92 protein-coding genes and 2 pseudogenes (2 of these 94 only partly in view) are annotated in these 115,343 nt (G+C 62.2%); 41 read left to right on the top strand and 53 right to left on the bottom strand.

Annotated elements, in window-relative coordinates; all coding sequences use genetic code 11:
* The 3 genes from ACFSOZ_RS01265 to ACFSOZ_RS01255 all read right to left on the bottom strand — a co-directional run.
* Nucleotides 1-387 carry the 5' portion of an ABC transporter permease gene (locus ACFSOZ_RS01265; protein ID WP_379092575.1) on the bottom strand. It extends 639 nt beyond the left edge of the window, so the window shows 387 of its 1,026 coding nt (coding positions 1-387); it begins with the start codon at nucleotides 385-387; its stop codon lies beyond the left edge, outside the window.
* Nucleotides 384-2,867 (bottom strand): ATP-binding cassette domain-containing protein, encoded by a 2,484-nt coding sequence (locus ACFSOZ_RS01260; RefSeq protein WP_379092572.1) that lies wholly within the window; start codon nucleotides 2,865-2,867, stop codon nucleotides 384-386. The genes ACFSOZ_RS01265 and ACFSOZ_RS01260 overlap by 4 nt, the downstream gene beginning before the upstream one ends.
* 68 nt (nucleotides 2,868-2,935) lie before the next feature.
* A complete protein-coding gene (locus ACFSOZ_RS01255; protein ID WP_379092569.1) occupies nucleotides 2,936-3,958 on the bottom strand; it encodes an ABC transporter substrate-binding protein in 1,023 nt (340 codons plus the stop codon).
* A 242-nt stretch (nucleotides 3,959-4,200) separates the two neighbouring features.
* On the opposite strand from ACFSOZ_RS01255, the gene ACFSOZ_RS01250 reads away from it, so the two are divergent.
* On the top strand, nucleotides 4,201-5,034 hold the full coding sequence (locus ACFSOZ_RS01250) for a PA3715 family protein (RefSeq protein ID WP_379092566.1): 834 nt from the start codon (nucleotides 4,201-4,203) through the stop codon (nucleotides 5,032-5,034).
* A 129-nt stretch (nucleotides 5,035-5,163) separates the two neighbouring features.
* Here the strand turns inward: ACFSOZ_RS01250 and ACFSOZ_RS01245 are convergent, their stop codons facing one another.
* Nucleotides 5,164-7,602, bottom strand: a complete 2,439-nt coding sequence (locus tag ACFSOZ_RS01245) for a GcvT family protein (protein ID WP_379092563.1) — start codon at nucleotides 7,600-7,602, stop codon at nucleotides 5,164-5,166.
* Nucleotides 7,603-7,888: 286 nt separating this feature from the next.
* Between ACFSOZ_RS01245 and ACFSOZ_RS01240 the strand changes: the two genes are divergently transcribed.
* A complete protein-coding gene (locus ACFSOZ_RS01240) occupies nucleotides 7,889-8,398 on the top strand; it encodes a hypothetical protein (RefSeq protein ID WP_379092561.1) in 510 nt (169 codons plus the stop codon).
* Nucleotides 8,399-8,493: 95 nt separating this feature from the next.
* Here ACFSOZ_RS01240 and ACFSOZ_RS01235 read toward each other — a convergent pair whose 3' ends face one another.
* Nucleotides 8,494-9,954 (bottom strand): caspase family protein, encoded by a 1,461-nt coding sequence (locus tag ACFSOZ_RS01235; protein WP_379092558.1) that lies wholly within the window; start codon nucleotides 9,952-9,954, stop codon nucleotides 8,494-8,496.
* Nucleotides 9,955-10,146: 192 nt separating this feature from the next.
* Here ACFSOZ_RS01235 and ACFSOZ_RS01230 point away from each other — a divergent pair, with 192 nt between their 5' ends.
* Together ACFSOZ_RS01230 and ACFSOZ_RS01225 are read left to right on the top strand one after the other, a co-directional pair.
* Nucleotides 10,147-10,872, top strand: coding sequence for a hypothetical protein (locus tag ACFSOZ_RS01230; protein WP_379092555.1), 726 nt, complete (start codon nucleotides 10,147-10,149; stop codon nucleotides 10,870-10,872).
* A gap of 241 nt (nucleotides 10,873-11,113) precedes the next feature.
* A complete protein-coding gene (locus ACFSOZ_RS01225) occupies nucleotides 11,114-14,611 on the top strand; it encodes an autotransporter (protein ID WP_379092552.1) in 3,498 nt (1,165 codons plus the stop codon).
* A gap of 127 nt (nucleotides 14,612-14,738) precedes the next feature.
* Here ACFSOZ_RS01225 and ACFSOZ_RS01220 read toward each other — a convergent pair whose 3' ends face one another.
* On the bottom strand, nucleotides 14,739-17,315 hold the full coding sequence (locus ACFSOZ_RS01220; RefSeq protein ID WP_379092549.1) for a glycosyltransferase: 2,577 nt from the start codon (nucleotides 17,313-17,315) through the stop codon (nucleotides 14,739-14,741).
* 95 nt (nucleotides 17,316-17,410) lie between these two features.
* Here ACFSOZ_RS01220 and gmd point away from each other — a divergent pair, with 95 nt between their 5' ends.
* A complete protein-coding gene (gmd, locus tag ACFSOZ_RS01215; protein ID WP_379092546.1) occupies nucleotides 17,411-18,451 on the top strand; it encodes a GDP-mannose 4,6-dehydratase in 1,041 nt (346 codons plus the stop codon).
* 105 nt (nucleotides 18,452-18,556) lie between these two features.
* Here gmd and ACFSOZ_RS01210 read toward each other — a convergent pair whose 3' ends face one another.
* A complete protein-coding gene (locus ACFSOZ_RS01210; RefSeq protein WP_379092544.1) occupies nucleotides 18,557-19,348 on the bottom strand; it encodes a sulfotransferase family protein in 792 nt (263 codons plus the stop codon).
* 218 nt (nucleotides 19,349-19,566) lie between these two features.
* Between ACFSOZ_RS01210 and ACFSOZ_RS01205 the strand changes: the two genes are divergently transcribed.
* The 3 genes from ACFSOZ_RS01205 to ACFSOZ_RS01195 are packed head-to-tail and all read left to right on the top strand — an operon-like array spanning nucleotide 19,567 to nucleotide 23,969.
* The gene (locus tag ACFSOZ_RS01205; protein ID WP_379092541.1) at nucleotides 19,567-22,236 is read left to right on the top strand and encodes a hypothetical protein; all 2,670 of its coding nucleotides are present in this window, start codon (nucleotides 19,567-19,569) and stop codon (nucleotides 22,234-22,236) included.
* Nucleotides 22,233-23,147, top strand: coding sequence for a UbiA family prenyltransferase (locus tag ACFSOZ_RS01200; protein WP_379092538.1), 915 nt, complete (start codon nucleotides 22,233-22,235; stop codon nucleotides 23,145-23,147). The genes ACFSOZ_RS01205 and ACFSOZ_RS01200 overlap by 4 nt, the downstream gene beginning before the upstream one ends.
* A 51-nt stretch (nucleotides 23,148-23,198) precedes the next feature.
* Nucleotides 23,199-23,969 carry a glycosyltransferase family 2 protein gene (locus tag ACFSOZ_RS01195; RefSeq protein WP_379092536.1) on the top strand — a complete coding sequence of 257 codons (771 nt, stop codon included), beginning with the start codon at nucleotides 23,199-23,201 and terminating at the stop codon, nucleotides 23,967-23,969.
* Between the two features lie 82 nt (nucleotides 23,970-24,051).
* Here ACFSOZ_RS01195 and ACFSOZ_RS01190 read toward each other — a convergent pair whose 3' ends face one another.
* The gene (locus tag ACFSOZ_RS01190) at nucleotides 24,052-25,941 is read right to left on the bottom strand and encodes a sulfotransferase family protein (RefSeq protein ID WP_379092533.1); all 1,890 of its coding nucleotides are present in this window, start codon (nucleotides 25,939-25,941) and stop codon (nucleotides 24,052-24,054) included.
* A gap of 220 nt (nucleotides 25,942-26,161) precedes the next feature.
* On the opposite strand from ACFSOZ_RS01190, the gene ACFSOZ_RS01185 reads away from it, so the two are divergent.
* The 3 genes from ACFSOZ_RS01185 (at nucleotide 26,162) to ACFSOZ_RS01175 (ending at nucleotide 29,414) form a co-directional block, all read left to right on the top strand.
* On the top strand, nucleotides 26,162-26,875 hold the full coding sequence (locus ACFSOZ_RS01185) for a class I SAM-dependent methyltransferase (protein WP_379092531.1): 714 nt from the start codon (nucleotides 26,162-26,164) through the stop codon (nucleotides 26,873-26,875).
* A gap of 165 nt (nucleotides 26,876-27,040) precedes the next feature.
* On the top strand, nucleotides 27,041-28,150 hold the full coding sequence (locus ACFSOZ_RS01180; RefSeq protein ID WP_379092528.1) for an OmpA family protein: 1,110 nt from the start codon (nucleotides 27,041-27,043) through the stop codon (nucleotides 28,148-28,150).
* A 19-nt stretch (nucleotides 28,151-28,169) separates the two neighbouring features.
* A complete protein-coding gene (locus ACFSOZ_RS01175; protein WP_379092525.1) occupies nucleotides 28,170-29,414 on the top strand; it encodes a caspase family protein in 1,245 nt (414 codons plus the stop codon).
* A gap of 68 nt (nucleotides 29,415-29,482) precedes the next feature.
* On the opposite strand, the gene ACFSOZ_RS01170 is transcribed toward ACFSOZ_RS01175, so the two are convergent.
* Nucleotides 29,483-30,058, bottom strand: a complete 576-nt coding sequence (locus ACFSOZ_RS01170) for a DUF6931 family protein (protein WP_379093802.1) — start codon at nucleotides 30,056-30,058, stop codon at nucleotides 29,483-29,485.
* A 193-nt stretch (nucleotides 30,059-30,251) separates the two neighbouring features.
* On the opposite strand from ACFSOZ_RS01170, the gene ACFSOZ_RS01165 reads away from it, so the two are divergent.
* On the top strand, nucleotides 30,252-30,788 hold the full coding sequence (locus tag ACFSOZ_RS01165; protein WP_379093799.1) for an OmpA family protein: 537 nt from the start codon (nucleotides 30,252-30,254) through the stop codon (nucleotides 30,786-30,788).
* Nucleotides 30,789-30,827: 39 nt separating this feature from the next.
* Here ACFSOZ_RS01165 and ACFSOZ_RS01160 read toward each other — a convergent pair whose 3' ends face one another.
* The 8 genes from ACFSOZ_RS01160 to tagH (ACFSOZ_RS01125) all read right to left on the bottom strand — a co-directional run bounded on the left by ACFSOZ_RS01160 (nucleotide 30,828) and on the right by tagH (ACFSOZ_RS01125) (nucleotide 45,357).
* On the bottom strand, nucleotides 30,828-32,474 hold the full coding sequence (locus tag ACFSOZ_RS01160; protein WP_379092522.1) for a caspase family protein: 1,647 nt from the start codon (nucleotides 32,472-32,474) through the stop codon (nucleotides 30,828-30,830).
* Nucleotides 32,475-32,687: 213 nt separating this feature from the next.
* Nucleotides 32,688-35,018 (bottom strand): M23 family metallopeptidase, encoded by a 2,331-nt coding sequence (locus tag ACFSOZ_RS01155; protein WP_379092519.1) that lies wholly within the window; start codon nucleotides 35,016-35,018, stop codon nucleotides 32,688-32,690.
* Entirely contained in the window at nucleotides 35,015-35,425 is a 411-nt protein-coding gene (locus ACFSOZ_RS01150; RefSeq protein ID WP_379093796.1) for a DUF1036 domain-containing protein, read from the bottom strand. Before ACFSOZ_RS01150 ends, ACFSOZ_RS01155 begins: the two co-directional genes overlap by 4 nt.
* Nucleotides 35,426-35,533: 108 nt before the next feature.
* Entirely contained in the window at nucleotides 35,534-37,957 is a 2,424-nt protein-coding gene (locus ACFSOZ_RS01145) for a serine/threonine-protein kinase (RefSeq protein WP_379092516.1), read from the bottom strand.
* Nucleotides 37,958-37,962: 5 nt separating this feature from the next.
* Entirely contained in the window at nucleotides 37,963-38,736 is a 774-nt protein-coding gene (locus tag ACFSOZ_RS01140; protein WP_379092513.1) for a PP2C family protein-serine/threonine phosphatase, read from the bottom strand.
* Nucleotides 38,737-38,892: 156 nt separating this feature from the next.
* On the bottom strand, nucleotides 38,893-42,456 hold the full coding sequence (gene tssM / locus ACFSOZ_RS01135; RefSeq protein WP_379092510.1) for a type VI secretion system membrane subunit TssM: 3,564 nt from the start codon (nucleotides 42,454-42,456) through the stop codon (nucleotides 38,893-38,895).
* 22 nt (nucleotides 42,457-42,478) lie between these two features.
* Nucleotides 42,479-43,990 (bottom strand): type VI secretion system protein TssL, long form, encoded by a 1,512-nt coding sequence (gene tssL / locus ACFSOZ_RS01130; RefSeq protein ID WP_379092507.1) that lies wholly within the window; start codon nucleotides 43,988-43,990, stop codon nucleotides 42,479-42,481.
* Nucleotides 43,991-44,295: 305 nt separating this feature from the next.
* The gene (gene tagH, locus ACFSOZ_RS01125) at nucleotides 44,296-45,357 is read right to left on the bottom strand and encodes a type VI secretion system-associated FHA domain protein TagH (RefSeq protein ID WP_379092503.1); all 1,062 of its coding nucleotides are present in this window, start codon (nucleotides 45,355-45,357) and stop codon (nucleotides 44,296-44,298) included.
* Nucleotides 45,358-45,594: 237 nt separating this feature from the next.
* Between tagH (ACFSOZ_RS01125) and ACFSOZ_RS01120 the strand changes: the two genes are divergently transcribed.
* Genes ACFSOZ_RS01120 through ACFSOZ_RS01110 form a run of 3 tightly spaced genes read left to right on the top strand, consistent with a single transcriptional unit; the run spans nucleotide 45,595 to nucleotide 48,723 of the window.
* Nucleotides 45,595-47,922 (top strand): type VI secretion system Vgr family protein, encoded by a 2,328-nt coding sequence (locus ACFSOZ_RS01120; protein WP_379092500.1) that lies wholly within the window; start codon nucleotides 45,595-45,597, stop codon nucleotides 47,920-47,922.
* A 10-nt stretch (nucleotides 47,923-47,932) separates the two neighbouring features.
* Nucleotides 47,933-48,373 carry a DUF6484 domain-containing protein gene (locus ACFSOZ_RS01115; protein WP_379092497.1) on the top strand — a complete coding sequence of 147 codons (441 nt, stop codon included), beginning with the start codon at nucleotides 47,933-47,935 and terminating at the stop codon, nucleotides 48,371-48,373.
* A complete protein-coding gene (locus tag ACFSOZ_RS01110; protein ID WP_379092494.1) occupies nucleotides 48,373-48,723 on the top strand; it encodes a hypothetical protein in 351 nt (116 codons plus the stop codon). The genes ACFSOZ_RS01115 and ACFSOZ_RS01110 overlap by 1 nt, the downstream gene beginning before the upstream one ends.
* Before the next feature lie 31 nt (nucleotides 48,724-48,754).
* Here the strand turns inward: ACFSOZ_RS01110 and ACFSOZ_RS01105 are convergent, their stop codons facing one another.
* From ACFSOZ_RS01105 to tssA, 17 genes are all read right to left on the bottom strand, one after another.
* On the bottom strand, nucleotides 48,755-49,735 hold the full coding sequence (locus ACFSOZ_RS01105) for a hypothetical protein (RefSeq protein ID WP_379092491.1): 981 nt from the start codon (nucleotides 49,733-49,735) through the stop codon (nucleotides 48,755-48,757).
* Nucleotides 49,736-49,798: 63 nt separating this feature from the next.
* Nucleotides 49,799-50,800, bottom strand: coding sequence for a DUF4150 domain-containing protein (locus tag ACFSOZ_RS01100; RefSeq protein ID WP_379092488.1), 1,002 nt, complete (start codon nucleotides 50,798-50,800; stop codon nucleotides 49,799-49,801).
* Nucleotides 50,797-51,810, bottom strand: a complete 1,014-nt coding sequence (locus ACFSOZ_RS01095; protein WP_379092485.1) for a beta-ketoacyl synthase N-terminal-like domain-containing protein — start codon at nucleotides 51,808-51,810, stop codon at nucleotides 50,797-50,799. The genes ACFSOZ_RS01100 and ACFSOZ_RS01095 overlap by 4 nt, the downstream gene beginning before the upstream one ends.
* The gene (locus tag ACFSOZ_RS01090) at nucleotides 51,807-52,913 is read right to left on the bottom strand and encodes a DUF2169 family type VI secretion system accessory protein (protein WP_379092483.1); all 1,107 of its coding nucleotides are present in this window, start codon (nucleotides 52,911-52,913) and stop codon (nucleotides 51,807-51,809) included. Before ACFSOZ_RS01090 ends, ACFSOZ_RS01095 begins: the two co-directional genes overlap by 4 nt.
* Nucleotides 52,913-53,455 (bottom strand): type VI secretion system-associated protein TagF, encoded by a 543-nt coding sequence (tagF, locus tag ACFSOZ_RS01085; RefSeq protein ID WP_379092480.1) that lies wholly within the window; start codon nucleotides 53,453-53,455, stop codon nucleotides 52,913-52,915. Before tagF ends, ACFSOZ_RS01090 begins: the two co-directional genes overlap by 1 nt.
* Nucleotides 53,437-56,973 carry a type VI secretion system membrane subunit TssM gene (tssM, locus tag ACFSOZ_RS01080; protein WP_379092477.1) on the bottom strand — a complete coding sequence of 1,179 codons (3,537 nt, stop codon included), beginning with the start codon at nucleotides 56,971-56,973 and terminating at the stop codon, nucleotides 53,437-53,439. The genes tagF and tssM (ACFSOZ_RS01080) overlap by 19 nt, the downstream gene beginning before the upstream one ends.
* A 1-nt stretch (nucleotide 56,974) precedes the next feature.
* Nucleotides 56,975-58,297, bottom strand: a complete 1,323-nt coding sequence (icmH, locus tag ACFSOZ_RS01075) for a type IVB secretion system protein IcmH/DotU (protein ID WP_379092475.1) — start codon at nucleotides 58,295-58,297, stop codon at nucleotides 56,975-56,977.
* A gap of 4 nt (nucleotides 58,298-58,301) precedes the next feature.
* Nucleotides 58,302-59,636, bottom strand: coding sequence for a type VI secretion system baseplate subunit TssK (tssK, locus tag ACFSOZ_RS01070; RefSeq protein ID WP_379092472.1), 1,335 nt, complete (start codon nucleotides 59,634-59,636; stop codon nucleotides 58,302-58,304).
* A gap of 39 nt (nucleotides 59,637-59,675) precedes the next feature.
* Nucleotides 59,676-60,128, bottom strand: a complete 453-nt coding sequence (gene tssJ / locus ACFSOZ_RS01065) for a type VI secretion system lipoprotein TssJ (RefSeq protein ID WP_379092469.1) — start codon at nucleotides 60,126-60,128, stop codon at nucleotides 59,676-59,678.
* A 3-nt stretch (nucleotides 60,129-60,131) separates the two neighbouring features.
* Entirely contained in the window at nucleotides 60,132-61,604 is a 1,473-nt protein-coding gene (tagH, locus tag ACFSOZ_RS01060) for a type VI secretion system-associated FHA domain protein TagH (protein ID WP_379092467.1), read from the bottom strand.
* Nucleotides 61,601-62,668 carry a type VI secretion system baseplate subunit TssG gene (gene tssG / locus ACFSOZ_RS01055; protein WP_379092464.1) on the bottom strand — a complete coding sequence of 356 codons (1,068 nt, stop codon included), beginning with the start codon at nucleotides 62,666-62,668 and terminating at the stop codon, nucleotides 61,601-61,603. The genes tagH (ACFSOZ_RS01060) and tssG overlap by 4 nt, the downstream gene beginning before the upstream one ends.
* A complete protein-coding gene (tssF, locus tag ACFSOZ_RS01050) occupies nucleotides 62,632-64,506 on the bottom strand; it encodes a type VI secretion system baseplate subunit TssF (RefSeq protein WP_379092461.1) in 1,875 nt (624 codons plus the stop codon). Before tssF ends, tssG begins: the two co-directional genes overlap by 37 nt.
* Before the next feature lies 1 nt (nucleotide 64,507).
* A complete protein-coding gene (gene tssE, locus ACFSOZ_RS01045; protein ID WP_379093793.1) occupies nucleotides 64,508-65,263 on the bottom strand; it encodes a type VI secretion system baseplate subunit TssE in 756 nt (251 codons plus the stop codon).
* Nucleotides 65,250-65,705, bottom strand: coding sequence for an Hcp family type VI secretion system effector (locus ACFSOZ_RS01040; RefSeq protein WP_379092458.1), 456 nt, complete (start codon nucleotides 65,703-65,705; stop codon nucleotides 65,250-65,252). Before ACFSOZ_RS01040 ends, tssE begins: the two co-directional genes overlap by 14 nt.
* Nucleotides 65,706-65,752: 47 nt before the next feature.
* On the bottom strand, nucleotides 65,753-67,258 hold the full coding sequence (gene tssC / locus ACFSOZ_RS01035) for a type VI secretion system contractile sheath large subunit (protein ID WP_379092455.1): 1,506 nt from the start codon (nucleotides 67,256-67,258) through the stop codon (nucleotides 65,753-65,755).
* 3 nt (nucleotides 67,259-67,261) lie between these two features.
* On the bottom strand, nucleotides 67,262-67,801 hold the full coding sequence (gene tssB / locus ACFSOZ_RS01030; RefSeq protein ID WP_379092452.1) for a type VI secretion system contractile sheath small subunit: 540 nt from the start codon (nucleotides 67,799-67,801) through the stop codon (nucleotides 67,262-67,264).
* Nucleotides 67,802-67,807: 6 nt separating this feature from the next.
* Nucleotides 67,808-68,977 (bottom strand): type VI secretion system protein TssA, encoded by a 1,170-nt coding sequence (tssA, locus tag ACFSOZ_RS01025; protein WP_379092449.1) that lies wholly within the window; start codon nucleotides 68,975-68,977, stop codon nucleotides 67,808-67,810.
* Nucleotides 68,978-69,310: 333 nt separating this feature from the next.
* Between tssA and tssH the strand changes: the two genes are divergently transcribed.
* Nucleotides 69,311-72,121, top strand: a complete 2,811-nt coding sequence (tssH, locus tag ACFSOZ_RS01020) for a type VI secretion system ATPase TssH (protein ID WP_379092446.1) — start codon at nucleotides 69,311-69,313, stop codon at nucleotides 72,119-72,121.
* Between the two features lie 42 nt (nucleotides 72,122-72,163).
* On the opposite strand, the gene ACFSOZ_RS01015 is transcribed toward tssH, so the two are convergent.
* Genes ACFSOZ_RS01015 through ACFSOZ_RS01000 form a run of 4 tightly spaced genes read right to left on the bottom strand, consistent with a single transcriptional unit; the run spans nucleotide 72,164 to nucleotide 74,304 of the window.
* Entirely contained in the window at nucleotides 72,164-72,337 is a 174-nt protein-coding gene (locus ACFSOZ_RS01015; RefSeq protein WP_379092443.1) for a hypothetical protein, read from the bottom strand.
* Between the two features lie 29 nt (nucleotides 72,338-72,366).
* Entirely contained in the window at nucleotides 72,367-73,494 is a 1,128-nt protein-coding gene (locus ACFSOZ_RS01010; protein ID WP_379092440.1) for a WD40 repeat domain-containing protein, read from the bottom strand.
* A gap of 13 nt (nucleotides 73,495-73,507) precedes the next feature.
* Entirely contained in the window at nucleotides 73,508-73,831 is a 324-nt protein-coding gene (locus ACFSOZ_RS01005; protein ID WP_379092438.1) for a hypothetical protein, read from the bottom strand.
* Nucleotides 73,828-74,304 (bottom strand): hypothetical protein, encoded by a 477-nt coding sequence (locus ACFSOZ_RS01000; RefSeq protein WP_379092435.1) that lies wholly within the window; start codon nucleotides 74,302-74,304, stop codon nucleotides 73,828-73,830. Before ACFSOZ_RS01000 ends, ACFSOZ_RS01005 begins: the two co-directional genes overlap by 4 nt.
* 555 nt (nucleotides 74,305-74,859) lie before the next feature.
* Here ACFSOZ_RS01000 and ACFSOZ_RS00995 point away from each other — a divergent pair.
* The 11 genes from ACFSOZ_RS00995 (at nucleotide 74,860) to ACFSOZ_RS00945 (ending at nucleotide 86,175) form a co-directional block, all read left to right on the top strand.
* Nucleotides 74,860-76,533: an aromatic/alkene/methane monooxygenase hydroxylase/oxygenase subunit alpha gene (locus ACFSOZ_RS00995; protein ID WP_379092432.1), complete on the top strand. Its 1,674-nt coding sequence runs from the start codon at nucleotides 74,860-74,862 to the stop codon at nucleotides 76,531-76,533.
* 53 nt (nucleotides 76,534-76,586) lie between these two features.
* On the top strand, nucleotides 76,587-77,648 hold the full coding sequence (locus ACFSOZ_RS00990) for an NADH:ubiquinone reductase (Na(+)-transporting) subunit F (protein ID WP_379092430.1): 1,062 nt from the start codon (nucleotides 76,587-76,589) through the stop codon (nucleotides 77,646-77,648).
* A 50-nt stretch (nucleotides 77,649-77,698) separates the two neighbouring features.
* The gene (locus ACFSOZ_RS00985; RefSeq protein ID WP_379092427.1) at nucleotides 77,699-78,757 is read left to right on the top strand and encodes an aromatic/alkene monooxygenase hydroxylase subunit beta; all 1,059 of its coding nucleotides are present in this window, start codon (nucleotides 77,699-77,701) and stop codon (nucleotides 78,755-78,757) included.
* 18 nt (nucleotides 78,758-78,775) lie between these two features.
* Nucleotides 78,776-79,147: an MmoB/DmpM family protein gene (locus ACFSOZ_RS00980; RefSeq protein WP_379092424.1), complete on the top strand. Its 372-nt coding sequence runs from the start codon at nucleotides 78,776-78,778 to the stop codon at nucleotides 79,145-79,147.
* A 72-nt stretch (nucleotides 79,148-79,219) separates the two neighbouring features.
* Nucleotides 79,220-80,242 (top strand): amidohydrolase family protein, encoded by a 1,023-nt coding sequence (locus ACFSOZ_RS00975; RefSeq protein ID WP_379092422.1) that lies wholly within the window; start codon nucleotides 79,220-79,222, stop codon nucleotides 80,240-80,242.
* A gap of 5 nt (nucleotides 80,243-80,247) precedes the next feature.
* Nucleotides 80,248-81,045, top strand: a complete 798-nt coding sequence (locus tag ACFSOZ_RS00970) for an iron-sulfur cluster assembly protein (protein WP_379092418.1) — start codon at nucleotides 80,248-80,250, stop codon at nucleotides 81,043-81,045.
* 77 nt (nucleotides 81,046-81,122) lie between these two features.
* Entirely contained in the window at nucleotides 81,123-82,754 is a 1,632-nt protein-coding gene (gene groEL, locus ACFSOZ_RS00965; protein ID WP_379092415.1) for a molecular chaperone GroEL, read from the top strand.
* A gap of 37 nt (nucleotides 82,755-82,791) precedes the next feature.
* Complete coding sequence (locus tag ACFSOZ_RS00960) at nucleotides 82,792-83,835, top strand: NAD(P)-dependent alcohol dehydrogenase (protein WP_379092412.1); 1,044 nt, start codon at nucleotides 82,792-82,794, stop codon at nucleotides 83,833-83,835.
* 182 nt (nucleotides 83,836-84,017) lie between these two features.
* Nucleotides 84,018-84,515 carry a DUF1097 domain-containing protein gene (locus ACFSOZ_RS00955; protein ID WP_379092409.1) on the top strand — a complete coding sequence of 166 codons (498 nt, stop codon included), beginning with the start codon at nucleotides 84,018-84,020 and terminating at the stop codon, nucleotides 84,513-84,515.
* A 354-nt stretch (nucleotides 84,516-84,869) separates the two neighbouring features.
* A complete protein-coding gene (locus ACFSOZ_RS00950) occupies nucleotides 84,870-85,349 on the top strand; it encodes a GlcG/HbpS family heme-binding protein (protein WP_379092406.1) in 480 nt (159 codons plus the stop codon).
* Between the two features lie 58 nt (nucleotides 85,350-85,407).
* Nucleotides 85,408-86,175: a hypothetical protein gene (locus ACFSOZ_RS00945; RefSeq protein ID WP_379092403.1), complete on the top strand. Its 768-nt coding sequence runs from the start codon at nucleotides 85,408-85,410 to the stop codon at nucleotides 86,173-86,175.
* An 84-nt stretch (nucleotides 86,176-86,259) separates the two neighbouring features.
* On the opposite strand, the gene ACFSOZ_RS00940 is transcribed toward ACFSOZ_RS00945, so the two are convergent.
* Nucleotides 86,260-87,171, bottom strand: coding sequence for a LysR substrate-binding domain-containing protein (locus ACFSOZ_RS00940; RefSeq protein ID WP_379092400.1), 912 nt, complete (start codon nucleotides 87,169-87,171; stop codon nucleotides 86,260-86,262).
* 225 nt (nucleotides 87,172-87,396) lie between these two features.
* Here ACFSOZ_RS00940 and ACFSOZ_RS00935 point away from each other — a divergent pair, with 225 nt between their 5' ends.
* Entirely contained in the window at nucleotides 87,397-88,443 is a 1,047-nt protein-coding gene (locus ACFSOZ_RS00935; protein ID WP_379092397.1) for a Kelch repeat-containing protein, read from the top strand.
* Between the two features lie 110 nt (nucleotides 88,444-88,553).
* On the opposite strand, the gene ACFSOZ_RS00930 is transcribed toward ACFSOZ_RS00935, so the two are convergent.
* From ACFSOZ_RS00930 to ACFSOZ_RS00920, 3 genes are all read right to left on the bottom strand, one after another.
* On the bottom strand, nucleotides 88,554-90,566 hold the full coding sequence (locus ACFSOZ_RS00930) for a sigma-54-dependent Fis family transcriptional regulator (protein WP_379092394.1): 2,013 nt from the start codon (nucleotides 90,564-90,566) through the stop codon (nucleotides 88,554-88,556).
* A 140-nt stretch (nucleotides 90,567-90,706) separates the two neighbouring features.
* Nucleotides 90,707-91,180 (bottom strand): hypothetical protein, encoded by a 474-nt coding sequence (locus ACFSOZ_RS00925; RefSeq protein ID WP_379092391.1) that lies wholly within the window; start codon nucleotides 91,178-91,180, stop codon nucleotides 90,707-90,709.
* A gap of 192 nt (nucleotides 91,181-91,372) precedes the next feature.
* The gene (locus tag ACFSOZ_RS00920) at nucleotides 91,373-92,359 is read right to left on the bottom strand and encodes an aldo/keto reductase (RefSeq protein WP_379092388.1); all 987 of its coding nucleotides are present in this window, start codon (nucleotides 92,357-92,359) and stop codon (nucleotides 91,373-91,375) included.
* Between the two features lie 162 nt (nucleotides 92,360-92,521).
* On the opposite strand from ACFSOZ_RS00920, the gene ACFSOZ_RS00915 reads away from it, so the two are divergent.
* The 6 genes and pseudogenes from ACFSOZ_RS00915 (at nucleotide 92,522) to ACFSOZ_RS00890 (ending at nucleotide 97,223) form a co-directional block, all read left to right on the top strand.
* A complete protein-coding gene (locus ACFSOZ_RS00915) occupies nucleotides 92,522-93,736 on the top strand; it encodes an ABC transporter substrate-binding protein (RefSeq protein ID WP_379092385.1) in 1,215 nt (404 codons plus the stop codon).
* A gap of 129 nt (nucleotides 93,737-93,865) precedes the next feature.
* Complete coding sequence (locus ACFSOZ_RS00910; RefSeq protein WP_379092382.1) at nucleotides 93,866-94,747, top strand: branched-chain amino acid ABC transporter permease; 882 nt, start codon at nucleotides 93,866-93,868, stop codon at nucleotides 94,745-94,747.
* Nucleotides 94,744-95,781 carry a branched-chain amino acid ABC transporter permease gene (locus ACFSOZ_RS00905; RefSeq protein WP_379092379.1) on the top strand — a complete coding sequence of 346 codons (1,038 nt, stop codon included), beginning with the start codon at nucleotides 94,744-94,746 and terminating at the stop codon, nucleotides 95,779-95,781. Before ACFSOZ_RS00910 ends, ACFSOZ_RS00905 begins: the two co-directional genes overlap by 4 nt.
* On the top strand, nucleotides 95,778-96,506 hold the full coding sequence (locus tag ACFSOZ_RS00900; RefSeq protein WP_379092376.1) for an ABC transporter ATP-binding protein: 729 nt from the start codon (nucleotides 95,778-95,780) through the stop codon (nucleotides 96,504-96,506). The genes ACFSOZ_RS00905 and ACFSOZ_RS00900 overlap by 4 nt, the downstream gene beginning before the upstream one ends.
* Nucleotides 96,395-96,910, top strand: a pseudogene (locus ACFSOZ_RS00895) (ABC transporter ATP-binding protein); the annotation flags it as partial. The gene ACFSOZ_RS00900 and the pseudogene ACFSOZ_RS00895, both read left to right, overlap by 112 nt.
* Before the next feature lie 58 nt (nucleotides 96,911-96,968).
* Nucleotides 96,969-97,223, top strand: coding sequence for an ATP-binding cassette domain-containing protein (locus ACFSOZ_RS00890; RefSeq protein WP_379092373.1), 255 nt, complete (start codon nucleotides 96,969-96,971; stop codon nucleotides 97,221-97,223).
* 17 nt (nucleotides 97,224-97,240) lie between these two features.
* On the opposite strand, the gene ACFSOZ_RS00885 is transcribed toward ACFSOZ_RS00890, so the two are convergent.
* Nucleotides 97,241-97,981 (bottom strand): FadR/GntR family transcriptional regulator, encoded by a 741-nt coding sequence (locus tag ACFSOZ_RS00885; RefSeq protein WP_378923495.1) that lies wholly within the window; start codon nucleotides 97,979-97,981, stop codon nucleotides 97,241-97,243.
* Between the two features lie 164 nt (nucleotides 97,982-98,145).
* Here ACFSOZ_RS00885 and ACFSOZ_RS00880 point away from each other — a divergent pair, with 164 nt between their 5' ends.
* Both ACFSOZ_RS00880 and ACFSOZ_RS00875 read left to right on the top strand, forming a co-directional pair.
* Entirely contained in the window at nucleotides 98,146-99,069 is a 924-nt protein-coding gene (locus tag ACFSOZ_RS00880) for an NAD(P)-dependent oxidoreductase (RefSeq protein WP_379092370.1), read from the top strand.
* Between the two features lie 290 nt (nucleotides 99,070-99,359).
* Nucleotides 99,360-99,920 (top strand): hypothetical protein, encoded by a 561-nt coding sequence (locus ACFSOZ_RS00875; RefSeq protein WP_379092367.1) that lies wholly within the window; start codon nucleotides 99,360-99,362, stop codon nucleotides 99,918-99,920.
* A 146-nt stretch (nucleotides 99,921-100,066) separates the two neighbouring features.
* On the opposite strand, the gene ACFSOZ_RS00870 is transcribed toward ACFSOZ_RS00875, so the two are convergent.
* Nucleotides 100,067-100,948, bottom strand: a complete 882-nt coding sequence (locus ACFSOZ_RS00870; protein ID WP_379093790.1) for an AraC family transcriptional regulator — start codon at nucleotides 100,946-100,948, stop codon at nucleotides 100,067-100,069.
* An 85-nt stretch (nucleotides 100,949-101,033) separates the two neighbouring features.
* Here ACFSOZ_RS00870 and ACFSOZ_RS00865 point away from each other — a divergent pair, with 85 nt between their 5' ends.
* Nucleotides 101,034-101,654: a GNAT family N-acetyltransferase gene (locus ACFSOZ_RS00865; RefSeq protein WP_379092364.1), complete on the top strand. Its 621-nt coding sequence runs from the start codon at nucleotides 101,034-101,036 to the stop codon at nucleotides 101,652-101,654.
* A gap of 27 nt (nucleotides 101,655-101,681) precedes the next feature.
* Here the strand turns inward: ACFSOZ_RS00865 and ACFSOZ_RS00860 are convergent, their stop codons facing one another.
* Nucleotides 101,682-101,984: a hypothetical protein gene (locus ACFSOZ_RS00860; protein WP_379092361.1), complete on the bottom strand. Its 303-nt coding sequence runs from the start codon at nucleotides 101,982-101,984 to the stop codon at nucleotides 101,682-101,684.
* Between the two features lie 34 nt (nucleotides 101,985-102,018).
* On the opposite strand from ACFSOZ_RS00860, the gene ACFSOZ_RS00855 reads away from it, so the two are divergent.
* Nucleotides 102,019-103,782 carry a tetratricopeptide repeat protein gene (locus ACFSOZ_RS00855; RefSeq protein WP_379092358.1) on the top strand — a complete coding sequence of 588 codons (1,764 nt, stop codon included), beginning with the start codon at nucleotides 102,019-102,021 and terminating at the stop codon, nucleotides 103,780-103,782.
* Between the two features lie 126 nt (nucleotides 103,783-103,908).
* Here ACFSOZ_RS00855 and ACFSOZ_RS00850 read toward each other — a convergent pair whose 3' ends face one another.
* Complete coding sequence (locus ACFSOZ_RS00850; protein WP_379092355.1) at nucleotides 103,909-104,697, bottom strand: FadR/GntR family transcriptional regulator; 789 nt, start codon at nucleotides 104,695-104,697, stop codon at nucleotides 103,909-103,911.
* A 7-nt stretch (nucleotides 104,698-104,704) separates the two neighbouring features.
* Entirely contained in the window at nucleotides 104,705-106,144 is a 1,440-nt protein-coding gene (locus tag ACFSOZ_RS00845) for an FAD-binding oxidoreductase (protein ID WP_379092352.1), read from the bottom strand.
* Between the two features lie 161 nt (nucleotides 106,145-106,305).
* Here ACFSOZ_RS00845 and gloA point away from each other — a divergent pair, with 161 nt between their 5' ends.
* On the top strand, nucleotides 106,306-106,716 hold the full coding sequence (gloA, locus tag ACFSOZ_RS00840; RefSeq protein WP_379093787.1) for a lactoylglutathione lyase: 411 nt from the start codon (nucleotides 106,306-106,308) through the stop codon (nucleotides 106,714-106,716).
* Between the two features lie 240 nt (nucleotides 106,717-106,956).
* On the opposite strand, the pseudogene ACFSOZ_RS00835 reads toward gloA, so the two are convergent.
* The 4 genes and pseudogenes from ACFSOZ_RS00835 to ACFSOZ_RS00820 form a co-directional block, all read right to left on the bottom strand.
* Nucleotides 106,957-107,772: pseudogene (locus ACFSOZ_RS00835) on the bottom strand (ABC transporter permease); the annotation flags it as partial.
* Nucleotides 107,773-107,776: 4 nt separating this feature from the next.
* On the bottom strand, nucleotides 107,777-109,279 hold the full coding sequence (locus ACFSOZ_RS00830) for a sugar ABC transporter ATP-binding protein (protein WP_379093784.1): 1,503 nt from the start codon (nucleotides 109,277-109,279) through the stop codon (nucleotides 107,777-107,779).
* A 5-nt stretch (nucleotides 109,280-109,284) separates the two neighbouring features.
* Nucleotides 109,285-110,325 carry an ABC transporter permease gene (locus ACFSOZ_RS00825; RefSeq protein ID WP_379092349.1) on the bottom strand — a complete coding sequence of 347 codons (1,041 nt, stop codon included), beginning with the start codon at nucleotides 110,323-110,325 and terminating at the stop codon, nucleotides 109,285-109,287.
* Between the two features lie 97 nt (nucleotides 110,326-110,422).
* A complete protein-coding gene (locus ACFSOZ_RS00820) occupies nucleotides 110,423-111,505 on the bottom strand; it encodes a sugar ABC transporter substrate-binding protein (protein ID WP_379092346.1) in 1,083 nt (360 codons plus the stop codon).
* A 215-nt stretch (nucleotides 111,506-111,720) separates the two neighbouring features.
* Between ACFSOZ_RS00820 and ACFSOZ_RS00815 the strand changes: the two genes are divergently transcribed.
* Complete coding sequence (locus ACFSOZ_RS00815; RefSeq protein ID WP_379092343.1) at nucleotides 111,721-113,316, top strand: GMC family oxidoreductase; 1,596 nt, start codon at nucleotides 111,721-111,723, stop codon at nucleotides 113,314-113,316.
* Nucleotides 113,317-113,321: 5 nt separating this feature from the next.
* Here the strand turns inward: ACFSOZ_RS00815 and ACFSOZ_RS00810 are convergent, their stop codons facing one another.
* Nucleotides 113,322-114,152: an NAD-dependent epimerase/dehydratase family protein gene (locus ACFSOZ_RS00810; RefSeq protein ID WP_379092340.1), complete on the bottom strand. Its 831-nt coding sequence runs from the start codon at nucleotides 114,150-114,152 to the stop codon at nucleotides 113,322-113,324.
* Nucleotides 114,153-114,310: 158 nt separating this feature from the next.
* Between ACFSOZ_RS00810 and ACFSOZ_RS00805 the strand changes: the two genes are divergently transcribed.
* A complete protein-coding gene (locus ACFSOZ_RS00805) occupies nucleotides 114,311-115,042 on the top strand; it encodes a FadR/GntR family transcriptional regulator (RefSeq protein ID WP_379092337.1) in 732 nt (243 codons plus the stop codon).
* Nucleotides 115,043-115,192: 150 nt separating this feature from the next.
* Here the strand turns inward: ACFSOZ_RS00805 and kdgD are convergent, their stop codons facing one another.
* On the bottom strand, nucleotides 115,193-115,343 hold the final stretch of the coding sequence (gene kdgD / locus ACFSOZ_RS00800; protein WP_379092335.1) for a 5-dehydro-4-deoxyglucarate dehydratase. 782 nt of this gene lie beyond the right edge of the window; 151 of the gene's 933 nt are visible here — the last part of the coding sequence; its start codon lies beyond the right edge, outside the window — the gene reads right to left on this strand; its stop codon occupies nucleotides 115,193-115,195.

The raw sequence follows: 115,343 nt of genomic DNA, 5'->3' as shown, positions 1-115,343 counted from the left end.
CGTCGCGATGATGGCCGGTATGCCCAGCCCGACGACCAGCAACGAATTCAGGACGCCAATGGCAAGGCCGAGCAGGATCGCGGCGGCGACGCCGATGGCGAGATTGGCATCCTGGCCCTTGATGGTGAGCAGCGCGACGAAGGCGCTGAGCGTGATCACCGAGGCAACCGAGAGGTCGATGTTGCCGCGCCCGGTCGTCACCACGAACATCTGGCCGATGCCGACCACCGTCAGGAAGGACGCCGACAGTATGATCCCCGAGAGGCTGGACAGGCTGAAGCGGTTGGTGACGACCGACAGCACCAGCCACAACAGCAGCACGCCGATCGCCGCCCAGATCCAGCGGTTCCTTTGCGCCCAGAGGCTGAAGGCGATCAGAGCGTTCATTGTTCGCTCCTGCGGTCGGCGGTCAGGCTGCGCAGTGTCAGCAGTGCGATCAGGATCAGGCCTTGTGTCGCGGCGTTGAAATCGCTGCTGACATTCAGCGTGCCGAGAAGGGCGCCGATCAGCGACAGCGTTACCGCGCCGGCGACGGCGCCGACCGGCGAGATGATGCCGCCGAGAAGCGAGCAGCCGCCCATCACCACGGCGGCGACGCTGAGCAGGGTGAACGAGTTACCCGAATTGATGTCGCTCGCCGTGTTGATCGCCGTCAGCGACAGGCCGGCGGCGGCCGCAAACAGCCCGGCGATGAGATAGCGCACCAGCGCATAGCGCGTCGGCGACCAGCCGGAGCGCATCATCGCGGTTGGATTGTTGCCAAAGCCGCGCAGCACCACGCCGAGCGGCAGCCGGTCGATGACGAAGACGATCAGCGCGACGGCGGCGATGAGGATGATGGAGGTCGGCACCATGCCGAGCGACCAGTTGAAGAGCGCCGACAGCCATTCGGGGCTGGCGCCGCCTGGCGTCGGCTGCAGCGCATAGCCCAGCCCGACCCAGATGAAGGAGGCACCGAGGGTGACGACGATGGCCGGGATCTTGCGTGCCTGGATCAGCCCGCCAAGCCCGGCATAGGCAGCGAGCGCCCCCGCCAGCGCCAGCGCGCCGAGCCATGGCTGGTCATAGAGCAGCGTGGCGCTGAGCACGCTGACCAGGCCGGCGAAGGCGCCGACGCCGAGGTCGATCTCGCTGCCGCCGACGATGAACATCTGCGCCGCCGTCACCAGCACCAGCGACAGCGCCGGCATCAGCAGCAGGTCGATACCAAAGATCGAGGCGACGGCGGGATTGGCCGAGATCATCACGGCCAGAACTGCTGCAAGGCCGATGAACGGCGCCGCATTGACCAGCCTGCGGCCAAGCCCGGCCGTGGCGGCATCCTTGTGCCCGGCGCCGGCAAGCTTGTCCGCCGGCTGCGCGAAAGAGGCGCCGACAACGGCCGATTCGGTGATTGCGTCGCCCGAGAGTTCCCGGACGATACGCCCGCCGGCAAAGACCAGCACGCGGTCGCAGGCCAGCAGTTCGGCGTCCTCGGTCGTATGCCAGACCAGTGCGCGTCCGCTGCGCGCAATCTCGTTGCACAGCCGGTAGAAATCCTGCTTGGTGGCGATATCCACGCCTCGCGTCGGGTCGTCGAGCAGGATGATCGGGGTGTCGGCAACCAGCGCCCGGGCGACCAGTGCCTTTTGCTGGTTGCCGCCGCTGAGCTCGGTGATGTTGGACTGGAAGCGCCCGTCGTCCAGCCGCAGCCGGCCGGCGGCATCGGCGGCCGTGTCGCGGTTGGCGCGGTCGGAAACCAGGCTGAGCGCCGGCCGGCGGGCCAGCGCACCGATGCTGATGTTTCCCAGCACGCTCCACAGCGGGAACACGCCTTCCTTTTGCCGGTCGCCGGCGATGAAACCGGCCTGCGCATGTCTCGCGACCGCCGCGTTTTGCCTGCGGTCAGGGCTGAAGATCGCATGCAGCAGCTCCTTCTGGCCGCTGCCTTCGAGGCCGGCCAGACCGACGATTTCGCCGCGTACGATGTCGATGTCGCGGCCGAGGCCGGCCGTCAGCGGCCCGGAGAGCCGCACCAGCACGTCCTGGGCGGAAGTTGCGGTGACGGCGTGCTGATGCACCGGATTGGCATCGCCGCCCATCAGCTGCACCAACTTGCCGATCGATGCGTCCGCGACCTGGCCCTGCCATGCCGTGCGTCCGTTGCGCAGCACCACGATCTCGGTGGCGATGTCGATGATCTCCTGCAGCTTGTGGCTGATGAAGATGAAGGCTAGCCCGGCCTTCGCCCGCTCGCGGATGAAGGCTCTGAGCTGTTTGGAGCGGTCGAGATCGAGCGACGAGGTCGGCTCGTCGAGCACGATCAGCCTGACGCCGGGCGTCGCGGCGGCGCGGGCGATCTCGACCATCTGCCGTTCGGCGATGGAGAGATGGCCGACCTCGGCGTCGGCGTCGATGCCGTTGCCGGGAAAGACGGCGTCGAGCGCGTCGCGAGCCCGGGCCCGGTAGAGCGCCCGCCAGCCGGGCCGGCTTGACGCGTCGCCTGGGATTTCCAGAAAGAAGTTCTCGGCGACCGAGAGGTTGCCGCAGAGCGACAGCTCCTGATGAACCATGCGGATGCCGCGTCGCTGCGCTTCGCCGGTGCCGTAGTCGGCGAACCCGATCTCTTCGCCGGCGAAGGAGATCGAGCCGAGCGTCGGCCACATCGCGCCGCACAGGATGCGCATCAGCGTCGATTTTCCGGCGCCATTGCCGCCGACCAGCCCGATCACGTCGCCGGCAGCGACGGAGAGGTCGATCCCGGCATTGGCGAGCGTCGGTCCAAAGCTCTTGGTTATCCCGGTGAGCGAGACGACGCTTTGCCGGAGAGGGGCGGGGTACGCCGTGGAGACGGCGCTGTCCTGTTCGGCAACGGCAAGCTGGGACATTCGTCCTCCGTTTCTTCGAGATCGGGCGCGGCTGTCCGCCGCGCCCGATCGAGGGGGGAGCCGTCCTGTTACTTGCTCAGCAGGTTCTGCTTCACCCAGTCCAGCGAGTAGCTCGGGCTGATGATCTGGCCGCCCGGCAGCTTGGCGTACTCCTTAAGGTTGCCGGCATCGACCGTCGCCACCGGCATGATCATCAGCTTGGGCGCCTTGGCGCCCTTCAGCAGCGACAGGCCAAGCCAGAAGGCGGCGCCGCCGATGCCCGGCGTGGTGTTCATCGACACGGTTTGGTAGCCGTTTTTGGCGTTCTCGTCGGCCCACCATTTGACGAAGTCGGTGCCGCCGCCGCCCTCGATGACAGGCATCTTGCCCTGGTAATCGCCGCCATACTGGACGAAAGCCTGCGCGATGCCGACATCGTCGCTGCCGCCCTGGCCGAGCACTGCGTCGACATGCGGCAGCGAGGGCAGCACATTGGCGATCGCCGCCTGCGCTACCGAAGCGGTCGCCTGGCCATAGACGGTCGCAACCACCTTGATGTCAGGGTACTTCGCCAGTACCGTCTGCTGCGCATTGAACATGTCGTTGTCTGGCGCCGAGCCCTTCACGCCGCGCACCTGGATGACGTTGCCCTTGCCGCCGAGCATCTTGAAGACCGCCTCGGCCTGGGTCGCCTTGTAGCCCTTGAAGTCAAAGTTGAGCTGGTAGTTGCAGGGCGCCGAGGCCACGGAATCGAAAGAGATGACGATGATGCCGGCTTTGCAGGCTTTTTCGATGATGCCATTGACCGCGGTTTCCGAGGCGGCGTCGACGGCGAGCACATCGACCTTCTTGAGGATCAGCTCGGCGATCTGGCTGTTTTGCTGCGCGACCGAACCATCGCCGTTCATGACGATGTAGTCGGCGATCTGTCCGGCGGCCTTGGCTTCCTTGGCCGAGGCTTCGAATGCTTCCACCATCTGGTGGCGCCAGGTGTTGCCGTAATAGGCGTTGGCGAGCGCGATGACCGGCGCGTCCGAGGACGCCATTGCCGGCATCACCGTAGCGCCCACCATTACGGCGCCGGCGAGCGCCGCCACAGTTGCAAATCTCATGGTATTTCCTCCCAAAAACACGATCGGCTTGGCTGCCACACGAGCACAGCGTAACCTTTGGGGCACGCTATGTCAGGTACATATTATACCAGCATACCAAATAGGCAAGATATCACCATACCAAACAGGCAAACGCTCGCGATGGCATTTGATGGGCCTGGGTGAGCCTGCACACCTGTGCGCCGCCAGCGATCTCGCGTAGACAGTCCTGGTAGAACCCGGCCCTGCGACGCGAGAACTCGATGCGAATACTGCTGCATACCGTCTTCCTCGGCCTCGCTACCGCCGGTCTGTCACCCACCTGGGCCGCGGCCGGCGATTGCGGCGATGTTGTCGCCCTCGTGCAGCAGGCCTATCCCAAGGCCCGGAAGAGCAGCGACGGCGCCGCGTTGACGCTCGAACCCCATATCAGTATCCCGCTGACGCTCCCGGACGGCGAAATGCCATTTGGCCTGGTCTGCAAGATCTGGCCCGCCCATGACGGCCTGCTGCTGGTCGCAGTGCCGCTGATCGACAGCGCCAAATCCAGCGACGGCGGGCATGTCGGCGATATCGAGCTTCTGGTTGTCGACAGGAAGAGCCTGCAGGTGCGCCAACGCCTGCTCCAGGCCGGGCTAGCGAACGATGACGCCATCGCCATCCGCAAGGTCGAATTCGATACCGGCCGCTACACGCTGTCGCCAGCTGTCACCGCCTTCGGCCTGCGCATCGAATTGGCAACCCATTCGCAGGCCACTCCCTTTGCCGAAACCGGCCTGCGGCTCTATGCCCTCGCCGGCGATGCCCTGCGGTTGGTGCTCGGCGACCTTGCCGTGACCGGCAATGGCGGCGAGGGCGACGCGAGTTGCGCCGGGTCCTTTCATTCGAGCCAAGTCAGCCTGGCGATGAGCCCGGCGAAACATCATGGCTACCACGACATCACCGTGGTCCAGCGGGCGGACACCGACGAACCGTTGCCCGACAAGAATGGCGAGTGCCAGTCCCATCCCGGCAAGTCCGTGAAGCGGACTTACCGGCTGCGCTATGACGGCAGCCGCTATCCGGTTCCGGCGGCGCTCAAGGCAATGGAGCCGTGAGAAAGCCGCTCGCGTCCCTGCCGCAGGGGTTCTTCGGGAGATCGTCTCCACTCGGACGTCTTGTGCGTGACGACGTCACCGCTTTTTTTGAGACGGGCCGGCGACCTGATTGATCTCCCCCTCGGTCTCTCACATGCGCCCGCGCGCGCCTTCCGGGTCATAGGGAGAGTCGGCGATCACCCTTGCCGGGCGGCGCTCGCCGAGAATTGAAACCTCCAGCGCGGTGCCGGGTGCTCCGAGTTCCGGCGGCAACAGCGCGAGTGCTATGTCGTGGCCAAAAGTATAGGAGTAGCCCGCCGAGGTGACGTGGCCGGCAAGCTTGCCGTCGCGGTAGACGCCCTCATAGGCAAAGGCGCTCGCACCATCCGTATCGATGGACAGCGTGACGATCCGGCGCGCTGTGCCCTGCTTTTGCTTCGCGGCCAGCGCCGCGCGGCCGATGAAGTCGCCCTTGTCGAGCCTTATGAAGCGGTCGAGACCGCTTTCCCAGGCTGACAGTTCGAGATTCATATCGCGGTACATGGCGCGGTAGGACTTGTCTAGACGCAGTGATTCCAGCGCCTGCAGCCCGACCAGCCTCAGCCCGTGCGACTGTCCCGATGCCAGAAGCGCGTCCAGCAAGTGCCGCTGATAGCAAAGCGGATGGTAAAGCTCCCAGCCGAGTTCACCCGAATAGTTGACGCGCATCAGACGCACGTCGCTGGCCAGGCCGACGGTGGCCGACTGCACGCTGAACCAGGGGAAAGCCTCGTTGGACAGATCGATCTCGGTCAGCGGCTGCAGCACCTCGCGCGCCTTTGGCCCGACCACGGTGAAGCTGCCGCGATCGTTGGTGACGTTGCGCAGGTGCACACTGCCGTCCTTCGGCAGCAGTCGATTGAGGTCGTCGTAGTTCCAGCGCTCGGCGCGCGGCGTCGAGACAAGGTAGAACAGGTCGCTCCGTAGCCGTGCCACCACATATTCGGCCTGCACGCCGCCGGCCGGCGTGAGATGATGGGCGAGAGCGACGCGACCGGGGCGAGGCAACCGGTTGGCGAGGATCCCGTCGAGCCAGTCCTCGGCGCCCGCGCCGCTGACCTCGAACTTGGTCATTGGCGTCATTTCGACCAGGCCGACGGTGTTGCGGACGGCTTGAACCTCCTCGCCGACATAGTTGCCCTTGGCGGTCCAGCGCCAGCTGTAAACGTTGCGCGCTTCGACACCCGAGGGTGCGAACCAGCTCGGCATCTCCCAGCCGTTCAGAACGTCCCATACCGCGCCGAGCTGGCTGAGACGATCGTAGGACGGAGCCGTTTTCTGCGGCCGTGCCGCCGGCATGTCCTGGCCGGGATAGTGCTGTGCCGCGTGGGTGCCCCACGCTTCCCTTACCTTCTCCCGGGTCCAGCTCTTGTTGGCATATTCGCCGAAGCGCCGCGGATCCAGTTCCGCCGTGTCGAGGCTGTTGCCGCCCTCGACAATCCGCTCGGAAAGATAGTGGCCGATCGCTCCGCCCCAAAGGATGCCACCCGGTACGCCTTCGGCGAGCCAGACATTCTCGAGCCCCCAGGCTGGGCCCATCAGCGGCAGCTCATCGGCCGTCATCTGGAAAGGTCCGCGCACATTCCTCTTAATGCCGGCGCGCCCGAGCGCGGGCACCAGTTCGCTCGCCCGCTCCCAGTTCCAGGAAACGGCGTCGAAATCCTCATCGAGCAGGTCGGCACCGAACCATTCCGGCACGCCGTTCTCGGCGAACAGCTTGAGCTGTTCGGTGCGCTCGTAGGGGCCGAACATCAGCCCGTCTCCCTCTTCGCGCAGGTAGCCCTCGTAACCCTCGTCCCTGAGGATCGGCATTTCCGGAAGGCCCAGCCGCTTGCGTTCCACGATTTCGGGCACCGCGTCGGTGACCCAGTACTGATGGACGATCGGGATTGCGGGAATGTCGAGGCCCAGCATGGCGCCGGTCTGGCGTGCATAATTGCCCGTGGCGAGGATGACATGCTCGCAGACGATGTCGCCGCGGGAGGTTCTGACCTTCCAGTCGCCGTCCGGCATCCGCTCGAAACCCGTCACTTCGGTGCCGAGGTGGATCTTGGCACCGAGGTCGCGCGCGCCCTTGGCCATGGCCTGGGTCACGTCCGCAGGCGCGATGTGGCCGTCATCGGGATGATAGAGGGCGCCCAGCATGCCGCTGTTGTTGAGGAGCGGCCAGATCTCGCGCGCCTCGGCCGGCGATACGATCCGCGCCCGCACGCCCTGGACCTGCGCGACGTCCATGTAGCTGCGATATTCGTCGAGCCGGTCGCGCGTGTTGGCGATGCGCAGCTGGCCGCATTTGTGCCAACCAACCTTCTGGCCGGTCTCGGCCTCAAGGCCTTCATAGATCTCGATGGATTTGGCGATCATGCGGCCGACGTTGAGACTGCGCGCATAGGAGGGTATGAGCCCGGCCGCATGCCATGTCGAACCGGCGGTAAGCTGCGTTCGCTCCAGCAACGCGACATCGCTCCAGCCGCGCTTCGCCAAGCCGTAAAGAATGCCGGCACCGACACAGCCGCCACCAACGACCACGGCACGAACGTGAGTCAACATATGCGATGCCCCCGGATGGAATTATCATGAGCTATATAGAGGGTGATCGCTCGGAGGAAAACCAACGAGATCGCGATGCTGTCGCAGTGCCTGTCGCGCTTGACCTTGGGCATGCCACGCCACCTAAAGCCTGGCCGCGCAATGTAGCCACACGGTCAATACGCGGCTATTCATTAGGCCACTGTTCGGCCTATCAGGGGCCATCCGGCCCTGGGGAGGGGATGGAACTTTCTGCCGGTCGGCGGGCTTTCGGATATGTCAGTCGGAGGACGATGTGGAGAATTCGATGCGGAACACGATGCTGGCCCTCGCGGCAGTTACGCTCGCCGCATGCCAATCGGCTCCTGAAGCGCCGCAATCCGCCGCTCCCGAACCTGCGTTGGGTCCTGCCACCATTCCTTCCCAACCTGGCTTGGATCCTGCCGTTGTTTCCCCTGGCTCGGCAGTCATGGATCAGTCCGTGACGATCACTCCCCCTGCCAAGGGCATTCCAACAAAGTACGCTGCTTTTTCGGGCATGTGGGCTGGACGATTGGAGGGAATGTATGAAGGCAAACTCGCTGTGCAGACGATTTCTTCGAAGGGAGGGGTGACGGTCACCTATGCGTGGGGAATTCTGGGCGACAACAATCCGGGAGAGGCCGCCGGCGAAGGAAGAATTGTAGGGACTACGTTGAAGCTCGGGCGTCTCCCGAATGGCGCGGACGTCAGTTTTATGATGCTGCCCGACGCGACCCTGGCCGCAACCTATACGCTTGCCGGCCAGACCTACACGGGCGTGTTCATCAGGCAATGATCAAGAAAAATTCTGTCGCGATCCGCGGTCTTGATCCGCATGATCGCGCCAATGGACAATCTGCCCACAATGAAGCTTGCCTGATCGCCAATATCCTAAAACACACCACCAATGCCGATGCCCGCACCAATGTCTGGTGGCGGGGCTGCTGGGCGTTGCGGGGCGGCTTGTGAGCGTTTCGCGGCCTTGCGGCTGGAACTGGTTCGCGAGGGGTCGGCATCCGACGCAACTTTGGCCGGCTTGGCCTTGACGATGACCGGCTGCTTGCAGATTCTGCCGGAGCGCAAAAAGAGATCGCCGAGCAGTCCGACGGTCGGCTCGGTCGTCGATGCGACCTGCTTGGTGTTTTTGTAATAGTCGGTGAGGGCGCGGATGGAGCCCGTGCCCCAATCGCCATCAACCTGCATCCGGTAGCAACCCAGGCGACGAAGTTCAGTCTGGATGCTGCGCGCAAGATCACCCGCCTTGTCCTTGTCCGCTTCGCCCGCCGATGCGCCGACAATGAGGGTTTCGAGGCCGGAGACGACGCTTTGGCGAGCATCTTCAACACTTTCAGTTGCAGACAGATTGGCGACCTGGGTGCCAACCGGCGCCGGTAAATCGGCTGGCGGTGCCGGAATTTCGACCGACCGCAAAGTCTGCCCGACAACAAGCACGGCAGTTTGCAGGTCGTTGGAGGCGAGCTCGACCTGCAATCTCTTCTTTGCGATTGGGTCCGCCAGAATTCGCGAAAGGCTTGCGCTCAACTGTGCTGGATCGAGTGCCTGCTGCTCCGTGAAATAGAACTGCTCGCGCAGGTTCGATTGATCCCACGGCACTTGACGGCCAACCGTCAACGCTTCGGTTTCGTTGCGGACGCGGATCATCATGTCCGAGACGCTGAGCCCGGGAATCTCGAGATTCTTCAGCAACGCAATGGTAAACGGGCTGTTTTCGCCGCCGCCGTCGGCTGTGACATTGCCGGGCTGAGTGGCAAAGGCAATGAACGTGTTTTCACCGACGTCAACTTGCGCCAGACCATCGCCCGCGCCGGCGCCGGGACCGAGCGGATTGTTGCGGCAGGCGTCCAGGAATATGAATGTCTGGCGGTCCCGGCGCGCGAACCTGGCGATCACATCATTCAGCTTGATGGCGCTGGCCGTCAGTTTTTCCAGGCTTTCGGGATCGGGCGTGTCGACCGGGAGCAGGTAGTTTTCGCCATGCAACTGCACGCCATGGCCGGCATAGAAAATCAAGACGGCACTGGTGGTCGGCAATTTTGCATCAGCGTCTCGAAGCAGTTTGGCGAAACCCTCTGTCGAAAGATCGGTTGCCATCAGCACTTCGAAATTTAGCCGCTTCAGGCTCTCTGAAAGCCTTGTGGCATCGTTTGCCGCATTGGGGAGATGCTCAAGCCGGGAGCTTTGATAGTTCGAATTGCCAATGACGATCGCCAGCCGGTTGCGTGGCTGCGGCGACGGGTTCTGCTCGACCGCGGCGCGCGCGCCAGCCGAGCCAAGAAACACGAGAAGCAGAAGCAGCGGAATGCGAAACAGGAGTCTATGGCAATGGGTCATATCAACATGCCCGTTCCGGTCTGCGTCGATCCTGGTCTTGCAACCTTCGAAGCGCACCACGACGCAACACAATCATGCCTAACCGTATGGACCTCGTGCCGCCGAAGGCCAGCAAAAAATTTATACCAAGAATCATGTCAAAGATAGGGGAAAGGGATTTGTATGGACTGACACTGGACTGTGGAGGACACGATGCCGATCAAGATCAATCTTGCGCTGCCGGTTTATGGAGCAGCCTACAAAAGCGTCTTCGTTCGAAGCCTCTTCGCGGCCCTGACCCACAAGAGCCTGTCCGGCTACGCCTTCACGCTGTCGGAAATCGAATACACGGATATCCCGTTTTCCCGGAACTATCTGCTGACGAATTTCTACTACAAGAAGCCGGATTGCAGTCACATCCTGATGATCGACAGCGACATGGGCTTTTCCCCCGATCTCATCGCGGCGATGCTGGCGCTGGACAAGCCGGTGGTCGGCACCTTGTATCCCCGGCGCATGGTCGATCTCCGAAAACTCCACTCGCTGTCGGCGCTGCCCTTCGACAAGGCCTTCGCACGGAGTCTGGAGTTCCTCGGAACCATCATCGAACCCCGGCAGGAGATGGGCGGCTTTGTCCGGGTATCGTTGTGCGGCACGGGTATCTTTTTGGTTTCCCGCGACTGCGTGACGACGATAATCGAAAAACTGCCCGAAACGGTGAACCGGTCCCGCTACAGAAACAACAAATACACCGCACAGTTCGAGAGCTTTCTGACCCCGTTTTCAAAGATTGTGACACCGGACGTGGATTTGCCTACCGATTTTTCTTTCTGTCACCGCTGGGCGCAGCAATGTGGTGGTGAAATATGGGCAAGCTACGACCGCAAGGTTGCTCATGCGGGAGACCTGACCGTTTCCGCAGCCTATTCTGATCTCTAAAATGTGCCCTTTGAACTGTAACCCAGGGTGTAAACAGCTCGCTTCGAGCTTTTCTATAGTGACCTTCTCGCCACAGATGGCCTTATAGTGGCCCGAGGGCGAACGCCCAACCATTGCCGTAGAGCAGTCCGCCGCGTACACTGATGCTTAAGCAAGTCAACGACCCCATCAGATGGGTCGGGGGACCTATCGAAATTGCCTTAATTTGTGACGGTATCGATTTCTCGTAAGGTGGAGTCGAATGAAAGTGCCGCGCGAGGCCTATCAGTTGGCGGGTGTTTCGTTGCTTGCGTTGGCGGCAGCATCCACTTTCCAAATATCTGGCGCGGCAGCCTGCTCCGCTACCGCCAGCGGCACCGCGACAACGGTCGGCTCAGGCATCTCGGCCGTAACGACGTTCGAAACGACGTCGGTCACGGTCAAGTGCACAACAACCGGAACTGTCCAGGACATCAACGGCGCATTCACGACAGGGTTCGAGGGTTACGAAGGGCAAGACATCAGCTCGTCGACTGTCGTCGTCAACGACTATGACGGCAATGGCAACGACATTGTAAACATCGTTGGCGGCATTCTGGACAACATTACGCCTACGCCCAACGTAACTGGCTTGCCGCCGATAACGTCGGAGGTAACGATTTCCTTGGATCCGGGAGCGGGCACCGTCCAACTCCTTGGCGGCAACGACCAGTTTGAGATGTCCTATGGGGATTTCGACGGCGAGCCATTCGCCCCCAACGTCATGGCCAATCTCAATACCGGGGCGGGCGATGACAAGGTCGTCATCCAGGTCGGCAGCATTCAGGACATCGACCTTGGCGAAGGCAATAATTCGCTGGAGATGACCGGCGGTGAAATCGACGGTTCAGTCATCGGCGGAGATGGCATCGACACCATCACCATAGGCAACGATACAAGCGTCACCGATGGCAACAGCGGCGTTGTCACCGGATCTGTTTTCACCAATGGCGGCGCCGATATCGTCACCATCAAGAACGGCGCCATAGTTTACGGCGATTCGGAAGGAGGAGATGCCATCGGGCTTGGCAACGGCGACGACCAGTTCACCATGACCGGTGGCATCCTCGACGGTAGTCTGAGCGGTGACGGTGGCAACGACACGCTGGAGATAAGCGGTGGCACGATCCACAGCTACGTGACTGGAAACGCAGGCGACGACCATATCACGATCAACGGCAATGCCGTGGTCGATCTCTATGTCGATGGAGATATCGGAAACGACACGATAACGGTCGGCGGCAAGGCCATCATCGGCGGCAGCATATTCGGCAACGAAGGCAACGACACTGTCAACATCAACGGCGGCACCATCGGGACGACCGCGGCTCCGAGGATCGTCGACCTCGGCGACGGCGCCGATATTTTCAACATGACGGCGGGCCGTGTGACCGGTTCGGTTTTCGGGGATGGCGGCGGCAACACCTATGACGTGAGCGGCGGCAGGATTGACGGTTCGATTTTCGCCGGCAGCCAGAACGACAAGGTCACGATCTCAGGCAACGCCAGTATCGGCATCGATCTTGGTGAGGGTGGGGACGGCATCGATTCTGTCGGCCTGGAAGATGGCGACGACAGCTTCCTGATGACCGGCGGCACGCTCGGCGGCGCCGTGAGCGGTGGCGCGGGCAATGATACGATCGATTTCCGCGGCGGTTCGATCACCGGTTTCATCGAAGGCAATGACGGCAACGACCGGATTTTCATCGCTGGTGGCAACCTGACCGGCGAGGTCATCGGCGATCTCGGCGACGATCTGATCGTGATCAGCGGCGGTACGGTCAGCGGACCGGTTTCGGCGAACGACGGCAACGATACGTTCAACATGACCGGCGGCACCGTCGGCGGCTCGGTCAGCGGTGGCGACGGCAATGACACGCTGAATATCGGCGGCGGCACGATCGGCGGCAGTCTCACCGGCGACAACGGCGATGACGTGATCACGGTTTCCGGCGGCGCTGTCGCCGGCAACATCACCGGCGGCGCCGGCTTCGACAATGTCTCGGTCGTTGGCGGCACCATCACTGGCGGCATCAACGCCGAGCACGTTCATCTGTCGGGCGGCACGATCGGCGGCGACGTCACCGGAATCGGTCCCAACACCCTGATCATCGACAATGTGGGCGCGGTCGATCCGCTCAATCTGCGCGATGGCGTGCTGTTCAGTGGCACGGGAGCCAACGGCACCGTCACCGCCACCGATCTCGCTGCCGGCGGCAAGAGCCAGAACTTTACCGGCTTCGACAATTTTTCGGCCAACGCTTCCACGCTCCGCTTCAGCGGTGGCACGCAAGGCATCAACCAGCTCAATCTCGGCAACGGGTCGACGCTGTTCATCAACGGCAACGTCGCCATGCCGGGTTCGATCATCGCGACGAATTCGCTGATCAACATGACGGACGGTGCAGCCAACGACGTGTTGACGCTCGGCGGCCTCACCCTCAACGGCGGCAGCATCAGCCTCGACATCAACCAACAGACGTTGCAGTCGGATCAACTCGTTGCCAACGCGTTTTCGGCCACCGGAGCCAACACAATCATCGTCAATCTGCTGGGCACGCCGCAATTCGCCCAGGCAACCGACATCCCGCTCATCGTCTCGGCCAGCGGGCCGATTGCCGGGACCTTTAATGTCCAGGGCATTCCCGGCACGCCGGGCTCGCTTTTCACCTATGAAGTGGTCGTGGGCCCGAATGGCGGCTTGTTCCTGCGTGCCACGCCTGCCAATTTCGGCATTGCGGCAGCGCCCACCAGCGCCACCAACGCCGGCGCGGTCGCGGTGGCAATCGACGCTCTCTACGGCATAAACCGTGATGCGCTCGAGTCTGACCTCAACCTGTCGCCCGCAACCGGGGGGGCAATGGTGCCGGTTTCGTCCAGCTTCGGCGTGTTCGCCTCCGGCCAGTTCGCTCATACCGAGCATGACGGCTACGACATCAGTGGCGGTGGTTTGAATGGCCCCGGCCCGAGCTTCGATGCCAATGATTTTTCGGCCGCCATCAGCGTGGATTTCAATGCCGCCAAACACTTCCAGTTCGACAATGAGTATGGCCTGAACATCGGCGTTTTCGCCGGCTACGCCTCGACCGATGTCAGCCTCGGCGCGTTCCGGGGATTTGACACCATCGGCGAAGGCACCAACAAGGCCGGCATGTTCGGCAGCTATGCGCTGTTCCGCAAGAGCTACGACTACGTGCTGGTTTCCGCTTCCGGTTTCATCGGCGGAAGCGACGTGACCAACGGCGTGCTCGGCACTACCGGCAGCTACGACACCAAGGGCTATGCCGTCACCGGGACGGTCGGCCATATCTTCAAGCTGGGCGACCGCGCCCGCTTCGACCTGCGCGGCGGCTTGCTCGGCGTTTCCTTCCGCGGCGATTCCTATACGGACAGCGGCGGCAACGAGTTCGGCAAGAGCCGGTTGTCCTTCGGTGCGGTCAAGTTCGAACCGGGCATCTATGCGGACTATCCGCTCGAAAACAGCATGGTGTTCAGCCCCTACGCACGGACGGAGTTTCAACAGCGCTTCAACTACAAGAACACGACAGATATCGACACCAGGGAGATCGACTTCGATGATGCTGATTTCTCGGTTGCGCTGTCGACCGGTTTCAATCTGAAAGTGTCGCAAACAAAGACAGTGAGCGGCGAGGTCCGCGGCAAGTGGTCAGCAGACAGTTCGAACGTCGGCGGCAAGCTGGGGCTGAAGATTTCCTTCTAGCTGGAGGCAGGGAGCGGGTGCGCCGTTGTAGTGGATCGCTGAGGGAGCGATCGGCGAGGGAGGGGGATTGGCAGCTGTTCCCGCATAGCCGCGAATAGCTGCTGCGCCTGGCCATCGCTACGGCTGTTCAGTATTTCGATATGGAATTCCTGTATCCTTGGATGTCTTGAAGGCGATTGGCGATCACCTTGCCGACCACCTCGGGGCTGTGCACCGCGGCCATGTACGTCCGGGCGCGCTCGCCGACCGCAGTGACGGCCTCGATATTGTCCGCAAGTTGCGCCATGACCCGGGCAGCTTCATCTATGTCGGGATCGGCCCATTTCTGTCCTTCGATGAAATAGGGGTATTGATCGGGCTCCACGCTGATCAATCGGTATGGAATCGGAAAACCGGTTTGCGTGCTGACAAAGTCTTTGCTTCCCGAAAAGTCCGTTGAAATAACTGCCTTGCCCATGGCCATGGCTTCGGCAATTCCCAATCCAAAGCCTTCCGAGCGATGCAACGAGACGAAGACATCGCAGGATTTTGTCAGGCAATATGTTTCGGTTCGAGTCAGAACCTCGTCAATCAGGACAACCCGCTTGTCGGTCTGCGCCAGACCACGAATTGAATTTAGAATTGCGCGTTTGTGCGGGCTGTTGCCCATTGTCTTGATCACCAAGGAAATTCGTCGATTGCGGTCCTGTCCGAACGCGCGAAGATAGGCCTGCAACACGGCATCCGGGTTCTTGCGGTCCGGGTAGGACGAGAAGTCGAATGCAAACAAAAATGCAGTGGAATCTTTTGGAATCTGAAAACGCTCCCGGTTAGCCTCAATGTCGGGCGGGACGGATATAGCAACCGGGATGTGCGTAACCGGATGGTTCGTACCGGCTATGAAGGCGTCGCGGACGAAGGCCGTCGGCGCCCAAATTTCGTCTACACCTTGCAAGCTATCCAACCATTGCGGATAGATCAGAGGCAGTTCCCAGAAAGGCCTGACGATATTGTATCTGTTCTTCAGAATGCCGACGCCTACTCCATGAATGGTCGACCCCAGCATGTCGGCGTTGACGCAGAAAACGTTCACCGTTTTGGAAGGTCGCGCGGCGATGCGGTGCGTCAGGGCTCTGTCCCTGTGCGACGAAAGAACCTGTTCGTCAAAATTCGTGACATCGTAATTGATGCCCGCACTCTCAATCGATCGGGCCAGCGAGCGCATTGCTTCACCGACGCCCGTTTCTGAAAAAGGGTAACCGATGAGGGATAGCCCGGGCGCAAGCGTAGTCTGGGTTGTTGTATCGACACTTGCGGGCCATGCACGCCTGAACACCGCATCGAGAAATTGCTTTCGCCTGGCCGGCGGCACCATTCTATAGAGCCAGCGAATGTGAGGTTGAGCTCTTAGGAGAGTTCGATAAGCTCGGCGCGCGACACGAGTTGCAATCACCGAGGCTTCTTTGGCGGAAACGTCTGTTGTCCCATTCGGGCCGGTTCGCGAAGCGTCAAGTTGCCTAATTCTTTTGGTGACTGTTTTCGTGAACCTGGAAGGAATCCCGGCCGACTTTGCGCCACCGGACATATACCAGTCGGCGTAGTTTATCTGGGATCGCCCCTCTTGGAGCGGGAAGTAGGATTGCAGATCGCGCCTCGTCGTCCAGAGCGCGTGCGCAAGCTGCGTGACCACACCACCGGGATTTGGATTGATGTCGGCTGGACGGTCGAGAATATCGGGCATCAGGGCGAAGGGATCGCCCTCGAAAGGCTCGAGCTTCTCACGATAGACAATTCGCGCCAGGTTCGGAATATCGATGCCGTCAGAAAACGTCCCGAAGCCATAGGGCACTGTGGAAAACCTGCTTGCGCCGAAGTCTTCCAATCGGTCATGATAGTCGACTAACAGGCCTCCCAACGCCTCGTTAGACGTTGGCTTCCACCGCTGCTGGTGCTTTGACAGGACGCTCCGGTCGCCGGGAGTGATCCCGCTGAAGTGAAAGAAAGCGAGTGGAAAGCCGTTGATCTCGTATCTCTCACTCGTCTTTTTGATCGTGCGGGTGTCCAGGTTCCAGTACGCCACGTTGTAAGCCGGATCGCGCAGGATGTGCGTGCCGGAGCAATAGGCGGGCCACAGGTCCATGAACTTCTGGTCAACGAAAATCCCGTCGCTCAGGCGATTTGAGACGCACTCGTTTCGCAGGCGCGTCTCCCACCATTCCAGCAGAGCCGACGTCTCGTCGGTCTTGGCCAGGGCCAGAAATCCCAGATTGTATATTCCCGATCGCATGAAGGTCAGGTCGTTTGGACTTTCGGAATGGAGGTTTGGCGCGAGTGCGTGCGGAGTCAGGACGGACGTCGCCCCCTCATCCAACGCCTGCAAGATCTCGTCGAAACGGCGATAGGCAAGGATGTCCGGATCGAGGTAAATGACGCGATCAAAACCTTCGGCGAAAAGTTGCCGAAATACCGTCGGCTTGATCGCAGTATTCAGCTCCATGACATCGTAGCGAAAACTGAAGGCGCGATGATCTGGCAGATCGAGATCGTCGAAGAAAATATGAGCGTCGAACTCGGGAAAGACGTCGCTTCCCAAATCCTCCCGACGTGTGTCGGCGATGGCGAGTATGCATGAAAAGTCTGGATGGTGACGAGCAAACGAAGACGCAAGCGCCCGGGAATAGTGGAGATAATTCCAGGATGAAATCGTAAAAAACGCATTCCTCATGCTTTGCCCGAATCCCTTTGCCTTCACCCCAAAACATTGCCATAGCGCACGACAAGGGGAATCCACAATTCGCAAGCGCGAAGGGGCAACAGGCTGTGGCAAACAAGACCGCATTCATAACGGGCATCACCGGTCAGGATGGAGCCTATCTATCGAAGCTGCTGCTCGACAAGGGATACCGTGTGGTCGGCTCCATGCGCCGTACGTCGGGCATTGGCACATGGCGCCTGCAAAGTCTGCAGGTTCTGGACGATATCGAATTCGCGTCGATGGAACTGACCGAAGACTCAAACGTGCGTGCAGTGCTGGAGAAAATCAAACCCGACGAAATATACAACCTCGCGGCTCAGAGCTTTGTCGGCGATTCTTTTACGCAGCCCATCTACACAACTCAGGTGACCGGGGTCGGCGCCTTGAGATTGCTTGAAGGCGCCAGAACCGTCGTCCCGACGGCAAAATTCTATCAGGCTTCAACGTCCGAAATGTTCGGCAAAGTGCAACAGGTTCCGCAGACTGAAACGACCCCCTTTTACCCGCGCAGTCCCTATGGCATCGCCAAATTGTTCGCGCATTGGACCGTTGTAAACTACAGGGAAGCATACGGGTTGCATTGCTGCAGCGGCATCCTCTTCAATCACGAGTCACCTTTGAGGGGCGTGGAGTTTCTCCCTCGAAAAGTGACGCTTGGGATGGCCAAATACGCGGTGAGGGGCGAGGGACCACTGCGGGTCGGAAATCTGGAGGCGAAAAGAGATTGGGGCCACGCCAGGGACTACGTCGACGCCATGTGGAGGATGCTGCAAACGGCGCCTGTGATGGATTTCGTCGTGGCGACCGGCAGAACGCATACTGTTCGTGATTTCGTCGAAATGGCCGCGAGCGCATGCGGCATCTCCCTGGATTGGCAAGGAACGGGGCACAACGAGCTTGGCATCGACCGAGCTACCGGGAACATCGTTGTATCTGTTGACCCGGCTTTCTACAGACCGTCGGAGGTTGACCTTCTTGTCGGCGACCCTTCTCTTGCGAAAGAGGTACTAGACTGGAGTCCCACGGTTCAACTGGAGGATCTGGTCGCCGAGATGGTTGAGGCCGATATGCAGCGGATCTCCTCAAACCATGTCTCTGGGTTTTAGCAGACTGGCAGACTAGAGCCTGTTTCATCCCGATGGAATCGCTCTATCTCAGTGTTTGAGCATGATCTCCAGCGAAAACCGGATTCCACTTTTCGGGATCATGCTCTAGTACCCCCATAGCTCAACCAGATCGCGACCGATCAGGTCGCTGGCTGTGGAAACCTCGGCCGCGAACAGCTTTTTCAAATCGCCTGCTACGTCGTCGGCGATTTCCGTTTCGAAGCCTTCCGCGCGATTGTCCCAGTACTGCTGGTTCACCCCGACGCCTAGAAATCGCTGTAATTGTTGCTCCCATGCCCCCTTCGCGCGCAAAGGCTGCGGACGGATCAGGTCCTCATAAATCAAGACCAGTATTTGTTTTCGGGGAAAGGATTGATAATAACGCCGCAAATGGCTGCCGTAGAAAGAGTGAACGATGTTCGTAGACGCAGAATACCATGAATTATCCCACGCTCTATGACTGCTGATCTCAATCAAGCCATTCTTTATATACGAATTTATGTCCAGGCTTAGGTCCGGACCCAGCGATGCGTCAATCTTTCCCTTCATGTGCCGGTACTGTGAAATCACACGGCTGACCGGATCCCTGAGAGTCGCTATGATTTTTGCTTCCGGATTGTAAGATCTTATACGCTCCGCCACCTGCGCACTTGAGAGATAGACGGGCGAGATGTCGGCGAGATAGCGGTGGTCGATCGCTGCCTCGGTGAAGTGCATATCGTAGCGGGCGTCGGTGACGTCATCGTCGATGCCGAAGCCATTAACTTCTTTCTCTTCGGGTACAAAGACGTCTCGTGTAGCGCTCAGCATCCTTGCCAGGCTGCTCGTCGCAGTCCGTGGCGCACCGATCCCAATCAGATTTGCCCGCCTTGAGGTGGGCGTCTTCAATGTTGGCAATTTTGCCTCCCGGGAAAGCCGGCGACCCAGCGTGGCTTCAATATTCCTAATGTTCCTGTTGACGCACCAAGGCGATCATTGTCGAGCGCCGCGCGCGCGACTATGAGCTTCGATAGAAAGTATGGATGGGAAAATTATAGGTGACCGCGGCAATTACGGCCCACGTCCCGGCAGTATCGGAGCCGGCTTTTCGGCGCACTCGCGCTCGCGATTTTGCTATGGCTTTGCTCCTTGGGCTCCTCTCCCTCCTGGCCTACAACGCAAACCTGCGTTCGATCACCGCGGCCGACAGCTATGCGGCGCGCTACCTGCCCTTTTCGATCTGGCAGAATCACAGCCTGACCTTGAATCCAATTCTAACCACGGTGGCTCAAGGACGAAAGCCTCCGGCAACGCCTGAGAAGGATGGCACTGCTCATTGGATCCTGAAGGTTGGGGGAGACCGATATGTATCGAAATTTCCCATTGTCGTTCCCGTCGTCCTCTCCCCATTCTATCTGCCGGCAGTCATTTATCTGAACCACCATGGTGGCGACCCGCTGCTGTTCGACAAAGTCGCCCGGATCATGGAGAAGCTTTGCGCTTCTTCGCTGGCGGCGGTGTCCGTCGGTCTGCTCTATTTGCTCCTGCGACGACGGACGGATGAAGGATGGGCCGCCATCCTGAGCCTGCTCTACGCATTTGGCACGACGACATGGGTCATCAGCAGCCAAGCCCTCTGGATGCATGGGCTCGCCCAGTTGCTGGTCGTGGCCACCATGCTTTTGCTCACGGGACCAGGCACGGCATTGCGGGTCGTCCTGGCAGGACTGCTTTGCGGGCTTATCGCGGCGAACCGCCAGCCCGATGCCATACTGGCGGCGGGTCTGGGTATTTATGGCCTGTGGTGGGCTGGCCGCATGAGACCATTGCTCGTTTTGTCGGGCATGGTCCCCGTCGCTTTGATCCTGGCCTATAATCTCATGCTCGTCGGCAATGTTGCGGGTGCTTATGCGCTGCACGTTCGGCCAGGCGATTTCAACGACAGCATTGTGGGGGGTATCGCAGGCCTTCTTGTCAGTCCGACCCGAGGGCTCTTCGTCTTCTCCCCGTTCCTGTTGTTCGTCCCCATTTTTTGTCGTCGCGTCGTGGGTGAGCGCTCGCAGCGAGGCCTTGCAGTGGCCGTTGGCTGCGCCATGATCGTGCAAGTGCTGTTCTACGCCATGATCGATTGGCGGCAGGGCATCTCCTGGGGGCCTCGATGGCTCACCGACATGCTGCCCATGCTGATGTGGATGCTTCCACCGGTCGTGAAGACACTGTCCCGGAACGGACGCGTGACATTCGGGCTTGCATCACTTGTGGCGATCTCGATCCAGACGATCGGTGCCTTCTGGTACACCGGCGCTGCCGACATGGCCATCGTCTCCACCCATGGCCCAGGCAGAATGCGACCTGCCTGGGATATACGCAACGCAGCCTTTATCGCCGAACTCGCTCACCCGCATGTGCAAGCCGATCTGATTGTCGATCTGCGCGGTAACATCGATGCCGTGAATGTCCCGCCCATCGGTCAAGGCACCCCTGGCGAAGCAGGCAGGCAGTTGGAGATCCTTGGATGGGCGCTCACCAACAACCACTCTCCAAGCGACGTCGCCGTGCTGATCGATGGCCGGCCGGTCGCTGGAACCAGGGAATTCTTTGCCCGGGCCGATGTCGAGAAGGCGCTCGGCCAGGCGAGCCCGGCCGGGTGGCGCGTCACCATCCCAATCGACCAGGTAACCCCGGGAGAGCATCTGTTGGCGGTGTTGGTGCGCGCCACCGAGGGTGGCGAGCCTCGTCTGCTGAAGCAGACCTCTTTCTTCCTCGCGCCGGACAATGAGGCACTTGAGCATGTGACGGATCTGCCAAGTGCGGCACGGCGCGCCGGGCAGATGCTCGCAGACCATCAGCAGGCCGGCGGCTATTGGCTGACCTCCTATACGAGCGCAACGCGATTTGAGCAGCCGCGCCAGGAACTCAATACCTACCTCAACGCCATCATGCTTGATGTCGTCGGCCCTGTCGCCGAAGCCGCCGGCGCGAAAGTCATGCTTGCAAAGGCGCGACAGTTCCTGGCTGCTCAGATCGAGCAAACCGGCCTTGTTCGATACCACGGCCGACCAGATGCGCCCACGATCGGCACTCTCGGCTGCACCATCACGCCCGATTCCGATGACACCGCCCTGGCATGGCGGGTCGCGCCCAGCGAAAAGAGTGAACTGTTGCAACCCGCGCTTGCCACCATAACGCAGTTCAGGCGGCCTGACGGCCTCTATCAGACCTGGCTCGCGTCACGTGACAAATACCAATGCCTCGATCCCGGACGCGACCCCAATCCGGCGGATGTCGGGATCCAGATGCATCTATTCCTGTTTCTCGAACAGGTGGACAAACCAGCCGCGCGTTTGCTGTGCGGAGCGCTCGCGAAAAAAGCGGGCGACGACGATATCTGGGTCTACTACGCCGGTGCACCGCTCATGATCACTCTGCGGTTGGCAGACCTGGAAAAGGCCGGCTGCTCGCCGCAGTTTCCCCAGGCGCGACTGCGGACCGAAATTCCTGGACAGGAGATCTGGCTGCGCGCCGCCGACCAGCTTCGGCAGGTGGAAAGCCAAGCCGGCTCATATGCTGCCTATCAGCGTACGACCGAACTGCTGACCGATATCGCCGCGGATGACTTTTCCTTGATGAGCCATACGCCTCCGCTGCTGTATCACAATGACCTCACCGCGACGGTGAAGCGATTCTATTGGTCGCAAGATTTCGGATATGCGCTCTGGTTGCGGCTCTATTTTGAGAACGAACGTATGCTATCAAAGCTTCCTTGTGGTTCCGGCGGCTCGGAACAAAAATGTGGTGAGAAGTGACGCAAATCGCGAGCGAAACAGTCGGTCAAAGTCGCCCCCGGGCGGTACAGCTGCTGTTCCGTTGGTTCTCTTGTATCCGTTTCGATGAAGTCGCAGCACTTCAGGCCACTCCGATCATCGGTGCGGTTTTTTCAATCGGAGCGCTGTCGGCGAGCCATGCCCTGACCGTGGCCATTATGATAGCCGGCAATTTCTGCCTGATGGCTCACGTGTTTGTTCTCAACGACTGGTCAGGAATCGACGGAGACCTCAGAGACCCGGACCGAGCCAACCGAACATTCGCGGCAAAAGGTCTGACGCGTACCGAAGTCGGCTATCTTGCCGGCTCATTGCTGGCGATCAGTCTGCTCCTGTTTGGGCTGATAAACACGAGGGCACTCGTTGCTGCAATGGCGATCGCCGGGTTGAGCGCTCTGTATTCCAGCCCCACCCTGCATTTGAAGGGTGCGCCGCTTTTCAACTCGGCCCTGCATTTTGTCGGCGGCTGCGCACATTTCCTGCTCGGCTATGCGGCTTTTGGCGCGATCAACGCACAGGGCCTCGTCGTAAGTTGTTTCTTTGGGTTGGTATTCACGGCCGGCCATTTCACGCATGAAGCGCGCGATTATGACGTTGACCTGCTCAACGGCATACGGACGAACGCCGTGGCGTTTGGCAAGACCAGAAGTTTTGTCGCAGGTCTCGTTCTTTTTATCTCGGCATATGCGTTCGTGGTCGCGTTGGCCGCACTCGGGTTCGTTCCGCACGTCCTCGTCTTTGCCGCTGCATTCATTCCGGTACATCTGTGGGCTTCCAGCCGCGCCATGCGGGCCGGCCTCACAGCCGAGAACCTCCGTCGACTGCAACGGTGTTACCGGGCGCTCTTCGCCATCATTGGCATCGTCATGATCGTGATGGTCGCTTTGTCCTAGCCGGCAGTGTCGGTTCCACCGCAACAGCTGACCTGGCGGCCTCGAGGTTCCATGCTTTCCGTAATCGTACCGGTCTTCAACGAAGCAGCGACATTGCCACACGTCTTGGCGATGGTGAGTATGGCACTTCCCGCGGTGGCGAAGGAAATCATCGTCGTCGACGACGGCTCCTCCGACGGCACCCGCGAGTGGCTCAAGGCCAATTTTCCAACCGGTTCCTGCTGCGCTACGTCTCTAACCGTCGGCGTCGACGGTGGTCTCGTCTTCACCGACGAACCAGCGATTGCCCCAGTCACGGTGCGGCTGTTCTATCACGAAAGAAATAGCGGAAAAGGCGCTGCATTGCAGACCGGGCTGGCGGAAGCCAAAGGCGACGTCATTGTCATCCAGGACGCAGACCTTGAATACGATCCCGCGGACTGGACCGTTATGTATGACCTCATTGTCAGGCGAAAAATTGCAGATGTTGTCTACGGCTCACGTTTCTACGGCCGGCCTCATCGCTCGCTCTATTTCCACCACTATCTGGCCAATCGCTTCATCTCCCTGGTGTTTAATCTCCTTTATAATCAGACGCTTACCGACATCGAATGCTGCTACAAGATGTTCACGCGAGACGTCATGAGCCGGCTGCGCCTGACCTGCAACGACTTTGGTTGTGAAATTCAGCTCAGCGCCCAGATCGCGCGTGCTGGCCGCTGGCGTATCTACGAGATGGGCATCAGCTATTTCGGCCGCACCTACGAGGAAGGCAAGAAAATCGGATGGCGCGATGGCGTCAAGGCAATCTGGTATCTCGCCCGCTTCCGGGTCTTTTCCTGAACCGGACGGCGCCGGCTCGGCTGCGATGGTTGATTGGTTCCGGCCCAATCAAGGCGTGCGGTGAGCGTTGGGCCTTTTGCTGTCAGCTCTCTGTAGCTGAGTTGATTTTCTCCAGTTCTGCCTCAAGCGTCTTGGCATACGCCTCGATCTGGGCCCGCGACTGTTCGAGGCTTTTGGCATATTCGACCGCGGCTTTGTTCGCCTCCCGCAACTGGCCTAATGTCTCTTCCAGGGAACTCGTATAACGCGCGGCCTCCTCGGCACTCCGCGATCGCTCTTCCAACGTGACCTGCAAGCTGTGCACGTATCGACCAACCTCGCCCTTCAAAGCATCGCCGTTGGTGGCCTCATCGCTCTGAGCCCGCGACTGTTCGAGGCTTCTGGCGTATTCGGCCGCGGCTTCGTTCGCCTCCCGCAGTTCGACCAATGTCTCTTCCAGGGAGTTAGCGTAACGCGCGGACTCCTCGGCACTTCGCGATCGCTCTTCCAGGGTGACCTGCAAGCTGTGAACATATCGACCAACCTCGCCCTTCAGCGCATTGCTGTTGGCTGCGATGATCGCCTGGGCGGTGCTTCGCTCGAGCGCCATTTTTTCCAGATGCTCGATGCCGATTGTCACCAGGCTCGATGGTACCTCGCCATTCTGCTGCCTGATCCAGTCAGAACTCCCCGCGGCCACAACGGCCAGAGACACACCGTCGAAGGCCATTCCGGTCTGCTTTGCCACGGCGCTGGCATAGCCAAGGCCATCCTGGTCCTGAAAAAGAATGGCGTCGAAATGCTGGGCGCGGAGGTGTCTCAACAACTGGATTGTTGAGGCCAGAAGGGACGGCTGGATCAGCGGGCCGTCCACGTCGAGATATTCGATGTCGAAGGAATGGCTTTCGGCAAAGTCCGCGAAGGCATTCTCGTCCGCCTCGGTAAAAGCGCCGATGTCGACGATGGACATGTCGATGTCAGCGGCCATGGCGGCGTCGACCGCCGCTCTCGCCGCGCCGCCACCCTGGATAGGTTTCCAGAACAGGTCGCCGACAAAGCACAGCTTCCGCTGGCCCGTGCCCCGGCGCATGACGCGCGGGCGAGGACGCCCTGACGATCGCTGCGGGGGAGGAGGATGCTGAATGCCGGCACGGACATCGTCGAACGACTGCTTCACCGCGTCGAAAACGGCAGGATCAGGCGTACGGCCTGCGGCGGCGCCATGCAGTTCGGAAAAGATCGGCTTGATCCATGCAGACCACACGCCCTGCCGGCAATCCAGGTCCTCGGGCTCTTGATGGTGCCGCAGTTCCCGCGACAGAAAGCCGTCGATCTCGGCAGCGGCATCAGGGATGGATTTTGGCCACGCGATCTTGAGTTCATCGCCCAGCCGGCGCGCGACCGATCTCCAGTCGTCCAGCAACGACGAATAGTCGCAGAAAACCCTGTCGACGTCGCGCGTGTGTTCCTCGACTGCCAGATTGTACCGCAACCACAGCAGGCCGCCTCGCTCCAGAGGCCAGGATTGCCAGTCGCCCCCCAGGCTCTGCCGCTTCGCCAGCGAGAGCGCGACTTCCACTGGATTGCGCGAGATGACGACTGCGACGCACCGTATTTCCAGTTTGGCCAGCGCGGCGCGCCACAAGGGGAACAGCAGCGAGATCCGCGGATCCTTCAGCACGAAAAGCGGATCGTCGCCGTATTCATCGGTAATCAGATCTTTCAACCTGTCGACGAAGGCCTGTGCCGCAGGCCCTTGCAGCCATTCGCCGGAGGGTCCGTGGACATCGTTTTCCGGCGTTTCGGCCAGACCCAGGATCTCATCGTTGAGGCGAACAGCGCCTTCCGGCTCCCAATGGCCGGTCACGTTGCCCAATCCCGCCGGATTGAGGTTGCGCGGCAAGGAGGCGCCGAGAAAACTGAGCACGCGCGCCAGCGCGGAGGTGCCACTGCGGTGCATCCCCACGACTACTATGGCGGTTCTGCTGGTCATGAGACTTCCGGGGATAGGCGCTTGGTGTTTAACCGCGATCGAACATTGCGGACGGGCAGGGCCATACGCTCCCGATCGCTGTCCGGGAAACCAGTTGAGCTGTTGGCAACGATAGCACCCGCATGCATAGTCGCCGCCTGGCGCGCGTAACCGACATATGACGTCCGGGTCAAACTTTCATCTCCTGATTGAAACAGGACTTGGATTGGAGATTAGAGAGATGCACTCCCCAGCACCAGTATCTTCCGGTGACCGCGACAGAGCCCAGGCGATCGTTTCAACGGTGCCGCATTGGCACCACAAATTTGAAGTGTTCCCGGGCGTGGTCACTCCGGGCTCTTACGATCCCCGGTTCCTGCTCGAAAAACTGCGATTGCCTGCCGATATGACTGGCCTGCGAGCGTTGGACATCGGCCCCTCCGACGGCTTCTTTTCGATGCACATGGCTCGTCGTGGAGCGCAGGTGACGGCAGTCGACTATCGGGCCAAAAATGGCCATGGATTTGAAGCCATGGAGCAACTGACCGGTTTGGAATTCGATTACAGGCAGATGAACCTGTATGACATTCCTGGCTCGGATATCGGTGAGTTCGATCTCGTGCTGTTTCTGGGCGTTCTCTATCATCTGCCCGACATGATGCGCGCGCTGAACATTGTTTCCCGGCTGTGTCGGAGCCGCCTGCTTGTTGAAACGCAGTTCGAACCGGACCTGATGCCCGGCGTCGCGGTCGCGCAGTACTACGAAGCTGGCACACTTGCCGGCGACATCACCAATTTCTGGGCTCCCAACAGGGAATGCCTCTTTGCCATGTTGCGGGACACCGGCTTTCAGATCGATCGGGATGACGACTGGGGCAAGCGCCTGATGGTGGACGCTTCCGTTAGCGGTCAAGCAAAAGGGGAAAAGACGGGGCTGGCTTATGGCCTGATTTGAAACGCGGATGGTTTCTGGCCAGGCAGTTTCTTTAGGCACCTTGAAGTGATCCCGGCGATCAGCGGAGATGCTCGCCAAGCGAGAGCAAGTGTCCTATGCTCCCTCCCGGCACCGCATGGTCGTGATGTCGATACGGAAGTCTGTTGTCGTAGGCAGGGGGGTTCCATGTTCGAAGTCGTCGGGTTCTGGTGGAAAACACGCTCAAGAAGCTGGCTCGCCATAGAGACACTTGGCTTGATCGTTGCGCTGTCCGTGTTGCTTTTGCCCGGACTGGGTACCGCGAACGCGCAGCCGAACTGGACGCTCGATCCGACCGCTTCGGTGCTCACCTATCAGTCGGTCAAGAAGAACACGATCGTCGAAACCAACAAGATCAGGAATATTTCCGGCAGCCTTACCTCGACGGGTGATGCCAAGGTCACCTTCGACCTCAATTCGGTCGATACGGGGGTCGACCTTCGCAATGTCCGCATGCGGTTCCTTTTCTTCGAGACATTCAAGTTTCCGTCGGCCGAACTGACCGCCAAGGTGGATCCCGCGGCATTTGCCGACCTGGCGAGCAAGCGACGCGTGAAGGCGGTTCTTCCATTCCGTCTCAACCTGCACGGGGTCGACAAGGATCTCGAGGCCAACGTCGTCGTGACCATGATCAGCGACAACATGGTGTCGGTCGCTTCGGAGGCCCCTGTCGCCGTGCATGTGGAAGACTTCGGGCTGCTGCCGAACGTCGACAAACTTCAGCAGGCCGCCAATGTGACCAACATTGTTCCGACGGCATCGGTGTCGTTCGATTTCGTGTTCACCGCTGACGGCAGCAAGTCGGCTGCTCCCCAGCCCGTCGCGGCGAGCGCGGCCGATGTCGGCCCTGTCGCCACCGATGCGGCGAAGACCAACTTCAGCGACGAGGAGTGCCTCAACAGGTTCGCGGTGCTGTCGCGCACCGGAGCCATCTACTTTCGAACCGCGAGCGCGCGGCTCGATGCTCAAAGCCGCCCGCTGCTCTCGGAGGTCGTCGGTGTCGTTGGCAAGTGCCCGGACCTGAAGGTCGAGGTTTCCGGATACACCGATTCCGATGGGTCGCCTGTCGAGAACAAGCGCTTGTCGGAGCGCAGGGCCGAGGCGGTTGCCGACGCCATTGTTGTCGCGGGCATTCCTCGCACGCAGATCACGGCGACCGGCTATGGCGAGGAGCGGCCAGTTGCCGCCAACGACACGCCGAAGAACAAGGCGCTCAATCGGCGGATCGAGTTTTCCGCCACCAAGCTCGTCAACTGAGGAAGGATCTGTTGTCCCGGTGGGTGTCGATCTGATTGCCCGTTGCGGTGGCCTTATGCGCGGCATCGGGCTCGTAGCGCTGGCATTGATTTTGACCTTGTCGGCCGCCAGTGCCGAACGCCGCGTTGCGCTGGTCCTCGGCAACTCCCAGTATCAGCATGCCCCGGCGCTGACCAATCCGGTACGCGACGCCCAGGCCATGGCCGAACACCTGAAGAGCCTGGACTTTGAAGTCGTTTCCGGCTTCGATCTGACCAAATTGCAGACCCAGACGACGATTGCGCAGTTCGCAAAGCAGGTGCGTGGCGCCGACATCGCCCTTTTCTTCTATGCCGGCCACGGGTTGCAGGTTTCAGGCAGCAACTTCCTCCTTCCGGTAGATGCAGCACTCGAGGACGAGACTTCGCTCGATTTCGAAGCGGTGCCCGTGGATTTCGTTCTGCGGCAAATGTCGCGCGAGACCAGCATAAGACTGATTTTCCTCGATGCGTGCCGTGACAATCCCCTTGCCGAGGTGTTGGCAAAGACCGCCGGCGTCAAGGGAGCACGAAGCGGCCTTGCCGAAATCCCGATCGAGAATGGTGGCGCCGGCACGCTGGTCGCGTTCGCCACCAGTCCCAACCAGGTCGCCTATGATGGATCAGGCGAACATTCGCCGTTCGCTTCGGCGCTGCTCGCGCATATGGGCGAAACAAATGTTTCCATCACCGAAGCGATGAACCGCGTTACCGCCGATGTCTTCAAGGCGACCGCCGGCAAACAGCGTCCCTGGATCAATGTCTCGCTGACCACCGAGGTCGTCCTGCACAAGATCGATCTCAACGCGCCGCTGATCGTCGGCGAGGCGAGCGCTCCGCAACCGGAAGGCGGCTCGGATGTGCGCAACGCCACGGCAAATCCGTCTGGCTCCGGTGACGACACCCAACTTGCACTCAATGTGCTTCGCCAGAAAATCCCGAAGCTTGCCTCGGACGACCCCATCTTTTTCGACCACCCCATCGATTTCGGTGATCCGGAAATCGATGGCAAGAGCATTGCCGATCTCATCAAGGGCATGCCACGCTTCAGTCCGGTGGAGGGGCTCGACAAGTCGGTATGGGAAGGCAAGCACTGCGACGGCTGCCACGAATGGAACGAGGCACGGCTGTGCGAACAGGCGAAAAATTTCGCCTCCAACGACGTCTCTGTTTTGCGCCTGCAGCATCCGCTTGGGACACGCTTCAAGGTGGCACTCGCCAAGTGGGCTCAAGGTGGCTGCAAGTAAGCCGGGAGAACCACAAGACCTGAAGCGCGTCGCCTGAATCCGTTCGAACGCGACACGCGCCTTAAGCTCTAATATGCATCCGCTGATTGGCGCAGCGCCTCGATCTCGGCCATCTGGATGCCCATTTCGACAAATGCAGAAAGAACGGAAAACCGGTCCGCGAGCGCGACACGTGCCAGTCCGGCCAGAATCCCCGCATTGACCGCATGGGCCGCAGGAAATGGTTGCAAGGCGGATTCCATCGCGGCCATGGCCGAACCATTGTCACGCCATCCCGCGGCCAGGGCAATCCAGCCGACCGGCGTTGTTGGCGGTGTCGCCGCGGCCGTGCTGACGGCTGCCCGATAGCGGGGACTGTCCGGTTCACCCACCCAGTCGCGAACGAGCGCCAGCAACTCGTGATCGGTCTCATCGAACAGGTCGGTCAGGTGGCTCAAACATTCATGGGCCCACCATACCGCTGCCCGCTCGGGAAGCAGGTAGGCACAGAATGTAATCGCTTCCTCGGGAACGCGCCCGGCGAGGAGGTTGCGGCAGAACTCGATCGGGTGCTGTTCGGTTGGAAGGGTTCGCATGTCCCGGGCAATAGCGGGACAAGCCATGAAAAGATCCCGTGCCGTTTTGAATCGGAGCCCATTGGCCATGACCGCCACGCTTTCATCGAGGAGCTTTGGCCACTCAAGCCCCAGGCGGGGCGCGGGTCAAGTCTCAACCGTGGCGCGGCAACAACTGTCGGTCGGCACTGTCGTGCCTCCGCGTTTGGCGACAGACAATTGCCTCGGAATTTGGTATAATCACAACCGCACGAAATCTGGTGCTCAAACAGGAGGGGCCGCTATGCAGTGGAGCAGTTCAGCCTTTGTGTTGGCGGTCGTGTTTTTCTCGACCCACGCTTCCGCCGACCCCGTTCAGAAATCAGAAGACATTGTGAAGTTTTTTGCCGGTGCGGCCGATCTCGGCAAGTCGCGAGGAATTTGCGTCGGCTCCGAGGAGGAGTGCAAAAGCAAGAGCAAGGCAGGTGACGCGGCGGGACAAAAATCCGGCCTCGACATGCTGATCAATTTCGGGCTGAATTCGGCCGAACTCGACACGACCGCGCGCGCGGAACTCGGCGAGTTCGCCAAGGCCCTGAAGGACAACCGGCTGAGCACTTTCAACTTCGTCGTCGAGGGATACACCGACGCTTCCGGTTCGGCCCGCTACAATGAGGGTCTGTCTCAGCGACGGGCGCAATCGGTGACGGCCTTCCTGACAGCCAGCGGCATCGAGACTGCGCGCATCAACGCGATCGGCATGGGCGAAAAGAATCCGCGCAGCCCCAACCCGTACGATCCTGTGAACCGCCGCGTGGAAATGCGGATAAAGACGCAATAGCCGCTCAAAACCGCACGGCGGTCCTTGGAACGCCGGCGGTCAGTCCTTGAGCACGCCGCCCACAGCCACACCGGTGCCGAAGATCAGCGCCTTGGTGAGGAAGTCGTTATTGTCCTGGGGTGGCGGAAGATCATCCTGCCGCACCACGGTCTCGCGGTTGCGCCGCTTCTGAACGACCTTCTGTTGTTTGCGGGGTTTCTGTACCACCGGCCTCGGCGTGCGGACCTTCTGCACCACCTGCTTTTTCGGCTGCGCCGCGCGGGCTTGATCGGCAGCGTGCCTGGCGCGCACGCCTTCCATCATCGGATCTGTCTGGATCACCAGGAACGCCAGTTGCTCGCGCGTCAGATAGCTGGTCTGCGGGAGACCGTTCTTCGCTTGCCAGATGCCGATCGCCTGACGGGTCTGTGGGCCTATGTTGCCGTCGATGCGCCCAAGCTCATTGCCCAACGCTTCGATGCGCAATTGCAGGTCGATGCGGCCCTGGCGATCGAGGCCGATCGCACTTTCGGTCAACTCGGTGCCTGGTGTCTGCTTCACCTCGTCCGGAACGCCGACCGAGGTGCGCACGGTGGAGCCGGAACTGGCGTTCGCCTGGTCCGTATCGAGTTCCGCGACCTGCCGGTTCTGGGTTTTCGGGTCGTTCAATTCGTCGATGTTCAGCCGCGCCACGGTGGCGAAGCGACCGTTCGGAAACTGGTCGAGATAGGCCTCGTAGAACGGAATTGAATTGCGCTTCGAAGCCTCATCCCAAAGACGTTGCTCTACTTCCCAGGAAGGAGGATCACTGGCAACAGGGGCAGGAGCGGATGTCGCCGCGCCATTCGATGCGTCGGCCATGGGATTTGCAGCCGGCGCCGCTGGCGCGACGGGTTTTCCCAGGAAAACCTCGCGTCCCAGCGATGCGTTATGCCAGGGCCTCTGGCGACCTTGCGTGGTTTCGGTCACTTCGCCGCGCACGCGCGTCAGCGCACCCTGGATTTCGACGCCGGGTTCGGTCAGATGCCTGGCGAGCGCCGTCGAGTAAGGACTGTCGACCCCATTGCCGTCGAAAGCGATGGCGCCAGGATCCGTTGCATAGGCAATCAGGAGGCCACCGGTTCCGACGCCGTCCGATTTTGCTTCGACCGGCGCCAGACCGGTACCCAACGATGTGGAGCGGCTCTTTGGCATCGCGGCGGCCAGCGTTCTTGCCAGCGGATTGTCGCGGCAGGCGTCGAGGATGATGACGCCAACCGCCGGGTCGGGCGGCAAAGCAGCCATGAAATCATCGATCTGAACGGTGCGGGTCTTGAGATAGGCCGGCGACGTCAATTCGGCGTCCACCGGTATCAGGTAGTTCTTGCCGTCGACCTGCATGCCGTGACCGGCATAGAAAATGACCGCAAGGTCCGCGTCGTAGGATTGCTCGGTAAACCGGCTGATGAGGCTGTGCATGCCTGCATTGTCCTGGTCGACCCCTTCGATCACCTCGAACCCGGCATTGCGCAGCGTCGACGCGATGAGGCGGGCATCGTTGGCGGGATTGGGCAAGGTAACCGCATGGACGTATTTGCTGTTGCCGATCACCAGCGCGACGCGCTTGGCGTCGGGCGCGGCAGCCTCGGCGCCGGCGGCGGCCTGGGCGCCGAATGCGGCAAGGAAAAACAGGATAAACCCGCTCAGAAAGACGGCTAACGCTTTCATGGACCAGCCCTCCGCCCATCAGGGCGCGCTATTGATGTCTGCGCATGCTAAATTTCGTCGGCGACAGAGTCGCCTGTGCCAAAAAATGGCTCCTGGGCGTATGTGATCTTGACCATGGTTTTGGTTCACAAACGGCCCGAAAAAACTTGTCTATGATAACACTTGGCAGCAGGAACACCGATAGTCCGGGAGGCTCATGCCGCGCGGCCGGGTTCAAAGCGTATTCTGAATCGAGCTTATGAGGGCTGTGACGGCCTGCTTGTATTTTTCGAATTCCGGCGATGTCTGGCGGATCTCCGTGGTCGTTGTCTGCGGGCCGGCGTCGGTGGCCATGCGGCTCAGCTTTTGGCCCATCTTCCTTTCGGCCCAGTCCACCACATAGCTGGCTGTCTTGCCGGTGAGAAACGGGTTGGCTTGGATGACGGCCGACCCCAGCACGGCGCTCAGTTGCGCCGAACCCGCCGCCGACAGCACCTGATGCGCGCCTTCCATTCCCAGGAAATGACAGAGATACAGCCGGCCGGCTGTGATCTGGTGACCGCGCGCCCGAAGGTAGGCCTCGCCTTCGCGTGCCAGATTGCGCACCATCTCACGCGAGATGGTGGCGTCGTAGCGCAGGGCGAGCAGGTCGGCGGTCGACAGGCTGCGCGCAAGTTCCGGGCGGTAGGTATTCATCATCCTGATCCAGGTCTTGGTTATGAACTGGCCGGCGCCGGTCGCTGAAGAAAGTGGATTCTTGGCGCGAGCGCTGCCACCACTCTCGACATGAACGATACGGTCGGTGAGCGTTTCGACGGCGGAATCGTCCGAAGCGATCGCGGTAACCGTGCCCAGGGGGTCGATCGCCTCGCCATTCTGATAAAGCTCGAAATGCAGGTGAGGCCCGGTCGAAAGGCCGGTGGTGCCGATGTAGCCAATGATGTCGCCGGCTTTCACCTTGGTGCCGACACCGGCCGCGACTGCAAATTTCTGCATATGCGCATAGCGCGTCTCGCGCCCGTTTCCGTGCGAAATCTTCACCAGATTGCCATAGTTGCCTCCATCGCCCTGGAAGGTGATCTCGCCATCGAAGGCGGCTGCGATCGGCGTGCCCACTGGCGCTGCCCAGTCGACGCCCTTGTGGATGCGAACGGTTCCGAGAATTGGGTGCTTGCGTGGCCCGAAGGTGGAGGTCATGACCCCGTTGACCGGCGTGACCATGCCGTTGGTGACTGTCAGCGAGCGAACCTGATCGTCACCCGTAACGCATGCAAACTGGCCGTCGCTCTGCTGGAAGACGAAACAGTCGAGGCTTTTTTCGTTGCCCTGGACGCCCACATACAGCACTCGCCCGGCACCCTCGTCCTTGCCGCGCGGCGTCTGCGAATAGATCAGCACAAGACGCTGGTCCTCGCTTGCAAAGGCGTCCAGATCCTGTCCTCTCGAGAGATACATGATCGCTTCGCCGATCACGCCCGTCGGAACATTGTTGCGGGCTGCAGTCGAGTAGATCGCGTCGAGCAGACGATACTGCCTTTTGTGCGTGCCTTCCGCCTGCGCGCCCGAATAGTTGAACAGATCTTCGCGGACCCAGGGATCGACACCCGATACGAACGCGCCGGCGGCATTGCGCGTCAGCGTGCCGACAAACACGTTCTTGGCGTAGACCGAAACCTGCATGAGGGACATCGTGGTCGTCTCGCGCGTCGGCCTGAAACCGCGCATGGCAACGACATAACCTGGTTCCAGACCGTCCCGGTTGAAAATCGTCTTCAGGGCCTCGCCTGCCAGCTTGGCATCGTCGGCGGAGAAATGCGCATCCAGGATTACGCTGTCCAGGCTGCGGTCGTTGAGGATCTTCACGAACGTGTCTTCGGTCGCCTCGAACCGCTGGTACTCATTGGTGACGACCGCGACGCTCGTGTTGTTTTCGATCTGGGTCTTCTGGAATGCGGGAAGGGCTGCATCGCCTGCATCGATTGTCTCACCCCAGCCGGCTTCGGGATCGTCGACGTCGGCCTTCTGGTCCGAATCTGCCTCAGGTTCCGCCGCGTCGGGCGATGGCTCAAGATCGTTCTGCAGATCGCCGGATGGTCCTGGAGCGGTCTTTCGTTGCGCCTGGAAGAATGCGAAATCCTCCTGCGTGGATGGAATCGTCGTCATGAATTTCTCGCTGGCGCTCAGCATGACGTCGGACAGAATCTCGATCTGGGGAGAAACGCCGGCCTGATCGAGTTCCGCCGGGCGCGGCATCGTTCGGCCTTTCGTTGCGGCGCCGGCATCGGGCGCCAGCGTGATCCACATCGGATCCCCAGCGAGGTCGATGATGGCAGGCACATAGACGGATGCATCGGCCGGCACATCGTCCACGCCTTCGACCGCGTGCAGCTCCTCGTCTTCGTCGCCGAACGACCAATAGTCCGCAGTGAGGTAGAAACCGGCGGCGATCGAAAGCAGGACAACCACTGCCAGACCGGCAACAAGCCTGCGCCAAAGCGTGCGCCTGCGAAGGGCTGCGCGCGCCTGCTTTTTCTGCTTGAAGCTCGTGTCGATACTGTGCGTCACGGATTGCTTCCGGTCAGGAAGAAGGTCCACCGCACCTGTTCAAGCGTATCGACTTCGAGAAATTGCGCCGCGATGTGGCCGCGCTGCCAGCATTCGTCGATGCCGCGTATCGAGAAACGTCGCCGCTCGATGCACATTTCGGTCGATCCGGTGAGGATCGCATGACCAAACACGTCCGTCGCATAGATGTAGATGTAGCGGTTCGTCAGTTCCTCGCGGATGACGTTCACGCATTGATTTGCGCCGATGGTCCACCAGCCGTCGGTCTGGTCCGCATTGTCGATCTTCTGGCCGACGGCGAGATTGACGACGTCGAGCGTCTGGTTGCAGACGGTGAATTCGGCGCGCGCTTCGCTGGATGACAGCACCGCCAGCAGTGCCGCGCCCGCCATGACCGCAAGCCTCATGCGGCCCGTCAGGGCAAGCAGGGTTCGAACCGGATCACGCTGCTTTGTGGGCAGGTCGGCAGACGAGTTGGGCAAACACGAGCGGCGGCGTTCCATCGGGCGCCCATGCTATCCGCCGAGCCGGAAATACTTGGCAGTGGCTGAGAACTGAGACCCGTCGGTCTCGACTTCTTCGAGGATCTTGGGCAGCAGCACCGAGGCTGGCGTGGGCGTGGAGAACGCCGCCGCCTGGATATCCTGGGGCCCCGTGATCACCAGTATGATCTGCGGCACTGCCTTTCCGGCGGCCATGTCGGCGGCGCCGAGACCAATCGGGATGCTGAAGCTGGCCTTGCCCGATTGTGCGACGATGCGGTCGTCGAGATTGAACACCATGCCTTTGTGATCGATCAGCAGCACGCTTGAAATGAGCCCGCCGCGCGTCACCAGCGTGCCGCTGATCGGTGTACCGTTCGGCACCGATGTCCGATCGAGAACAAGCTGCGGCTTGTCGGCCGCAGTCTGGCCCAGAAAGCGCAAAAAGTTGGTGACTTCGCATTGGCTTGGCTCAATGAGGCGGACGCTGATGTCCGGCTCGACATGGAATTTTGCCTGGAAATCGCCCAGCATCTGCTCGAATGGCTGGACCGCTGTTCCAAATCCTTCGATCGCAGCGGCCTTGTCGGTTGCCGACGTCATGGTGGCATAGAAACAGTCGCCGCCGCCGAAGTCGCGAACCCACGCGACACGTTGCGCAATGTCGTCGACGGCCGGGGGAACCTCCGGTTTGGGCACGTTCAACGCGACGACAGGTTGGTCCGGCTGTTTGGCTTCCGGTGCCGTAGCCTTTTGGCTCTCGGCGTTCGCGACATCCGTCTGGCTTGCAGTGGGTTTGGGCGCGGGCGCCGCCGGCTGGCTGGTCTGGGGCTCGGGCTTTTGGCTCTCGACAACCTTTGGCTCAGCCGGCGGCGGCGTTGAGACCTTCTCGGCTGCTGGCGGGGCTGGAGCGGTCGTGTCAGGCGGCGGAGCCGACGTTTGACTGTCGCTGGCCATGGTATTTGGCTGGACTGGCGGCGATGGTTTTTCGGGCGTCGGCTGCGCGTCCGTTGCGGGCGGCTTCGCGGGCTCCTTGGCCTGCGAGGGTACTTCGGCGGGCTTGGCCGGCTGCGGCTTTTGAGCCGCTACGGCATCTTGCTGATTTTCAGCTGGCGGTGCGCTCGCCTCCGGCTGCGCGGGCGGAACCGCCTTTGCCGGCTCGGGAGCGTTCGCGACATTGTCCGAGGGGGCCGGCTTTGACGTTTCCGGTGCAGGCTTTGATGACTCTGGCGCGGAAAGCGATGTCTTGCCGGTGGTCGGCGTCGCAGGCGCCATGAAGCCGCCCAGATACAGGCCCGCGCCGGAGGCGACAGCCAGCGCCGCCAAGGCGGCGATTGTCATGGTTCGGGTCTTTGTTGATTTTCCAGGCGTGACCGCGCGTGGCGGGCCGGCGACCGCCGGAGGTCGCGCTTCGGACAAATGCGCCGGCCGCACATGCTGGACGAAGGGCTGCCCACCTGCACCAGTAGCGGTCGAGGCGTCGCGCCTCTCGACATTGGATGGCCGGGCCTGGGTCCTGGTGTCCGGCGCAAGGGTTCCCCCGGCTCGCGGCAAACCCGTCCGGTGGGGTGTGATGGAAGTCGGCGGCGTTGTCCCCTCGTTGTCGTCACGCGTCATCCTGGCGATTTCCGCCATGCTGATCGGCCGGTCTTGCGGATCCGGCTGCAGCATGGCTTCAACAATGTCACGAAAATCGTCGTCGATGTCGGAGAGATCAGGCACGGTCCGGCGCTTTTCGATGACCTCGAACTGCGACCCGCTCATGTCGATCGGCTTGCCGCGCAAAGCGGCAACCAGCACCAGGCCCAGGCTGTAGATGTCGGACTGCTCGCTGACGTCACCGCCGTAGAGCCCGAGCTGTTCGGGTGAAACGTAGTTGTATTTCCCCGCGAATTTTCCGCCGATCAGGGTCTCACCGCCCACGGTCGCCGATCGTGCGATACCGAAATCGATGATCTTTGCGCGGTCGACCCGGCCTCCCGGCAGGATGATGTTATCCGGGGAGAGGTCACGGTGGATCGCTCCCGCCTGATGCACGGCGCTCAGGCCGGACGCGAGGCGATGGCAGAGTTTGCGCACCTCTTCCGTCGGCATCGCGCCACGTCGCATGATGTCGAACAGCGACTCGCCGTCGACGAATTCCATGGCAAGGTAGGGACGGCCGATCCCGGGATCGATCGTGAAGACGTGATACCGCACGACAGCGTCATGCGACAGGTGATTGAGGATCGATGCCTCCTTGCGGAACAGGGACAAGATCGTCTGGTCGCGGGCGAACTCGGGCAGGACGATCTTGATCGCGACGTGGTCGCCGGTCTGGATGTTGTGGCCCCGGTAGACCTCGCCCATGCCCCCGAATGCGATCCGCTCGTCAAGCTCGTAGATACCGCTGAGTTGCGTGCCCACGGCTGTATTGGCCACGCCCGCCGATATTCGCGTCTTGTCGTCGGCGCTCATCGGCCTCAACCCCCCGCTTTGTACGGATCTGGACGGGGCGATTTCCCATCGCGCCCGTCTCCGATCTTCACAAGCACGATAGTCACGTTGTCTGTTCCGCCACGCGCCAGCACCGTTTCCAGCAGGTTTTCGCAGGCCGCCTGAGGTGTCGCGGACACGGTCGCCGCCTCGATCTCTGCGTCGGTGACATGTGCCGTCAGCCCGTCTGTGCTCAAGACAAAAATGTCCCCCGGCATGATTTCGCCTTGCTGGAAATCGATGACGATCTCGTCGCTGACGCCGACCGCGTGCGTAATGACATTGCGGCGCGGCCAGGTGAGCGCTTCGGCTGGGCTGATCATGCCCCTGTCGACGAGCTCCTGAACTTCGGTGTGGTCCTTCGAGATCTGCGAGATCGAGGCGTTGCGGATCAGATAGACGCGGCTGTCACCCGCCCACAGGCAGGCAAACCGCCCATCCATCGCCAGCAGGGCGGCAACGGTGGAGCCGATGGTTATGCCGCGAGATTCGGATATGCCGCGGATCTCGGCATTGGCCCTGCTCAGCCTGTCCTCGAAGCGCGCCCGAAGATCCGGTGCGGAGCTCGCAATGCCGATCGTTGCCAGATGATCGACGATACTGGCGGAAGCGACCTCTCCCGCGTCATGTCCACCCATTCCGTCGGCGACCACCCAGAGGCCAGTTTGTGGCTCGACCAGATAATTGTCTTCATTGAGCTCACGGACACAGCCTTTGTGGCTCACGCCGAAGCTTTCAAAGGGAAGGGCGACATTGTTCAATTTGCCACCAAGCGCTTCTCAAGCGTCCTCTGCGGCGCACCTTTGGGCGCTCGCTCGCGCCACTTTGCCACAGGCTCGAACATTAAAGTATCGAAAACTAAGCTTTGGCGTGGGTGGTCTACGGACCGGCGCCATGCCGACCAGATCAACCCCATCTCAAAACGCCTTGGGACAGCTGAACCCGGAAAGCGCGGGGAGGAAGAAGGGGTTGGAGCCGGAGCCAGTCTCGACCGTATAGGTAACGTCGCGTCCGCCGATGACGAAGCGTGCTTGCGTGGTGCTGTCGTTGCTGGTGATGGCGGCCTTGTCCAGAAGCCGCTTCAGTGCCCACTGCCCGTCGAACTTGATGGCGGATTCGCGGCCTGGCATTTCCGGTGCCAGGCTTAGACTGGCGGACGCGGAAGCCGTACCGCTCGGCCAGGTCACCGTGCTCGGTGCATTGTCCGTCTGGTTGCTCTGGACGATCTGACCATCGACGTCGAGTATCGCCGCATCGGCATCGCCATGCAGTGAGAACGGTGTGAAGGTGACGCTGACCGAGGGCACCGAACCGCCCGATGGAAAGAAGGCGCTGCGGATTTCCGCAGCCAGCTGGAAGTCTTTCAGGGTCGATTTCGACAGGTCGCGTCCGAAGCGCGCATCCTGTTTCCAGCTCCAGTCCTGACCGGTCATGTCGATCAGCGATGCAAGATTTTGTGCGAAGAACCGGTCCATCAACCCGCCCGGAGCAAATAGTTTCGCGAAATCCGCCATGGCAACATCCTCGGTGCCGTCGCCGGCGAAGGGATAACGGCCATTGATCGCCGCCTCGCAGGGGGCCGTGACCGTCTGGTCGAGTAGCTGGTTCAAGTTTGCCACCGAGGTTTCGGCGACGTTGCCTTCAAACTCATCTGCCGTCGCGTTGACCATCCGGCCGAGTTGCCTGGGCAGGCGCGAGACATTGGCGCGAAGGGTGGCTATCTGCAGCTGCAGGTTCGTATTGACCCGCTCGGTCTGCGAAGGAACTTCGGCTGCCAGTTGCAGGCTCTGGTAGATATCGCTGAAGTTCTGGGTCAGTGCATCGATCGGGCGGTGTCCGTCAGGGCCGTTCACAAGCGCCTGGAATGATCTGAACTGCGCTTCAATGTTCGCACCTGGATTCAGGTTCTGCACGGCGGCAGCCCCTGTGCCGGCGCGGCTTTGCGATTTGCCGGTGGCGATTTGTATGCCGATGCGGGCCAGGCCCCTGGCGAAATCCGCGGCGTTCCCTGGCTGGTTTTGAGCCGTGCCTGCTTCGGTCCCGGCGCCAGGACCGTTGCCGTCGCCTGCGTCTCGCGTCAGGGCTGTTTCATTGGCGATCGCCGCAAAGAGCTGGTTTATTGGCGAGGTTGGCGAGGCAGCGGCTGAAAGCGCGATGTAGTGCGGCTTGTCCGTCAGCATCGCCTTGAATTTCAACTGGTCGAGAACACTGTTCCACGCGGTTGCGAACTCCTTCCCGTAACGATCGAGAAGTTCGGGGCCGAGCTTGAGCAATTGCAGATCGATGTCGCCTTGTTCGCCGCCGCCGCCGAGGACCCACTGCTCGTCGACAAGCATCTGCGCAATGCGCGAAAGTTGCCGGAGATAGAAGGTGTTGAAGCCGGCATGGGTGTAGATACCGGGAACACGAAGACCTGACAGATCGCTGCCATCGATGCGCTCGAACAGCAGCTGCGCTTCCGGGCCACCTTTCTGGGAGACGGAAAAATCGTTTAGCGCTGCCGCGTATACCGCCGACTTGATCAATGCGGTAGCTCGGTCGGCAAGGCTCATGCGCCCGAGGGAGCGTTGAGCGGCTTCAACAAGCGGCTGGTTGAGTTCGAAGACGGGATCATAGGCATCGTCCAAGGCGAGCATGGCGCGTAGGTGCTTTTCGAGTTGCTCGCGTCCTTCGCGGTTGTTTTCGCCTGGATATCGGTTCTGTTCCCAATCCTGCTTCATCCAGGAAACGATCAGCGCGTCATCGACCCTCGGCGACTTGCCGCCAAGCATCAGATAGATTTTCAAAGGTTCGTAGAGCGCGACGGGATCAGCCATCTTGGCCTGGATCGTCCGCTCGGCCTGGATCAGCAGGCGCGATCGGAACATTCGTTCCAACGCTTGCCGATAAGCCGTTTTGGATGCCGAAAGAAGTCTCTCCCGCTGGCTGAGGCCGAACGTCTCCTCGATCGGTGTCGGCAAATCGCCGGTTTCGAACCCGGCCGGCAGATCGCGCAACTGGTCGAGCGGGCCGATGACGTTTTCGAGGTCGACATCGGTGACCGTGGTCGCCTTGAGCAGCGGGTCCGCCGTCTCGCGATACTGGCCCATGGCCACAGTTGTGGAGGCGATCAGCGACCGGTTGGCCGCGAAGCTCAGGGCGAGCGTACCCAGTGCAGCTGCCGCGACCAGCGTTATTGCGCCGAGGCCGCCGAATCTGGCGATTGCCGCACGCCTTGCAGCCGATTTGTCGTACGAAACCCATCCGGATTCGGCAAAAATGACGTCTGTCAGCAGATCGTGCAAAAAGAAACTCTTGCCGGTGCCGGAAAGATGGGCTTTCGAACCGCTGCCGAAACTGCGGCCGATAGCGCCCAGCACCTGATCGATTGGCGTTCCCTCTTGCGTGCCCGACGAAAAATAGAGTCCACGCAGGCTGACGTTCACCTGGCTGCGGGTCGGATCGAACAGGCTGGCGACAAAACTGGTAATTCGGCCCCGCAGCGCGCCGAACTGTGCCGGAAAGCCAAAGATGGAGATGCGCGTGACCGGATCGGCTTCTTCCTGGAGGCGGTCGGCCATCTCGTCTGCCAGTCGCTTTGCTAGCGCGTCGAATTCGGCAGGGGCCTCGGCGGCCATGTTCCTGTCGCGTTCCGCGGTCTGGAATGTCGCGCCCCATACCTTGCGCCTGCGCGGCTCGTCGAAACCGCCGAAGTAATCCATGAACCCGGAAACAAGATCTGCCTTGGTGAACAGCAGATACACCGGAAACTGGATTTTCAGCGTCTCATGGATTTCCCTGAGGCGGCTGCGTATCTCGACCACGTGCGCATCAAGCTGCTGATCGTCGAAGCTCATCAGATCGGCAAGGCTGATGGCGAGGATGACGCCGTTTATCGGTTGTCTGGTGCGGTAGCGCTTGAGCAGCGACAAGAAGGCGAGCCAGCTCGTCTTGTCGCTGTCGGCATTGGAGTCCTGCGTCGTGTAGCGTCCGGCGGTGTCGATCAGCACGGCCTGGTCGGTGAACCACCAGTCGCAGGCGCGTGTTCCGCCAACGCCAGCCACCGGTTGGGCGGTCCCCGAACCGGCAAGCGGAAAACTCAGCCCCGAATTGACCAGTGCCGTTGTCTTGCCGGCACCCGGCGGACCTATGACGACGTACCAGGGGATCTCGTAGAGGAAGTTACGCTTGCCGCTCGACCGTTTGAGCGCCGCCACGGCCTCATTCATGCGGGCTTCGAGCACCCGCGAGTCGTCATCGCGGTCGTCATTGTGTGCAACGACAGTTTCGAGCTTTCTTTGCGCCTTTCTCGCTTGCCAGAAGCGCAGCCCGTAGAAAAGCGCCAGCACCGCCACGATCACACCAATGATCGTCGCGCGCAGCCAGGCAGGTCCGAGCGGACGGGTATCGGCGAAGCGGATCAATGGTCCGGCAAACCACACTGCCGCCGCGAAACCGGCCAGCGCGGTCACGCTGAACATCCGCAGCAGCCAACGCGTCATGGGCGCTTCCACCTGGCCGTGCTCACAATGTTTCCTCCCTGGGGATCATCACATCGACACGGCGGTTCCTGGCGCGGCCTTCCGGCGTCGCATTGTCGGCAATTGGCTCGTCCTCGCCCTTGCCATCGACCGTCAGTCGCGAGGGATCTTTGAATTTCGATGCCATCATCGTTTCGACAGCCTTCGCCCGGGCGACGGAAAGGTCGAAGTTGGATTTGAACGGGCTCGATTTTCGCGGTTTCACATTGTCCGTGTGGCCGACGATCCGGATTGGTCCGGGCTCGGGTTCCAGGGCCGCGGCGATGTCCGCGGCAGTGGGCTGGAATTCCGGCTTCGCCTCGGCCCTGCCGGACTGGAACAGCAGGAGATTGTTGATCTCCACCACGATGAAGTCGCCCTTCGTGCCGATGGTCAGCCCACCGCCTTCGACTTCCTTGGCCAGTGCCGAGCGAATGCGATCGATCTGTGCGGTGGCTGCTGGTGGCGTGACTTTCGCCGGCTCGGCCAACGGCGCCACGCTGGCGCGCTCGATGGCGACCGGTGTCGATGGGTTGAGTGCCAGCAATTCACCGGCGGCGGTGTCGCCTTCATTGGTGATGAAGACCCGCAATGCGAAGAACGCCGCTGTCAGCAGCGCCGTCGCCGCTGCGGCGACGACCCACAGCGGCAGGCGGGCCGACGGCTGCGCCATCGTCGCCGCAAGGCCCTGCCAGTGCGGCGAGATGTCTTCGCCGGCACGCGCCCTGAAATAGCGAAGCGTTTCGTAGACGTCGCGTCGAACGCGTTCGAGATTGCTGTCTTCGCGCGTCAGGCCTCGATACTGGCCCTCGAAACCCAGCGACAGGCAGGCATGCATCAGTTCGAGCAGATCGTAGTGCGTCTCGGGATTGCCCAGTATCGTGTTGAGGGCTTCGTAGAAGCCTGTGCCGGTGGTCTCGGTGCGAAAGAACTGCCGCAGGATGCTGTGTTGCGCCCAGTCGTCGCTCTTGGGCCAGGGCAGGTTGCCGATGAGATCGTCGGCGGTTTCGCACAGAGCAAATTTCGCAATCCGCGTATCCTCTTCGGGAACGCCTGACTTCTCCATTGTGCGGTCGAATTTTTCGATCGCGTCGGCGACATGTTGCGCCAGTGGCTCCGCTTGTCTTTCGACGGACATCAGCCTGAGTTGCCCGAACAGCATCAGCAAAGGTGCTGCCGCGGCGAGAAACGGGTTTGCCGCGGAGTATTTGACCATGTCCGCGGTGCCGAGCAGCATCGCCTGCTCGACGCCCGGCGTCGGCGCGGCGGCCGAAGAGCCGGCGCCCGCCGCGGCAGCCAAAGCCGCACCTTGATAAATCACGGTTCCGGATGTCCAGCCCGGCGGTGTATGCGGCCCGAAACCAGGGTCGAACACCGTTGAATCCTTGACCGGGGAGGGTTGGCCTCCGTCCGCGACAGGCAGCTCGGGACCTGATGGCGATTTTTGCGCGCGCCGTGGACTTGCGCGAATGACGGTCTTGCCCGCCGGGCCGAAGGGGTCGTCCTTCGAACTCATCGCCGATCGTCCGTGCAGGCGATGTGCCCGCGATTGGGCGAGATTGGCCGGTTCAGGTAAAGAAAAGGCAGCCGCTGCCGGCCGTGGCAGTCTCCGGAGGAAGATTGGCTAGAAAACGCTATCCCGCCGTAACATGACATTTGCCGCAGACCCCCAGCTCAATGAGTCTTACCCGCTTGGCGAACTGTCGTATGCGATCGTAATCTCGGAAACTGCCGATTGGAACCGGATGCCTGATGTCGAAGAGACTTTTCTTCGCCGATTGGTGTGCGATACGTTTCCTGGCCATGTGTTTCCTGGATCGCCTATTTTGGCTTGTCGGCTTTGGCGTAGGCCTCGCTGAAGTAGGCCAGGAATATATCCAGCATGCCGTTTTCGTGTGCTTCCTCCATGGTCCGCCATGTCGCGACATAGGCGTCCCAGGCCTGGCTCTTCTTCGACGAAAACGACGTCGGGGGGAGTTTCCTGCCGATCGCCTCGGGCGACAGGTCGTCAAGCAGCCGGGAGAGCGCAGCTTGCATGGCTGCATAGGTGGCGAATTCGTGCGTCTTGAGATCGCGGAATGCATCTTCGATGCTGCGCCTGGCATCAAGATAGCCGGCCCTGCGGCGAGCGAACATGATTTCGAGGATGTCGTCGGTTCCCGGAACGAACTTCAGGGGATTGTTGTCGGCGGCGCTGATCATCGTTCGTTGTGTGCTCTTGGCCAACATTTTCGCGGCCGCGCGTGCCTTCAGCAGCAAGGTCAGCTCCTCGACCACCGTCCGCAGGACCGCGCCGATTTCAGCGGCCACTTCATGCGGGTCGCGCAATTGGAGCAATTCCGGCGAAATGCCGGCGCCGATTGCGATCTCCCGCAGCACTTCGTCCCTGGTCGAGGGCAGGGGTGTGGGGGGCGACGAGAATGCCGGCGCCGGAACGCGCTGCCCGGACCGTTGCTGCGCAGGATCGAAGAAAGGCCCATCTCCGAATTCCAGCGACCGGCCTGCCGCGACCGGCATTTCTCGCTGCGCCGAACCGTGGCTGGTTTGGGGATAGCCTGCCGTGGCGCGCTCCTCGTCGATCGATACGAGGATGACATAGCGGCCGATCAGCATCCGGTCGCCATGGCCCAGCCGATGCGGGGCGGTCAGGCGCTGGCTCGATCCGTTGATGAAGGTCCCGTTGCGCGAGATATCGTGCAGCCAGAACGCGCCTGCCTCGTATCGAACCTCGCAGTGCCGGCCCGAGATGAACTTGTCGGGGTCCGACAAGGTCCAGTCACAAGCATCGCGTCCGATTTCGAAGCCGCGATCGCGCGCTGAGTATCCGGTCGAGATTCCAGCGGGCAAGGCGTCGATATTGTTGATTTGTAGACTGATATACATCCAAGATCGCCGTCGATCGTTGATCGATACGCCACCATTCTAGCAGTTTGCGCGTAAAACAGGACAGCTGCGTTTCGAGTCGATGCCTCGACACGGTCGCCACCCGCCTCTTTGGTCGGCGGGGCAACATGTGGTAGGCTTCAGGTGGCCTGGTGCGGCGGGTCGAAAAAGTTCCTGAACAGAGTGCGGGAACTTCAATCCTCCGCGCCGGCGGCCGCGTCCAGGAGGGGCACGACCATGCCGAACGAACGTGCCACGGTTGTACAGACACCGGTTGGCGCCGAGCTTTTGACGTTCACGCATCTTGTCGGGCGCGATGAGATCAGTCGTTGTTTTGCCTATACGGCCGGGTTCGTAGGCACGGACGCCAATATCGATCCGCTGAAGATGCTGGGGGGTGTCGTTTCGGTCGAAGGTGAATCCGATCCGAAACGCTGGTTCAGCGGCATCGTGTCCGAGTTCCGGCTCACCCGGATCGAGGACCGGCTGGCGTACTACGAAGCAGTCGCCAGGCCGTGGCTCTGGTTCCTCGGCAACACCACCGATTGCCGGATTTTCCAGAACAAGAGCGTCGTCGACATCGTCAAGGACATCTTCAAGAAATACAGCACGGCGGAATTCGATCTGCGCCTGCAGGGGTCCTATCCCCCGCGCGAATATTGCGTGCAGTACGACGAGACCGATCTGGATTTCGTCCAGCGACTGCTCGAGCATGAGGGCATCCTGTATTTCTTCGAACATGACGAGGGCAAGCACACGCTTGTCCTGACCGACGCGATGAGCAAGCTGAAGCCTGCGCCGGGCTACGAGAAAGTGCCCTATCACTTCGAAGGTCAGGGCTCCCGGCGCGACGTCGAATACATCACCGAGTGGATACCGGGCAGTTCGGTGCGCCCGGGCGCCTATGCCCACACCGACTATGATTTCGAGAAGCCGGGCGCCGACCTGATGGCCAAGTCGGCCCAGCCGTTCAGTCACAAGCTGGCCGCAGGCGAGAACTACCGCCAGCCCGGCGCGCATCTCGAAGTGGGCCGGGGCGACAGCCTGGCCGCGATCCGGCGCGAGGAAATCCAGGCCGTGCACCAGCGCATCGCCGCTGTCGGCACCGTGCGCGGCCTGTTTTCGGGCTGCAAATTCAACCTGGAAGGCTTTCCGCGCGAAGACCAGAACCAGGAATATCTGGTGGTCAGCGCCGAATACAGGCTGTTCGACCCGGGCTACAGAGCCCATGCCGACGTCGACAGCGAGAACTTCAAGGTGATCCTCGGCCTGGCGCCGACCGCCTTGCCCTATCGTCCGCCACGGATCACGCCACGGCCAATCATGCGCGGGCCGCAGACGGCGACGGTGGTCGGCCCGTCCGGCGAGGAAATATTCACCGACAAATATGCGCGCGTGAAGGTGCAGTTCCACTGGGATCGCCTGGGCAAGAAGGACCAGAACAGTTCCTGCTTCGTGCGGGTCTCGCAGACCTGGGCCGGCAGCGGCTGGGGGTTCATCCAGATACCGCGCATCGGCCAGGAGGTGATCGTCGACTTCATCGAGGGTGACCCGGACCTGCCGATCATCACCGGCAGGGTCTACAACGCATCCCAGATGCCGCCATACGGCCTGCCGGGCAGCGCCACGCAGTCCGGCTGGAAGTCGGACTCCTCCAAAGGCGGCGGCGGCTACAACGAGCTGATGTTCGAAGACAAGGCCGGCTCCGAACTGGTCAATTTCCAGGCTCAGAAGGACCACAACCTGCTGATCAAGCATGACCGCACCAAGCTGGTGCAACACGACCAGTCGGACCGCATCGACCACGACGCCAAGCACTCCGTCGGCCACAACCTCGACGAGGACGTCGGCAACAACAAGACGGTCAAGGTCGGCGTCGACCAGACCACCAACATCGGCTCGAACGACACCGAGACAGTGGGCGCCAACCGTTCGCTGACGGTCATGGCCAACGAGACGATCCATGTCGTGTCGAACTCGACGGAGAACATCGACGCCAATCATTCTCAGACGGTGGGGATTGTCCAGACCGTTACGGTGGGCGCCGCTCGCATAGACACGGTTGGCGCCGCCGAGACCCGAACTGTGGGCGGCGTTCAGACCAACACGATCGGCGCGACACGATCGGTCACTGTCGGCATCAGCCAGAGCCACGATATCGGCGCGTCGGACAGTTGGAACGTCGGAGCAAGCCAAAGCATACAGATCGGTTCCGATCAGGGCGTCAAGATCGGCGGCGCCCAGAACACGCAGATCAGTAAGACACATATCATCAAGGTGGGCGAGGACGCTTCGACTCAGGTTAATGGGGCGCACGAACTCAAGATCGGTAAAAAGAGCCTTACCCAAGTTGGCGAGGACGCGGGCATTGTGGTCGGCAAGAACCTGACCATCGAGGCCAAAGAGTCCGTCACGATCAAGACGGGGAGCGCGGAAATTCTTATGAAAAAGGATGGGACGATCACCATCAAGGGCAAAGACATCACCATCAAAGGTTCAGGAAAGATAAACGTCAATGCTTCGAGCGACATCATCATGAAAGGCTCGGAGATAAAGCAGAACTGAGGACGCTCCCATGAACGATATCGACGAACGGATTGATGGAGTGGTGATTGGTTTGCTGCTCGGGTTCGACCAAGGTGCGCCGCTCGTGGTGTTTCCCGGAAATCGGGAGGAAGTAGCCTTGCAGGCGCGAAGTCTGACCGAACTGTCGTCTGACATGATCGGGTCAGAAGTCGCACTGCTGTTCGAAAATGCCAATCCGCTGAAACCGCTGATCGTTGGGCGTATTGTCGACCCCGCAAAACGACAGACAAGTAGCCCTAGGGACGACGCTCATGTGGTGCGTGACGGTGAAACGGTGAAGATCAGTTCGAGCGAGCGGCTTGAGCTGAGATGCGGCAAGTCGGTCATCATCATGGAAAAGGACGGCCATATCACCATTCGAGGCACCTATCTGGTCAGCCACGCCAGCGTCACCAACCGCATCCGGGGTGGTTCGGTGAACCTGAACTGATGCCAAAGCCACCGGTTCTCGAACAAATTGTACGTCAGCACGCGGAAATGGCGGCCTTCCTCTGGACGGTCTACGACCACCATCTACTGCATCCCGGCGAAAACCCCGAGATGGACGAGGAGCGCGTGGAGCGGCTCATAGAACGGCTAGAGGCACATCTGCTTGGGCTGCGTATTGCGGGTGTCGAAGGCAAGCGTATCGCAAAGGAGCGTTTCGACGAGTTTTCCGAAGCAGGGGAGCTTTTTGTGATCCGGATGCTGGAAGCGACTAGTCCTATCCCTCTCAAGCAGTTGAACCTCGACCAAGTGCGCAAATACCTGGCTGCCAAGTTGCCAGGGGCTGATATCTGAAGAATTTTTGTACGATCCTCCCCCTGCCATTTTACGACAAAGTATAGGTGACCTCGCTCCAATCGTCTCCATCCAGCTTGTAGATTTGACGCGGGGCGAACGCCCCCAGCAATCCGGCATAGCTTGAGACGTTTATAAAATTTTCGTCGACGCTAGGCAGCGACGGTTCAAACGGCTCCATCTCGCCGGTCCACCGGAAAAGTGTGCCGTCGAAGTACACAAGGATCCCATGTTCTGTTCGTTTGATGTCCCAGAACGTCTTCTTTTTGCTGAATGCGAATACGTCGCTGAATTCCTGGAAATCGGGTGTCGAGACAATCCGTCCATTGGTTGTGAAAATCTCGATGGATCTGCCAGCCTCCAGCATCTCGACGACAGTTCCGGGATGATCAAAATCCGCTTGGCTCCACGAACCGTCGTATGCCAAAATCACAGCTTTATCCGGTACCTTCGCCGCCAGGATCGCACGCGCGAGACGTCGGCCATCGCCGGCTTGGCTCGCAGCATCAATCTCTGCTGTACTCCTGAATCGCTTCGTCTCCGTTCCGCCAAAATACAGTCGGCCTTTGTGTTCGACAGCGCAGAAGTAGACCAGGTTTGTTGACCCGTCATCGCTGCCTCTCGGGCCCGCGAGAAACCTCCAGCCCTCCGATGGCGTCCGCATGTAGACTTGCCCCCCATAGCCGAGCGCCAATAGTCGATTGCCGATCTGCACGATTTTTGTCATGCGGCCGAACTTCATCGCACTTCCGGAGGCGAATCCGGCTCCAGGTATCTGCTCACGTTGACTGACGGATTCGGAAAAATACACCACCTCCCCCTCTCCAGTCAGTCCCGCGGCTTGGGCTTCGAAGGGCGGCTGCAAGGCCGTGAAAGAGATGAGGTCCGCGACCTCCTCTCGACGCCGAAGCACAACCGAACCATCGGCAACGCGACCGGAGGCGACGAGCCGGTCATCCTCTTCTCCCGCCGTCGCTTTGAACAGGATGTAGAGGATCCTGTCCACGCTCACGACACCTCCTGTTATCTCTGGTTTCCGCCTCATTGGTTGTTCAATACTCCCTTGGCATCGAGCTCATGCTGTGGGCAGATGCTGCCTGTTCAGGACGCCCTTGGCGGCGGAACTCATATTGCTGGAACTCTTTTCCGCACGAGCGTACTTGTCCTTGATTGGCTCTGTTTGCTCGGTCACTTTTTCAGATGCCACTTCGAAGCAGTCGGCTGACACAGGATCATCGACTAGCTCAGCAAGAGCAGCCAAACATTGGTTTCTTATTTTATCTACTTTCTCGACGCCGCGTGGGTTGGCTCTTGTTGCGACTTGTTCGCCGAGTTCGGTCAAAGCATTGTCCAGGTGATGGTGCACCGTGACGTCTTCGCCGGTCGCCGGCCGAGCGGCCGAGTGGTTCACGCGAGGGATGCAGATGCAAATGCCCTGGTCCCGGCTGGGAAACGGTGGGTTCGCCATTCGATCTTCGCTATTGACGCGAAAACAGCGGTCCGGGACAATATGGTGAGCTTGGTGAGCTACACCTTGTGTACCCGGCTTTGCCAATGGATCAGTAGGGTCCTTTTTGGCGTTACACTTGTCGTGGATGTCCTCGAAGCTGCCGACCATGCAGTCTGCATCGCCAGGAATTCCGAATGCCGGCTTTCCGACGATCACCATCGGAGGCGCATCGCCGGGATCGGTTCCGTGGTTGCTGGTGGCCATGTCACCGAGTCGAACGACACCCTTACTCTCGACCTTGACGTCCGACGACCAGCCGTGAGCGTAAACCTTGCCCGTATTTTTTGAGGTGATTATTCCTTTTTTTGCCGCCGCCCCGGCCTCATCGCCGCTGCATTTGCTATAGTAGCTGCTATTTTCCTGGCTGATAGGTTTGTTGCCGATCTTCACGGTTCCGCTGCCTGACGCCAGATCGGAGTCGAACCCAAAATCAGGGTACGGGACGGGCACGCCTGGCGGGGTTGCCGGGTTCTCGGGCGGTGTAAAACATGTGTCCGGAAAGTCTGCAATGACCTTGCATCCTTGCGCCTCTGCCGAGATTTCTCGTCCGTTTGCGAAGACAGTCATCTTGCCTCCACCACGGCAGCGCCGCATGCGCCGTCATCGCCCGAGGCCTCGATTAGTATCGGCCCCGATGGCGCGTAGCCACGTTGTATCGCCGACAGCGCCCAGCCCAGCATCACCGGGACGGCGGCCGCCCCGATATTCCCCAAGCTCGCGCCCAACGACCATATTGGCCGCACCTCCGAGTGCTCGCGCTGTGTGCGCAGCATGGCGAGGGCACACTGCTGGAACCAGTATGTTTCGCCGACGAGATCTCCCATCTTGAGAGTGATATCTGAATGGAGGCAGCCTGATCCAGCACATGCCTCCTTGTAAGCCGCTGCCATCGCTTCCCCTCGGAAGGGAATATTCATCTCGTTGTAAATATGAGCTCTCTCCCGTACCAGACCGAGCCCTGCGAGGTGCATGGTGCCGCCCGTACGCGCACAGAGAATCGCAGCAGCGGCCTCCCCCGGAATGAATCCGTTCGAGTTCCGTGGCGTGAGCAACCGCTCCCGGGCGAGGTAATGGTTGATAGTTTGGGAGGTCAGATAGCTGTCCACCCCGACAATTATCACAAAAGGAGCCTCATTGGAGGCGAGCAGGCGACGGGCCACGTCTAACGCAACGTGGCCTGATGGGCGGCCATGGGCGACGACGCGGGAGGCAATAGGCCCCGCGATTTCTGCGATTTGCTCGATCTGAGTAAGCAGGAGTCGGCTGTCGGGCGCCAGACGCCCGGGGCGGTCCTCCTCAGCTAGGCAAAGAACGAGGGCCGTCCTGCCCCGGGCCTCGGGCATCGCTTCGAACGCTTCGACAATGGCTGCGGCGGCCATATGGGCAAGGCGCTTTGCGCCCATCCAGTTGCGCGGCAGCGGGACGGGCGCACCGATCAGCCACTCGCCGGCGGCGCCAAGAAAGCGCGTCTCCCGGAAACCGTCAAGACGAGCGCGCATGGCTGCGCAGCTCGAGGGCGCATCGAGGCCGACTGCCGTTACCATGCCCGCCGAGACGATGTCGAGGTCAGCATTCATGCGGCTTCGTCCTCTTCAAAGCGAAGCGGAGTGTTGAACATGCGAATGTAGCGTTTGCGCTTGGTATAGGCGCGTAGCATGCCGCGTGTCGGCGGACCGATCCAGCATTCCGAAATATCGAGGATCGTGCGCTGGAGGCGCTGCTGCACCCGCCAGACCAGCGAAAACTGCCGCTTCTCCGGATCGAACAACACCGTATCTGGCAGAAGCTCGCCCTCGAACGCTTTTTCGCGACCTTTGAACAGCGTCAAGGACAGCACCGTGTTGGGCAGGCGGAAGCTTTCCTTGCCGGCCGGCGTCAGGTTGATCAACTGCACATCCTCGCCGCCTCTTGGATGGTCGATCTGCTGGTCTGGCGGCGCCATCTGGAAATAGCGCTCATCGAAATCCGGCGGGAGGAACGGAAAAATATTATCGATCCAGTTCTGGTCGTAGGTGCCGCCAAATTCGATACGTCCCGGCCAGCCGCGGCCCATCGGGCCAAAACTCATCGGCTTGTAGTCGCCGAACGGCGTGCGGACATCCTCGCCGACAGCTTGCGTATTAGGCAGCCGCAAGCCAGGAATGAGCCGTTGGTTCCTGGTCCGCGACCAGCCGGTTCCGACCGGGTTGTATTTGTAGCTGGCGGGAAGCTTGTCCTCCGGATCCAGCCTGTCGACGCCACCCCAGGCGACGTCATAGGAGATGGGCAGTTTCAGGAAGGGTTGCGGCGACGTGGCGGTAAAGAGCGGGCCGATGGAGCGCCATTCGCGGTGGCCGACGACCTCGAACAGTTTTGACCAATTGCCAACCTTGATTCCGACCGGTACGCGCTCGGCTGGGCGCCTGCCCGGCGCGTAGGCGCAGCCGTTGGCGATTACGTCGCAGCGCGGCTTGCGGAAGGCGAAGTCTGTTTCCCACAGCGTAGCCGAATAGCCGGGCACGCCGGTCTGGGTGTCGGCCATGACCAACGGCGCCTGCTCGACCGACTTGCGTACAGGCCCGCCCGGCTCCGTAGGGAAATCATAAGTGCCCTTGACGACAACAACGATGTACTCACGGGCGTCCTTGTCCATGCCCATGGTGAATTCATGCGCAAAGCCGGTCTGGTTCCAGATCTGCATCAGCTGGTCTCCCAACTGGCGGCGAAGATCTGTTCCAGCGTCGCTTGCGGCGATTGCGGGTCGATGTCGAAAAGGTCCGACCGGGCGGTCCACATTACCAGCTCACCGATGACCTCGTCGCCTGGCTCGAAAGGCGGAACCGGCAGTGCGGCCAGCGCGGCATTCAGTTCATCGGGCGTCAACTTGCCGTTCTGGGCGGCGAACGCAGCCTCTTCGATGCTGGAAAACCACGCCTCGGCGTCGGCCAGCCGAACGGGCGCTTCAGCAAGCCGCGCAACGACTGTCAAAGGGAATTGTCGGCCGACTCTGTCGGCACTCTGCACAATGATGCCTGCCGATGCGCCGAAGGAAGCCGGGCCAGCCAGGAAGCGCAACGCGGTTGCACTTGGCCAAAATTCCGAACCAAACAGCGGGACGAGATGCTGCGCCAGCCAGCGGTCCCAGATGCGCACAAAGTCCCCCGGCAGTCGCCGCGTGACGAAATCGCCGGTTGCGGGCATTTTTCCGTAAAAGCCTGGCAGGCTCATATCTGCGGCGGACATGTGAACTTCTTGAACATTTCCAAATTGTAGGGGTTTTCGACGCTGGCGGCCTTGAGCTGGAAATCGGCATACATGCCTTTCGTGCCCAGGCGCAGGCTGTAGACATCGGTCAGCGAGGTGCCGGCGAAACGGCCGCTGCGCAGCATCCTCAGCCAGGCCCAGCTGCCGGTCTCGTTGAGCATGATTTCGGGCGAGCCGTCGATCGGCTGGAAGGCGAGCGAAATGACGCCGGTGCCGTCCTTGCCGGGCCACGTCATCGGTTGCGGCCGCGTCGCGTTGTTGTAGTAGACGAGGCTCTGGCCATCGAGATTGAGCGTCACGCGCGTGACGTTGGGGGACAGGTCCTTCGGTTCGAGCGTGAAGCTCATCACCGGTCCGGTACCACCGGGAAACAGATCGTCGCGGATGTGTCTGGCCTGCTCGAACGCCGCCAGCGCCGAAGCATCGAGGCCGAAATCGGCGCGCCATTTCCATGGCTGGCTGGTGGTGTCGACATAGTTGATCAGGTGGTCGTTGATGAAACCGTCGATCAGCCCGGCCGGTCCGAACAGGCGGGCGAAATCGCGCACATTGACGTCCACCGCGCTGTCGGCGCTGAAGGGATAGCGGTCGTTCAGCGCCGCCTGGCAGAATGGCAGTATGTCGGCCCGCCAGATGGCGTTGAGCTCCGAAGTGACCGCCTTTTGAGTGAGATTGCTGGTGTCACCGGCAATGCCGCCCAGCCAGCTATTGATGGGGTCGGGCAGGATCTGGGCCTGCCTGGCCACCGCACCCGTCAGTTCGGCAAGGCCGCCTTGCTTCTTGATGGCATCCTGTGGATTGGGGTTCGCGGTGACCGTCTGCAGCACGTTCGAAAGCGCGGTCAGCGCGACGACGGCGGCATCCAGGGCCGGCGGTTGGCCGTCGACCTCGGCGATGGTGCTCTTGAGCGGTTTGAAATGTTCGGCCACCAGATTGCCGGTAAGGTCCACCTCGCTGGCCGACCCGGCGCGGGGAAGCAGTTTCGCACCGCTGCTCGCCAGCTTGCCGAGCTTGCCAAGCTTGCCGAGCAGTTTCGAAGCGCCCTTGGCCGCCGCCTTGTTGTCGGCGGGCGCCTCATCGGAGCGCGTCAATTCGGTCTCCTGAACGACCGCCGTAAGCAGCCGCTTCAGCGCTGAATCGGCGCTCGACAGGTCCTTCAGATTTTCGCTGGCGATATTGAGATCGGTCAATGGCGCGAGTCTCATGTCGCGCAGGAAACTGTCCCATTGCGCGATATAGTCGTCATAGTAGAGCTTCAGAATATCCTCGGACAGCGCCGACACCGAGGTTTCGGAGTTTTCCGAACAGCCGCCGGCGAAAACCGCACGATCGAGCGCCGCCTGGGCGGCGACATCGTCGATGCGATCGAGAATGACGTCGTGGAAGCCGGAATAGGTGAAGGCTCCGGAAATGCCGACGCGAAGTGTCTTGCCGGAACGCCGCGCAAACACCTTGCCACCGTTGGGGCCGGCGAAATTGGCCGGGATCCACTCCTTGAGCTCGGCCACTGCCGGATCGGCCAGCAACTGCTTGTAGGCACGCGCCGGCAACGAAATCGTGCACACCGTTTTCAACGCTTCGGCAACCAGGGCCTGGTCGGGCGCGATATAGCTTTCGTCGACCGTCATCCGGCGGATGGCGGCAAGCTGATGCTCTTCGGCATCGGCGGTCGGAAACGGCGCCGCGGCCGCGAATTCTGGCAGACTGTTCACCCACCAGTTCTGGGCGTAATCGGGATCCATCTGCGACAGACCGGTCATCATGCGATAGGTCTTCAGCGCCCCGAGCATGAAATCCGGATCGCGGATCTGCCGCCACATGGTCGCCTCGAGCAGTGCGACCATGCGTGGCTCCAGCACGTTGCGCAGGGCGTGGTCGTAGGTGTCGGTCTGGGCCCGCATCAGTTCCGCCGAGGCTGATGGCCCCAGCAGGTCCTGGGCGGCGCCCGGTGGTGCCGTCCGGGCAGTTGCGACCGCGTCCATCGCGTCGAGCGCGCCGTCCATGGCGGGCTGCTCCACCGATGCCGGGGTTGCGGCAACAGAGGTCAGCGGCGTCTGCAGCGCTTCGAACTGGCCTGCCTGGGCCGCAATCGCATTGCGGTTGTCGTAGTAGGACCAGGTGAACAGCCCGCCGGCCAGCAACGCCGTCACCGCGCAGGCGGCAGCCGCACCCCGCCAGATCCAGGCGCGGCGGCGTTGCGCCAGCGGGTCGAACGTACCGAGGCCTGCTTCCTTGAAGATGACTTCGGTGAGCAGGTTCTTCAGGAAGAAGCTGCGTTTCTCGATCCTTGGCGCTGGCAGGGCCCGCCGTGGCGGAAGGCCGAAGGAAGAGGACAGCGCCGCGGTCAGCCGGTCGATGGGCGCCCCTTCCTGCGTCGCCGATGTCAGATAGAGCCCGCGCAGCCAGGCGACCTCCTCGTACCGGCTTTCGCCGAACATCGCCTCGACCAGCACCTGGATCGGTTCGGACAGGCTTGCGAGCTGGGCGGGAAACCGGAAGATCTCGGCACGGGCGGCGAGTTTGTCCTCATCCTCCAGGCGCGGCACCAGCCGCCGCTCGAGTTCCGTCGCCAGCGTCGAAATTTCCCGTTCGATGGTCTTGGCATCCACGCGCGCATCCAGCGCGAAGGTGGTTCCCCATACCTGCTCGCGCGAGGCGGTGGACAAGCCGCCGAAGAAAGCCTCGAAACCCTTGATCAGGTCGGCCTTGGTCAGCATCAGATAGACCGGAAGTCGGATTTCGAGCCGGTCGTTGAGCTCGGCCAGCCGGCGGCGGATCTTGCGGCCGTGCGCCTTGATGGCTTCGTCGCCCTCCGAAAGCACGTCGATCGAAAGCGCGACGATCACGCCGTTGAGCGCGCGGCGGCCGCGGTGCTTCTTCAACAGGTCGAGGAAGCCCAGCCATTCCGCCGCGTCCACGTCGGGCTGGCTCTCTTGCTGGACATAGCGGCCGGCGGTGTCGATCAGAACCGCGTTTTCGGAAAAGAACCAGTCGCAGTTGCGCGTGCCGCCGACCCCTTGCAGGTCGTCGGTAAGGTCGATCGGAAAATTCAGTCCGGACTGCCGCAAGGCCGTGGTCTTGCCGGTCGCCGGCGGCCCGACGATCACATACCATGGCATCTCGCGCAGGAACTTGCGCCCGCCCAGCTTGCGGCGCTTCAGTTCGACCATCACCTCGGCGAACTTGGCACCCACGGCGGCGACATTCTCTTCGCCGGGACTGAGCGGCTTTTCCACCGCCGGCGCGGCAATCTCCGCGATGAACATGCGGTTGGCGCGGATCGCCCGGCGCTGGGCGACGATCAGCCAGATCAGCCAGAAGATGACCAGCAGCGCGATGATGACGATGCGCACATTTTCAGAGGCGAACGGTTCGTAGGGACCAACCCTGACGATCGGACCGAACACCCAGATCACCAGGGAAAGCAGCGTGATGCCGATCAGCGTCCACAGCCAGCGCGATGTCAGAACCGCCCAGAGGAAGCGCAGGATGAACATCTCACAGCCTCTTTTCGACGAGCACCTCGACGCGGCGGTTCAAGGCTCGCCCCTCGCGCGTGCTGTCGCTGGCCACTGGATCGGTGGCCGCACGGCCCTCGGAATGGACGCGGTCCTGCGGCACTCCGTTCTGGACCAGCATGTCGGCAATCGTCTGGGCGCGCGCCTCGGACAGCCGCTGGTTGGTCGACAGCGGATTGGTCTTTTGCAGCGGAACGCTGTCCGTATGACCGACCACCGTGATGTTTCCGATCAGTTCCTGATTGGCGAGGATCACCTTGGCGATCGCCCCGATCAGCGGCTCGAAACCTTCGGTCAGTTGTGGCCGCGACGACTGGAACAGTTCGGGGTTGGAGGCCTGGATGATCAGCTTGGCCAGCGAAACGCTCTCGGTGCCGGTGAGGGCGGATTTGAGGTCGGCCGGCGCCCCGGCCTGAAATTCCGGCAACAGCGCAAAATCCACTTTCTCCGGTGGCGGGGCATCGACCTTGGGCGAGGTACGGCTGATGTCGCCCCGTGCAGGCGGCGGCAACGCGCGAACGAGTGCGGAAAGCTCGACCGCCTGGCTGCTCAGTCCCATCGAGAGCCCGACATGGATTGCCGTGGCAACAACCGCCGCGCCGAGCGCCATGACCCAGATCGGAACGATGAAGCGCTGCGGCTCGTCGGATGCGATCACGCCTTTCCAGTTTGGCGACAGTGGCGCGCCTTCGGCGTCGGCATCGCGCAGGAAGCGTGCCGCCGCCACGCGAACGGCATTGAGCGAGCGGTCGCCTGACCGGTTGGCTACACGATATTTGCCGCGGAAGCCGAGCGCCATACAGTCATACTGCAGTTCCAGCAATTCGCGATCCCGGTTCGGATGGCGCTCGAGTTCGTCGAGACGTGTGAAGAACTGCGTGCCGGCATCGACATCGCCGCGCAGCATGACCACGAGCGGCTGGCGCGGCCAGGCGCTGGCCCCGCCCCATGGTGTGTTCAAAGCCAGATCGTCGAGCAACGCCGCCACCACCCAGGCTGCCTGGTCTGCCCGCTCCATCGAGGACCCCGCCGACATTGCCGTGTCGCGGGCCCGAACCAGCTCCTCGAGCAATCGGGTCCGCAATACTTCCGGATTGTCCGGCGGCAGCGCGCTTTCAAGCTCGGGAGCGAACTCGAGCAGGGGCGCGAATGCGTTGACGAGTGCGTTCGGGTGGGTGCGAGACCGCTTTACCACCGCGCCCGGTAACAGTGGCGCCATCGGCCGTGGCATGGGCGCGCCGGTCAATCGTATGCGGGTGCGTTCGCGATCCTCCGACAGTCCGAAAGGATCATCGCGGCTCATGATCTCACCTGTTCACCGAATAGCAGTCCACCTGCGGCTCGCTTGGCAACACGCCCGAAACGCCGATGACGAAGCCGGGAGCATCGAGCAGCGATGCCCAGTACTCGCTTTTCTGGTCCAGCTCGAGGCATAGCCGATCGCCATCGTAAGGGATCTCGCGCGGCTGGGAATGAAGCGGTTTCAGCGGAATGCCGGGCAAACGCGATTTCCACAGGCCCTCGAACTGGTCGGCCGAGCCGACAGTCGCCTGATTGACGAATATCTTGCGCAGCGCGTCCTCCGACAGCTCCGAACCGACCCGGATGACGATCCGGCTGGCGACCAGCAGCTTCGGGTTGTCGATGCGGATTTTCCAGACGTTGGTCGAATGCCGCATGACCGGCAGCGCACGCGATTTCGGCTCGATGTAACGCAGGCTGAGGATGAGCGAGCGCAGCGCATCCGCCAGCGCCGAATAGGCGGGGCCGGGCGCCATGTGATCGTAGGCGGGCAACTCGCCCAGCCGCCGCGCGCTCGATCCATAGGTCGCCATCGAACCGGCGAGCCCGGCAAGTTCCAGGTAGAGCTCGGCCGGATGGAAGACATCCTGAGCCAGCATGTGGGCCAGCCGCGGACGCGCCGCATTGGCGAGATTGAGCATCAGCAGGTCTTCGACGCTGCGCCCAGGCCCGCCCATGACCATCTTGCCATGCGCCTCGGCGATCTGGTCGAGGCCAGTGACAACTTCCAGCAGCAATTGCCGATACCAGGCCACCGCTCCGGTAACCAGCGTCGGTGGCAGGAAGGTCTCGTCCAGGGAGACGCCGCCATCGGCTCGAACCCCCTTGAGGTCGGCTATCGGCAGCGCCGTGTAGCCGCCGACCGACTTGCCGGGTGCAAGCAGCAGCGCCTGCGGGCGGGCGATTTCGATTTCCTCAGCGTCTGAACCGCCCTGGACGGCGTCCCGCACCGAAACGATCCGCCCATGGTATCGTGCTCCCGAGGCGGCGGCGTGCGCCGGATCGAAGCCGACACCGCCGGGAGGCTCCAGCGGCAAGGCGACCAGCACCGGTCCGGCACCCGTATCCGCGGTGACCGGCAGCGGTCGCGGCGCGTCCATCATGTCTGGAATGGAGAAAGGCGTGCCGTCCGGAAAGATGCCCCTTGCGGACAGGATCGAGATCTGGCCGGCGTCCAGCAATGCCTGGTCCAGCGTCAGCTGTTGAAAGCCAAACGTGTGCAGTTGCCCGGCCTGCAAAGCGCCGCGCACCGTCGCCTCGAAGAAGCGATCCTGCTGCTGGAAATGCTGGGTCCGCAGGAAAAGCCCTTCGGACCATAGCACCCTGTTTGCATCGCTCATGCCGCTACTCTCTGCATTGAGCTCCCCTTGCCCTGGCCGCTAGGCGGAAATGCCGCCGCTGCCAAGCGTGACATTGATCGTGAATTTTGATCCCGGCGACACCGACTTGGTTGTCCGCCAGTTCCTGCCGCCAGGCTCGCGGATCAGTGCAACGAAGCCCAGCGCCGTCGCGTCCGGCTCGACGGTGATGGTTTTGGACGCGGATTTTCCCGGCGCGACAGCGATCTGGTCGGACCCGATGAGATCGCCTGCCAGCGCCGTGCCGGCATCCCCCTGCAGCGCAAAGTAGTCGGCGGAATTGAACTTTCCGGTGCTTTTCAGCCGCATCACGAGAACCGTCACCGGCCGGTCGCCGCCACCTGGCCCGGGGTTCATGCCGGTCCCGCCGGTGACGTTGACGGTGATCACCGATGGTTTTGGCGGACCGCTCTGGCAGGCCGCAAGCAACCCCGTCGCGCCAAGGGCGACGACAAATTCACGTCGATCGATCATCTCTCACTCCTCCTCATATGCATCTCGAAAATCAGTGCCGATTTCGCCAAGGAAGCTTTTTTCCGCGCTCTCGGCGATTTCACGATGACGTTTCTGGTAAAGCTCCCACAGCTTGGCGCCGCGCCCGCCCGAAAGCAGGGTGCCGATCGCCGAATTCGACTTCAGCTCTTCCTCGATCGCGGCCGGGTCAAAACGGTCGATCATCCGCCGCAAAGCGGCCTGTATGCCGCGCCAGGCGCGAACGTGATGTTGCGCGAGATCGCGAACCGCGTCGGCGATCGCCGCTTCGCCGGCGAGAAATCCGGGGCTGCGCTCGGCGATAAGCGTCACGATGGCGTCGTCGACCGTCGGCAGAAACTTGAGCGGATTGACTTCGGAGGCCCCGACCATGGTCTGGGCGACGCGAGCGTTTCCCTTTTCCTCGGCCCGCTTGCGCAGAAGCTGCATCAGGCCTTCCATCATCAGCCGGTACTCGCGGCCGAACTTCTCCATTTCCGCGATGCTGTCGCGTCCGGGGAAATCGGCTTCCTCGACGCCCATGCCGCGCAGGAATGCGGAGCGAAGCGCCGTTTCCCCCGGCTCCGCCGCTGCCGGCGGGCGGGCAGGTTTGGCGGCAGCGCCCACGCGTGGTGGAGGAGGGGCCTCCGCCGGCTGCACGGGCAAATCCCAGGGATTGGCGGATTGTGGCCGTTGGGCGATGCGCTCGCGCTGTCCGGTCGAGCCGGCGCCGTTTGCCGAACTCGGCGCCACGGCTGGTCCGAAACCAAAATCATCGTTGAAATCGGACAGCTTTCCCGCGGCGAGTTCGGCTCCGCGGCCGGGGGACGGCACCGGGTCGAGGCTGAATGGGTCGGCCTGGCTCGCCGCGCCACCCGGTTCGGGATAAGGGGCGGCATTTTTCGACACAGGCGTTGCCACCGGATCGAGGCTGAACGGGTCATCGAAAGCAGGCGAGCTGCGCTGGCTGGAGGCGGCACGCTCGAACGCGCCGGCAACCGGCTGCTCGAACGGGTTCGGCAGGTCGGCCGGACGTGGCCGTCGCGGCTCTTCCTCGACTTTGGCGGAAAAGAAGTCATCGCGGCCGATGCTCACCGGCGCCCGAGACGCCGGCTGCAGGCGTTCCGGAACCGGCTGGCCCGCCGCGGGTGCTTGAGCGGTTGGCGTTTGCAGGTCGACATGGACGGTATAGTCGCCCAGCCTCAGCCGCATGCCGCTTTGAAGGCGCGTCGACTTGCCGGCACCGAGCGGGCTGTCGGAGTCGTTTATGAACAATCCGCTGCTCGACGTGTCGGTGACGAAATATCCGTCTCGCCCGCCAGAGATCCTGCAATGAGCTCGCGAAACGAACATGTCGGGGTCGTCGATCTGCCAGCCCGCGTCCGCGCTGCGGCCGATCACCAGCTCACCCTCGTCCAGCCGGGTCTGCCGTACCGCCTGGGTGCGTGGCCCTTGCTCCAGCGTCAGCAGCAGACTCATGCCGCGACCTCCGCCATTTCCGGCCGCCATCCGACGATTGTCCGCAGCCGCATGTCGTCAGCATCGCCCCTTTCAGCGGGCCGCGCAAGCCATGCGGTCCGGCCGAGCTGTACCGCTCCGACACGGGGCGGCGGCACTGCGTCACGCGCAAGCACGATGCGCAGGTCGACGTCGAGCGATTCCCCGACCATGTCGCGAACCGCCTGTTTGAACAGTTTGAGCTTCTGGCCGCCGGGCAGGAACGCCTTGAAGTCCTCATACCCCAGCGGCCCGACACGCAGTTCGATTCTGCTCTGGCGGTTGAAAACGCGCGGGCCGATCGTCGCCCCCCGGCCGAGCCCTGCATAGGCCTTTGCAAGGCGGGTCTGCAGGCCGGTTGGTATGGTCATCCAGGCGGCGATGAACTCCTTGATCTGGACCGGCACCTTGAACGCTTCCGCCAGGAACAGCGTCAGCCGCTCCGGGCCGTCGACCTGGGTGGCGAGCGAAGCCGCCTGGCGAAGCTTCACCGTATCGAGATCGGTGTTCTGGGTGCCGGGAAGTCCGATCCCGGCCATCGCTTCAAGCATGGCGCGAACGCGCCCACCGACCGGGCGTTCGACCTGTACGGCCGGATGCGCATCCGCCCAGGCCCGATAATACAGGGCGATCATGCGATGCTGCAGAATGTTGACGAAGTCCACGAACGTCGTGTCGCTGGTCAGCTGTGCGTCGGCGCCAGCGAACCAGCGCTGCGACAGGCGGTCGAGCACCCAGCGCGTCAGATGCAGCGGCATGGGACCCTCGGGTCCCAGCAGACCGAGATTTGCAACCGTGACCCGGGCCGGCGCCTCGTCGCTGGCTTCGCGGAATTGAACTAGGTCGCGCGCCGAAAAGGCGAGGCGCACATGCTGGCCGAGCCGTGCCGGCTCACGGTCGGGGCGGCCGGCATGGCCGAACAGACCGCTCCGCTGTTCGAGACGGCGCAGCAGTTCGAAAAAGTCGAACGCTTCGGACACACCTTCGGCCCGGTTCGGGCTGGGCTTGTCTAGATCAGGTAGCGATTGCCGGGCGTCATCGGCCATGGCACATCCTCCTGCTTCTGCAGCAGCCTCGTGCGGGTCCGCACGAAGCCGTTTATTCCGGCATGACGGGCAAACAGCCGCGCCAGCAAGGCCGAAAGCAGCAAGGTGCTTTGGCCGGCCAGGACCGATTGATCGACGTGCAACGTCACTTCGGTGCCGCGTCCGAAGCACATCGGCCCATCGATCTGCAGACGTTCGATGACCGGCTGCGAGTCGATACGCACGATCGAATGCACGTTGCGGGCAAGGCTGGGATCGCCGCGGTCGGCATAAAGGTCGAGCAGCGCATGCAGGGGGTCGATGCCGCGGCCTTCCTTGGCAAGACTGAGAAAGTTGAGCGCCAGCTGCGCCACCAGCCGCCAGGCCAGATCGTCGGCACGCGATTCACCGTCGGCCCCGGTGGGCAGTGCCGCGGGGATAGCCGGCTGCGGAGGACGCAGCGCGCCAAGCAGCCGGACGGTTTCGACCGGGTCGCCGGCCTCCAGCGTCAATGTCGGATTGTCATCGAGGATCGGCAGATCACGATTGGTGCAAAGGGCCATGACGTCGAGACGCTTCAGCACACGGTTCGCCGGGCTTGCGGGCGGCCGGGATATGGCCAGGAAAACGTCGTCCCCGGTGTATGACGTGCGCGTCAGGCCGTCGCGCCGCTCCTCTTCCGTCGCGCGGCGAGGGCGCCGCTCGGTTGAATAGACCCAGCCACTGCCGCGATTCTGACCCAGGCTGAAGAGCTCGGGGATTTCGGCGTCGTTGCCTTCCGTGTCGGCGTCCTCGACGCGGATGACCCGATAGATTTCGAAGTCGCGCGCCCGCGTTCGGTCGGCATGCAGCACCTGCCGCGTCTTGCGCGCATCGATATCGACGACGTTGCACTCACGTTCGAACAGATTGATGATCGGCGTCGCGAAAAGTTCGAAGTCCGCCGGCGTCAGGTCGGCCAGTTCAGGCACCGGGCGTCTGAACAGGAAGATGATCTCGAGCCCGGCTCCGCACTTGCGCACGACGGGCTGCAGCCCCGAAACCCGCGCATAGTGAAAGCGCTCGGGCATCATGAAGTATTCGCGCAGCAGGCGGTATCCTTCGAATGTCGGACGAGTGCGCGGCATCAAGGCTTCGTCGTCGCTGATGCCGACCATTTCGGGTGCCGGCAAGGGCGCCAACGGGTTGGTCTTGCCCTCCGCGCGTGCGCCAACGGCCGAGCAAGCACCGAAAATCGCGTCGAACAGAAGCGGCGCCTTGGTGCGCCCGGCAAAATAGAGGTCGAGCCGGTCGAGCGCCAATTCGTCGAGCTTGCCTTTTCCGGTCCGGGCCAGCGTGATGCGGAGCGCCGCCGCGCCGCCGACGCCGCCGATCGGCCCTATGCCGGCCATGGCCAGCGCGCTGCGATCCTGAAAATAGCTGACCGACGTGATCGCGATCGGCCATAGGGTCATTTCTTGCGCGGTGGAGAACGTGCAGCGCGTCGACAGGCCGGGCTGCAGGCTGGAAACCAGCCGCGTGTTGCGCTTGACGACGTGGCCGGCGAGCATGGTCTGGACCTGTTGGCCGGGTTTCAGCACCACCATTGCCGTTGCCGGCGCCGGCGTGACCAGGTCGGGATAGAGAACATCGAGCACGCTGCGTGAAAATCGCGAGCGCTCGGCGTCGACCTTCAGCCGTGTGCGCGCGGCCAGGAAGGCGACGCCGTCCAGCAGCCGCTCGACATACGGATCCGGACACGGCACCGTATCGAGGGAAAGGTTGCGCGCTACCGCCGGATGCATGTCGGCAAATTCCGCAGCGAGGCCACGGATATGGGTCAGTTCCTCCTCGTAATATTCGACGAAGACCCGATCCATCTCAGGCGTCCCTAATTTCGGTCCGCGCCAAGCCGTTATCGAGATTGATCGTGGTGCGCAGGCGCATGCGTTCCGGCGTCGGCGTCATGATCAGCACGGCGTCTATCTCGATCTTCAGGCCAACCGTCTTGTCGCCAAGAGTGACCGTAACCTTCGTTGCGCTTTCCTTGAGGCGAGGCTCGAAGGTGGCGAGCACCGCGCGGATCTCACGCGCCAGCACGTCGCGATCAAAGTCGCGGGACGACCGGCCCGAGAAGGAAGGCACGCCGTAATTGACCACGCTTCGACGGACCTCCGGAAAATCGGCGAGCGAAGGGGGATTGTCCGACAGCTGTTCGTTTTCCAGGTCGGAAAGAAGCGGGGTGGCCTCGAAGCGCTCGGTGTTGAAGAGCGCCTCGATGTCACGCCGCACCGCTTCCCTGAGCACACGGGCCGATACCACCACGCCACGGCTTTCGATCTCGACGCGGTGCTGGGTCTGAAAGGCCAATCGATGCAGACGGCGTTTCTGATCGGCTGTCAGTTCCGCATCGGCATCGATGGTCCGCGCACTGCCGGCAACAAGTGTGTCGAGGCGGTCCGCGCCAAGCTCGTCAAGCAAGACATGGCGCAGCCCGTCTATTTCCGAGGTCAGGCCCGGCAGGTCATTGACGAGGCGATCCCAAAGCGACGGCTGGACCGCCTCGCTTTTTGCACGCAAGCTGCCGCTGGTCTGCTGCTTGCCCGCGCCGGGCCGCCGGGCCTCACTTGCCGACATAGACATCCATTTCGGCTTCATCGTTGCCGTCATAGACGAACTTGATCTTCTTGTAGGCGAAGCTGACTTCTTCCTGGATCAGGTCTTCCTCATCCTCTGCCTGCGACATGTCGTATTCCATGATCGAGGCGTCGGTGAGGGTAACGACCAGGTAATCCTTGGTCTCGCCATCGATGGTCCGGCGTGCCGAGAACACCACTTCATCCAGGGCCTTGTTGTCGAACAAAGCCTTTTTCAGATAGGGCGAGGATTTGTCGTAGTGTTTGATGAACTTGATCATGCCCATGGAGACGCGGCCACGGCGTGACAGCGAATTCGGATCATAAGGTGCGACCATCTTGTAGTCGACGCCATGGATTTCGATCTCGTCATCGTGGCCGTCGCGGGTGCTGGGGCCCTTGATATCGGGAACCTTCAGAAAACCATCAATCTTTACTGGCATTGTCTTTCTCCACCGCTTTCAACAAAACAAAGTCTGGTTGCTGGAAATCAAGTCTTCACGGACGGCAGTTCCGACACCAGTCGGAGCGAGGCATTGATGCCCTCCAGCTGGTAGTGCGGGCGCAGATAGAAGCGGGCATTGTAATAGCCCGGCCGCCCCTCCACGCTGTCCACCTGGACCTCGGCGGCGGCAAGCGGGCGCTTGGCGCGCGCCTTGTCGTCGGCAAAGGCCGGGTTGGCCAGCACGTAGCGGTTGATCCACTCGGTCAACCAGATCTGCATGTCGGAGCGCTCCTTGAACGAGCCGACCTTGTCGCGCGCAATGGCCTTGAGGTAGTGCGCAAAGCGCGAAACCGGGAACAGATACGGCAGGTTGGCGCTCAGCCGCTCGTTCGACTGTGCGTCGGGGTCGACCAGCCGTCCCGCCCGTGTCTCGTCGTCCTGCAGCGAGTGTGCGCCGATGAAGGCCGCGAGATCGGTATTCTTTCGATGCAGGATCGGCATCAGGCCGAGCTTGGCCAGTTCCGCTTCGCGCCGGTCGTCGATGGCGACTTCCGTCGGACATTTCATCGCTATCGACCCATCATCGGTCGGGAAGCTGTGCACCGGCAGGTTCAGCACCGTGCCGCCATTCTCGACGCCGCGGATCTGCGTGCCCCAGCCAAACAATTTGTGGCTGCGGTTGATGTTGACGCCCATCGGGAAGGCGGCGTTCATCCAGACATATTTGTTGTGATCGCCCTGCACCTCTTCCTCGAAGGTGAAGCCCTTCACCGGAACGGTATCCGTGCCATATGGCAGACGCGCCAGGACGCGCGGCATGGTCAGCCCGATGTAGCGAGCGTCCTCACTCTCGCGCAACGACTGCCACGAGGCATAGGCCGGGTTGGAGACGATCTGCTGCAGGTCTTGCGGGTTCGGCAGTTCCTGCCAGCTGTCCATGCGGAACAGGCGCGGCGAGGCGGCTGCGATAAATGGCGTGTGCGCCGAGGCGCAGATGCCGGAGATGTTGCGCAGCAGACCGACGTCGCGTGGGTGGTTGGAGAATTCGTAGGCGCCAACCACGCAGCCGATCGGCTCGCCGCCAAGCATCGAATACTCGTCCGTATAGACTTTCTTGAAGATCGGGCTCTGATCCCACATCTGGCCTTCATAGTCTTCGAGCGTGTCGGCCAGCTGCTCCTTGGAGATGTTCATCACCCGGATCTTCAGCTTCTGATCCGTCTCGGTGTTGTTGACGAGATACCAGAGGCCGCGCCATGTGCCTTCCATTTCGCGCACCTCAGGTGCGTGCAGGATCTCGTTGACCTGTGTCGTCAGCATCTTGTCGATGCCGGCGATCAGCGACTTGATCGACTTGATCGCATTGGACGAGATGGTCGTGGTGTCGGAACGGGATTGCGCCGCGAGCGCGAGATTGCGCACGAGTTGCTGCAGCTTCTCGCTGTCGTCCTTCTTGACCTTGAAATCCTTCTCGAGAAGCCCGCTGAATTCTCCCAGGTCTATGGCTTCGGCCTCGGCGGCGACGGCGGCGGTCTTTTGCTGTTCGGCCATGATTTACTCCCCAACCTTGTCGTCGTCGGCCAGCGCCTGGCCGGCGATCTTGCCAAGAAGCGGCTCGTTGTTCAGAAGCTGCGCAATGCGTTTTTCGGCGTCGACGCGGCCATCCATGAAGCCCAGCAGTTCCTCGAGCTGACGACGCATCTTGAGGATCTCGGCCAGTTGCGGAACCTGCTCGGCGATCTTGTCCGGGGCGAAATCACCCATTTTGGTGAAGGTCAGATCGAGCGCCAGTTCCTCGTCGCGCTCCTGGCCCTCGGCCTGCGGCAGCGTGTTCTTCACCCGGGCTTTGACGCGCGGCCCGAGCGCCTCCATGAACTTGGGGAAGCGGTTCGCGTCTGTCTCGACAAAGGAGCGGTCCAGCACCGACTTCGACGCTTCCTTGGTTTGCGAAGCGCCGGAAAGGTCGGCCATCACGCCCATGACGAACGGCAGTTCGATCGTCGTTGGGCTACCGTAGGTTTCCACGTCGTAGGCGATCTGCACCCGCGGCGCGCGATTTCGTTCGATGACCTTCGCTTTGCTTTCGGCTGGCATGTGTTGTTACCTTTCATCCTTCTGAGCCGTCTTCTTGACGTCGGGAACGCCGGCAAGAAGCCGGAATTCCTTCAGCCCCGACGGGGCGAGATCTTCCATCAGTTCAACGAAATCCATGTGCACCATCCGGCGCACACGCCGAGCCAGGTGCGGAATCGGGCTCGACGGTTCGGTGCGGTCATAGAAGGCGACGACCAGGTCGAGGCATTTCACCACGTCGTCGCGCGAGGAAATCCGGTCGGGAAGCCCCGTGCTCGAGTCCGCGTAGCTTGACATACTTGCCATCGTATCGGCTCCATGACCGTTTCGGGCAGGCGTTTCCGGTTCTGCCGGCGTGGACGGCTTGGCCGCGCCATTGGCCACCCCGGCTGCCGAATTCCGTTCGAGGGTCGTCAGCAAACGCTGCAGAAACCGTTTTAATTCCGGAACGGGAGCGCCGCCGCCCTCGAGACGAGTGTTGAGGGCGGTCTCGACCGCATCGAGGGCCGCGATCGCTGCCCGGGCGTCGGCGATGAGCACGACCATCTCTGCGTTGGCTTGATCTATCTGTGCCGCGCATCCGGCACGCACCCGGTTCAGGAGTTGTCCGTGCGCTGTGACCAGTGCGGCTTTTTCCGCCGCATTCAACCCCGAGGCGGCTTCCTGGAGCATGACACGGTCGTCGAGCGCACCCTTTTCCAGGTCTTTGCCCTGGATCGGGCCGATTGCGCGCGGCGCAAAGAACGTCATTTGCCGCAGGTTCGCCAACAACCCGTCCTGACCATTCTGCAGGTCGAGCAGCGCGTTGATACGGCGCAAGGCGGCATCGCGTGGCCCAGCGTTGGGCCGCAGTGCCGGATGCATGGTTTCCCAATGCTGGTCGAAGGTCTGCGCAATGAGGGTCAGACCCTGCGCGAGCCCGGCCAGTCCTTCTTCATTGGCCAGCGCGCGGGTGACGATGACGAGCAGGCGCAGGTCCCGGCCATGCGCGCGCAATTCCTCCGCCTTTGCGAGCACCGCGGGCCAGTCGACCGGAATGGTGCTTTGCGAGGTGGCCTTGTTGTTGCCGTCGTGGACGACCTTGACCTGGGCTTCCGTCAGGCGCTCCAGCTCATGAAAAGCCGGATCGTTGCGCAAATCCTCCCCGGACGGATTTTCACCGTCGAGCGGAGCAAGCCAGAGTGCGAGATCAATCACACCAACCCCCAGCGACCGGCCCTAAAACCGTACGTGACGCAACGTTATCACACCGTTGCACTTTACCACAATTCAACGACTGCCTCAAAAATTAACAGAAGCTAAACGCGATCGCCTCGAGTGCCGCAATCCGTGCTGTGATTGCCGAACCGTGTATGGCAAATGCATCGCACAAGCGCGCAATTCCGCGGTTGTTTACTGCCGGTGGTGCAGGACTTCCAAAAACGGAGGAAGCCGGCTGAACCGTGCATTGAGACCTCGTCCATCGTCCGCTTTGTCAAGTGACGGCTTATGTGGCAGGTTATCGGCTGGCAGATTGCAGGAGCACGTTCGATGGAACAGCGCCGGTCGTCGCAGAGCTTCAAACGCAAGGAACTGGTCGGCAAGCTCAATCCTGTCGGTGTGCGCGCCTTCAAGGCTGCGGCCGACACCGCAAAACTGCGCGGCAATCCTTACGTCGAACTCGTCCACTTCATCGAGCAGCTGGTGCTTTCCGAGCGCTCGGATGTGCAAATGATGATCGCCGATGCGGGACTGGATGCGAGCCGGCTCACGGCCGACATGACCCGCGCCGTCGACAAGCTGCCCTATGGCGCAACGTCGATCGAGGAATTTTCCGACCATATCTTCCATGCCATCCAGGAAGCCTGGAACCTGGCAACGCTGGAATTCGGCGTCGAGGAAGTCCGCAGCGCACACATTCTCCTTGCCTGCCTGAAGACGCCGGTGCTGGAGGGCCTGCTGTCGAAGATCAGCGGCGAGTTCGACAAGATCGACGCCGGCGCGGTCATCGCTCGGTTCGCCGATGTCATGGAAGGTTCGCTCGAAGCCGGCGCGGCTATCGCGGTTCCCGCGGCCGAAATGCCGAAGCGGGCTCCGGGCGGGGACTCGGCACTGGCCAAATACGCCACCGACCTGACCCAGCGCGCCCGCGACGGCAAGATCGATCCGGTCGTCGGCCGCGATCCGGAGATCCGGCAGATCGTCGATATCCTGATGCGACGCCGGCAAAACAACCCGATCCTGACCGGTGAGGCCGGGGTCGGCAAGACCGCGGTGGTCGAGGGCTTTGCCTTGCGTATCGCCCAGGACGATGTGCCGCCCACGCTGCAAGGGGTAAGCGTGCGCATGCTCGATGTCGGATTGATGCAGGCGGGTGCAAGCGTGAAGGGCGAATTCGAAAAACGGCTGAAGGCTGTCATCGATGAGGTTCAATCGTCCGAAACGCCGGTCATCCTGTTCATCGACGAAGCCCACACCTTGATCGGCGCCGGCGGCGCGGCAGGAACAGGCGATGCCGCCAATCTCTTGAAACCGGCGCTGGCGCGTGGCGAACTTCGTACCATCGCGGCAACGACCTGGGCCGAATACAAGCAGCACATCGAGAAGGACCCGGCGCTGACCCGTCGTTTCCAGGTGGTGAAGATCGACGAGCCGTCGGAGGCGGTGGCCGTTCTCATGTTGCGCGGTGTGGCCGGCGTCCTGGAGCAGCACCACAAGGTACAGATACTGGATGAGGCGATCGAGGCGGCGGTCGGCTTGTCGCATCGCTACATCCCGGCGCGGCAACTGCCCGACAAGGCGGTAAGCCTTCTCGACACCGCTTGCGCCCGTGTCGCCATATCGCAGCACGCCACGCCGGCCGAGGTCGAAGACATCATGCGTCGCCGCCAGGCGCTCGAGGTCGAGCGCGGCATCATCGGCCGCGAGGCCGCGATCGGCATCGAGGTGACCGAGCGGCAGGCACGGGTCGACACCGGGCTTGCCGAAACCGAGGTTACGCTGGCCGCCGCGCAGCAGCGTTGGGATCGGGAAAAAGCCCTGGTTGCCGAGATACTCGAACTGCGTGCCAGGCTGCGCGGCGAAGGTGTGCCGCTCGATGCGGTGGAGACGCCTGAGACCGATACCGAGACAGCAGGCGCGGACGCAGCCGAGACTGAGCCGCCCAAGACCGAAACGCCAAAAACTGAGACGCCCAAAACCAAAGCGGCCAAGACCAAAACAGCCAAGACCGATGTGGAGGCGCCGGCGGCTGCCAAGGCTTCGCCGCCCGATCCGGCCGCCGATCTCGCCCGGCTGCGCGAACTGATGGCCGAACTGGCCGAGGCGCAAGGCGAAACGCCGCTGATCCTGCCGTCGGTCGACCGCAACGCCGTGGCGGCGGTCGTTCAGGACTGGACGGGAATTCCGACCGGGCGGATGCTGTCGAGCCAGACCGAGAAGGCGCTGCGGCTCGCCGCGACCCTGTCCGAACGCGTGGTCGGCCAGGATCACGCCATGGAGATGATCGCCAAGCGTGTGCAGACCAGCCGCGCCGGGCTCGGCGCGCCGGAAAAACCGGTGGGCGTGTTCCTGCTCTGCGGCCCCTCGGGCGTCGGCAAGACCGAAACCGCATTGGCGTTGGCCGAAACACTCTATGGCGGCGAGCAGAACCTCATCTCGATCAACATGTCCGAGTTCCAGGAGGCGCATACGGTCTCTACCTTGAAGGGCGCTCCGCCCGGATATGTCGGCTACGGCAAGGGCGGAATCCTGACCGAGGCGGTCCGCCGCAAACCCTATTCGGTGATCCTGCTCGACGAGGTCGAGAAGGCGCATCCGGACGTGCACGAGATCTTTTTCCAGGTTTTCGACAAGGGCATGATGGACGACAGCGAGGGCCGGCGCATCGATTTCAAGAACACGCTGATCCTGCTCACCTCGAATGTCGGCTCGGAGGTGATCATGGACCGGACCAGGAACGGCACGCTGCGGGCCGGGCTCGACGATCTGGACACTGCCTTGCGCAGCCCGTTGCTGAAGGTCTTCCCGGCGGCCTTTCTCGGCCGGGTGGTGACCATTCCCTACTATCCGCTCTCGGACTCGATGATCGAAGCGATCACCCGTCACCAGTTCGCCAAGATCGCGCGCCGGCTGCGTGCGACCAACGACGCGGAATTGGTGATCGGCGACGGTGTCATGGATCTGGTCAAGGCCCGCTGCACCGAGATCGAATCCGGCGGGCGGATGATCGATGCCATCCTGACCAACACGCTTCTGCCGGAATTGAGCCGCGGCGTGCTGAACCGGTCGCTCGGCGGCGAAAAGATGACCAAGGTGACCGTTGGCGCCTCCAAGGAGGGCTTCACCTATTCCTTTGAGTAGCCGCTGCCGTTCGCTTCAGAACGGACAGGCTCGTTGGTCAGCCTAATTCGTCTTCAACCGCCCAACGCGGTTCTCGGCGATCCAGCGCGCGGCGAGCACCAGGGCGCCCATGCTGAAATCCTTGCCGTGCTTGGCCACCATCTCTTCCGACAATTTGGCCAGCCGTTCGAAAAATTCGTCCTTGCTCTCGTCTTCGGCCGCGAGTTCGGTTTGCATTCCATCCTCCTGTTTCATGGACTTGTCCGCTACTTGAACATCTGTGCGGGAAAGGTGACGATCGCGGCGGTGCCGTCGGCACTGCCCACCGCCAGATGGCGTCCGTCGCTGGACCAGGCAAGCGCGGTGACAGTGCTCCCCAGCGCCCTGACGAGAAGCTCGTCCCGCGCGCCGATCTGGGCGACGGTGATCCGGCCGTTGGCATAGCCGGCGGCAATCAGTTTCTTCTCCGGGTGCGCCGCCACCGCTTCGACCAGAACCAGTCCGGCATGACCGGTCTCCAGCGCGCCAGAGGTTTCGCCGCCGAATGGCGGGGCGGTCATCGACCAGCCGGTTATCCGGAATGCGCCCGACGCAAACAGCGCGTTGGCCGTCTGGCTCCAGCACACTGACCGAACCGGCGACGGGAATCCCGCGACGAGTCCCGCAAGGTTGTCGGCCAGGCTGACCAGGGCAAAGCCGCCTGTTTCGAGCCCGCAGGCCAGCCATGTGCCGTCGCTGCTCCAGCGGATTGACGCCGGGCGCGCCGAAAGGGGGACATCGCGGATCAAGGCAGCGTCGCCTTCAACCGACCAGATCGACAGTCCCTCGCCAACGCCACAGGCGAGGTGTTTCCCGCCAGGTGAAAAAGCAAGAGCGTCCATCGACGATGCCGCTGCGTGTTTCAGCTTCACCGCATCGCCCCGGCCACTCGAGAGGAAGACATCATGCCCGTTGCTGACGGCTGTTGTGTCCGACCGGACGCTGTGGTCGATGGCGACGATCGGTCCGTCGATCTTGATCAGTGGCTCCACCACTTCACCGCCGGCGGTCAGATGCAGCGCTTCGCCGCTTGCCGCGCCGACGAGGAAGCCGGAATGCGCATAGGCAACCAGCGGGACATCGCCATCTCCGAATGCCCCTGTTGCGATCAGGGGCACCGGAGGCTTCTCCCTTGGCCGGATCGTCGTCTGCCCGAGATCGTTGCTCACCCTGAGCCGCGCCTCCGGTGGCTCGTGATCCGCGACCGTTGCAATGGCGACGGTTCCGTCCACGCAGGCAAAGGCGACCGTCGAGCCATCGGCGCTGAAGCGCAGATCGGCGATCGCCGACGGCCGCCGCCAGCTGCGGGCCAGAAGGTCGAACAAGGTCAGGTTCTGCATCGTCTGCTGGTTCACGGGTGTCTCTCCATCAGTCCTTGTTCATCGCTGCGGCAAGCCGGCGATCGACGTCCTCGACATCACCTTCGGCTGCGACGATGCGGTCCTCGCAGGCCGTGCAGGCCTGCATGATCGCCTCGGCACTTCGCTCTGCCTCATGCAAGTCCCGCACCAGTTGCTCGCTGGCGCCGCTTCTGCCGATTTCGAGCTCCAGGCGCAGGACCTCCATTTCGATACCGGCGCGCTTCTGATTGAGCCGCAACGCCTCCGCGGTGAGCGCGGAAACGCCGGCGACAAGGTCGAGCCGCCGAGCCAGCAGCGCGTCGCGTTTGGCGGTGCCCGATCCTCCGGTCATGTTTCGCTCCCAGCCAAAGGTCCCTGCGGCTTTTCGAAGGTGGACAGCAGTCTGGGCAATGTGCCGGCCTGCGACTGGAACTGTTTTTCGGCGGTCTCGATGTGGCTCTTGAGCTGATCCCAGATGTCGACGCGGATCATCGATGTCGTGTCGCCGGTCAGGCGCTCGATCTCGTCGACACGGAACTGGCGCGTCAGCGAAACGCCGGAAAACACGAAGTCGCGCAACAGGATCGCATGGCTCTCGATGAACAGATGGATCATCGGATGCGTCTCCGCGGTGACGCCACCGGCGGCGAGTTCGGCCCGGATGAAGTCCTGGAAATGGCTCTGCAGGCGGTGCTGGCTCTCGCCCATGAAACGCATGACAAAGACCAGGTCGCGCGGCATCAGCCTGACAAGATCGCCGGCAACGCCATCGGCCTGGCTGGACATTGGCTCTGGTGGCCCCCGGCTGTCCCTGTCGTTCGGCATGGTCTCTCTCCAGCGCCAGGCCCGTCCATGGGCCGTCGCCTTCAGATAGTAGATAAAGACGAAGAATTGAATAGATGATATTTGTTTTCGTATTTGCTGCGCTTGCTAACTAAACATATTGCACATGCGAATAGACGTTAAATATTACAGGCGTACTTTACAACTGTAAAACAACGTTACAGTCGACCATCTGCTCATATGCCGAAAGGGCGGCGATTTTGTTTTGAACGTCAGCCATGGGCGATCTTTCCAAACTGGCACGACGCTTGCTTTGTACATTTCCACAAGAAGCCCATCGCGCTTTGACGCGGTGCCAAAAGAACGAAGGAACGGAGGAAGCAGGCCGCTTCGAGACGCCCATCGCACATGCGATTGGCGCCGCGGATCCTGCCAGACGCCTCCAGCACCTTTGCCGCGATCCACTTGAATGGCCGGACGATGAGTCGCGCCTGAATGCGCAACCCTTTGTCGTGCCGTTCGCACTCTCACTGGCGGTGCTGTGTGCCGCTTCATGCCGGGGTCAAGGGACCCGCGGTTCAAACCTGGTGGAGGCTTATGACCATGACGTCTCTGACGCTCAACAAGATCACCTCGCAACGCGGAATCTCCGTCGGCGAGGCAACCAAGAAGATTGCCGATCTCGGCTGGAATCCTTCCTACGTCCAGGAAGCGATGACGTTTCCGACCGACTACAAGATCAACAAGACGCCGCGCGACCCGATGAAACAGGTCTTGCGGTCGTATTTCCCGATGCAGGAAGAGAAGGACAACCGTGTTTACGGCGCGCTCGACGCGGCGTTGCGCGGCGACATGTTCCGCAATGTCGAGCCGCGCTGGGTCGAGTGGATGAAGCTCTTCCTGGCCATCATTCCCTTCCCGGAAATCTCCGCCGCCCGCTCGATGGCGATGGTCGCCCGTATCGCACCCGGCGAGGAACTCCGGACCGGCTTCACCATGCAGATGATCGACGAGTTCCGTCACTCGACGATCCAGATGAATTTGAAGAAATGGTACATGGAGAACTACATCGATCCGGCCGGCTTCGACATCACCGAGGAAGCCTTTGGAAAATGCTACGCCACCACCATCGGCCGGCAGTTCGCGGAAGGCTTCATCACCGGCGACACGATGACCGCCGCCTGCATGTACCTGACCGTGGTCGCCGAGACCGCCTTCACCAACACCCTGTTCGTCGCGATGCCTTCGGAAGCCGCCCGCAACGGCGACTATGCGCTGCCGACGGTCTTCCTGTCGGTGCAGTCCGACGAGAGCCGGCACATCGGCAATGGCCACTCGCTGCTGATGGCCGCGCTCAAGGAGCCGGAAAACCACCTCTTGCTGGAACGCGACCTGCGCTACGCCTTCTGGCAGAACCACGCCATCGTCGATGCCGCCATCGGCACCTTCATCGAATACGGCACCACCAACCGCGACAAGAACAAGGAGTCCTACGCGGAAATGTGGCACCGCTGGATCTATGAGGACTACTACCGCACCTACATGCTGCCGCTCGAAAAATACGGCATCAAGGTCCATCACGACGACGTCCAGGCGGCCTGGGAACGCATCACCAAGAAGAACTATGTCCACAAAGTCGGGCAGTTCTTCGCGGTCGGCTGGCCGGTCAACTTCTGGCGCATCGAAGCCCAGACCGACAAGGACTTCGAGTGGTTCGAGCACAAATATCCGGGCTGGTACGCCGAGTTCGGCGACTTCTGGAAATGGTACGCCAAGCTCAGCCACAAGGGCGAGAAGGTGCTGCTGTTCAACAGCGACGTCGGCTACGTCTATCCGCACCGCTGCTGGTCCTGCCTCGTTCCCTGCCTGATCCGCGAGGACATGGTGGTCGGCGAAATCGACGGCCAGCTTCACACCTTTGCCCATGAGCTCGACAAGTGGACCGCAACGGTCGCCTTCGCCGACGAGTATCAGGGCCGCCCGACGCCCGCGATGGGCCGCTTCAGCGGCAAGCGCGAGTGGGAAACGCTCTATGACGGCTGGGATCTGGCCGATGCGATCAAGGACCTGAACTTCGTCCGTTCCGACGGCAAGACGCTCGTCCCGCAGCCGCATATGCGCTTCGACGACAAGGAGATGTGGACGCTGGACGACGTGCGAGGCAACAAGCTGGGCTCGCCGCTCAACGCGCTGCGTGCCATGTCGCCCGCGGATCGTGAGAAGCACCTGGCGGACTACGCCAAGGGCTTCACCATCAATCCCTGCAACTGATCAGGCCAAGGGGGCGGGTTCGTCCCGCCCCCTTCCTTTTACTGGAGGTCCGTATGTCGGAAACCCACACGGTCAGGCTCAGCCCGGTCGGCGTCGAATTCGAGGTCGAAAATGGCGAAACGGTGCTCAACGCCGCTTTCCGCCAGGGCATCGCCCTGCCGCACGGCTGCAAGGAAGGGCAATGCTCGGCCTGCAAAAGCGTGTTGCTCGAAGGCGAAGTCGACATGCTGAAATACTCGACCTTCGCGCTGAACGACATGGAGAAGGAAAGCGGGCACGTCCTGTTGTGCCGCTGCATCGCCTACTCCGACCTGGAAGTCGAGCTTCTCAACTACGACGAGGAGATTCTGGCGAAAGCGATCGCAGTGAAGACGTACAAGGGCCGGATTGCTCGCATCGAGCAGCTGACCCACGACATTCGCGGCATCGAGATCGAACTCGGCTCCCCAATGAAGTTCTGGGCGGGGCAATATGTCGACATCACGGTTACCACGCAAAAAGGGGAGACGATTACGCGCTCGTTCTCCATGGCAAATACGCCGGACCAAACCGAAAAACTCTCCTTCATCATCAAAAAATACCCTGAGGGAAAGTTTTCCGGAGAACTCGATTCCGGAGGCATCGAAGCCGGAGCCGAGGTCACCGTCGTCGGACCTTACGGAACCTGTTTCCGCCGCGACGAACGGCAAGGACCCCTGATCCTGGTCGGCGCCGGCTCGGGCATGTCGCCGATCTGGTCGATCCTCAACGACCATCTCAACAGCGGTGAGAAGCGTCCGGTCTATTTCTTCTACGGCGCCCGCACCCGCAACGACCTGTTCTATCTCGACAGGATCGCCGAGCTGGTCGGCAATCATTCCGACGTCACCTTCATTCCCGTGCTGTCGCACGCGAACGACGACGCCGAATGGCAAGGCGAACGTGGCTTCGTGCACCAGAGTGTCGACGCCATGCTCAAGCAACTGGCGGTCGACGGGCAGGGCGATGTCCATGCCTGTGGTCCGCCGCCGATGATCGATGCGCTGCAGCCGGTCCTGTTCATGAACGGCTTCGAAACCGAGCGGATCTTCTTCGACAAGTTCACCACATCGGCAGGTGCTACGCCGACCCACTGAGGGGCAGCCACGCAACTGCAACCACAATTGCAACAAAGGGAGTGAAGACTATGCCAGCTATTTCGAGTTCAGTCGGATCCGGAGCCGCCGGCGCGGCGATCTTTGCCGACTCCGACAGTCGGAAGTACCGGTATTTCGACCCGAAGGGCCAGCGCGCCACGCACTACGAAGACATGACGGTCGACGTACAACCTGACCCGGAGCGTTACCTGATCCAGGACTGGATCATCTCCTTTGCCGACGGCAAGGGCGCCTATGTCAAGCAGAACACCGCCGCGCAGAGCTCCAACTGGCATGCCTTCCGCGCCCCTGATCAGGAGTGGGAACGCACACACTACCAGCGCCAGTCGAAGATCGAGACGATGGTGCAGAGCGTCATCAACAACGCCCGCAAGTCGGGGGCGCCGAAGACCTTCGACAAGGCCTGGGTCAAGATCCTGCAGACGCAGCTCGGCGCCTGGAAGCACGCCGAATTCGGGCTCGGCACCTCGCTGATGCAGGCGCAGCGTTACGGCTACACCCAGATGATCAACAACGCGACGCTGACCAACTCGTCTTACAAGCTGCGGCTTGCCCAGGACATCACGCTCTACCTTGCCGAGATCGGCATGGACCTGCCCGGCTGGGACGACGAACTCGGCAAGAAGGCCTGGCTCGAGGACAAGAACTGGCAAGGTACCCGCGAAGCGATCGAGACCATCATGGGCGCGACCGACTATCTCGAACAGTATTTTGCCATCAACATCATCTTCGAACCGCTGGTGGGCGAGGTGTTCCGCTCAGGCTTCCTGATGCAGATCGCCGCCGCCAACCACGACTTCATCACGCCGGCGGTGATCTCGGCGGCCGAAGCCGACTACGAGCGCAACCTCGCCAATACGATCGACCTCATGCACCTGCTCGCCAATGACGAGAAGCATGGCGCGGCGAACAAGAAGCTCTTCCAGGGCTGGGTCAAGAAGCACGGCGCGCTCGCCGACAAGGCAGCCACCGGCCTACAGCCGATCTGGTCGATGCCGCATTCCAAGCCGGTCGCTTTCGCCGATGTCCGTGCCAAATCCGAAGAACGGATTTGGCAGATACTCGGCGAACTTGGCCTCAAGCGCTGACACCAAGGAGAAACTGTCATGTCAACTGCAGCACGCGACGCATCGCAATCCAACATCTTCAGGGCGATGAAGGACATCACCTTCGAACAGACGATTTCGCATCAGTGCGGCGTCACCATGAACGACTCCGTGGAAGCCAGGGCCATCGCTGAATTCATGGGCCTGAAGCCGAACGTAATCGTTACCTACCAACCGGCGATGATCCGCATCGATGGCAGCGGCAAGCTGATCTTCAAGATGGACGAGATCAGCGAATATCTCGGCCGCGAGATGACAGCGGAAACCTTCGAGGTCAACAGCTCGACCCACTACGGGCGGATGGTGCGCATCGACGACAACACCGTGATCCTGTTCGGCAACATGGACGAGATGTTCGAATACATCGAATAGCCGCCACAAATCGGGCGCGCCGCCTGGTTGCGGCGCGCCGATCCGATCAACACGCATCTCGCGGAGGGAAGAATGTTTAGGACACCGGAAGGCAAGGATATTTTCGTGGTCGACGGCCACACCCATTTCTGGGACGGCAGCCCGGAAAACCAGAAAAATGTCCACGGCAAGCAGTTCATCGAATGCTTCTACGCCTATCACACGGGGCTGAGCCCCAAGGACCAGCTTTGGGAGAAGAGCAAGTTCGAAAAGTACAGCGCCGACGATCTCTATCGCGACCTGTTCATCGACGGTCCCGACGATGTGGCGATCGTGCAGTCGACCTATCTCAAGGACTTCTACAAGAACGGCTTCAACACGATCGAGCGCAACGCCGAGGTGGCCAAGCGCTATCCAGAGCGTTTCATCGTCAATGGCGCCTTCGATCCGCGCGACGGCGAGAAGGCGCTCGAGTACATCCACTTCCTCAAGGAGACCTACAACGTCAAGGGCGTGAAGATGTACACGGCCGAATGGAACGGCGCTTCCAAGGGCTGGAAACTCACCGACCCCGATGCCTACAAATGTTTCGAACTCTGCGACAAGCTCGGCATCAAGAACATCCACGTCCACAAGGGTCCGACGATCATCCCGCTCTCGAAGGACGCCTTCGACGTGCATGACGTCGACTACGCGGCGACGGATTTCCAGGGCCTCAACTGGATCATCGAGCATTGCGGCCTGCCGCGTCTCGACGATTTCTGCTGGATCGCGACGCAGGAAACCAACGTCTATGGCGGGCTGGCCGTGGCGCTGCCCTTCATCCATTCCCGCCCGCGCTACTTCGGCGAGGTCATCGCCGAACTGCTGTTCTGGATCGGCCCGGAGAAAATCCTGTTCGGTTCCGACTACGCGATCTGGACGCCGCGTTGGCTGGTCGAGAAGTTCTGGGCCTACCAGATCCCCGAGGATATCGCCGCAGAACGCGGTGTGCAGCTGACCGACGAGATCAAGGAGAAGATCCTCGGCCTCAATGCCGCGCGTCTCTACAACATCGATATCGAAGCCAAGAAGAAGGCGCTTGCCAGTTCGCCCTTCAGCATCGCGGCGGAGTAGGAGCCATGGCAAGCGCCAGTGTTTCCGGCGACTGCCAGAAGGAACTCTGGCGGCGCCTTGGTGAGGTCAACGACCCGGAACTCGACGAACCCATCACCGAGATGGGCTTCGTCGAGCGGGGCGAGGTGAAGGGCGATGGCAGCGTGGAGATCGATTTCCGCCTGCCGACCTACTGGTGCTCGCCCAATTTCGCGTTCTTGATGCTGGATGGTGTGCGCAAGGCGCTCGACCAGCTCTCCTGGTCGCCGGCCTATCGCGTCAAGCTGCACGACCACATGTTCGCGGAAGAGGTCAATCGCGGCATGGAAGCCGGCAAGACGTTCGGCGACATTTTCGCCGAGCTTGCCGAGGACCAGGATCTTGGCGCTTTGCGCGAAACCTTCGCAATGAAGGCGTTCAAGCGGCGCCAGGAGGCGGTCCTGCGCGGTCTGCGGCAGCACGGCCTGACCGATGGGGAAATCCTCGGCATGGACCTGCCGGCATACGACGTCGCCCGGTTCGAAGCCGGCGAAGCCGCCAAACAGAAGCCGAGATACAGGGCGGCTCTGCTTGATCGTTTTCCCGACCGGCGGGCGGACGATCCTGTGTTCGTGACCTGGGAAGGGCAGAGAATACCGCCTGGCGCGCTCGGTGCCCATCTCGCCGACCTGCGCGGTGTGCGCATCAACATGGAGTTCAACGGCGCGTTGTGCCGCGGGCTCAAGCAGACCAGATACAAGGAACTGGATGTGGTCGACGGCGAACCGACGCTGGTCGATTTCATTCTGGATCGCGTGCCGGCACGAGCCGCGCCGCCCGTCTGAAGCAGAGCTGACAGCAACGGCCTCCCTCGCACGAGGCCCCCAACCAACAACCCGCCCGTAAGGCGGAAGGAGGAATCATGCCCAAGATAATGCTTCACAATTCCGAGGCCCGCCGTGCTCTCGCCCGCGGTGTCTTCCGGCTCGCCGCTGCCGTCGAGCCGACGCTCGGCCCCAAGGGCATGAACGCCATGATCGACCGGCCGATCGGCACGCCGATGGTGACCCGCGACGGTGTCAGCATCGCCTCCGAGATCGAGCTGCACGACCGTTTCGAGAACATGGGCGCACAGGTGGTCCGCGAAGTGTCGATGCAGACCAACGAGATCGCCGGCGACGGCACCACGACGGCCATCGTACTCGCCAACGCGCTCATCCAGGGCGGCGTCGAGGCCAATGAGCGCGGGGTGAAATCCGTTGATCTGTGCAAGGGCATCGACCTAGCCGTGGCGGCGGTGGTGGCGGCGCTCAAGGCGTCCGCCAGGCCGGCCAAGGGCAACGGCATCCTGGCCTCGGTCGCCAACATCGCGGCAACCAACACCAAGCTTGGCGCGCTGGTGGCGGAAGCGCATCAGCGGGTGGGCGCCGAAGGCGTCATCACCACCGACTTCAGCGTCACCACCGAGACCACGCTCGATGTCGTCGAGGGCATGTCGTTCGAACGCGGCTACCTCTCGCATCACATGGTGACCGACCAGGAGAAGATGGAGGCGGTTCTCGAACGGCCCTACATCCTGATGACCGACCTCAAGATCAAGGAGCCCGGGCAGCTCGATACGGTTCGCCGCATTGCCGACGAGGCCGGCCGGCCGCTGCTGATCGTGTCCGAGGAAATGTCGCCGGAAGTGGTGGTGACGCTGCTCGGCAAGCAGGGACCGGGGAGATACCTCGTCGTGCATCCGCCGGAATATGGCCATTGGCGCAAGGCGATGATGGAGGACCTGGCCATCATTACCGGCGGCAAGGTGATCGCCCGCGACCTTGGCGGTCGGCTCGAGGATGTCACCGCCGACGATCTCGGAACCGCAGACCGGGTGAAGACCAGTTCGTCCTACACCTCGATCATTCGTGGCGGCGGCGACCATGCGGCAATCGCCTCGCGCCGCGCCCAGGTGCAGCGGCAGTACGAAGCCTCGCCGCCCAACATCGACCAGGACAAGCTGCGCGAACGCCTGGCCAAGCTCTCCGGCGGCACCGCGATCCTCTATGCCGGCGGCGTCACGCCGGTCGAGCAGAAGCGGACCATCCAGTTGATCGAGGATTCGCTGAATGCGGTGCGCGCCGCATCCGAAGAGGGCGTCGTCGCCGGCGGCGGCTCGGCACTCGCCCAGATCGCGCCGCTGCTCGACAAGGTGGCGGCCGGCGTCGACGGGGATGTCGCCGAGGGCGTGCGCCTGGTGCGCTCGGTCTTGTCGCGGCCGCTCTGGCGCATCGCCGCCAATGCCGGCGCCGATCCCGAAGCAGTCGTGGCGGAAGTTACGCGCATCAATGGCGGCTACGGCTACAACGCGTCCGCCGGCAGCTACCAGAACATGTTCGAGGCAGGGATCATCGATCCGGTCCGCGTCACTTACACCGCGCTCGCCAACGCAGCTTCGGTGGCGACGCTGATCCTGACCACCGAAACGCTGATCGGCCATCTCGCCGAGGACGAGGACCCGACGGCTGGACCGGCTCGCGGCGGCGGCTCCGAAAAGCTCGGCCGCGCCTAAGCAATCCGAACAATCTCGACGTCGAAAGGATACGACGATGAAAGCTGCCAGACTTTACGAATACGACCCAAAGATGAACGTCCAGCTCAGGATCGAGGAGGTCAAGGCGCCGACGATCACTGCCCCGGACGAGGTGATCGTGCGGGTCGGTGCAGCCGGCCTCTGCCGCACTGACTTGCACATCATCGAGGGTATGTGGAAGCCGACGATGGACCCCGAAGGCACGCTGTTGCCCTACATAATGGGCCACGAGAATGCCGGCTGGGTCGAGGAGGTCGGCAGCGGCGTCAGGTCGGTCAAGCGCGGCGACGCCGTGATCTGCCATCCCTTCCGCTCCTGCGGCATCTGCCTCAACTGCCGCCATGGCGAGGATATGTATTGCGACAACGGCCAGTTCCCCGGCCTTGGCATGAATGGCGGGTTCGCCGAGTACTTCATCACCAGCGAGCGCTCGCTGATCAAGCTGAACGCCAACATCACGCCGATCGAGGTGGCGCCGCTGGCCGATGCCGGCATCACCGCCTACCGCGCCGCCAAGCGAGCGGCGAAGCTCCTGCGGCCGGGGAGTTACTGCGTGCTGCTCGGCATAGGCGGGCTCGGCCACATCGCGCTGCAATCGCTGCACGCGATCTCCGGCTGCCGCATCATCGCCGTCGATCGCGAACCGGCGGCGCGGGTGCTGGCCAAGGACCTGGGTGCCGACTTCATCCTCGATGGCGGGCCAAACGTCGTCGAGGAAGTCAGCCAGATCACCGGCGGCGGCGCGCATGTGGTGATCGACTTCGTCGGCGAACTCGGTGTCGAGAACATCTGCTGGAAGATGGTGCGCAAGGGTGGGCAACTGTTCGTCGTCGGCTATGGCGGCAATATCAACGTACCGACCGCGCATCTCGTCATCGAGGAGATCAACATCGGCGGCAGCCTGGTCGGCAATTTCACCGAGCTTGTCGAACTGATGGAGCTCAACGCCGACGGCAAGGTGAAGATGCACTACACCGAGTACAATCTCGCCAGCATCAACACCGCGCTCGACGATTTCAAGAACCGCCGGTTCACTGGCCGCGGCGTCATCGTGCCCTGAAAACCCTGCACCGCACGCGGCATGGAACGGGTGTCGCGTGCGGTTCGATCTGGCTGCCTGCCGGACCGGCAAGCCTTACCTTTTGAGCTCCGTGGCTGATGCCATGGCATTTCCGTGTCGGGACGTCGGCGAAGCGCGATCCCCGCACGAGTTTCCTTGCTTCGTGAAAACGGGAGGACAACATGGATCTTGTTACTGGGCTGGCCGTCGTCATCGGCATTATGGGTGGCATTGCGACATGGGCGGCGATCACGATCGGCAATCCCTATCTGCTGATCTGGGCGGTGTTTGTCGGCTGGGGAAGTTTCTATCACTGTGGCGGCAAGGAAGCCGGGTTCAAGAACTCAGCGGTTGCAAACCTGTGGGGCGCGATCTGCGCGGCCGGCGCCTTGATCGCGCTGACGTCCATTGGCGTTACGGCGATCATGGCCGGCATTTGCGTCGGCATTTCAATCATAGTCCTGATCCTCGCCGCCAAGCTGCCATTGCTGAGCGCCATTCCGTCAGCGGTCTATGGCTACGCAACGACCGCAGCACTTTTTCTGCTTGCTGCCGCTGCCTACGGCGAAGGTGTCGGCGGCATCATCAAGGTCGCTGCCGCCGTGGTGATCTCGCTGATCATCGGCAACATCCTCGGCTACGTCTCGGAGAAAGTGACCGGTGCCGTCGTGAAGGCCTGATCATGTCCGCGACCGCTGCCTGAAGGCAATTTCGGGCGACGAATTTCCCCAACCCCGCGGCGCGAATGCCGCGGGTTTTTTGTTGCGAAGGAGCTGGGCCCGGTTCGCGACGCGGATTTCCGCTGAGCGCCAACCGTCACAAGCCCATTCTTTCACATCCCCAAATACTCCATTTCGGAATTCGTCATTCATTCGCGGGGCGGGCAGACATATCCATGTCCAGTGACCAACGGCATTCACTCTCAGATCCACCAGGATTGATGAGCGCCCGTTCTGGTCTTTCTCGTGAGGCGGCAGCGACCTTCGCTTCGTTTCAACGAAACAAGGTCGCACGACCAACGAAAGGTTTCAAAAATGTCTATGTCAAAATGGGCCGCCACCGCCGCGGCCATTGGCTTTCTCTCGGTTGCCACCTCCGCATTTGCCAGCGACGCTGATGTCTATGGTCCCGACATCACTCTGTCGCAGGCCAAGCAGGTTGCCGCCGGCGCTGTCAAGGAATGCGCAGCCAACAAGTGGCTCATGGCCATCGCCGTCGTCGATACGCACGGCGCCCTGGTCTACTATGAAAAGGCTGACAACACCGAGGTGGCGAGCGCCCAGATCGCCTTGGACAAAGCGGCTTCGGCAGCCGTCTACAAGCGTCCGACACGCGACTTCTTCGACGTCACGGCCAAGATGGGGCCATTCATGCTGAACATGGACCACGTCATCGCGGCGCCTGGCGGTATTCCGGTCATGAAGGACGGCAAGATCATCGGTGCGATCTCGGCCAGTGGCGGCACGGGCGCGCAGGACGAGCAGTGCGCCAAGGCCGGCCTCGCCGGCTTTTGATCCTCTTTTTTCGCGATGACTCCCGACGGAGCCGCCGTACTCCAAAGGAACATTTGAAATGATGAATCTCAAATCGCTGGGCAGCCGTCTTGCCGCGGCCGCCGCGCTTTCCGTTGCGCTTGCATTGCCTTCCCTCGCAAACGCCGCCGAGCTTTACAGCGGAAGCAATTCCGATGTCCGCACGGTTCTCTACTACAAGGCTTCGACGGCTGCGCTCTCCAAATTCCTGCCAGCGGGCTGGGAGCTCAGCCCGTTCACAACAGCACCGTCCGCCGGCGCCAACCTCCAGGTTGAATTTGTGGACCAGCTTTATGCGGTGGATCCCAAGGGTACGGTCGGGGCTCCGTACCGCTACGTGCTTTTCGGCATCCCTGTTCACAAGACGGGAAGCAGTGAGAACGTGCTGATGTTGTTCGATGGCCTTTCGCGAGGCGGAGCCGGTCCTTACGGCATCGCCGAAACCGCTGCCGACGACATCAATCGTGGGGTTCGTTACAGCTCGAGCCCGACGGCGGTGAGCGAGGCCTGGAATTTCGAAGGTGGCGGTGAGAAGGTTTCACTGCAAACGGAATTCGAACGTGGCCCGGTGACCCTAGAGAAGGGCGACAGTCACGTCTACTCGCAGCTCAAGCCGGAATTCTCGCGCATCTATCGCTACAATGAGGCTATTGACGTTGTGAAGTCCGGCGACGCAAACCGTCTCCGCAGCCTGTCTTTGAAGGCCGAAGGTGGAAAGTTGACCGCGGTGTTCGACGGCAGCGAGAGCCTTGTCGCGGTCGTATCGTTGCCCGTCTATTCCCGCGACATCTTTGTTCCGCAGCCCTGAGCACCGCTTTCCTTGAAGGGCGGCGGCCACCCAACAGGGGGCCGCTGCCCTCCAAGGTTCCACCGCGCCGGTGACCGTCTCGTTTCAGGCACGTGTTGGGTCGGGCCTGTTCTGCTTCATGAACGCTATGAAGGCAGCAAGGGCTGCAGGAAGTTGTCGGCGGCTGGGATAGTACAAGTAGATCCCGGAGATCTGCGAACCCCACCCCTCGAGGACAGGCACGACGCGCCCCGACCGAAGCTCGTCCTGCAGAAGAACGGCTGGCACCAAGCCGATTCCGGCACCTCCGGCAATCGCACTGGCAACCGCACGAAGATCGTTGGCCACAACTTGCGTGCCGGCGACGGGTTCGGCCTTCTCAGCCCCCTTGTGCAGGGTCCAGGGTCGGATTGTGCCGTCCCACGGGGATCGCAGGCGAATGCACCAGTGATCTGCCAGCGCGCTGGGCGCGCTGGGCTCGCCATGAGCCAGCAGGTAGTCTTTCGTGGCAAGAAGAACTTCGTTGAAGGGATCGGCGATCCGAACGGCGATCATATCCTTCTCGATGCGTTCTCCGACCTGAATGCCCGCGTCGATGCGGTGTTCCACCAGATCGAGGTGAAGATCATCGACGAGGATTTCGAGCTCGATTTCGGGGTGCTTTGTCAGGAAGCGGCCGATAAGAGGGGCTATCAGGACGGTCGTTGCCGTCCGTGAACCTAGAATTCTAAGTCTTCCGCCCGTAGCGCTACGGAACTTGTTCAATCCGTCGAGGACACTGTCCAGTCCGCTCAATATCGGGCCTATGTTGGTAAGAAGCTCTTCGCCCGCCGCGGTCAACGACACGCTGCGGGTGGTTCGTGTGAGCAGTCTCACGCCGAGCTTCTCTTCCAGACCCCTCAGCGTCTGGCTGAAGCTGGGTAGCGACACCCCCAGTGCGGCGGCGGCCCTGGTAAAGTTCAACTGCCGAGCAGCCTCCGCGAAAGCGATGAGCTCCCGCAATTCCGGCTTGTGCATTTGTCTTCCTCGCTGGGGCTGCCCGGTGCAGCGTCGCAGGCCGAGCCTTCTGCCAAGCGCGCTTCGGAATGGCAAGGTTAGGCACGACATTGTTTGGTGGGCCCAAAGGGCCCATTCCGCAATCGATAATTCTAACGGCTCATACGTTCAGTTACCTCCTGTTGCGAAACGAAGGCGCTCGGGCAACTCCAGGTCGGTGCCCAACTGCGACCAAGGAGCTTCCCGGTGAAGACGAAATTGCTGGTTTCCGCTGCGATGATCGGTCTGGCACTCAATCTTGCGCCAGCATTCGCCCAGGAGGGCACGTGGCAGATGGGAACGCCGATGCCAGAGCCTCAGAGCGAGAATTCCAGCGCCGTGGTGGGCAATCAGTGGTTCGTCATTGGCGGCATCGACGTACCGGAGGTCATGCCCGTCGGCACGGTCGTGATGTACGACGAAAATACCAGGACCTGGGCGAAGAGAGCGGCAATGCCCGAGCCGGCCCATCATACTGCAACTGTGGCTTGCGACGGCAAGGTGTACGTGTTCGGTGGTTTCGTCGGAGCGCCGGGCACCAAGGAATGGCAACCGACCGCTGATGCTTTTGTCTACGATCCGAAGACCGACAGTTGGTCCAGGCTTCCACCCATGCCAACTGCCCGTGGAGCGGCGGCGGCCGTGGTGCTCGACGGAAAAATCTACGTCGTCGGCGGGGCGCATGCCCATGAGGATGGCCGCGACATGAAGGAGCCGCTTTGGGCCGACGTTCCCAACATCGTCGGCAGGACTGTCGAGGCCTACGACCCCGCATCCAACACCTGGACAAGCCGGGCGCCCATGCAGACCGGCCGCAATCACTTTCTCGCCGCTGCTGTCGGTGGGAAGATTTATGCGATCGACGGTCGAATTGGTCTGCCCTTCGTGACCAAGAGCGACGTGACCGATCTGGTCGAGGAATACGATCCCAAATCCGATTCCTGGACCTACAAGGGCCGCTCCCCCACGCCGCGGGGCGGGGTGTCGGGCAGTGCCTATGGCGGGAAGATCTATGTGACGGGCGGCGAGTACCAGGACCCGGCGGGCAAGCGCACATTCTGGGCTTTTGAGGCCTACGACCCCGCAACCGACACGTGGCAGACCCTACCGCATATGCAGATTGCCCGCCACGGCTTCGTAGCCGGTTTCATTGGCAGCGAGTTCCATGTCGCCGGCGGCTCATTCCAATCCGACGGCATGCCGGGGATCAATGCCCAGATGAACACCCATGAGTTCTACACCGTACCCAAGTAGTTCAATTTGATGCCGATGCCGGTCGTATTCGGACTGGTCCCGGCAGGCAGGAGGTCAGACCGCGCACGGCTGTTCGTAAGGCAGCGCAAAGCCTCCGGCGGTATCGCAGGCTAGAGGAAGCCGCGCCGGATCCCGTATTGGCCGAGCTTGCGATAGAGCGTCGGCCGTGAAATGCCGAGCCGCAGTGCGACCTTGCTGAGATTGCCGCCCTCCGCGACAAGCGCATTCTTGATCGCCTGGCGTTCCGCATCCTCGAACGAGCACACCGGCGCTTCGAGCATGGCTGCGGGATGGTCGCCGTGTATGCTGTTGCGATTGCCCGCGCTGATCTCTCCGGGAAGGTCCCGCAGTTCGATCGCGCCGCCGCGCGCCAGTATGTGCAGGCGCTCCATCAGGTTCTTCAGTTCGCGCACATTACCCGGCCAGCGATAGGCCAGCAGCGCATCGAGCGCGTCGTTCGAAAACGCCAGCGGATCATTGCCTGCCAGCTTTGCGATCTGTCGGTTGAAATGTTCGACCAGCAGCAGCACGTCGTCGCCGCGATCGCGCAAAGCCGGGACATGAATCGAGACGGCGCCGATGCGGTAATAGAGATCGCTGCGGAAGCGCCCGGCGGCGACTTCCTGCTTGAGGTCGCGATTGGTCGAGGCGACCAGGCGCACGTCCACCGGCCGCCCCCTCGAGTCACCGATGCGGTGGACCACGCGCTCCTCCAGGACACGCAACAGGAAGGGCTGGATTTCGAGCGGCAATTCGCCGATTTCATCGAGGCTGAGCACGCCGCCATTGGCCTGTTCGAAGATGCCCGGCTTGCCGTCACGCGAAGCTCCGGTAAAGGCGCCGGCGACGTGGCCGAACAATTCGCTGCCGAACAGTTCCTTGGTGATCGCGCCGCAGTTCATGGCGATGAACGGATCGTTTTCGGTGCGCCGGCTGCCGGCATGGACAAGCCGCGCAAACAGCTCTTTTCCGACACCCGTTTCGCCTTCTATCAGCAGCGAGGTGACACCGTTCGACCCCGCCACCCGGGAGGCGACATCGACGGCAGCCAGCAGTTTCTCACTGTCGCCGACGATCATCGCCGCGGCTGCCTGCAGGTGCTTGTTCACCTGCCTGCTTGTCACCGTCATGCTGGAGACGGCCGGGACCGAGGGAAACACCAGGGCCGCGCCACGCAGGTCGCCATCGAGCTTTAGCGGCGTGACATGGCAGGACCGCAGATGCGCCGGCAGCGCGTTGGCGAGATCGGTATCCGAGCCGGAGGCCGGCAGGTTCATGAGCCAGCGACCGCGGCCCGGTTCCATCGGGCCGTCCATCATCTCCGTCGCGTCGCCATTGGGCACGTTGTTGCAGAAGATCGCGCGGCCACGATGATCGACGATCACCAACCCGTCCTTGCGGCGGTAGCTGGGTGCCGAGGAAATGAAGGCTTCGAGCAGGCGCGTGCGCTGTTCCTGCTGCTGCTCGGCCAGTGCCTTTTCGATTTGCCTGGCGGTGGCGGCGACGAGCGCCGTGTTGTGCGGGCGGAAGATCGGCGAATAGCCCGACAGGTCGACGACGCCGATGATCTTGCCGTCCAGCGGATCACGGATCGGCGCGCCGGCGCAGGTCCAGGATTTGATGCCGGCGCAGAAATGTTCGGCCGCGTGGACGAAAATCGGTTCGCCGGTCCACAGTGCGGTGCCGATGCCATTGGTTCCAACGGCGTCCTCGTTCCATTTGCCGCCGATGCCCAGATGAATGTCCATGCCGTCATGCAAGGTCTTCTTGTCGCCGATGGCGTCGATCAGCACGCCGTCGCTGTCGGCGAGCACCAGCATCGCTCCCGTGCCTTCCAGCAACTGGCCAAGCGACGCGAACGATCGCCGCGCCGCCGAAAGCAGCTCGGCGTTGGCGCGGGTCAGGTATTCGATCTCGTCGCGGTCGCTGCTCAGCGGCGCTTCGATGCCTTGCGCGTTGATGCCGCCGGTGGCGCTGCGATACCAGGAATCGTGGATCAGGGAGCGGACGTGGACCGGATCGCGGGCGCTTGTCGGCTCGTCGGAAAGAAAGCTTTCCCAGGCTCGCATGGTGGCGCGCTCGTCATAGTCGATGTTGCCTAGAACCAGCTGTCCGGTGGCCATCGACGCACGCGTCGGAAGAGCATGGGTTTTCATCTGATCGGGCCGCTCGCGTGTCTCATTCAGTCATCACAGTACCTTTGAGGTATGCCATTTCTGTATGCTGTCGCGGATTGGACGTGCAAACGCCCGAATGCCGGTCGTCAGTCGATGCCGAGTTTGGCACCGATGTCGGCGGCAAGCTGCTCTTCGGTGTAAGTTTCGGTCAGCCGGGATCCATCCAGTTCGGCAAGTGCCTCGGCGATGGTTTCGTCGACCGGCGAGAAAAAGCCGTTCTGCTTCGTCGCCAGGACGAAGACCTGGTCCCCATTCCGGTTGCGGACATCGCCGATATGGTGAAGCTGGCGGCCGCTGTTCTGGTCCTTGGAGATCACGCGGCCATTCATGGTGACGCGGATGGACGGGCTCGCCTCAGTGGCGGACGCCGCGCCGCCGCCGACATGGATGATCAGGCCTTCCGCCTTGGGTTGCTGGCGTGGCTGCCTGGAGGCCGAGTAGCCGCCGCCGCTGATCTGGTCGGCAAGGCGGACGATGGTCGAGCGGTTCTGCTCGATCAATCGCTTGACCTGAACATCCTCGCGCCGCGGGCCGTCCCGCTTGGAGATGATCTCGACCATGAATCCTCCCAGATTCGCCCGGCATGCCGGGGGTGCGGCTCATTCTTCTTTTGTGCGAAGCCTACACCGCCTTTTGCGGGTTCGCCACCCCTGATGGATAGCACCAGAATTCACATTGCTGGTAGCAGGGGGCTGCTACATCCTGCTGCGGCACCCCCCAAGGAAAACGTACCGGGATGCGATGGCCTTCGATCACCAGCGCTGGTGCACGTAGGGCTTGATGTCCTGGTCGTAGATGTCCCGGATCTTGCCCATCAGTTCATCCGACAGGGGCGGAAGCTCCGCGGCTTCGGCATTGGAACGGGCCTGTGCGGGATTGCGTGCGCCCGGAATGACCACCGTGACCGCGTCGAACATCAGGATCCAGCGCAGCGCGAATTTCGCCATCGTCGTGTCGCCCAAGACAAGCGGCCGGATGCGTTCGACCGCCGCCAGTCCGACCTCATAGGGCACGCCTGAAAAAGTCTCGCCGACATCGAAGGCCTCGCCGTTGCGGTTGAACAGGCGATGGTCCGTTGTCTCGAACTTGGTGTCTGCCTTGAACTTGCCCGACAGCAGACCGCTGGCCAGCGGGACGCGGGCGATGACAGCCACATCGTTCTTCTTCGCCAGGTCGAAGAACATCTCGGCCGGCCGCTGGCGGAAGGCGTTGAAGATGATCTGGACGCTGACGACGCCGGGATATTGCATCGCCTTCAGCGCCTCTTCGACGCGCTCGACGCTGACGCCGTAATTGCGGATCTTGCCTTGCTCGACGAGACGGTCGAGGCGCTCGAAAACTTCCGGGTGATAATAGAGGTCGGTCAGCGGGCAATGCAGCTGCACGAGATCGAGCGTGTCGGCCTCGAGATATTTCAGGCTGCGGTCGACCCAATCGGTCAGGTTCTTCTGGCTGAACCCCTCGACGGTCTGCGCCGGCAGTCGCTTTCCGGCCTTGGTGGCGATGAACGGCCGCTCGCCGCCACGCTCCTTCATCACTCTGGCGATCAGCTTCTCGGAACGGCCGTCGCCATAGACGTCGGCGGTGTCGATGAAGGTGACGCCGGCGTCAAGGGCCGCGTGCAGGGCGGCCACGGCATCGTCGTCATTGACCTCGCCCCAGGCGGCGCCAATCGCCCATGAGCCAAAGCCGATCTCGCTGACGTCGCGGCCGGTACGGCCGAATTTCCGTGACTGCATGTCCTGTTCCTAACTGCGGCTTGGTGGTGATTCCTGATCTGCGGGTCGCCTTTTATCGCATGGCAACGCGATTGACATCCCGGTTCGTTAGATTTACCAGATAACAGGGTTGTATGACAACCCGGTAAGACTGCAATGATTTGGAGTCGGGAGGATCTCAAGTTGAAAACCGTTCTGAAAATGGGCGCGTCGGCGGCACTGTGCCTTGGCGCGCTTGCTCATCCTGCATTGGCCGAGGACAACATCGTCAAGATCGGTGTCGTCGCGGCGGAGTCGGGCTCGTTCGTTTCCGCCGGCCATACCTTGCCGGCGGGCGTCGGGCTTGCCGTGAAACAGATCAACGACGCCGGCGGTATCAAGGTCGGCGGCAAGACCTACAAGCTGGAAATGGTCAAGCGCGACGACCGCACCGACATCGCGACCGCAATAGCCGCCACCCAGGAACTGGTGCGCGACGTGAAGGTGCAGGCGATCTTCGGGTCGGAGACGCATGACTTCACGTTGGCCATGGCCAAGATCACCCAGCCGGCCAAGATCATCCATTTCGCCGGCAATTCGACACTGGCGAAAATATTGACGCCGGACTCGGTCAAGCCGGGCGGCGAGGATCACTACCTCTTCCAGTCCGAGCCGCAGGAGTTCCAGCGGTCCGGATCGACCGCGCGTGGCGTGCTCACGCTTCTCGAGCCGCTGCTCGGCTACAAGCCCAAAAAATCGGTCATGATCGTCGGCAACGACGCCACCGGCCAGTTCCTGTCGTCCTACTACTTCAAGGCGCTGAAGGCCGAGGGGCAGGATGTTCCCGACATCATCTTCTATCCGCCTGACACGACCGACTTTTCGCCGTTCCTGACCCGCGCCAAGAGCCTCAATCCGGATATCATCCACTTCTGGTACAATGGCGATTCAACGCTGACGGCACTGCCGCAGGCGCTCGAACTGGGAGCCGCCAAGAGCTACTTCCTGTTCGGCGTCGACCCCGGCATCTGGAAGGAGAAGCAGCTTTCGGCCGATGTGCCGGTGGCGATGAGCTGCGTTCCGGTCTGCTGGGGCGAGTCGTCCAACCCGAAAGCCAAGGCCTATTTCGACGCCTATTTCGCGGCCGGCGCGCCGCACGGCGTGACCTCGTCGGTGTCGCTGCTCTACCACGACTATGTCCACTTCCTCGCCGAAGCCTGGGAGAAGGCCGGCAGCTTCGATCCGGACAAGACGGTCGAGGCGCTGCTGACCCTCCACCACCAGGGCGTGGTCTCGGATGACCTGACTTTCAACCCAACCCACCAGGTCACCCATGCCACCGAGGTCTGCGCCGCAGCACCCGGTGGTGCGATCTCCTGTTCGATGCAGCAGCCGCCGGCTGAAGCACCGAAGAGCTGATCTGGCGAACCGACCTTGAGTTGGCGGCGTCACCCGCCGCCAACTCATTCGTCATACAGGCAGGTCCGAGTCGCCGGCCACCGCGTCAACAGCGCCATCAGGTCAACAGCGCTATCACTTCAACAGCGAATGCGAGCCGTGGATATTTTCATACAGCAGATACTCAACGGGCTTTCGATCGCCAGCGTCATCACGCTGATCGCCATCGGCGTGACCCTGATCTTCGGCCTGACCGGCATCATCAACTTCGCCCATGGCGAATTCCTGATGATCGGCGGCATCGTCACCTGGCTTGCCGTTAGCGCCGGCCTTGGCTTCCCCTTGGCGGTGGTGCTGGCGATCCTGGCGGTCGGGCTGATGGGCTATATCCTCGAGCGCGGCCTGTTCCGCTTCACCCTGGAGCGACCGACCAACGGCTTCATCGTCTCGCTCGGCCTCATCGTCGTGCTGCAGCATGTCGTCGTGCTGTTCTGGAATCCCAACCAGAAGAGCATTCCGCGCCCGCTGACCACGGTCTGGGAGGTCGGCGGCGTGCGCATCGCTTCGGTTCGCGTCATGGTCATCCTGATCACCATCGCCGTGGTGGCGCTCAGCTTCCGGATGATCACCGCAAGCCGCTACGGCCGCGCCTTGCGCGCCAGCGTCGAGGACCGCGATACGGCGGCCCTGATGGGCATTCCGGTGCGCCGCTACATCACCGGCGTGTTCGTGCTCGGCAGTGCGCTGGCCGGGCTCGGCGGCGCACTGCTGATCGCGCTGTTTCCGATCACGCCGTTCACCGGCGGCACCATGGTGATGAAGGGGTTCGCCGTGGCACTGATCGGCGGGCTCGGCAACATCTACGGCGCCGTCGCCGCCGGTCTCATCCTCGGCATCGTCGAGGGCTTCAGCGCCGGCTACGGCTTCTCGCAATGGACCGACGCCTACTCCTTCGCCCTGATGATCCTGGTGCTGATCGTTCGCCCGCACGGCCTGTTCGGCGGCACCAGCGGACCCAGGATGGCGTCATGAAGGAGGGCCTCCACCAGGATAGCGCCGGTTCCGGCCTCAAGGCGTTGCGATCCCTGCTGCCGGTGCTGGTCATCCTGGCGCTGATCGCTCTTGTGCCTCTGTTTTCGCCGAGCAACCGCTTCCTGTCGCTGGCGATCTCGGCCGGCATCAACGTCATCGCGCTCTACGGCCTGTCGGTGCTGTTCGGCCAGACCGGCATCCTGTCGATGGGTCACGCGGCGCTGGTCGGCGTCGGCGCCTATGCGGCGGCGATCCTCGCGCGCGACTTTGGCGTCGGGTTCTGGCTGGCGCTGCCGGCGGCGGCCCTGGCGAGCGCCGTGTTCGCGATGATCGTCGGCATTCCGTCGCTGCGCGTCGGCCGCCATCACTTCGTCATCATGACCTTCGCCTTCGGCCAATTGCTGGCCATCGTGCTCACCAATGGCGGCGACTATACCGGTGCCGCGACGGGGCTCGACCTGGCCGGCCCGGTCACCCTGTTCGGCGCCGATATGAGCGACCTGACGCGCTACTACCTGATGGTCGTGGCGTTCGTGACATCAGCGGCAGTGGCGAGCTGGGCGATCATCAACTCGTCCTATGGCCGCACGCTGCGCGCCATCCGGGAGAACGAGAAGCTTGCCGCCTCGCTCGGCATCAATGTCGGCCGCCACAAGATCGGCGCCTTCGTCGTCAGCGGCATCTTTGCCGGCATCTCCGGCGTGCTGCTGGCCTATTTTCTCGGCCACATCTCGCCGTCGCAGTTTTCCTCCTTTCCCAGCATCTATTTGGCGCTGATGGTCATGATCGGCGGCGCCCGCCTGATCGAGGGACCGCTCGCCGGCGGCATCCTTGTCGCCTTCCTGCCGGAAGTGCTCAACCTCGATCCGGTCCAGTCGCGCATCGTCTACGGCGTCTGCCTGATCGCGGTGATCATGCTGCTGCCCGATGGCCTGATCGGCGGCATTGTGCGCGCGCTCCGCGCGGCGTTTTCGGGCAAGCCGAAACAGCAGACGGAACAGCGCGACGCGACCCCTTCGGAGGCGCGGCGATGAGCCCGATCCTGGCGATCAGCGGCCTGAGCAAGCAGTTCGGCGGCGTCACGGCACTGGCAGGCGTCGACCTCGCCATCGAAGAGGGAGAAATCCTCGGCGTCGTCGGTCCGAACGGTTCGGGGAAGACGACGCTGTTCAATGTCGTCACCGGCGTCCACAGGCCGAGCGGCGGCAATGTGCTGTTTCGCGGGCAAGACATCACCGGCCTGGCGCCGCATGCCATATCGCGGGCCGGCATCGGCTACACCTTCCAGCAGGCGATGGCCTTTGGCGGGCTTGGCGTGCTGGAGAATGTCCAGATCGCCGGCGAGCATGTCCGGGCGAGGGCGGACGGTACCGCCAACCCGTGGCCGACACCGCAGGCGCTGCTCGATTTCGTCGGGCTGAGTGCGGTTGCCAACGAAAAGGCCGGCGTGCTGCCGTTTGGCAGTCTTCGCCTGCTCGGCCTTGCGCTGGCGCTGGCCACGCGGCCGTCGCTGCTCTTGCTCGACGAACCCGCCGCCGGCCTCAACGATCGCGAAACCACGGCCTTGGTCGGGCTTGTCCGCCAGCTTCCCGGCCACGGCATATCAGTCTGCGTCATCGACCACGACATGAAGCTGATGCAGATGCTGTGCCGGCGCCTCGCGGTGCTCGACTTCGGCTCCAAGATCGCCGATGGGCCGACCGAAGCGGTGCTTGCCGATCCCAAGGTGCTGGAAGTCTATCTGGGGGGCGATCTGTGAACCTGCTCGCCGTTTCCGATGTCGTCACCGGCTATGGGCCGACGATCGTCAACCGCGGCGTCTCGCTGACGCTGGGCGCGGGCGAGATCGTCACCATCCTCGGCCCCAACGGCGCCGGCAAGTCGACGCTGCTCAAGGCCATCGCCGGGCTGATCCGGCCGCGCGCCGGCAGCATCTCCTTCGATGGCGCCGAGGTGACCGGGCTTGCCGCCGATGTCATGGCCAGGCGAGGCGTCGTGCTGGTGCCGGAAGGGCGCAAGATATTCGTCGACATGACGGTCGAGGAGAATTTGCGTCTTGGCGCCTATGCGCGCCGCGACGATGCCGCCGTGGAAGCCGATTTCGCAACCATGCTGGCCTTCTTCCCGATCCTTGCCACCAAGCGGCGCGACAAGGGCGGCTCGCTGAGCGGCGGCCAGCAGCAGATGCTGGCGATTGCACGCGGGCTGATGACGCGGCCGCGTGCTGTTGCTCGACGAGCCGTCGCTCGGCCTGTCGCCGCTGCTGGTCAAGGAGATCAAGGCAATCATTCTCGGCATCGGCGAGCGCTTCGGCGCTTCGGTGCTGCTGGTCGAACAGAATGCCGGCCTGGCGCTCTCCGTCGCGTCGCGCGGTTATCTCATGCAGAACGGCCGCATCGTCGTCTCAGGCGCAATCGCCGAATTGCGCGACATGTCGCTGATGCGCGAACTCTATCTCGGCGGCGTGGCGGGATGAGCGCTGTGAGCAAGCAGTCAGTCGTGGCTTGCCCTGTCGCGCAACTCCTCGAAGCGGGCATAGCTCTTGGTCAAATGGCTGCGCATAGCGCGCCGCGCCGCGTTGACATCCCTGGCTTCGATGGCGGCGAGAATGGCGCGATGCTCGCGCTGCATCCGCGCCAGGTATTTTTCCCGCTCGGGAACCGTCATGCGGTCGAGCCGCGTCCACTGGCGCGGGATCATGGCGCTGCCGAACGTGTCGAACAGCCGGGTGAAATTGGCGTTCTGCGTCGCAGCCAGAATGGCGCGATGGAAACCGAAATCCTCTTCCGAGCCCGACCCGCCGGCGCGCACCGCCGCCTCCAGCGCGTCCAGCCGCGAGCTCATCTGCTCGAGCGCCGCGTCGCTGCGCCGCTCGGCGGCAAGGCCGGTCGCTTCGACCTCGATGCCCATGCGCAGCTCCAGCACGCGCAGCACCTCGTCGATCGATTCAAGATCGTCTGGCAGGATGGAAAAGGTCCTCGGCAGCGGATCCTTGGCGACGAAAGCGCCGAGGCCCTGCCGCGTGGTGATCAATCCCCGGGCACGCAGTGCTGCCAGCGCCTCGCGCACGACGGTGCGGCTGACGCCGGTGGCGGCGACGATCTCCTGCTCGGTCGGCAGCCGCTGGCCCGGCGCCAGATCGCCGGATTCGATCTGCGCGATCAGCGTGTTGACCAGCCCGGTCCGCAGATTGGGCGCTTGCGGTATGGCGTCGAAAAACATGGGCTCCGCCATCGGGGGACTCCGGTCCGATTCTCCCGCAAGGATTGCATCGACAGGTGCCCGCCGCAAGGTGAGGAAATGCGGCCCGCCGGTGCGGGTCAAAGCAATTCCAGGAAAAGTGTGAACGGTTTTCCGTCCGGAATTGCGTCAAAACTCTAGAATTGTTGGAGGATTGCATGAAAGAACGCATAGGCTTCATCGGTTTGGGCAGCATGGGCGCCGGCATGGCCGACAATCTGCTGCGCAAGGGCTGGCCGCTGACGGTTTGCGTGCATCGCAGCCGCACCGCCGCCGACCGGTTGATCGAAGCCGGCGCCACCGAGGCGGCAAGTCCTCGCGCGCTCGCCGCCGCCTGTGACGTCGTCATCCTGTGCGTCACCGGCTCGCGCGAGGTCGAAATGCTGATCAAGGGGCCGGATGGACTGGCCGCGGCCGGAACGCCGCTGCTGATCATCGACTGCTCGACCTCCAACCCGTCATCGACGACAGCACTTGCAGCCGAACTTGGCACGCACGGCGTGATGCTGATCGATGCGCCGCTGGCGCGCACCCCCAAGGAAGCGGCCGAAGGCAAGCTCGACGTGATGGTCGGCGGCCCGGCAGAGGCCGTCGCCCGGGCGCGGCCGGTGCTCGAGGCGTTTGCCGCGCGCGTCGTCCACACCGGGCCGACCGGCAGCGGCCACACCATGAAGCTGCTCAACAATTTCGTCTCGATGGGCTATTCGGCGATCTATTCGGAGGCGCTGACGCTTGGCGCCAAGGCCGGGCTGACACCGCAGGTTTTCAACCGCGTCATCTCGGGCAGCCGCATGGATTGCGGCTTCTACCAGGCCTTCTTCGATTTCGTGCTGACCCGAAACGAGAACGCCCAGCGTTTTGCCATCGTCAATGCGCTCAAGGATATGACCTATCTCGCCTCTTTCGCCCAGGCCGCCGATGTCGCCAACCCGATCGGTGCTGCGGTGCGCAACGGCTTTGCCACCGCGGTCGCCACCGGCCATGGCGAGAAGTTCGTGCCGGCGCTGTCGGACATCATCGCCGGCCTGAACGGCGTCTCGCTGGTTGAACCGCCGGCGCCACGGGAAGTTAATCCGGATTGAGCCTATCTTTCCGGCACGGACCCCAAGCGGGAAGATGGCGGCGTACTCCTCCTCTGTTGCCTGGACACTGAAGGTCGCGTTTGCGGCGTCGTCTATGGATGGCTGGCGAAAGCCGCCATTAGGGTCAAAACCCAGTCACGCTGAACGACCGAGTTCGACCCCATAGCTGCCATCCGAACTTTCCGCCCGCAATGCCTCTGGCAATATGGTTCTCATTCTGCCGAACTTGTCTATGATCGGGGATGGACGCACGTTTCAAAGTCTTTGCCAGAGCAACACTTTTGACAGTCATGCTTGCGGTTGGCGGACCGGCGGTCGCGAGCGAACTGGCCGCGACGGCTTCCAAGCGGATTGCCTTATGCCACGGCTATGGTTGCAACTATCGCACCATGCTTGTGCTTGGGTCCGGCGACTACAGTCGTTTCCGTTCTATCTTGCATGCGGGCGCGGGTTCAGCCCGTGCCGAACGTTCCGCCATTTCGAAGGCTGTCCGCTATTTCGACCAGCGCATTTTCCAGGCCACCGGTGTCCGCGACCAGCCGCAGTCGGAATTCGGTGCATCGCGTATCAGGGGCCAGATGGATTGTGTCGACGAATCGACCAATACGCATACGCTGCTGGTCTATCTTGCCGAGCGAAAACTGCTCACGTTTCACAAGGTCGAGGACAATGCCTCGCGCGGCCTGTTTGTCGACGGACGCTATCCCCATTGGACGGCGGTGATAAGTGATCGCGGCGGGACCCGATGGGTGGTGGACTCCTGGTATGCGGCCACGGGCGGCGCACCGGACATTTTTCCGCTGAGCCAGTGGAAGGAACGGGGCGTGCTGAAAAGTGGTGCGCTGGACTGACGATGGGCGCCTTAGGTGGGAAAATCAGTTAGCGGGCGTGCCGAGAGCATTACCGTGAACTCATGAATGCGGAATGACCGAGATGGGGTGGACAACGGCCTGTCCGCTGCTGGCGATCAGTAGGGACAAGCCGCCGTCCAGCGGTGCTATTTCAGCGGCAGGAACAGCTCCGCGACCGTCTCATGCTCCGGCACCTCCGGGAAGAAGGCGAGGCGTTGGCAGTAGAGAGGGAAATCCCTCGCTTCCTCGCCGCTGGCCGGCAGCCAGTCGCGATAAAGGTAGAGCGCGGCAGGCTCCAGATTGTGGGTGTTGCCGACGACGCGTAGCACCGCGCAGCGTCCGCCGGGGATCTCGCCGGCCTTGATCTGCTCGCCGTTCGCCTCGATCGGTTGGTCGGTCCCGACACAAAGGTCCACGCTATAATCGGCAGGCGACGCAGGGCGCCGCTCGGAACGCCAGACATTGAAGGTCGGACTTGTCTTGGGTGACAGGCCAGCGGCCTTTCGCCACGCGATGAACCGCTGGATGGTGACGCCGAGCGTCGCCGGGTCGCCCCGATGTTCCACGATCGCCACAGGCGTCGGGGGCACATCGCGAATCGTCACGTCGTCAGTGGTAAAAGTCTTCTGCATGAGCTTGCTCCTGGCGTTGTCGAGAGGCCCGAAGGCCGCAAGCCACGGCTCCCAGTCGGGAGACTTCCGGAACGACGAAGGCGATTGCCCGAACCGTTGCCGAAAGGCGCGGGCGAAGGCATCGGGTGCATCGTAACCGGCATCCATCGCTATGTCCGTGACGCTTTGGGCGTCCCTGTAGGCCAGCCGGTACGAAGCGCGCTTCATGCGGGCAAGCTGGACATAGCGATGCACGGACAACCCGAAGGTGGACGTGAACTGCCGGTGGAAATGGTATTTCGAGAACGCCGCGACGCCGCTCAACGCATCCAGGCCCAGATCGTCGTCGAGATGCCGGTCTATGTGGTCCAGCACCCGCTGCATTCGGGCATGGTAGTTTGCAAGTGCCGCCTTCACCGTCTCTTCCTCCGTGGCGACACCAGCTAGGCCCTTCCGGACATGTCGCGCTCGACCGATCTTGCGATTTGGCATGGATCGACAGGTGCCTGCCAGCGCCGTTGCATTGGCGCCGCCTCAGGTCGAAAATGCCCCCATGGAAGCAGTCCGATTTCCCAAGCTCACGACACCAAGGCTCGTGCTTCGGGCGCCGAGGAAACGGGATATCCCAGCATGGTTTGCGCGCGCGACGGATGTCGAAGCCGCCGCCCTTGCCGGCGATCCCGTTCCCGACGACATAAGCGCAGGCGAGCGATGGTTCGCCCGTTCGCGTCAGCGGTTCGCTGACGGTAAGGCGATCCAGTGGTCCATAGACCAGGCAGGAGTATCGGACGCGATCGGGACGATAACCCTGTCCTTCGGCGCAACCGACGCCAAGGCAGCCGCATTGGGATTTGTGCTGGCGCGTGCGCATTGGGGGCACGGACTGGGCAGCGAGGCGGCGCGCGAAGTCCTCCGCTACGCCTTTGAAACTCTGGCGCTTGAACAGGTGACGGCCGAGGCGGCGGCGCGCAATTTCGCGTCGCTGCGGATATTGGCGAAGCTCGGCTTCAAACATGGCGAGAGCTTCATCGATGAGTCCGACGGCGAGCGCTGCGAGCGTTTTGCGCTCGACGGAGACATCGGATCGTCACTGCTGGTGAACAACGCGATGCCAGCCCGATAGGACCTGACCGACTTCAGTCATTCGCAATCACCTCAGTACAGGCGGCATAGTAGCTGATGGCGACGATACCCGGATATCTGTGGGCGAGAGCGAGGACTGGGTCTCAAGCTCGCAGTTGTGGGCCATAAGCGCCTTCACGGTCTCAAGTGGGCTTTCATAACGGGCTATCAGCTTCTCCGCTTCGGCGTGCAGGTCGGCTTTGGATTCGGCATCCAGGTGCATCACGTTGGTGGTGCCGTAGTCCGCCTTCCCCTTCATCCGCTCCGCGCACATGATGGCAAGGAATGGCGGCGACGTTCCGGCCCGTGGACTCGGCCAGCCGTCGGCCATACAATCCCGGTCCTGCTGAAAGGCAAGGCCCGACATGACCGAAGGACGCGTCCAACGCCGTCTTGCCGCAATCCTAGCCGCTGACGTGGTGGGGTATACGCGCCTGATGGGCAGCGACGAGGCGGGCACACTTGACGAACTGAAGACGATACGGGCCCACCTTATCGACCCAAAGATGGCCGAGCACCAAGGCCGCATCTTCAAAACGACTGGCGACGGCATCCTCGCCGAGTTTCCAAGCGTCGTGAACGCCGTGGCTTGTGCCGTTGCCATGCAGCGTGCCATGTCGGATCGCAACGCAGACTTGTCCGAGGACCGAAAGATACAATTCCGCATTGGGATCAACCTCGGCGACGTAATCGTCGAGGATGACGATCTGTTCGGTGACGGCGTGAACGTGGCGGCAAGGCTCGAAGGCATCGCTCCTGTTGGAGGTGTCATGGTTTCGGGCACGGTGCGAGATCACCTCGGAAACCGGCTTGACCTGCAATTCGACGACAACGGTGAGCAGATACTTAAAAATATTGAGCACCCCGTGCGAGCTTTTGCGGTGCGTCTCGACGGTCCCGGAGCGAACCCCACTTCGCCGGCCTCGCTTTCGGATAAGCCCTCCATCGCTTTGCTGCCGTTCGTCAATATGAGCGACGACCGTCAGCAGGACTACTTTGCGGATGGGATTACAGAGAACGTCATCACCGGATTGTCTCGGTTTCGCGATCTTTTCGTCATCGCGAGCAATTCGACGTTCGCCTACAAGGGCAAAGCCACGAAGATACAGGATGCCAGCCGAGAGCTGGGTGCCCGCTATATCTTGGAGGGCAGCGTACAGAGGTCGAAGGACCGCGTCCGGATTACGGCCCAGCTCATAGACGGCAAGACTGGGCGGCACCTTTGGGCAGAGCGCTACGACCGAGGCATCGAGAACATCTTTGCCGTGCAGGACGATGTCACTGAAAGAATAATCGGCAGTTTAGCCACAGCGTACGGAGGCCGACTGTTAAAGGCGTGGCAAGAGCGCCCGGAAGTCGCGGGGACACGGAACTTTGAGGCCCTGGACTATTTCGTGCGCGGCATGGAGTCTCTCAACCGTTACACAAAAGAGGACAACTTGCGTGCTCGCGAACTCTTTGAGAAGGCGGGTGAACTCGATCCGAAGTTCGGAAAAGCGTTTGCGAAGCTCGCTTGGACGCACATGATCGACGCAAACGACGGTTGGAGCGAGAATCCCGAGGCCTCACTGGCAAATGGCCTGAAATACGCCAATTTGGCGATCGAACGCGACGACGCCGAGGCATGGGGGCACTATGCGCTCGCAGGGCATTGCCTATTTTGCGGACAATACGAACGCGCTATCATTGAGTATCAACGCGCCCTTGAGCTCAATCCAAATGATGCCGACGTGCTGTTGGATTTTGGTTCCTGCCTAAGCTATTGCGGGAGGGCACAGGAAGGCCTTGAGACGGCGCAAAAAGCCATGCGTCTCAACCCTCACTACCCCGAGTGGTACATTCTACAGATTGGCCAGATTTACTACGACGTTCGCAGATATCATGAAGCGATCGCGGCGTTGGAAGGTCTACGAACCCTCGACACCGTATACCAACACTTATACCTGGCAGCGAGCTACGCGGCTTTAGGGAGCAAAGACGAAGCGCAGCAGGTCATCGAGCACGTTTTGCAGCTGGAGCCACGAGCCACAATCACGATGAGAACGACCTCGGACATGGCGCCATACAAGAATTCAAGCGACCTGGAACACCTTCGCGAGAACCTGCGCAAGGCGGGCCTGCCGGAATAAGAAAAAAGCAGGCGCTTTGCCATCTGTACCCGGTGCCTATCCGCCGTCTCTTCGTCAGCCTTTCGACAGCGCGCGAAACCGGGCTGTCGCTCCCGCCATCAATTTTATTGCACCAATTTCATGCCGCTATCCGCCAGCCTGCTTGCGGATAGCCTTCCTCAGTCTCGTGTGCCGCACGGTCGATGCCGCCTCGGCAACCGCCTCACCACCATCGTGCAACCCAACGCGCAGGGCCGCGCCCGCCAGATGGTCGCGCATGGCTTCCTGCGCCGCCTGAACGTCGCCGGCGCGGATGGCGGCCAGGATGCGCTCGTGCTCGCCCAGCGTGATGCGGGCCATGTCGTCTGATTTCTGCTGGTTGCCGGCGGCGAGAATGCTTTCGCGCACACGCTCGGACACAAAGACCAGGAACTGGCCCATGTAGTTGTTGCGCGTCGCCTCGGCGACGGTGCGGTGGAACTCGAGGTCGCTGCGCAGCCAGGCGACGCTGCCATAGGGGGCCGCGCGCATGCCGGCGAGCGCATCGCCCATCGCGGCGAGATCGGCTTCGGTACGCCGCTTTGCGGCAAAGGCCGCCGCCTGCACCTCGAGGATGCCGCGCAGTTCGAACAGGTTGCGGAAGGAGTCGGCGCGCTGCAGCGCCTCGTAGTCGATGGTCAGCACGGTCGGGTTGTTGCTCTCCACCACGAAGGCGCCGCGCCCCTGCTGCGACCAGATGCGGCCTTCCGAGCGCAGCCGCGCGATCGCCTCGCGCACGACGTTGCGGCTGACCCCGAACGTGGTCGCCAGCGCCTGCTCGGTCGGCAGCTGATCGCCAGGCTTCAGGCGCCCCTGCGCGATTTCGCGCGAGATCGAACTCGCAACCAGGGTGGAGAGGTGTGGTCCGCGATTGACCTTGTCGAGCTTCAGCGTCATCGCTCACCTATAGACCATGATTGGCCTTGCTTGCCAGAATGCGGCCATTGCTCAGAATATGGCGCGGATCGAAGGCTTGCTTGATGCCTGCCGCCAGATCAAGGGTCACCGGATCGATCCGTTCGAGGAACGCCTTCTGCTTGACCCGGCCGATGCCGTGTTCGGCGCTGATCGAGCCGCCATAGCGGTCGACGACGGCAAAGATCTCGGCCTCCGCCTCTTCGAACAGATGCTCGACCGCTTGCGGTTCCATGCCTTCCGGCGGCACCACGTTGAGATGGATGTTGCCGTCGCCGACATGGCCATAGGTGACGGCCAGCGCGTCCGGTCGCGCTTCCGCCAGCGCCGCCAGTGCGTCGGTGACGAAATCGGCGAGTTTTGAGATCGGCACCGAGACATCGGTGCGCAGATAGCGGCCGCCGCGTCCCTGGCGTTCGACCATGATTTCGCGATAGAGCCACAGCCGCTCGGCCTGCGCCCGCGTCGATGCGACAATGCCGTCTTCAACGATGTCGGCGACGCCGCCGAGAAAACCCAGCAGCATGGCCGAAAGGTCGATCAACCCGCCGGAGGAAACCTCGATCAGCACATAGGCCGGATAGGCTTTTGTCAGCGGGTCGGGAAAGTCTGCACCTTCGCGCATGGTGATTTCGATGCCCTGGCGCAGGATCAGTTCGAAGGCGGTGAGAAGATCGCTGCAGTCGCGCCGCGCCCGCGCGTAGAGCGCCATGGCGTCCTCGACCGAACGCAAGCCCACCAGCGCCGTCTCGATCTGCGTTGGCTTGGGAAACAGTTTCAGCGCCGCGGCGGTGATGATGCCGAGCGTGCCTTCTGAGCCGATGAAGATCTGCTTGAGGTCGTAACCGCGATTGTCCTTGCGCAGCACCTTCAGCCCGTTCCAGATCCGGCCATCGGCGAGCACCACTTCGAGGCCGAGCACCAGGTCGCGCGTCATGCCGTAGCGCAGCACGTTGAAGCCGCCGGCATTGGTGGCGACGTTGCCGCCGATGCGGCAGCTTCCCTGTGCCCCGAAGGTTATCGGCAAAAGGCAATCGCTCTCTTCGGCGGCTCGCTTGGCGTCCTCGAGGATACAGCCGGCCTCGACCACCATGGCGAAGTCGATCGGGCTGATCGAACGGATACTGTTCATGCGCTCCAGCGAGATGACGATTTCGCCGCCATCCGTGGCGACCGCAGCACCGACGAGACCGGTCAGGCCGCCTTGCGGCACGACCGGAATACGCTCCGCATGGCAGTGTCGCATCAGCGCCGACATCTCCTCGACCGAGGCCGGACGCGCGACCGCCAGCGGACGGCCGAAATGATCGCCGGACCAGTCGCGGCTGTAGCGCGCGAGGTCTTGCGTCTCGGTCAGCAGTCCGCCATCCGGCAGCACGCCGGCAAGGGCTGCTATCAGCGATGCGGAGGTGGGCGGCACGACATTCATGACCTGGCTCTGGACCCTCTGGGAAAACGACTGGACAACCACCTTGCTTGTCGTGTTATCATACAACCCTGATTTAGAACATCAAGCGAGGCCATGTTGCCGCCAGCTGTTTGATGTGGACGGTCAGACCAGCCAATCACCCGACACGGAGGACTTTCCCAATGAGCGACGCCCCGGGCTTTCGCTATATGCACACCATGATCAGGGTTCTCGACCTCGACAGGTCGATTGCCTTCTACACCGAGGTTCTCGGCATGACCCTGCTGCGCCGGGACGACTATCCCGGTGGCAAGTTCACCAACGCCTTTGTCGGCTATGGCCCGGAAGAGACCGAGGCCGTCGTCGAGCTGACACTGAACTGGGGCAGGGAAGAGCCCTATGAGATCGGCACCGGCTTCGGTCATCTGGCGCTCGGCGTCAACGACATCTACGCCGTCTGTGCCGAGCTCGAGAAGCGCGGCGCCAAGATTCCGCGCAAGCCCGGACCGATGCAGCATGGCACCACCCACATCGCTTTCGTCGAGGATCCGGACGGCTACAAGATCGAGCTGATCGGTCTCGACACGATGTAAGGACCTGATCAGGCGGGGCCGCATCGAGCCTTTGATGCGACCCCGTCCGGTCCGCGCTTGCTTGGGAGGCGGTGCGGATGGATCTGTCACTTGATGACCGCGATCTTGCTGCGGTCGATGGTGATGGCGACGGCGGCGATGAGCACCGCGCCGAACACCATGTTTTTCCAGAAAAATATTGACGCCGACGAAGGTCATGCCGATGCGCACGATCGAGATGATCAGCGCGCCGACCGCCGTGCGGGCAACGCCGCCCAGCCCGCCGGTGATGGCGGTGCCGCCGACGATGACGGCGGCAATGGCCGGCAGCAGCAGCTGGTTGGCGAGCACCGGCGAGCCGCTCGACAGCCGCGCCGCCAGCACCACCCCGGCGATGGCGGCCAGCATGCCGGAAGCAGCGAAGGCGATGATCTTGGTGCGGTCGACATTGATGCCCGCCGCCCATGCGGCCGGCTCACCGGCGCCGACGGCAATCGCCTGGCGGCCAAAGCGCGTGTAGCGAAGCGCCAGGAAGCTGGCGATGCCGATGACCGCCGAAATCAGCACCACCACTGGCAGGCCGGCGATCGTGGCGTTGATCCAGGCGGTGTTTTCGCGGCCGCCTTCCTCGATGGTGATGGCGCGGCCGTCGGAGACCCACAGCGCGATGCCGGTGACGACGCCGCCGGTGGCGAGCGTCGCCACGAAGGACGGCACGCGCAGCTTGACATGGACGATGCCGCTTAACGTCCCGAAGGCGAGCCCGGACAGGATCGCCACCGGAAAGGCGGCAAGGCCGAGCGAGGGCAGCAACTGCGCCAGGATGACGCTGGCCAGCGAGGCGACCGCCTGGATCGACAGGTCGATGCCGCCGAGCAGGATGGCGAAGGTGACGCCGGTCGCCAGGATGAACAGCACGGCGGTGTTGGCGAACAAGAGCGCCACGGTCTCGCCGGTCAGAAAGCCGGGCGCGGCGATCTCGATGATCAGCAGCAGCGCGACGAGCAGGACCAGCGGAATGGCGCCCTGCGTCCACTTGCCTTCGAAAATTCGCCTGAGGGAAAACGCTTCATTCATCGGTTCACACCATTGCCCGCAGAAGGTCGATCTGGTTCGGCTTGTTGCCGGGGCTGGCATCGAAACGCGCGGTGATCTCGCCGTCGCGCATCACCAGCACCTGGTGCGACAGGCCGATGGTCTCTTCCAGCGTGTCGGAAATCAGCAGGATCGCCACGCCTTGCGCGGAGAGATCGCGGACCAGTTCGTAGACCTCTTCCTTGGCGCCGACATCGAGGCCGCGCGTCGGATGGTCGAGCACGAGGATGCGCGAGCCCGCCGTCATCCAGCGCGCCAGCACCACCTTCTGCTGGTTGCCGCCGCTGAGCTTGCGGCAGGCGGCATCGGGGCCGGGCGCCTTGATGCGCAGCCGCTTGATCCAGTCGGCGGCGAGCCGGCGCTCCTTGCCATAGTCGATGGCGCCATGGCGCATGACGCTCGACAGGTCGGCCAGCGAAATGTTTTCCGCGATCGACAGGAACATCACCAGCCCTTCGAGCCTCCGCTCGCGCGGGACATAGCCGATACCCCTACGCACCGCGGGCTCCGGCGAGCCGAAGCGCACGGCGTCGCCGGCGATCTTCATTTCACCGGCATCGTGCTGGAGGAAGCCGCCGATCGTGCGCGTGACCTCTTCGCGGCCGGAGCCGACGACGCCGGCAATGCCGACGATCTCGCCGGCCCTGATCTTGAGATCGACGTCGTGATAAGCGCCGCCCGCGCCCAGCCCTTTTGCCTCGACCATCACCGTCTCACGCGGCGCCTGCTGGCGCGCCTCGCGGTAATATTCAGCCTGCAGCCCGCGCCCGACCATGATCTCGTGCAGCTCCGGCGCGGTGACATCTGCCGCGCGGTGCTCGGCGACGACCGCGCCGTCCTTCATCGTGTAGACGCGGTCCGAAATCGCCAGCACCTCGTCGAGACGGTGCGAGACGAAAACGAAGCTGGCGCGCGATTTGAGCGACCGCACGCGCGCGAACAGCACCTCGATATCGGCGGCGTTGAGCACCGAGGTCGGTTCGTCGAGCAGGATGAGCAGCTGTCGCTCGACCACTTCTTCCAGCGTCAGTGCCTTGGCCAGCTCGACCATCTGGCGCGCGGCGAAGGTGAGCTCGGAGGTGCGCGCAGTGACGTCGATGTCGATGCCGATCTTGGCCAGTTGGCGGCGCGCCGCCGCGTTCATGGCTCGCCAGTTGACGATGCCGAAGCGGGTGAAGCGGTCCTCCTCGCCGAGATAGATGTTTTCGGCGACCGTCAAATTGAGCACCAGCGACTGTTCCTGGAACACCATGCCGATGCCGTGCCGTGCCGCATCGCGCGGACTGCGCATGCGCAGCTGCTTGCCGTCGAGGGTCAGGCTGCCGCCATCCGGCCGGTAGCTGCCGGCCAGCACCCGCATCAGCGTCGACTTGCCGGCGCCGTTCTCGCCGATCAGCCCGACCACCTCGTTCGGCCGGACCCCGATCGAGACGTCCCGCAGAGCCTGGACGCCGGGAAAATTCTTGATGATGCCGGATGCCTGCAGCATGGCGGTCACTTGACGATTCTGAGGCGGACGCGGTCGAGCGACAGCGCCACCGCGGCGATGATCATCAGGCCCTGCACCGTCTGCTGGATATAGGGCGAAATGCCGAGCAGGATCATGCCGTTGGCGAGCACGGTGACGATCAGCACGCCGATCAGCGTGTTGACGCCGCCGCCTTCGCCGCCGGTCAAGGCCCTGCCGCCGACGACGACGGCGGTGACCGCGGCAAACAGCCTGCCATCGCCGATGACGGCGTGCGACTGGCCGAGCTGTGCGGCGGCAAGCACGCCTGATATGCCGAAGAAGAAACCGGCCAGCGCGAAGGCGGTGATGCGCACACGCACCACGTTGACGCCGGAGAGCTTGGCGACATCCTCGTCACCGCCGATGGCCAGGATGTGGCGGCCGAGCTTGGTGTGGTACTGGATGATGGCGGCGAGCAGGAACGCCCCGGTCGCGACCCAGACCGCCAGCGGCAGGCCGAGGAAACGGGTCAATGCCAGGTCGCGGATCGAGGCATCGTTGAGACGGATCGCCGAGCCGCCGAGCATATAGACCGACAGGCCAAGGCCGATGAACCACATGCCGAGCGTCGCCATGAAGGAGGGAATCCGCAGCATCGTCTGGACGAGACCGCTGACGAACCCCATCGCGGTGCCGGCGACGACCGCGGCGAGCACCGCCCACCAGCCATAGTCGTTGCCATTGCCGTCATTGGCGGCGAGCAGCACGACCACCATCGCCGCCACCGACAGCGTGCCTTCGACGGAGAGGTCGATGCTGCCCATCAGGATGATGAAGGTCAGCCCCATCGCCAGCGTCAGCGGCACGGCGGCCGAGTTGGCGAGACGCACTAGGTTGCGCAGCTCGATGAAATTGGGATTGGCGATGGCGATCAGCACGCACAGCACGATCAGCACCGCCAGCGGCGCCAGGCTGCGCCAGCGCCTGCCGCCGAACACGGTGGCGATGCCGCTGGGGAGAAATGTCATAAGCGTCGTCCGCTCGATGTCCGAAACGGACTTCAGGGGTTCTGTATGGATTGTCAAGAAACCGCTTCCCGTCTGCTGATGACAGTCGCCGATGCAATGCACGGCGACGATAAAAGGGAGCGGGCCGCCAGGGAGCAGCAGCCCGCCCCGGTGGTCAGGTCCGGATGGCTCCAGTCACCCGACCCCACAGATCGTTCCAGTCGATCTCCGGTTTCGCGTCGACATTGGTCTTGTAATATTCCTCGACATTGTCGTGCGAGATCAGCACCGCCTTGCCGTAGAATTCGCGATGCTCCGGCGGCTCCTTGACCGGGTCGAACTTGCCGATCTTGGCGTTGTAGCCGATGGCCAGTCCCATGCCGCCCTGCCAGAACGGATCCGAGGTGACGGTGCAGGCGAATTCGCCGGTGCGCACGGCGTCGACCGCCGTCTTGATGCCGTCGACACCGACGATCGGCACCTTGCCGGCGAGGCTCTCGGCACGCAGCGCCTCAAGCGCGCCGGAGCCCATGTCGTCATTGGCAGCCCAGATGCCCTTGATGTCGTCGCCGAAGCGGGTGAGCAGGTTGCCCATCAGGTCGAAAGCCTCGGTCGATTTCCAGTTGGCGACCTGGAAGTCGAGCAGCTTGATGTCGGGATTGGCGGCGAGTGCCGCGTCGAGGCCCTTCTTGCGCTCGATCGCCGCGGTGGTCGAGATCAGGCCGCCAAGTGCGACGATGCCGCCCTTGCCGCCGATGGTCTTGAACAGGATCTCGGCGATGGTCTTGCCGCTTTCGATGCCGTCGAACTCGATGTGGGACACATAGTTCGGGTTGAAGTCCTTGGGGTGCAGATCCCCGGGCTTGTTCCATTGCGTCACCACATAGGCGCCGGCCTTGGCGCAGGCCTCGACGATCGGGCGTGCATCAGGCGTGTCGTTGGGATCGGAATTGAGCACCATGTTGCCGCCGGTCTTGGCCAGCATCGCCTTGATGTCGGCGATGCCTTTCTCGCTGTTGCCTTCCGAAACCAGCGTGACGTGTTCGAGCCCTGCCCATTTGGCGTAGGCTTCGGCGCCGGTCTTCCACACCGCATGATAGGGGTTAGACAACGACCGGATCGATGTCACCAGCGTCGGCTTTTCCTGGGCGCGCAAAACCCTCGGCATGGCGAGCGCCGCCATGCCGGCGGTGGCGCCCATCATCAGCGTCCGGCGGCTGACCGTGCCGGAAAGCGTCAAACTCTTCCTGTCCTTCATTATCAAACCTCCCAGTTGAAATCTGTTTCCCGCCCGGCGGCTTGCGCGGGGGAGCGCGGCCGGGCCTCCGATCGACGGGTTGTCAAGTTCCTCTACTTGTACGACAACCCTTCAACACGATAACCATACCCTTTCTCTTGACGCGGCACAAGCGACTTGAGATCGTTGCACGCGGGAGGGCAGGGCGCTGATTTTGCCCATGCATGGGAGCGAGAATGTCGGATTACATCATTGTCGGCGGCGGCTCGGCCGGCTGCATTCTGGCCGCCAGGCTGAGCGAGGATCCGGATATCTCCGTCGTCCTGCTCGAGGCCGGCCCGCCCGACACCGACCGCTACATCCATCTGCCGGTCGGCTTCTTCAAGATGACGGCAGGGCCGCTGATCTGGGGCTATGACACGGCGCCCGGCAAGGCAATCGACGGCCGCACCATGGTCTATCCGCAGGCGCGTGTGCTTGGCGGCGGCTCTTCGATCAACGCCCAGGTGTTCACCCGCGGCTGCCCTCAGGACTACGATGGTTGGGCTGTCGACGATGGCTGCGCGGGCTGGAGCTACGCCGAGGTGCTGCCGTATTTCCGGCGCTCCGAGGGCAACGACACCTTCGCCGGCCCGCAGCACGGCACCGATGGCCCGCTCGGCGTTTCCAGCGGCGCACCGCATCCACTGACCCGGGTCTTCGTCAAGGCGGCGCAGCAGGCCGGTCTTCCGTTCCGGGCCGATTTCAATGCCGGCCAGCAGGAAGGCACCGGATTCTACCAGACCACGACGCGTCAGGGGAAACGCAGCAGCACGGCGGTCGCCTATCTCAGACCCGCACTTGGCCGCAAGAACCTCACGCTGCGCACCGACGCCACGGTCAGCCGCATCGTCGTCGAAAATGGTCGCGCCATCGGCGTCGAGATCATCGTCAATGGCCGCACCGAGCTGTTGCGCGCCGGGCGAGAAGTGATCGTCACCGCCGGCGCCATCGGTTCGCCCAAACTCTTGATGCTGTCCGGCATCGGCCCAGCCGCACATCTTGGCACGCACGGCATCAAGGTGATCCACGATCTCGCTGGAGTCGGCCAGGACCTGCACGATCACATGGATGTCGACGTCGTCGCCGAACTCAACGGGCCGCATGGCATCGACCGTTACAAGAAGAAGCGCTGGCAGGCGGTCGCCGGCCTTGAATACGCGCTGTTCGGCAAGGGGCCGGTGGCCTCCAACATCGTCGAAGCCGGCGGCTTCTGGTGGGGTGACCGTGCGGAGAAGACGCCCGATATCCAGTTCCATTTCCTGCCCGGCGCCGGCGTCGAGGAAGGCATCGGCTCGGTTCCCGGCGGCAATGGCTGCACGCTGAATTCCTACCATGTCCGCCCCCGCTCGCGCGGCAGCGTCACGCTCAGCTCGGCCGATCTGCGCGATCCGCCAATCATCGATCCCAACCCCTTCGCCGAACGCTACGACCTGGAGCGCGCCGTCGACGGCATCGAGATCAGCCGCGAGATCCTGTCTCAGCCGGCCTTCGCCAAATACCTCAGCCGGGAGCACCTTCCGGGTGCGGGCACCAAGGGACGCGCGGCACTCGAAGCTTTCGCCCGCGAGCATGGCCGCAGCGCCTATCACCCGGTCGGCTCCTGCCGGATGGGCGGCGATGCGCAAAGCGTCGTCGATCCCGAGCTTCGTGTGCGTGGCCTGCAGGGCCTGCGCGTCTGCGACAGTTCGGTGATGCCAAGCATCGTGTCGTCAAACACCAATGCCGCCGTCATCATGATCGCCGAAAAGGCAGCCGATATGATCGCCGGGCGGAGCCCGTTGCCGGCGTAGATAAATCAATCGTCCGGGAACATCGAGCGCGGCGGGAAGTCGGCGCGGGTGTAGTCGACAACGATGAACTTGCCGCCTTGGTACCGCTCCACGACCGGATTGTCCGTCACCTTGCCACGGACGCGCTCGGCCTGGCCGTCGGAACTGTCCAGCGGCGTCCAGCCGATCTTGTTCCTGGCATCGTGCCGCCAGAAGCCACGGCTGTTGTTGGACTGCCCCCAGATCACCGAGCAGCCGACCTGTTCGGCCTCGGCGCAACGCTCGATCAGCCTGATAAAATCGTCATGCGATATCCAGGTCGACAGGATCCTTTCGTCCGGAACCTCCGGCAGCACAGAGCCGATGCGGATCAGCACGCTTTCGACGGCATGCTTGTCCCAATACAGCCGCGCCAGCATTTCGCCATAGGCCTTCGACAGGCCGTAATAGCCATCCGGCCGCAGCAGGCAGTCCTGGTCGAGAATCTCCGTTCGCTCGTAGAGGCCGACGGCGTGCACCGAGGAAGGAAAAACCACGCGCGCCTTCTGGCTGCGCGCCGCCTCGTAGATGTGGAAGCTGCCGCGCAGATTGGGGCCAAGCACCGTCTCGAAGGATTGTTCGGTGGATATGCCGCCGAAATGCAGGATCAGCCCGCAGCCCTGGGCGAGATCGTTCACCGCCTGCTGATCCTCGAGATCGGCAATGTCGAAACTTGCCTTGTCCGGCAGCGGGATCGGCAGGGGCACCACATCGGTGAGCCGCAAGGCCCAGCCGAGCGCCGCCAGCCTGGCCGAGAGCAGGCGTCCGATCGTGCCGGAGGCTCCGGTCAACAGCACCGGTTTGTCGCGGAGTGCCAATCCCTGTCCTTTCATGATAGGGAAATCGGGAGACATGTTCGCGCCGGCCTGGCAAGGCGAACGGAGATTGCGCGCGTCATGCGCCCCGTAGATGTCATCATATCACCATACAAATAATGGGTTGCCAAGAACAGCGGTTCGTTTATTGCTTGGTGGCGATGAAACGTTCCTTTGGCCTTCCTCCTCAGATCAGCCGCACGGCGCAGGTGGCCGACTGGTTTGCGCGCGAAATACGCGCCGGCCATCTGACCAGCGGCGAGAAACTGCCGACCGAGCAGGAACTGATCGCGCAATTCGGGGTAAGCCGTACGGTGATTCGCGAGGCCATGGCTTCGCTGCGCTCGGAAGGGCTGGTTGTCAGCCGCCAGGGTTCCGGTGTGTTCGTCGCCGACCACGAGGCCAACACCACATTCCGCATCGTCTCCGACGAGCTTCACTCGCTGACCGAAGTCCAGAACGTGCTGCAGCTGCGGCTCGCCGTCGAACTCGAAGCGGCCGGCATCGCCGCCGAGAAGCGCAGCGACGACGACCTTGCCCGCATGCGCGATTGCCTCGATGCCATCGACGCGTCGATCGCCGCCGGCGAGAGCGCGATCGAGCCGGATTTTGCCTTCCACCGGGCGATCGCCTCGGCCACCGGCAATCCCTATTTCGAGCGCTTCATGCATTTTCTCGGGCCGGTCATCATTCCGCGCCAGTCGATCCGCCCGCGGACTGAGACGCCGGAGCAGCGGCGGCTCTACCTCGAACAGGTCCAGATGGAGCATCGACGCATCTATCAGGCCATCGAGCGGCAGAATGTCGAAGCCGCCCGCTTCACCTTGCGCGAACATCTGGAGGCCGGCCGCGAGCGCTATCGCCGCATGGTCGACGGTTCGGCCAGGTCGTAGAGCAATTCCAGGAAAAGTGTGAAACGGTTTTCCGTCCGGAATTGCGTCAAAGTAAAGAGATGGATCGGTTCGGCGTTTCCGTAAGACGGTGAACCGATCCAGCACGGCGTCAAACCTGACCTTCGATCCGTTTGAGCAGCCCATCCGATCTCACGCCAGCTCTGCGACCGGCATGCGGCAGGACTGCATGAGGGCCGCGAGCTGCCGCTCCTCATCGACTGTCAAGTCGAGAAGCGGCGACCGGACCGGACCGCAGTCGATCCCGGCGATGCGCGCGCCGGCCTTGACGATCGAGACGGCA

Source organism: Mesorhizobium newzealandense, assembly GCF_042682145.1.
In the GTDB taxonomy this organism is placed as follows: Bacteria; Pseudomonadota; Alphaproteobacteria; order Rhizobiales; family Rhizobiaceae; genus Mesorhizobium; species Mesorhizobium newzealandense.
This window is presented reverse-complemented; position numbering and strand designations above follow the sequence as displayed.

Bases quoted from the DNA above. Each gene is read 5' to 3' on its own strand.
- ACFSOZ_RS01260 (WP_379092572.1), bottom strand. From the start codon at position 2,867: ATGTCCCAGCTTGCCGTTGCCGAACAGGACAGCGCCGTCTCCACGGCG.
- ACFSOZ_RS01255 (WP_379092569.1), bottom strand. From the start codon at position 3,958: ATGAGATTTGCAACTGTGGCGGCGCTCGCCGGCGCCGTAATGGTGGGC.
- ACFSOZ_RS01250 (WP_379092566.1), top strand. From the start codon at position 4,201: ATGCGAATACTGCTGCATACCGTCTTCCTCGGCCTCGCTACCGCCGGT.
- ACFSOZ_RS01245 (WP_379092563.1), bottom strand. From the start codon at position 7,602: ATGTTGACTCACGTTCGTGCCGTGGTCGTTGGTGGCGGCTGTGTCGGT.
- ACFSOZ_RS01240 (WP_379092561.1), top strand. From the start codon at position 7,889: ATGCGGAACACGATGCTGGCCCTCGCGGCAGTTACGCTCGCCGCATGC.
- ACFSOZ_RS01235 (WP_379092558.1), bottom strand. From the start codon at position 9,954: ATGACCCATTGCCATAGACTCCTGTTTCGCATTCCGCTGCTTCTGCTT.
- ACFSOZ_RS01230 (WP_379092555.1), top strand. From the start codon at position 10,147: ATGCCGATCAAGATCAATCTTGCGCTGCCGGTTTATGGAGCAGCCTAC.
- ACFSOZ_RS01225 (WP_379092552.1), top strand. From the start codon at position 11,114: ATGAAAGTGCCGCGCGAGGCCTATCAGTTGGCGGGTGTTTCGTTGCTT.
- ACFSOZ_RS01220 (WP_379092549.1), bottom strand. From the start codon at position 17,315: ATGAGGAATGCGTTTTTTACGATTTCATCCTGGAATTATCTCCACTAT.
- ACFSOZ_RS01205 (WP_379092541.1), top strand. From the start codon at position 19,567: ATGGCTTTGCTCCTTGGGCTCCTCTCCCTCCTGGCCTACAACGCAAAC.
- ACFSOZ_RS01195 (WP_379092536.1), top strand. From the start codon at position 23,199: ATGCTTTCCGTAATCGTACCGGTCTTCAACGAAGCAGCGACATTGCCA.
- ACFSOZ_RS01190 (WP_379092533.1), bottom strand. From the start codon at position 25,941: ATGACCAGCAGAACCGCCATAGTAGTCGTGGGGATGCACCGCAGTGGC.
- ACFSOZ_RS01185 (WP_379092531.1), top strand. From the start codon at position 26,162: ATGCACTCCCCAGCACCAGTATCTTCCGGTGACCGCGACAGAGCCCAG.
- ACFSOZ_RS01180 (WP_379092528.1), top strand. From the start codon at position 27,041: ATGTTCGAAGTCGTCGGGTTCTGGTGGAAAACACGCTCAAGAAGCTGG.
- ACFSOZ_RS01170 (WP_379093802.1), bottom strand. From the start codon at position 30,058: ATGGCCAATGGGCTCCGATTCAAAACGGCACGGGATCTTTTCATGGCT.
- ACFSOZ_RS01165 (WP_379093799.1), top strand. From the start codon at position 30,252: ATGCAGTGGAGCAGTTCAGCCTTTGTGTTGGCGGTCGTGTTTTTCTCG.
- ACFSOZ_RS01160 (WP_379092522.1), bottom strand. From the start codon at position 32,474: ATGAAAGCGTTAGCCGTCTTTCTGAGCGGGTTTATCCTGTTTTTCCTT.
- ACFSOZ_RS01150 (WP_379093796.1), bottom strand. From the start codon at position 35,425: ATGAGGCTTGCGGTCATGGCGGGCGCGGCACTGCTGGCGGTGCTGTCA.
- ACFSOZ_RS01145 (WP_379092516.1), bottom strand. From the start codon at position 37,957: ATGAGCGCCGACGACAAGACGCGAATATCGGCGGGCGTGGCCAATACA.
- tssM (WP_379092510.1), bottom strand. From the start codon at position 42,456: ATGACGCGTTGGCTGCTGCGGATGTTCAGCGTGACCGCGCTGGCCGGT.
- tssL (WP_379092507.1), bottom strand. From the start codon at position 43,990: ATGAGTTCGAAGGACGACCCCTTCGGCCCGGCGGGCAAGACCGTCATT.
- tagH (WP_379092503.1), bottom strand. From the start codon at position 45,357: ATGTATATCAGTCTACAAATCAACAATATCGACGCCTTGCCCGCTGGA.
- ACFSOZ_RS01120 (WP_379092500.1), top strand. From the start codon at position 45,595: ATGCCGAACGAACGTGCCACGGTTGTACAGACACCGGTTGGCGCCGAG.
- ACFSOZ_RS01115 (WP_379092497.1), top strand. From the start codon at position 47,933: ATGAACGATATCGACGAACGGATTGATGGAGTGGTGATTGGTTTGCTG.
- ACFSOZ_RS01110 (WP_379092494.1), top strand. From the start codon at position 48,373: ATGCCAAAGCCACCGGTTCTCGAACAAATTGTACGTCAGCACGCGGAA.
- ACFSOZ_RS01100 (WP_379092488.1), bottom strand. From the start codon at position 50,800: ATGACTGTCTTCGCAAACGGACGAGAAATCTCGGCAGAGGCGCAAGGA.
- ACFSOZ_RS01095 (WP_379092485.1), bottom strand. From the start codon at position 51,810: ATGAATGCTGACCTCGACATCGTCTCGGCGGGCATGGTAACGGCAGTC.
- ACFSOZ_RS01090 (WP_379092483.1), bottom strand. From the start codon at position 52,913: ATGCAGATCTGGAACCAGACCGGCTTTGCGCATGAATTCACCATGGGC.
- tagF (WP_379092480.1), bottom strand. From the start codon at position 53,455: ATGTCCGCCGCAGATATGAGCCTGCCAGGCTTTTACGGAAAAATGCCC.
- tssM (WP_379092477.1), bottom strand. From the start codon at position 56,973: ATGTTCATCCTGCGCTTCCTCTGGGCGGTTCTGACATCGCGCTGGCTG.
- icmH (WP_379092475.1), bottom strand. From the start codon at position 58,297: ATGAGCCGCGATGATCCTTTCGGACTGTCGGAGGATCGCGAACGCACC.
- tssK (WP_379092472.1), bottom strand. From the start codon at position 59,636: ATGAGCGATGCAAACAGGGTGCTATGGTCCGAAGGGCTTTTCCTGCGG.
- tssJ (WP_379092469.1), bottom strand. From the start codon at position 60,128: ATGATCGATCGACGTGAATTTGTCGTCGCCCTTGGCGCGACGGGGTTG.
- tagH (WP_379092467.1), bottom strand. From the start codon at position 61,604: ATGAGTCTGCTGCTGACGCTGGAGCAAGGGCCACGCACCCAGGCGGTA.
- tssG (WP_379092464.1), bottom strand. From the start codon at position 62,668: ATGGCCGATGACGCCCGGCAATCGCTACCTGATCTAGACAAGCCCAGC.
- tssF (WP_379092461.1), bottom strand. From the start codon at position 64,506: ATGGATCGGGTCTTCGTCGAATATTACGAGGAGGAACTGACCCATATC.
- tssE (WP_379093793.1), bottom strand. From the start codon at position 65,263: ATGTCGGCAAGTGAGGCCCGGCGGCCCGGCGCGGGCAAGCAGCAGACC.
- ACFSOZ_RS01040 (WP_379092458.1), bottom strand. From the start codon at position 65,705: ATGCCAGTAAAGATTGATGGTTTTCTGAAGGTTCCCGATATCAAGGGC.
- tssC (WP_379092455.1), bottom strand. From the start codon at position 67,258: ATGGCCGAACAGCAAAAGACCGCCGCCGTCGCCGCCGAGGCCGAAGCC.
- tssB (WP_379092452.1), bottom strand. From the start codon at position 67,801: ATGCCAGCCGAAAGCAAAGCGAAGGTCATCGAACGAAATCGCGCGCCG.
- tssH (WP_379092446.1), top strand. From the start codon at position 69,311: ATGGAACAGCGCCGGTCGTCGCAGAGCTTCAAACGCAAGGAACTGGTC.
- ACFSOZ_RS01015 (WP_379092443.1), bottom strand. From the start codon at position 72,337: ATGCAAACCGAACTCGCGGCCGAAGACGAGAGCAAGGACGAATTTTTC.
- ACFSOZ_RS01005 (WP_379092438.1), bottom strand. From the start codon at position 73,831: ATGACCGGAGGATCGGGCACCGCCAAACGCGACGCGCTGCTGGCTCGG.
- ACFSOZ_RS01000 (WP_379092435.1), bottom strand. From the start codon at position 74,304: ATGCCGAACGACAGGGACAGCCGGGGGCCACCAGAGCCAATGTCCAGC.
- ACFSOZ_RS00995 (WP_379092432.1), top strand. From the start codon at position 74,860: ATGACCATGACGTCTCTGACGCTCAACAAGATCACCTCGCAACGCGGA.
- ACFSOZ_RS00990 (WP_379092430.1), top strand. From the start codon at position 76,587: ATGTCGGAAACCCACACGGTCAGGCTCAGCCCGGTCGGCGTCGAATTC.
- ACFSOZ_RS00985 (WP_379092427.1), top strand. From the start codon at position 77,699: ATGCCAGCTATTTCGAGTTCAGTCGGATCCGGAGCCGCCGGCGCGGCG.
- ACFSOZ_RS00980 (WP_379092424.1), top strand. From the start codon at position 78,776: ATGTCAACTGCAGCACGCGACGCATCGCAATCCAACATCTTCAGGGCG.
- ACFSOZ_RS00975 (WP_379092422.1), top strand. From the start codon at position 79,220: ATGTTTAGGACACCGGAAGGCAAGGATATTTTCGTGGTCGACGGCCAC.
- ACFSOZ_RS00970 (WP_379092418.1), top strand. From the start codon at position 80,248: ATGGCAAGCGCCAGTGTTTCCGGCGACTGCCAGAAGGAACTCTGGCGG.
- groEL (WP_379092415.1), top strand. From the start codon at position 81,123: ATGCCCAAGATAATGCTTCACAATTCCGAGGCCCGCCGTGCTCTCGCC.
- ACFSOZ_RS00960 (WP_379092412.1), top strand. From the start codon at position 82,792: ATGAAAGCTGCCAGACTTTACGAATACGACCCAAAGATGAACGTCCAG.
- ACFSOZ_RS00955 (WP_379092409.1), top strand. From the start codon at position 84,018: ATGGATCTTGTTACTGGGCTGGCCGTCGTCATCGGCATTATGGGTGGC.
- ACFSOZ_RS00950 (WP_379092406.1), top strand. From the start codon at position 84,870: ATGTCTATGTCAAAATGGGCCGCCACCGCCGCGGCCATTGGCTTTCTC.
- ACFSOZ_RS00945 (WP_379092403.1), top strand. From the start codon at position 85,408: ATGATGAATCTCAAATCGCTGGGCAGCCGTCTTGCCGCGGCCGCCGCG.
- ACFSOZ_RS00940 (WP_379092400.1), bottom strand. From the start codon at position 87,171: ATGCACAAGCCGGAATTGCGGGAGCTCATCGCTTTCGCGGAGGCTGCT.
- ACFSOZ_RS00930 (WP_379092394.1), bottom strand. From the start codon at position 90,566: ATGGCCACCGGACAGCTGGTTCTAGGCAACATCGACTATGACGAGCGC.
- ACFSOZ_RS00925 (WP_379092391.1), bottom strand. From the start codon at position 91,180: ATGGTCGAGATCATCTCCAAGCGGGACGGCCCGCGGCGCGAGGATGTT.
- ACFSOZ_RS00920 (WP_379092388.1), bottom strand. From the start codon at position 92,359: ATGCAGTCACGGAAATTCGGCCGTACCGGCCGCGACGTCAGCGAGATC.
- ACFSOZ_RS00910 (WP_379092382.1), top strand. From the start codon at position 93,866: ATGCGAGCCGTGGATATTTTCATACAGCAGATACTCAACGGGCTTTCG.
- ACFSOZ_RS00905 (WP_379092379.1), top strand. From the start codon at position 94,744: ATGAAGGAGGGCCTCCACCAGGATAGCGCCGGTTCCGGCCTCAAGGCG.
- ACFSOZ_RS00900 (WP_379092376.1), top strand. From the start codon at position 95,778: ATGAGCCCGATCCTGGCGATCAGCGGCCTGAGCAAGCAGTTCGGCGGC.
- ACFSOZ_RS00885 (WP_378923495.1), bottom strand. From the start codon at position 97,981: ATGGCGGAGCCCATGTTTTTCGACGCCATACCGCAAGCGCCCAATCTG.
- ACFSOZ_RS00880 (WP_379092370.1), top strand. From the start codon at position 98,146: ATGAAAGAACGCATAGGCTTCATCGGTTTGGGCAGCATGGGCGCCGGC.
- ACFSOZ_RS00875 (WP_379092367.1), top strand. From the start codon at position 99,360: ATGCTTGCGGTTGGCGGACCGGCGGTCGCGAGCGAACTGGCCGCGACG.
- ACFSOZ_RS00860 (WP_379092361.1), bottom strand. From the start codon at position 101,984: ATGGCCGACGGCTGGCCGAGTCCACGGGCCGGAACGTCGCCGCCATTC.
- ACFSOZ_RS00855 (WP_379092358.1), top strand. From the start codon at position 102,019: ATGACCGAAGGACGCGTCCAACGCCGTCTTGCCGCAATCCTAGCCGCT.
- ACFSOZ_RS00850 (WP_379092355.1), bottom strand. From the start codon at position 104,697: ATGACGCTGAAGCTCGACAAGGTCAATCGCGGACCACACCTCTCCACC.
- ACFSOZ_RS00845 (WP_379092352.1), bottom strand. From the start codon at position 106,144: ATGAATGTCGTGCCGCCCACCTCCGCATCGCTGATAGCAGCCCTTGCC.
- gloA (WP_379093787.1), top strand. From the start codon at position 106,306: ATGAGCGACGCCCCGGGCTTTCGCTATATGCACACCATGATCAGGGTT.
- ACFSOZ_RS00830 (WP_379093784.1), bottom strand. From the start codon at position 109,279: ATGCTGCAGGCATCCGGCATCATCAAGAATTTTCCCGGCGTCCAGGCT.
- ACFSOZ_RS00820 (WP_379092346.1), bottom strand. From the start codon at position 111,505: ATGAAGGACAGGAAGAGTTTGACGCTTTCCGGCACGGTCAGCCGCCGG.
- ACFSOZ_RS00815 (WP_379092343.1), top strand. From the start codon at position 111,721: ATGTCGGATTACATCATTGTCGGCGGCGGCTCGGCCGGCTGCATTCTG.
- ACFSOZ_RS00805 (WP_379092337.1), top strand. From the start codon at position 114,311: ATGAAACGTTCCTTTGGCCTTCCTCCTCAGATCAGCCGCACGGCGCAG.